At 39.3% G+C, this 113,665-nt stretch carries 126 protein-coding genes, 1 tRNA gene and 1 pseudogene (1 of these 128 only partly in view); 38 read left to right on the top strand and 90 right to left on the bottom strand.

The annotated features are described in order from the left end of the window. Positions 1-36 precede the first annotated feature (36 nt). Complete coding sequence (locus AC52J8_RS04060; protein WP_069141406.1) at positions 37-597, bottom strand: flavodoxin family protein; 561 nt, start codon at positions 595-597, stop codon at positions 37-39. Between the two features lie 117 nt (positions 598-714). On the opposite strand from AC52J8_RS04060, the gene AC52J8_RS04055 reads away from it, so the two are divergent. Further along, the gene (locus AC52J8_RS04055; protein ID WP_086399697.1) at positions 715-1,095 is read left to right on the top strand and encodes a winged helix-turn-helix transcriptional regulator; all 381 of its coding nucleotides are present in this window, start codon (positions 715-717) and stop codon (positions 1,093-1,095) included. A gap of 61 nt (positions 1,096-1,156) precedes the next feature. On the opposite strand, the gene AC52J8_RS04050 is transcribed toward AC52J8_RS04055, so the two are convergent. From AC52J8_RS04050 to rplU, 7 genes are all read right to left on the bottom strand, one after another. After that, positions 1,157-1,630, bottom strand: a complete 474-nt coding sequence (locus AC52J8_RS04050; RefSeq protein ID WP_002116042.1) for a tRNA (cytidine(34)-2'-O)-methyltransferase — start codon at positions 1,628-1,630, stop codon at positions 1,157-1,159. A 43-nt stretch (positions 1,631-1,673) separates the two neighbouring features. Next, entirely contained in the window at positions 1,674-3,047 is a 1,374-nt protein-coding gene (gene cysG / locus AC52J8_RS04045) for a siroheme synthase CysG (protein ID WP_032037319.1), read from the bottom strand. Between the two features lie 67 nt (positions 3,048-3,114). Then, positions 3,115-4,386, bottom strand: coding sequence for a serine--tRNA ligase (gene serS / locus AC52J8_RS04040; protein ID WP_005072887.1), 1,272 nt, complete (start codon positions 4,384-4,386; stop codon positions 3,115-3,117). A 118-nt stretch (positions 4,387-4,504) separates the two neighbouring features. Beyond that, positions 4,505-5,305: an RsiV family protein gene (locus AC52J8_RS04035; protein ID WP_086399696.1), complete on the bottom strand. Its 801-nt coding sequence runs from the start codon at positions 5,303-5,305 to the stop codon at positions 4,505-4,507. Between the two features lie 116 nt (positions 5,306-5,421). Next, positions 5,422-6,117, bottom strand: coding sequence for an outer membrane lipoprotein periplasmic chaperone LolA (lolA, locus tag AC52J8_RS04030; protein WP_004789378.1), 696 nt, complete (start codon positions 6,115-6,117; stop codon positions 5,422-5,424). Positions 6,118-6,356: 239 nt separating this feature from the next. Beyond that, positions 6,357-6,614 carry a 50S ribosomal protein L27 gene (gene rpmA / locus AC52J8_RS04025; RefSeq protein ID WP_002116037.1) on the bottom strand — a complete coding sequence of 86 codons (258 nt, stop codon included), beginning with the start codon at positions 6,612-6,614 and terminating at the stop codon, positions 6,357-6,359. 18 nt (positions 6,615-6,632) lie between these two features. Further along, positions 6,633-6,944, bottom strand: coding sequence for a 50S ribosomal protein L21 (gene rplU / locus AC52J8_RS04020; protein WP_000271409.1), 312 nt, complete (start codon positions 6,942-6,944; stop codon positions 6,633-6,635). 441 nt (positions 6,945-7,385) lie between these two features. Here rplU and sdsA point away from each other — a divergent pair, with 441 nt between their 5' ends. The 8 genes from sdsA to AC52J8_RS03980 all read left to right on the top strand — a co-directional run bounded on the left by sdsA (position 7,386) and on the right by AC52J8_RS03980 (position 18,061). Next, entirely contained in the window at positions 7,386-8,363 is a 978-nt protein-coding gene (gene sdsA / locus AC52J8_RS04015) for an All-trans-nonaprenyl-diphosphate synthase (RefSeq protein ID WP_086399695.1), read from the top strand. 14 nt (positions 8,364-8,377) lie between these two features. Next, a complete protein-coding gene (locus tag AC52J8_RS04010; RefSeq protein ID WP_017386318.1) occupies positions 8,378-10,438 on the top strand; it encodes a site-specific recombinase in 2,061 nt (686 codons plus the stop codon). 183 nt (positions 10,439-10,621) lie between these two features. Next, a complete protein-coding gene (locus tag AC52J8_RS04005; RefSeq protein WP_005064516.1) occupies positions 10,622-11,248 on the top strand; it encodes a phosphatase PAP2 family protein in 627 nt (208 codons plus the stop codon). Positions 11,249-11,272: 24 nt separating this feature from the next. Further along, a complete protein-coding gene (gene adeI / locus AC52J8_RS04000) occupies positions 11,273-12,520 on the top strand; it encodes a multidrug efflux RND transporter periplasmic adaptor subunit AdeI (protein WP_005064514.1) in 1,248 nt (415 codons plus the stop codon). A 12-nt stretch (positions 12,521-12,532) separates the two neighbouring features. Next, positions 12,533-15,709 (top strand): multidrug efflux RND transporter permease subunit AdeJ, encoded by a 3,177-nt coding sequence (gene adeJ, locus AC52J8_RS03995; RefSeq protein WP_002116419.1) that lies wholly within the window; start codon positions 12,533-12,535, stop codon positions 15,707-15,709. Next, complete coding sequence (gene adeK, locus AC52J8_RS03990) at positions 15,709-17,160, top strand: multidrug efflux RND transporter outer membrane channel subunit AdeK (RefSeq protein WP_002116015.1); 1,452 nt, start codon at positions 15,709-15,711, stop codon at positions 17,158-17,160. The genes adeJ and adeK overlap by 1 nt, the downstream gene beginning before the upstream one ends. A 108-nt stretch (positions 17,161-17,268) precedes the next feature. Beyond that, positions 17,269-17,619: a YbjQ family protein gene (locus AC52J8_RS03985; RefSeq protein WP_000927245.1), complete on the top strand. Its 351-nt coding sequence runs from the start codon at positions 17,269-17,271 to the stop codon at positions 17,617-17,619. A 7-nt stretch (positions 17,620-17,626) separates the two neighbouring features. Next, the gene (locus AC52J8_RS03980) at positions 17,627-18,061 is read left to right on the top strand and encodes a YbjQ family protein (protein WP_005064507.1); all 435 of its coding nucleotides are present in this window, start codon (positions 17,627-17,629) and stop codon (positions 18,059-18,061) included. Here AC52J8_RS03980 and AC52J8_RS03975 read toward each other — a convergent pair. Genes AC52J8_RS03975 through AC52J8_RS03965 form a run of 3 tightly spaced genes read right to left on the bottom strand, consistent with a single transcriptional unit; the run spans position 18,058 to position 20,049 of the window. Further along, positions 18,058-18,492: a nuclear transport factor 2 family protein gene (locus AC52J8_RS03975; protein WP_017402613.1), complete on the bottom strand. Its 435-nt coding sequence runs from the start codon at positions 18,490-18,492 to the stop codon at positions 18,058-18,060. The genes AC52J8_RS03980 and AC52J8_RS03975 overlap by 4 nt on opposite strands. Positions 18,493-18,545: 53 nt before the next feature. Next, positions 18,546-19,352, bottom strand: a complete 807-nt coding sequence (locus tag AC52J8_RS03970; protein ID WP_086399691.1) for an SDR family NAD(P)-dependent oxidoreductase — start codon at positions 19,350-19,352, stop codon at positions 18,546-18,548. Positions 19,353-19,377: 25 nt separating this feature from the next. After that, on the bottom strand, positions 19,378-20,049 hold the full coding sequence (locus tag AC52J8_RS03965; RefSeq protein ID WP_017386313.1) for a hypothetical protein: 672 nt from the start codon (positions 20,047-20,049) through the stop codon (positions 19,378-19,380). Positions 20,050-20,245: 196 nt separating this feature from the next. On the opposite strand from AC52J8_RS03965, the gene AC52J8_RS03960 reads away from it, so the two are divergent. From AC52J8_RS03960 to AC52J8_RS03950, 3 genes are all read left to right on the top strand, one after another. Next, complete coding sequence (locus AC52J8_RS03960) at positions 20,246-23,143, top strand: valine--tRNA ligase (RefSeq protein WP_086399690.1); 2,898 nt, start codon at positions 20,246-20,248, stop codon at positions 23,141-23,143. 87 nt (positions 23,144-23,230) lie between these two features. Continuing rightward, positions 23,231-23,575: a hypothetical protein gene (locus tag AC52J8_RS03955; protein WP_086399689.1), complete on the top strand. Its 345-nt coding sequence runs from the start codon at positions 23,231-23,233 to the stop codon at positions 23,573-23,575. 390 nt (positions 23,576-23,965) lie between these two features. Beyond that, the gene (locus tag AC52J8_RS03950) at positions 23,966-24,967 is read left to right on the top strand and encodes a 5'-nucleotidase (RefSeq protein WP_086399688.1); all 1,002 of its coding nucleotides are present in this window, start codon (positions 23,966-23,968) and stop codon (positions 24,965-24,967) included. Positions 24,968-25,006: 39 nt separating this feature from the next. On the opposite strand, the gene AC52J8_RS03945 is transcribed toward AC52J8_RS03950, so the two are convergent. Together AC52J8_RS03945 and AC52J8_RS03940 are read right to left on the bottom strand one after the other, a co-directional pair. Continuing rightward, positions 25,007-26,023: a molecular chaperone DnaJ gene (locus tag AC52J8_RS03945; protein WP_197738972.1), complete on the bottom strand. Its 1,017-nt coding sequence runs from the start codon at positions 26,021-26,023 to the stop codon at positions 25,007-25,009. A 127-nt stretch (positions 26,024-26,150) separates the two neighbouring features. Next, positions 26,151-27,056 carry an AEC family transporter gene (locus AC52J8_RS03940; RefSeq protein WP_086399687.1) on the bottom strand — a complete coding sequence of 302 codons (906 nt, stop codon included), beginning with the start codon at positions 27,054-27,056 and terminating at the stop codon, positions 26,151-26,153. 115 nt (positions 27,057-27,171) lie between these two features. Here AC52J8_RS03940 and AC52J8_RS03935 point away from each other — a divergent pair, with 115 nt between their 5' ends. The 3 genes from AC52J8_RS03935 (at position 27,172) to AC52J8_RS03925 (ending at position 30,398) form a co-directional block, all read left to right on the top strand. Beyond that, positions 27,172-28,056: a LysR family transcriptional regulator gene (locus AC52J8_RS03935; RefSeq protein ID WP_086399686.1), complete on the top strand. Its 885-nt coding sequence runs from the start codon at positions 27,172-27,174 to the stop codon at positions 28,054-28,056. 304 nt (positions 28,057-28,360) lie between these two features. After that, positions 28,361-29,548 carry an ammonium transporter gene (locus AC52J8_RS03930; RefSeq protein WP_025466615.1) on the top strand — a complete coding sequence of 396 codons (1,188 nt, stop codon included), beginning with the start codon at positions 28,361-28,363 and terminating at the stop codon, positions 29,546-29,548. A 139-nt stretch (positions 29,549-29,687) separates the two neighbouring features. Beyond that, positions 29,688-30,398 carry a phosphatase PAP2 family protein gene (locus tag AC52J8_RS03925; protein ID WP_086399684.1) on the top strand — a complete coding sequence of 237 codons (711 nt, stop codon included), beginning with the start codon at positions 29,688-29,690 and terminating at the stop codon, positions 30,396-30,398. Between the two features lies 1 nt (position 30,399). Here AC52J8_RS03925 and AC52J8_RS03920 read toward each other — a convergent pair whose 3' ends face one another. From AC52J8_RS03920 to AC52J8_RS03895, 6 genes are all read right to left on the bottom strand, one after another. Further along, positions 30,400-31,734, bottom strand: coding sequence for a sensor histidine kinase (locus AC52J8_RS03920; protein ID WP_086399683.1), 1,335 nt, complete (start codon positions 31,732-31,734; stop codon positions 30,400-30,402). A 23-nt stretch (positions 31,735-31,757) separates the two neighbouring features. Further along, positions 31,758-32,432, bottom strand: coding sequence for a response regulator transcription factor (locus AC52J8_RS03915; protein WP_140157913.1), 675 nt, complete (start codon positions 32,430-32,432; stop codon positions 31,758-31,760). 14 nt (positions 32,433-32,446) lie between these two features. Then, positions 32,447-34,096, bottom strand: a complete 1,650-nt coding sequence (locus AC52J8_RS03910) for a phosphoethanolamine transferase (RefSeq protein WP_208753395.1) — start codon at positions 34,094-34,096, stop codon at positions 32,447-32,449. Positions 34,097-34,274: 178 nt separating this feature from the next. After that, positions 34,275-35,567 (bottom strand): DcaP family trimeric outer membrane transporter, encoded by a 1,293-nt coding sequence (locus AC52J8_RS03905; RefSeq protein WP_002116353.1) that lies wholly within the window; start codon positions 35,565-35,567, stop codon positions 34,275-34,277. Between the two features lie 272 nt (positions 35,568-35,839). Then, positions 35,840-36,031, bottom strand: a complete 192-nt coding sequence (locus AC52J8_RS03900; protein WP_014207513.1) for a hypothetical protein — start codon at positions 36,029-36,031, stop codon at positions 35,840-35,842. Positions 36,032-36,104: 73 nt separating this feature from the next. Then, positions 36,105-37,364: an MFS transporter gene (locus AC52J8_RS03895; RefSeq protein ID WP_197738971.1), complete on the bottom strand. Its 1,260-nt coding sequence runs from the start codon at positions 37,362-37,364 to the stop codon at positions 36,105-36,107. Positions 37,365-37,491: 127 nt separating this feature from the next. Here AC52J8_RS03895 and AC52J8_RS03890 point away from each other — a divergent pair, with 127 nt between their 5' ends. From AC52J8_RS03890 to AC52J8_RS03875, 4 genes are all read left to right on the top strand, one after another. After that, positions 37,492-38,118, top strand: coding sequence for a lysophospholipid acyltransferase family protein (locus tag AC52J8_RS03890; protein ID WP_086399681.1), 627 nt, complete (start codon positions 37,492-37,494; stop codon positions 38,116-38,118). A gap of 66 nt (positions 38,119-38,184) precedes the next feature. Then, on the top strand, positions 38,185-39,102 hold the full coding sequence (locus tag AC52J8_RS03885; RefSeq protein WP_086399866.1) for a patatin-like phospholipase family protein: 918 nt from the start codon (positions 38,185-38,187) through the stop codon (positions 39,100-39,102). 105 nt (positions 39,103-39,207) lie between these two features. Further along, a complete protein-coding gene (locus AC52J8_RS03880; protein ID WP_032005387.1) occupies positions 39,208-39,669 on the top strand; it encodes an NfeD family protein in 462 nt (153 codons plus the stop codon). A gap of 28 nt (positions 39,670-39,697) precedes the next feature. Next, a complete protein-coding gene (locus AC52J8_RS03875; RefSeq protein WP_002116544.1) occupies positions 39,698-40,552 on the top strand; it encodes an SPFH domain-containing protein in 855 nt (284 codons plus the stop codon). 71 nt (positions 40,553-40,623) lie between these two features. On the opposite strand, the gene AC52J8_RS03870 is transcribed toward AC52J8_RS03875, so the two are convergent. The 3 genes from AC52J8_RS03870 to prpF form a co-directional block, all read right to left on the bottom strand. Further along, positions 40,624-40,992: an MmcQ/YjbR family DNA-binding protein gene (locus tag AC52J8_RS03870; protein WP_086399680.1), complete on the bottom strand. Its 369-nt coding sequence runs from the start codon at positions 40,990-40,992 to the stop codon at positions 40,624-40,626. Positions 40,993-41,050: 58 nt separating this feature from the next. Continuing rightward, complete coding sequence (locus AC52J8_RS03865) at positions 41,051-41,962, bottom strand: polyprenyl synthetase family protein (protein ID WP_496538878.1); 912 nt, start codon at positions 41,960-41,962, stop codon at positions 41,051-41,053. A 161-nt stretch (positions 41,963-42,123) separates the two neighbouring features. Then, positions 42,124-43,311: a 2-methylaconitate cis-trans isomerase PrpF gene (gene prpF / locus AC52J8_RS03860; RefSeq protein ID WP_086399679.1), complete on the bottom strand. Its 1,188-nt coding sequence runs from the start codon at positions 43,309-43,311 to the stop codon at positions 42,124-42,126. Between the two features lie 378 nt (positions 43,312-43,689). On the opposite strand from prpF, the gene AC52J8_RS03855 reads away from it, so the two are divergent. After that, complete coding sequence (locus tag AC52J8_RS03855) at positions 43,690-45,069, top strand: amino acid permease (protein WP_031945084.1); 1,380 nt, start codon at positions 43,690-43,692, stop codon at positions 45,067-45,069. Between the two features lie 101 nt (positions 45,070-45,170). Here the strand turns inward: AC52J8_RS03855 and AC52J8_RS03850 are convergent, their stop codons facing one another. After that, positions 45,171-45,425, bottom strand: a complete 255-nt coding sequence (locus tag AC52J8_RS03850; RefSeq protein WP_002116175.1) for a TIGR03643 family protein — start codon at positions 45,423-45,425, stop codon at positions 45,171-45,173. Between the two features lie 308 nt (positions 45,426-45,733). Here AC52J8_RS03850 and AC52J8_RS03845 point away from each other — a divergent pair. Both AC52J8_RS03845 and AC52J8_RS03840 read left to right on the top strand, forming a co-directional pair. Continuing rightward, a tRNA-Arg gene (locus tag AC52J8_RS03845) sits at positions 45,734-45,809 on the top strand. Between the two features lie 166 nt (positions 45,810-45,975). Next, positions 45,976-47,220, top strand: a complete 1,245-nt coding sequence (locus AC52J8_RS03840; RefSeq protein ID WP_086611524.1) for a tyrosine-type recombinase/integrase — start codon at positions 45,976-45,978, stop codon at positions 47,218-47,220. Here AC52J8_RS03840 and AC52J8_RS03835 read toward each other — a convergent pair. The 49 genes from AC52J8_RS03835 to AC52J8_RS03595 form a co-directional block, all read right to left on the bottom strand. Next, positions 47,213-47,413: a hypothetical protein gene (locus AC52J8_RS03835; RefSeq protein WP_086611526.1), complete on the bottom strand. Its 201-nt coding sequence runs from the start codon at positions 47,411-47,413 to the stop codon at positions 47,213-47,215. The two genes, AC52J8_RS03840 and AC52J8_RS03835, sit on opposite strands and share 8 nt — an antisense overlap. A 124-nt stretch (positions 47,414-47,537) precedes the next feature. Next, a complete protein-coding gene (locus AC52J8_RS03830; protein WP_086611528.1) occupies positions 47,538-48,092 on the bottom strand; it encodes a lysozyme in 555 nt (184 codons plus the stop codon). Next, entirely contained in the window at positions 48,082-48,300 is a 219-nt protein-coding gene (locus AC52J8_RS03825; protein ID WP_001083663.1) for a hypothetical protein, read from the bottom strand. Before AC52J8_RS03825 ends, AC52J8_RS03830 begins: the two co-directional genes overlap by 11 nt. Next, positions 48,297-48,653 carry a hypothetical protein gene (locus tag AC52J8_RS03820; protein WP_031982916.1) on the bottom strand — a complete coding sequence of 119 codons (357 nt, stop codon included), beginning with the start codon at positions 48,651-48,653 and terminating at the stop codon, positions 48,297-48,299. Before AC52J8_RS03820 ends, AC52J8_RS03825 begins: the two co-directional genes overlap by 4 nt. Before the next feature lie 49 nt (positions 48,654-48,702). Next, positions 48,703-53,643, bottom strand: a complete 4,941-nt coding sequence (locus AC52J8_RS03815; protein ID WP_496538877.1) for a TipJ family phage tail tip protein — start codon at positions 53,641-53,643, stop codon at positions 48,703-48,705. A 52-nt stretch (positions 53,644-53,695) separates the two neighbouring features. Then, on the bottom strand, positions 53,696-54,361 hold the full coding sequence (locus tag AC52J8_RS03810) for a tail assembly protein (protein WP_304594544.1): 666 nt from the start codon (positions 54,359-54,361) through the stop codon (positions 53,696-53,698). Continuing rightward, complete coding sequence (locus AC52J8_RS03805) at positions 54,345-55,136, bottom strand: C40 family peptidase (RefSeq protein ID WP_496538876.1); 792 nt, start codon at positions 55,134-55,136, stop codon at positions 54,345-54,347. Before AC52J8_RS03805 ends, AC52J8_RS03810 begins: the two co-directional genes overlap by 17 nt. Before the next feature lie 6 nt (positions 55,137-55,142). Continuing rightward, positions 55,143-55,949: a phage minor tail protein L gene (locus tag AC52J8_RS03800; RefSeq protein WP_086611408.1), complete on the bottom strand. Its 807-nt coding sequence runs from the start codon at positions 55,947-55,949 to the stop codon at positions 55,143-55,145. Then, the gene (locus AC52J8_RS03795) at positions 55,936-57,111 is read right to left on the bottom strand and encodes a phage tail fiber protein (RefSeq protein WP_496538875.1); all 1,176 of its coding nucleotides are present in this window, start codon (positions 57,109-57,111) and stop codon (positions 55,936-55,938) included. Before AC52J8_RS03795 ends, AC52J8_RS03800 begins: the two co-directional genes overlap by 14 nt. Before the next feature lie 52 nt (positions 57,112-57,163). Then, positions 57,164-57,505, bottom strand: coding sequence for a phage tail protein (locus AC52J8_RS03790; protein ID WP_031983783.1), 342 nt, complete (start codon positions 57,503-57,505; stop codon positions 57,164-57,166). Then, a complete protein-coding gene (locus tag AC52J8_RS03785; RefSeq protein ID WP_171250849.1) occupies positions 57,502-57,645 on the bottom strand; it encodes a hypothetical protein in 144 nt (47 codons plus the stop codon). The genes AC52J8_RS03790 and AC52J8_RS03785 overlap by 4 nt, the downstream gene beginning before the upstream one ends. A gap of 39 nt (positions 57,646-57,684) precedes the next feature. Next, a complete protein-coding gene (locus AC52J8_RS03780; protein ID WP_496538874.1) occupies positions 57,685-61,152 on the bottom strand; it encodes a tape measure protein in 3,468 nt (1,155 codons plus the stop codon). A 60-nt stretch (positions 61,153-61,212) separates the two neighbouring features. After that, entirely contained in the window at positions 61,213-61,926 is a 714-nt protein-coding gene (locus tag AC52J8_RS03775; RefSeq protein ID WP_496538873.1) for a hypothetical protein, read from the bottom strand. A 93-nt stretch (positions 61,927-62,019) separates the two neighbouring features. Next, a complete protein-coding gene (locus tag AC52J8_RS03770) occupies positions 62,020-62,490 on the bottom strand; it encodes a DUF2335 domain-containing protein (RefSeq protein WP_000077909.1) in 471 nt (156 codons plus the stop codon). 11 nt (positions 62,491-62,501) lie between these two features. Then, on the bottom strand, positions 62,502-62,723 hold the full coding sequence (locus AC52J8_RS03765; protein WP_001032561.1) for a hypothetical protein: 222 nt from the start codon (positions 62,721-62,723) through the stop codon (positions 62,502-62,504). Positions 62,724-63,218: 495 nt separating this feature from the next. Beyond that, positions 63,219-63,752 carry a phage-derived protein YdaY family protein gene (locus tag AC52J8_RS03760; protein ID WP_496538872.1) on the bottom strand — a complete coding sequence of 178 codons (534 nt, stop codon included), beginning with the start codon at positions 63,750-63,752 and terminating at the stop codon, positions 63,219-63,221. A gap of 47 nt (positions 63,753-63,799) precedes the next feature. Beyond that, on the bottom strand, positions 63,800-64,720 hold the full coding sequence (locus tag AC52J8_RS03755) for a phage tail tube protein (RefSeq protein ID WP_496538871.1): 921 nt from the start codon (positions 64,718-64,720) through the stop codon (positions 63,800-63,802). A gap of 69 nt (positions 64,721-64,789) precedes the next feature. After that, positions 64,790-64,987, bottom strand: coding sequence for a hypothetical protein (locus AC52J8_RS03750; protein ID WP_119048070.1), 198 nt, complete (start codon positions 64,985-64,987; stop codon positions 64,790-64,792). Next, positions 64,984-65,514, bottom strand: coding sequence for a Rha family transcriptional regulator (locus AC52J8_RS03745; RefSeq protein WP_203080080.1), 531 nt, complete (start codon positions 65,512-65,514; stop codon positions 64,984-64,986). The genes AC52J8_RS03750 and AC52J8_RS03745 overlap by 4 nt, the downstream gene beginning before the upstream one ends. A 160-nt stretch (positions 65,515-65,674) precedes the next feature. Then, a complete protein-coding gene (locus tag AC52J8_RS03740; protein WP_496538870.1) occupies positions 65,675-66,070 on the bottom strand; it encodes a hypothetical protein in 396 nt (131 codons plus the stop codon). 2 nt (positions 66,071-66,072) lie between these two features. Beyond that, positions 66,073-66,495: a hypothetical protein gene (locus AC52J8_RS03735; RefSeq protein WP_496538869.1), complete on the bottom strand. Its 423-nt coding sequence runs from the start codon at positions 66,493-66,495 to the stop codon at positions 66,073-66,075. A 4-nt stretch (positions 66,496-66,499) separates the two neighbouring features. Next, positions 66,500-66,892, bottom strand: coding sequence for a glutamate 5-kinase (locus AC52J8_RS03730; protein WP_496538868.1), 393 nt, complete (start codon positions 66,890-66,892; stop codon positions 66,500-66,502). 3 nt (positions 66,893-66,895) lie between these two features. Further along, a complete protein-coding gene (locus AC52J8_RS03725; RefSeq protein WP_086399206.1) occupies positions 66,896-67,282 on the bottom strand; it encodes a hypothetical protein in 387 nt (128 codons plus the stop codon). A 56-nt stretch (positions 67,283-67,338) separates the two neighbouring features. Beyond that, positions 67,339-67,524, bottom strand: a complete 186-nt coding sequence (locus tag AC52J8_RS03720; RefSeq protein ID WP_000818586.1) for a hypothetical protein — start codon at positions 67,522-67,524, stop codon at positions 67,339-67,341. 11 nt (positions 67,525-67,535) lie between these two features. Further along, positions 67,536-68,552 (bottom strand): hypothetical protein, encoded by a 1,017-nt coding sequence (locus AC52J8_RS03715; protein WP_086399207.1) that lies wholly within the window; start codon positions 68,550-68,552, stop codon positions 67,536-67,538. Between the two features lie 17 nt (positions 68,553-68,569). Further along, positions 68,570-69,292: a hypothetical protein gene (locus AC52J8_RS03710; protein WP_086611429.1), complete on the bottom strand. Its 723-nt coding sequence runs from the start codon at positions 69,290-69,292 to the stop codon at positions 68,570-68,572. An 84-nt stretch (positions 69,293-69,376) separates the two neighbouring features. Continuing rightward, on the bottom strand, positions 69,377-69,571 hold the full coding sequence (locus AC52J8_RS03705; RefSeq protein ID WP_086611431.1) for a hypothetical protein: 195 nt from the start codon (positions 69,569-69,571) through the stop codon (positions 69,377-69,379). A gap of 116 nt (positions 69,572-69,687) precedes the next feature. Beyond that, positions 69,688-69,837 (bottom strand): hypothetical protein, encoded by a 150-nt coding sequence (locus tag AC52J8_RS03700; RefSeq protein WP_171295199.1) that lies wholly within the window; start codon positions 69,835-69,837, stop codon positions 69,688-69,690. Further along, positions 69,834-70,919: a minor capsid protein gene (locus AC52J8_RS03695; RefSeq protein ID WP_086611433.1), complete on the bottom strand. Its 1,086-nt coding sequence runs from the start codon at positions 70,917-70,919 to the stop codon at positions 69,834-69,836. Before AC52J8_RS03695 ends, AC52J8_RS03700 begins: the two co-directional genes overlap by 4 nt. Before the next feature lie 16 nt (positions 70,920-70,935). Next, the gene (locus AC52J8_RS03690) at positions 70,936-72,342 is read right to left on the bottom strand and encodes a DUF4055 domain-containing protein (protein ID WP_086611435.1); all 1,407 of its coding nucleotides are present in this window, start codon (positions 72,340-72,342) and stop codon (positions 70,936-70,938) included. Beyond that, positions 72,342-73,625, bottom strand: coding sequence for a terminase large subunit domain-containing protein (locus AC52J8_RS03685; protein ID WP_086611437.1), 1,284 nt, complete (start codon positions 73,623-73,625; stop codon positions 72,342-72,344). Before AC52J8_RS03685 ends, AC52J8_RS03690 begins: the two co-directional genes overlap by 1 nt. Continuing rightward, positions 73,585-74,106 (bottom strand): DUF2280 domain-containing protein, encoded by a 522-nt coding sequence (locus AC52J8_RS03680; protein WP_086611438.1) that lies wholly within the window; start codon positions 74,104-74,106, stop codon positions 73,585-73,587. Before AC52J8_RS03680 ends, AC52J8_RS03685 begins: the two co-directional genes overlap by 41 nt. Positions 74,107-74,140: 34 nt before the next feature. Next, positions 74,141-74,794 (bottom strand): putative metallopeptidase, encoded by a 654-nt coding sequence (locus AC52J8_RS03675; RefSeq protein WP_086611439.1) that lies wholly within the window; start codon positions 74,792-74,794, stop codon positions 74,141-74,143. A 41-nt stretch (positions 74,795-74,835) separates the two neighbouring features. Then, complete coding sequence (locus AC52J8_RS03670; protein WP_086611440.1) at positions 74,836-75,018, bottom strand: hypothetical protein; 183 nt, start codon at positions 75,016-75,018, stop codon at positions 74,836-74,838. A gap of 54 nt (positions 75,019-75,072) precedes the next feature. Continuing rightward, positions 75,073-75,555, bottom strand: coding sequence for a NinB/YbcN family protein (locus tag AC52J8_RS03665; protein ID WP_086611498.1), 483 nt, complete (start codon positions 75,553-75,555; stop codon positions 75,073-75,075). 41 nt (positions 75,556-75,596) lie between these two features. Continuing rightward, complete coding sequence (locus tag AC52J8_RS03660) at positions 75,597-75,791, bottom strand: hypothetical protein (RefSeq protein WP_000862382.1); 195 nt, start codon at positions 75,789-75,791, stop codon at positions 75,597-75,599. A gap of 39 nt (positions 75,792-75,830) precedes the next feature. Then, positions 75,831-76,112, bottom strand: coding sequence for a DUF968 domain-containing protein (locus AC52J8_RS03655; protein ID WP_140966970.1), 282 nt, complete (start codon positions 76,110-76,112; stop codon positions 75,831-75,833). Continuing rightward, positions 76,063-76,266: a hypothetical protein gene (locus tag AC52J8_RS03650; protein ID WP_079452707.1), complete on the bottom strand. Its 204-nt coding sequence runs from the start codon at positions 76,264-76,266 to the stop codon at positions 76,063-76,065. Before AC52J8_RS03650 ends, AC52J8_RS03655 begins: the two co-directional genes overlap by 50 nt. 5 nt (positions 76,267-76,271) lie before the next feature. Continuing rightward, a complete protein-coding gene (locus AC52J8_RS03645; RefSeq protein ID WP_496538867.1) occupies positions 76,272-76,466 on the bottom strand; it encodes a crAss001_48 related protein in 195 nt (64 codons plus the stop codon). A 193-nt stretch (positions 76,467-76,659) separates the two neighbouring features. Continuing rightward, positions 76,660-76,902, bottom strand: coding sequence for a hypothetical protein (locus AC52J8_RS03640; protein ID WP_233749168.1), 243 nt, complete (start codon positions 76,900-76,902; stop codon positions 76,660-76,662). 108 nt (positions 76,903-77,010) lie between these two features. Beyond that, positions 77,011-77,802, bottom strand: coding sequence for a DUF723 domain-containing protein (locus AC52J8_RS03635; RefSeq protein WP_279747721.1), 792 nt, complete (start codon positions 77,800-77,802; stop codon positions 77,011-77,013). A gap of 94 nt (positions 77,803-77,896) precedes the next feature. Continuing rightward, positions 77,897-78,334 (bottom strand): hypothetical protein, encoded by a 438-nt coding sequence (locus AC52J8_RS03630; RefSeq protein WP_496538866.1) that lies wholly within the window; start codon positions 78,332-78,334, stop codon positions 77,897-77,899. A gap of 10 nt (positions 78,335-78,344) precedes the next feature. Next, positions 78,345-79,019, bottom strand: a complete 675-nt coding sequence (locus tag AC52J8_RS03625) for a metallophosphoesterase (protein ID WP_496538865.1) — start codon at positions 79,017-79,019, stop codon at positions 78,345-78,347. Positions 79,020-79,028: 9 nt separating this feature from the next. Beyond that, positions 79,029-79,454: a VRR-NUC domain-containing protein gene (locus tag AC52J8_RS03620; protein WP_000206511.1), complete on the bottom strand. Its 426-nt coding sequence runs from the start codon at positions 79,452-79,454 to the stop codon at positions 79,029-79,031. Next, positions 79,451-79,657, bottom strand: coding sequence for a hypothetical protein (locus AC52J8_RS03615; RefSeq protein ID WP_130136022.1), 207 nt, complete (start codon positions 79,655-79,657; stop codon positions 79,451-79,453). The genes AC52J8_RS03620 and AC52J8_RS03615 overlap by 4 nt, the downstream gene beginning before the upstream one ends. A 94-nt stretch (positions 79,658-79,751) precedes the next feature. Continuing rightward, positions 79,752-80,207, bottom strand: coding sequence for a hypothetical protein (locus AC52J8_RS03610; protein ID WP_284109227.1), 456 nt, complete (start codon positions 80,205-80,207; stop codon positions 79,752-79,754). A 2-nt stretch (positions 80,208-80,209) separates the two neighbouring features. Beyond that, a complete protein-coding gene (locus tag AC52J8_RS03605; protein ID WP_496538864.1) occupies positions 80,210-80,431 on the bottom strand; it encodes a hypothetical protein in 222 nt (73 codons plus the stop codon). Then, positions 80,424-80,648 (bottom strand): hypothetical protein, encoded by a 225-nt coding sequence (locus AC52J8_RS03600; protein WP_496538863.1) that lies wholly within the window; start codon positions 80,646-80,648, stop codon positions 80,424-80,426. Before AC52J8_RS03600 ends, AC52J8_RS03605 begins: the two co-directional genes overlap by 8 nt. Then, positions 80,641-80,919, bottom strand: a complete 279-nt coding sequence (locus AC52J8_RS03595) for a hypothetical protein (protein ID WP_496538862.1) — start codon at positions 80,917-80,919, stop codon at positions 80,641-80,643. Before AC52J8_RS03595 ends, AC52J8_RS03600 begins: the two co-directional genes overlap by 8 nt. Before the next feature lie 32 nt (positions 80,920-80,951). Here AC52J8_RS03595 and AC52J8_RS03590 point away from each other — a divergent pair. The 5 genes and pseudogenes from AC52J8_RS03590 to AC52J8_RS03570 all read left to right on the top strand — a co-directional run. Beyond that, a pseudogene (locus AC52J8_RS03590) lies at positions 80,952-81,173 on the top strand (hypothetical protein); the annotation flags it as partial. After that, positions 81,170-81,442 carry a hypothetical protein gene (locus AC52J8_RS03585; protein WP_496538861.1) on the top strand — a complete coding sequence of 91 codons (273 nt, stop codon included), beginning with the start codon at positions 81,170-81,172 and terminating at the stop codon, positions 81,440-81,442. The pseudogene AC52J8_RS03590 and the gene AC52J8_RS03585, both read left to right, overlap by 4 nt. Further along, positions 81,442-81,822, top strand: a complete 381-nt coding sequence (locus AC52J8_RS03580; RefSeq protein ID WP_496538860.1) for a hypothetical protein — start codon at positions 81,442-81,444, stop codon at positions 81,820-81,822. The genes AC52J8_RS03585 and AC52J8_RS03580 overlap by 1 nt, the downstream gene beginning before the upstream one ends. Beyond that, complete coding sequence (locus tag AC52J8_RS03575; RefSeq protein WP_031959484.1) at positions 81,819-82,301, top strand: TRM11 family methyltransferase; 483 nt, start codon at positions 81,819-81,821, stop codon at positions 82,299-82,301. The genes AC52J8_RS03580 and AC52J8_RS03575 overlap by 4 nt, the downstream gene beginning before the upstream one ends. Next, positions 82,302-82,502, top strand: coding sequence for a helix-turn-helix transcriptional regulator (locus tag AC52J8_RS03570; protein WP_001291525.1), 201 nt, complete (start codon positions 82,302-82,304; stop codon positions 82,500-82,502). A 141-nt stretch (positions 82,503-82,643) separates the two neighbouring features. Here AC52J8_RS03570 and hchA read toward each other — a convergent pair whose 3' ends face one another. The 4 genes from hchA to AC52J8_RS03550 form a co-directional block, all read right to left on the bottom strand. After that, positions 82,644-83,519 (bottom strand): glyoxalase III HchA, encoded by an 876-nt coding sequence (gene hchA / locus AC52J8_RS03565; RefSeq protein WP_086399678.1) that lies wholly within the window; start codon positions 83,517-83,519, stop codon positions 82,644-82,646. A 208-nt stretch (positions 83,520-83,727) separates the two neighbouring features. Beyond that, complete coding sequence (locus AC52J8_RS03560; RefSeq protein WP_086399677.1) at positions 83,728-84,738, bottom strand: NAD(P)H-quinone oxidoreductase; 1,011 nt, start codon at positions 84,736-84,738, stop codon at positions 83,728-83,730. Between the two features lie 33 nt (positions 84,739-84,771). Then, the gene (locus AC52J8_RS03555; protein WP_086399676.1) at positions 84,772-85,668 is read right to left on the bottom strand and encodes an AraC family transcriptional regulator; all 897 of its coding nucleotides are present in this window, start codon (positions 85,666-85,668) and stop codon (positions 84,772-84,774) included. A 158-nt stretch (positions 85,669-85,826) separates the two neighbouring features. Then, the gene (locus AC52J8_RS03550) at positions 85,827-86,645 is read right to left on the bottom strand and encodes an undecaprenyl-diphosphate phosphatase (RefSeq protein WP_002116515.1); all 819 of its coding nucleotides are present in this window, start codon (positions 86,643-86,645) and stop codon (positions 85,827-85,829) included. 352 nt (positions 86,646-86,997) lie between these two features. Here AC52J8_RS03550 and AC52J8_RS03545 point away from each other — a divergent pair, with 352 nt between their 5' ends. Both AC52J8_RS03545 and AC52J8_RS03540 read left to right on the top strand, forming a co-directional pair. Next, positions 86,998-87,798, top strand: coding sequence for a PaaX family transcriptional regulator C-terminal domain-containing protein (locus AC52J8_RS03545; protein ID WP_086399675.1), 801 nt, complete (start codon positions 86,998-87,000; stop codon positions 87,796-87,798). Positions 87,799-87,903: 105 nt separating this feature from the next. Continuing rightward, a complete protein-coding gene (locus tag AC52J8_RS03540) occupies positions 87,904-88,896 on the top strand; it encodes a fatty acid desaturase family protein (protein ID WP_086399674.1) in 993 nt (330 codons plus the stop codon). A gap of 42 nt (positions 88,897-88,938) precedes the next feature. Here AC52J8_RS03540 and AC52J8_RS03535 read toward each other — a convergent pair whose 3' ends face one another. Further along, positions 88,939-89,964 (bottom strand): AraC family transcriptional regulator, encoded by a 1,026-nt coding sequence (locus AC52J8_RS03535; protein ID WP_086399673.1) that lies wholly within the window; start codon positions 89,962-89,964, stop codon positions 88,939-88,941. Positions 89,965-90,120: 156 nt separating this feature from the next. Between AC52J8_RS03535 and AC52J8_RS03530 the strand changes: the two genes are divergently transcribed. Beyond that, positions 90,121-90,819 (top strand): NAD(P)H-dependent oxidoreductase, encoded by a 699-nt coding sequence (locus tag AC52J8_RS03530; protein ID WP_086399672.1) that lies wholly within the window; start codon positions 90,121-90,123, stop codon positions 90,817-90,819. 599 nt (positions 90,820-91,418) lie between these two features. Continuing rightward, the gene (locus AC52J8_RS03525; RefSeq protein ID WP_002116318.1) at positions 91,419-92,930 is read left to right on the top strand and encodes an OmpP1/FadL family transporter; all 1,512 of its coding nucleotides are present in this window, start codon (positions 91,419-91,421) and stop codon (positions 92,928-92,930) included. A gap of 59 nt (positions 92,931-92,989) precedes the next feature. On the opposite strand, the gene thrH is transcribed toward AC52J8_RS03525, so the two are convergent. Then, positions 92,990-93,607 (bottom strand): bifunctional phosphoserine phosphatase/homoserine phosphotransferase ThrH, encoded by a 618-nt coding sequence (gene thrH, locus AC52J8_RS03520; protein ID WP_002116438.1) that lies wholly within the window; start codon positions 93,605-93,607, stop codon positions 92,990-92,992. A 184-nt stretch (positions 93,608-93,791) separates the two neighbouring features. Here thrH and AC52J8_RS03515 point away from each other — a divergent pair, with 184 nt between their 5' ends. Beyond that, positions 93,792-94,526, top strand: coding sequence for a phosphoadenylyl-sulfate reductase (locus tag AC52J8_RS03515; RefSeq protein ID WP_005064416.1), 735 nt, complete (start codon positions 93,792-93,794; stop codon positions 94,524-94,526). A gap of 171 nt (positions 94,527-94,697) precedes the next feature. Then, a complete protein-coding gene (locus tag AC52J8_RS03510) occupies positions 94,698-96,083 on the top strand; it encodes a WS/DGAT/MGAT family O-acyltransferase (RefSeq protein ID WP_086399671.1) in 1,386 nt (461 codons plus the stop codon). Between the two features lie 27 nt (positions 96,084-96,110). Here the strand turns inward: AC52J8_RS03510 and AC52J8_RS03505 are convergent, their stop codons facing one another. The 6 genes from AC52J8_RS03505 to AC52J8_RS03480 form a co-directional block, all read right to left on the bottom strand. After that, positions 96,111-96,284, bottom strand: coding sequence for a PA1571 family protein (locus AC52J8_RS03505; RefSeq protein ID WP_002116397.1), 174 nt, complete (start codon positions 96,282-96,284; stop codon positions 96,111-96,113). Positions 96,285-96,423: 139 nt separating this feature from the next. Then, entirely contained in the window at positions 96,424-97,878 is a 1,455-nt protein-coding gene (gene rng / locus AC52J8_RS03500; protein WP_005064412.1) for a ribonuclease G, read from the bottom strand. Positions 97,879-97,991: 113 nt separating this feature from the next. Beyond that, positions 97,992-98,552 (bottom strand): Maf-like protein, encoded by a 561-nt coding sequence (locus AC52J8_RS03495; RefSeq protein ID WP_078219647.1) that lies wholly within the window; start codon positions 98,550-98,552, stop codon positions 97,992-97,994. Further along, the gene (mreD, locus tag AC52J8_RS03490; protein WP_002116279.1) at positions 98,540-99,031 is read right to left on the bottom strand and encodes a rod shape-determining protein MreD; all 492 of its coding nucleotides are present in this window, start codon (positions 99,029-99,031) and stop codon (positions 98,540-98,542) included. Before mreD ends, AC52J8_RS03495 begins: the two co-directional genes overlap by 13 nt. Further along, on the bottom strand, positions 99,018-99,875 hold the full coding sequence (mreC, locus tag AC52J8_RS03485; protein ID WP_002116449.1) for a rod shape-determining protein MreC: 858 nt from the start codon (positions 99,873-99,875) through the stop codon (positions 99,018-99,020). Before mreC ends, mreD begins: the two co-directional genes overlap by 14 nt. A gap of 16 nt (positions 99,876-99,891) precedes the next feature. Next, positions 99,892-100,932 carry a rod shape-determining protein gene (locus AC52J8_RS03480; RefSeq protein ID WP_000601379.1) on the bottom strand — a complete coding sequence of 347 codons (1,041 nt, stop codon included), beginning with the start codon at positions 100,930-100,932 and terminating at the stop codon, positions 99,892-99,894. 133 nt (positions 100,933-101,065) lie between these two features. Here AC52J8_RS03480 and gatC point away from each other — a divergent pair, with 133 nt between their 5' ends. The 4 genes from gatC (at position 101,066) to AC52J8_RS03460 (ending at position 105,129) form a co-directional block, all read left to right on the top strand. Next, positions 101,066-101,380 carry an Asp-tRNA(Asn)/Glu-tRNA(Gln) amidotransferase subunit GatC gene (gatC, locus tag AC52J8_RS03475; RefSeq protein ID WP_000107699.1) on the top strand — a complete coding sequence of 105 codons (315 nt, stop codon included), beginning with the start codon at positions 101,066-101,068 and terminating at the stop codon, positions 101,378-101,380. Positions 101,381-101,433: 53 nt separating this feature from the next. Continuing rightward, positions 101,434-102,912 carry an Asp-tRNA(Asn)/Glu-tRNA(Gln) amidotransferase subunit GatA gene (gatA, locus tag AC52J8_RS03470; protein ID WP_086399670.1) on the top strand — a complete coding sequence of 493 codons (1,479 nt, stop codon included), beginning with the start codon at positions 101,434-101,436 and terminating at the stop codon, positions 102,910-102,912. Further along, complete coding sequence (gene gatB / locus AC52J8_RS03465; protein WP_086399669.1) at positions 102,912-104,381, top strand: Asp-tRNA(Asn)/Glu-tRNA(Gln) amidotransferase subunit GatB; 1,470 nt, start codon at positions 102,912-102,914, stop codon at positions 104,379-104,381. Before gatA ends, gatB begins: the two co-directional genes overlap by 1 nt. A gap of 169 nt (positions 104,382-104,550) precedes the next feature. Next, a complete protein-coding gene (locus AC52J8_RS03460; RefSeq protein WP_005064406.1) occupies positions 104,551-105,129 on the top strand; it encodes a DJ-1/PfpI family protein in 579 nt (192 codons plus the stop codon). A gap of 78 nt (positions 105,130-105,207) precedes the next feature. Here the strand turns inward: AC52J8_RS03460 and AC52J8_RS03455 are convergent, their stop codons facing one another. Then, positions 105,208-105,726, bottom strand: coding sequence for a hypothetical protein (locus AC52J8_RS03455; protein WP_032005407.1), 519 nt, complete (start codon positions 105,724-105,726; stop codon positions 105,208-105,210). A gap of 83 nt (positions 105,727-105,809) precedes the next feature. Beyond that, complete coding sequence (locus AC52J8_RS03450) at positions 105,810-106,877, bottom strand: DUF1176 domain-containing protein (RefSeq protein WP_086399668.1); 1,068 nt, start codon at positions 106,875-106,877, stop codon at positions 105,810-105,812. 125 nt (positions 106,878-107,002) lie between these two features. Between AC52J8_RS03450 and AC52J8_RS03445 the strand changes: the two genes are divergently transcribed. Continuing rightward, positions 107,003-107,752 carry a DUF4850 domain-containing protein gene (locus AC52J8_RS03445; protein WP_086399667.1) on the top strand — a complete coding sequence of 250 codons (750 nt, stop codon included), beginning with the start codon at positions 107,003-107,005 and terminating at the stop codon, positions 107,750-107,752. 43 nt (positions 107,753-107,795) lie between these two features. Here the strand turns inward: AC52J8_RS03445 and AC52J8_RS03440 are convergent, their stop codons facing one another. The 4 genes from AC52J8_RS03440 to AC52J8_RS03425 all read right to left on the bottom strand — a co-directional run. Beyond that, complete coding sequence (locus AC52J8_RS03440) at positions 107,796-109,844, bottom strand: M13 family metallopeptidase (protein WP_086611483.1); 2,049 nt, start codon at positions 109,842-109,844, stop codon at positions 107,796-107,798. Between the two features lie 266 nt (positions 109,845-110,110). Beyond that, positions 110,111-111,304 carry a peptide antibiotic transporter SbmA gene (gene sbmA, locus AC52J8_RS03435; RefSeq protein WP_032005414.1) on the bottom strand — a complete coding sequence of 398 codons (1,194 nt, stop codon included), beginning with the start codon at positions 111,302-111,304 and terminating at the stop codon, positions 110,111-110,113. A 238-nt stretch (positions 111,305-111,542) separates the two neighbouring features. Further along, positions 111,543-112,778 carry a threonine ammonia-lyase gene (locus AC52J8_RS03430; protein WP_032037380.1) on the bottom strand — a complete coding sequence of 412 codons (1,236 nt, stop codon included), beginning with the start codon at positions 112,776-112,778 and terminating at the stop codon, positions 111,543-111,545. A gap of 203 nt (positions 112,779-112,981) precedes the next feature. After that, positions 112,982-113,665 carry the 3' portion of a patatin-like phospholipase family protein gene (locus AC52J8_RS03425; RefSeq protein ID WP_005804673.1) on the bottom strand. Its footprint extends 291 nt past the window's final position, so only the last 684 of its 975 coding nucleotides appear in the window; its start codon lies beyond the right edge, outside the window — the gene reads right to left on this strand; its stop codon occupies positions 112,982-112,984.

The following is a 113,665-nucleotide window of genomic DNA, read 5'->3' as shown; positions in this document are numbered from 1 at the left end:
AAAAAAGGCGCTTAAAGCGCCTTTTTTATGGTCAAATTAACCAAAAATCTTGTTCACAATATTTTGTACACGTTGAGCATAGAGTTTCGCTGTTTCAAGGTCTCCAGTAGGGACTTCCTCTACACTTGCATCAGAAGGTGATTGAACTAAAAGTCCAACTGAACCACCTAAGTTATTTACATCTTCACGTGTTGCATCTTTTGTATTCGCTGGTAATAAACCAAGGCTCACCCAAATTCCACCATGTTGCGATGCTAAAGTCTGTAATTGAATAAGAGTAACCTGCTTATCCCCATTTAAGCTCGCGCTGTTTGTGAAGCCTGCAAATACTTTATCTTGCCAACCACGTGTAAACCAAACTTTTGAAGTTGCATCAGCAAACTTTTTAAACTGCCATGGTGCTGTACCCATATAAGTTGGGGCACCAAAAACAATCCCCTTCGCATCATTTAATGTCTGCCAATCTTGATCAGTAATATTACCTTCTTGATCAATTTGGATGAGCTGAGCATTAATTTCGTTTGCAAACGTTTCAGCCACGACTTTAGTGTGGCCATAACCAGAGAAATATACAACCGCGATATTAGAGTTAGACATGGGAGCAAACCTTTGTTTTATTAAATTCCACTTTATGATATATTTTAGAAACTAGGTGTCAATTAGTTACTAATTGGTAACTATGGTAATTTTTTAAGAAATTAGCAGGTAAATAGTATGAATGAATGTCTAAAATATAATGTTTTTCAACAACATTGCCCTGCTCGTTTATTTTTTGAAAAAATTGCAGATAAGTGGGTTTTATTAATTTTAAATGTGCTTGAAGAGGAAACTCAGCACTTCAACTTGCTCAAAAAGAATATTCAAGGTATTTCGCCTAAAGTCTTATCACAGAAGTTAAAAATGCTGGAAAGAGACGGTTTTATTGAGCGTAAAATTCAGGACACCTCCCCAATTCGTGTTGATTACTCACTCACTTCTCTGGGGCAAAATGTCGCTTCAATGGCGTTCCAATTAAAAGAATGGGCCGAAACCAATATTGAACAGGTTTTAGCCGCCCAAATGACTTATGATGAAAAAGTGCTAGAGCAAGCTTAATTAGATTTATATAAAAAATAAGGCCAAAATGTGGCCTTATTTTTATTTAAAAACTATTAACTTATCCTAAGTTTTTAAAACCCTGCTGACGCCATGCTTCATAAACAATCACAGCCGTTGCATTAGATAAATTTAAACTTCTTGAGTTTTCAGCCATTGGCAAACGAATCCACTGTTCTTGTGGAAACATCAAGCGAACATGCTCAGGCAAACCGCGTGTTTCCGGCCCCATCAGTAAAGCCACAGGTCGATTCAAATCAACTGTATGCGGAGTTGCAGAACCTTTAGTGGTGAGTGGAAAAACATGCTCAACCCCTTTAGCTTTCAAGTCGGCAAGGCAAAGTTCTATGTTGTCCCAAATTTGCATACGTGCCCATTCATGATAATCAAGACCTGCTCGTTTGAGCTTTTTATCATCCAATTCAAAACCTAAAGGCTTGACCAAATGTAACTGTGCACCAGTATTAGCACATAAACGAATGATATTGCCTGTATTGGCAGGAATTTCAGGCTCGTATAGGACAACATGAATCACAAATTTTCTCGACTTTAATAACCAGCAATAAACTCAAATGAACTTATTGCCATTTTAACTGTTCACGTAAATTCACCACTTCACCAATAATGGTTAAAGTCGGTGCTACAATATGATGTTCAGACACTTTCGTTGCGATATCAGCTAATGTTCCAACTACAACTTTCTGGTCTGGTGTGGTTCCCTTAGAGATTAAAGCTACTGGCATATCAGCACGTTGACCATGAGCAATAAGTTGCTCACAAATGCGTTCTAAACCAACTAGCCCCATATATAAAACCAAAGTTTGATTTTCATAAACCAGCTCATTCCAAGGAAGTTCAGGTGAACCTTCCTTTAAATGCCCAGTCAAGAAACGAACACTTTGTGCATAATCACGATGTGTTAATGGGATACCCGCATAAGCTGAACAGCCTGATGCTGCTGTTATACCTGGTACAACTTGGAAAGTGACATTCGCCTCAACGAGCTCTTGAATCTCTTCACCACCACGTCCAAAGATAAATGGATCACCACCCTTTAAACGACAAACACGCTTTCCTTTTTGAGCATATTCAACCAGTAAAGCATTAATACCATCTTGGGGAACGGAGTGATTTGAACGGGCTTTACCGACATAAATTTTAGTCGCATCACGACGGCAAAGCTCTAAAATGGGCGCAGAAACAAGACGATCATAAATCACAACATCAGCTTGCTGCATAAGACGTAATGCTTTTAGTGTCAGTAACTCTGGATCACCCGGTCCAGCGCCTACCAAATAAACTTCACCTTTAGGTGCAGTCCATTCTGTTAAGGCTTGCTGAATCAAACCATTTGCAACTTCTAAATTGTCATTGAAAACTTGTTCTTTCAATGGGCTAGCATAGAGGTTTTCCCAAAAAATCCGACGCTCATCTGGATTGGGAATTTTTTCTTTTACCTGCTTACGCCACTGACCAGAAAACTCAGCCAACTTACCCATGCCATGCGGAACAATTGTTTCTATATGAGTACGAAGTTGTCTCGATAAAACTGGTGATGCACCATTTGAAGCGACAGAAATAATTAACGGAGAACGGTCAATAATAGCTGGAACCATAAAGCGACAATGTGGAATATCATCAACACTATTGACCAATAAATTACGCGCTTCACATTGTTCAAAAACAGCTTTATTCACTTGCGCATCATTAGTTGCAGCAATCACTAATCGATATGGTGTATTTAATATTTTTTCAGCAAAGGACTCGGCAAAATACTCTCCGCCTGTCGTTTTGACTAACTGTAAAAGCTGCTCTTCAATTGCAGGAGCAATAATATCGATTACTGCTCCCGCTTTGGCTAAAAGGTTTGCTTTGCGCAATGCAATATGCCCACCACCTACAATCAGACAATGTTGCTGTTGCAACTTTAAAGAGATTGGAAAAATATCCACCTTAAACCTCTACATTAATCATCTGACTTGGATTAAGCAAAAACCGTGCACAATTTAGATGCAAAGCTTAGTCAATAAACGTTGCACCACCCATATATGGGCGTAATACTTCTGGAATCTCGATAGAACCGTCTTCACGTTGGTAATTTTCCATTACAGCAAGCAAAGTACGTCCAACTGCCAGACCTGAACCATTTAGTGTATGCACCAATTCGGTCTTCTTTTGATCCATTCTATAGCGTGCTTTCATGCGGCGTGCCTGAAAATCACCCATATTAGAGCAGCTAGAGATTTCACGATAAGTATTTTGGCTTGGAACCCAAACTTCTAAGTCGTAAGTCTTAGTTGCACCAAAGCCCATGTCACCACCACAAAGCAAAATCTTGCGGTATGGCAAACCTAGTGCCTGCAAAATGCCCTCAGCATGTGCAGTAAGCTCTTCAAGTGCTTGCATAGATGTTTCAGGTTTAACGATTTGCACCATCTCAACTTTATCAAATTGATGCTGACGAATTAAACCACGGGTATCACGACCATAAGAACCAGCTTCACTACGGAAACATGGCGTATGCGCTGCATATTTTAAAGGCAAACGTTCGGTATCAATAATCTCATCGCGAACGAAGTTAGTAACTGGAACTTCTGCTGTAGGGATGAGGTAATATTCTTTTTCACCTTGAAGTTTGAATAAATCTTCTTCAAATTTTGGCAACTGACCAGTACCACGAAGCGAATCAGCATTGACCAAATAAGGCACGTAAGCTTCTGTATAGCCATTCTTTAAAGTATGGGTATCAAGCATGAACTGTGTTAATGCACGTTGTAGGCGTGCTAAAGAACCTTTCAATACGCTAAAACGTGAACCAGTCAATTTAGTAGCGGTTTCAAACTCTAAACCACCCATCCACTCACCTAAATCAGTATGATCTTTGATTTCAAAATCAAACTGACGAGGCGTACCCCATTTTGAGATTTCAACGTTATCATCTTCATCTTTACCAGCAGGAACAGACTCATCTGGTAAGTTAGGAATACTCAGCGCTTTTTGTTCAATCTCGTTTTGTAACTCTGACAAAGCAACTTCAGCAGCTTTGATTTCGTCACCAATGGCTTGCATACGCGCCATGATTTCAGAAGCATCACCACCGGATTTTTTAATCTGACCCACTTGTTTTGCACCGGCATTACGTTCTGCCTGCAATTTTTCAGTTTTTGATTGCAAATCTTTACGGCGAGTTTCTAAAGAAGCCCATTCTTGAACATCTAATTGAACACCGCGTTTTGCCAAAGCCGCATTAACGGCTTCAATATTATTTCTGAGTAACTTAGGGTCGATCATAATCAATCATAATATGGGTAAAAAACTGGCTATAGTGTAAGGCCTTAACACTAAAAAATATAGTGATCATCTTCATAACGAATAGCTTTCACACAATTCTTAGAATAGATCACTTATTTTAAAAGTTATAGTTTGGCACACTTGGCAAATACTCAGGTTTAATGAACTTACCCGCTTCAAAATATGGCAGCGTTAATTCAGACATTCCCTCTGCATATGAAGCTAGCTCATAAATTGGATAGACAAATACAATGCCATTAGCACCATAGTAGAAATTATCGCTTAGCTGAAGTTTTTCACGGCTAATATTATGTGCTTGAAGCCAATTTGTATTTGCTTCAAAAAGAGCATCAACCAACTGTTTTTCAACATCTGGCTGAATAAGTTCAGCAACAGTAATGTGCTTTTTATTTAATAAGTCAAAATTTACAAACTCTTGATGAGACATGCCGTGTGCAGCACCAGCTGAGTATGAATAGGTCTGTAATGCAAAGGTAGCAAGATTATAGTTTTGCCCTAAATAGCGAACATAAATTGCACTTTGACTTGAACTTGGTTCACCTTCAGGTACTTTAACTGGTTGATCGGCTAAATTTGCAAAAGCATTCGGATCTGCTTTCTTTATACGATTGGTGAAGTAATCATTAATCCATTTTTGATTGGTCTGTACTGTTTGAAAATCATACTCAGTACAACCATCTTCTAAGCAAACTTTTGATTTTGGCAATTTTACCGGGATTACTTTTGCTTGAATTACAGGAACACCAGCCTCTTTCGTTTCTTTAACGTTTACAGTCGAAGCAGCCTGCTCTTCTTTGGCTGCTGACTTTGGTTGGCAACCAGTCACAATTGCCATTGCAGCCATTAATGGAAGAATACAAATAATTTTCTTATCGTAAAGTCGCATAATAATCCCCATGAATTTACCTCTAACACTATACAAAGCGTAAGAATAAGACGGGGTTAAAAAATGTATCTGTTTCTCTTATATAAAAAAAAGCTACCGTTAAAGTAGCTTTTTTGAAGAGGCTTTAATTATTGGTCAATAACATCTGTACCTTTTGGCGGCGTAAAGTTAAAGACTGATGCCGGAATTGAAGCATTTACCTTAACGTTCTTAAAGCGTACATAGGTGGTTTGACCTAATGAGTCTTGTAATACCATAAGTGTAGGCGCTTTATTTGCTCCGAAGCTAATCGTTAAGCTTTGGAATGCTCCATCTTCTTTTTTAGGGAATAATGTGAAATAAAGTTTAGATTTATCGGGTTGTGTTACACGATAAGACTTCATGATTTGGTTGGTATTACCAGAGAGTAATAATGCTGGCGTATCTGCAACCTGATCATCTAAGCTTTGGCGGACCGCTTGTTGTAAATCCGGATCATAGATCCAAACTGTTTTTCCGCTCGTTACAATAGTTTGTTTAGCAGGACTTACTGTTTCCCAATAAAATTTCCCCGGACGCTCAACTTTCATTGAGCCTTTAAATGTCTGGTTCATATGCTGTGCACTTAAACTCTTTTTCTGTGCCACAGTTTTTGTATTGGCTTTAGTTGTTTGTTCAAAGTCGGCAGTCAAACGCTGTAAACCTGATAACTGATTAACCAGGTTCCCAATTGCCTGTTGCTCCGGTGCTGCTACAGGCGCAGCAAACACTGTAGTACTCATTACAGGAGCAAGCACTGACGCGCTAAGTGTAATAGCACACATAGTTTTACGAAGCATATTCATGTCATCACCTTTTTAGTTGCTGTAAGACAACTTACTCTCTTTCATAGTTATGAAACTGAGTAAGCTCTTAATTCAAGACTCATATTAACCGACAAACTCTGTGCTAATCATTGAGAAAATAAGATATTTTGTTATGTTATTCATGTTGTTTGTAGAATTTCATTCATCATGATGAAGATGAATAAAAATAAATGCCATAAAAAAAGCCCACAAAATGTGGGCTTTTTTCGAACTAAAACTTATACAGTTTCAACTTTTACGTAGCGACGGCCAAATTGACCTTTCACTTCGAATTTTACTACGCCGTCAGCAGTAGCAAATAAAGTATGGTCACGGCCCATACCAACATTTGCACCAGCGTGGAACTCTGTACCACGTTGACGAACGATGATGTTACCAGCAGTTACAGCTTGACCGCCGTAAACTTTAACACCTAACATTTTTGGGTTTGAATCACGACCGTTCTTCGTCGATCCACCGGCTTTTTTAGTTGCCATGTCTCTTACTCCTCGTGATTAGCCTGAAATACCAGTAATTTTCAACTCAGTGAACCATTGACGGTGACCTTGTTGTTTACGGTAGTGTTTACGACGACGCATTTTGATGATGCGGATTTTGTCGTGACGACCATGACCAATCACTTCTGCAGTTACTTTAGCGCCAGCTACAACTGGAGCACCGATTTGAATGTTGTCACCGTTTACAACCATTAATACATCATCAAATGTAATAGTCGCACCAGATTCAGCTTTCAATAATTCAACTTTAAGGGTTTCACCCTCAACTACACGGTGCTGTTTACCACCGCTTTGGATTACTGCGTACATAATGTACTCCAATCAGCCCGTGTCGTCGTGTCGATAAAGGGATATATCGATCTTAAAACGATCGCCACTGGGGTTATACAAGGCGACAGATTTTAAGTGAAATTTGATCAAACGACAAGTATTTTCTATCTATCAGTAAAGCATGATCCCCTATTCTTACAAAATCAAACAGCTTGGACTGGAATTTAGCAGTTTTCATTGATTCTGAATGAAAATTAAAATACAGTTCCAAACACAAATTGCGTCAAGAACAAGTTGTATTAATGCTGATGTCATTAAATTTATTGTTTTGCCGAAAACATCGTATTTTGCTTAAATAAAGAACAAAAAACGCTTAAAAACAATAGAAATGATTAATATCAGCCACTTGTTAACCTGTGCAACACATCTTTAATTGATACACTAACGCCACTTATCTACCAATACGGGGTTTTTCTTCATATGGTCATCGATTTCAAGCAAGACATTCTTGCGCCTGTTGCTTCAGACTTCGCTGCGATGGATCACTTGATTAATGAAGGAATTAGCTCAAAAGTCGGTTTAGTCATGTCTGTCAGCAAACATGTCGTTGAAGCTGGCGGAAAGCGTATGCGTCCAATCATGTGTTTACTTGCAGCACGTGCTTGTGGTTTAGATAACATGGCAAATGCACAGCGTTTAGCTGCAATCATTGAAATGTTACATACCGCGACACTAGTCCATGATGATGTGGTAGATGAATCTGGGCTTCGTCGTGGTCGCCCTACAGCAAATGCAACATGGAACAATCAAACAGCCGTTTTAGTTGGCGACTTCCTGATTGCTCGTGCTTTCGATTTACTGGTCGATTTAAACAACATGACTTTATTGAAAGACTTTTCAACAGGTACATGTGAAATTGCTGAAGGTGAAGTATTACAACTTCAATCGCAGCATCAACCAGATACAACTGAAGAAACTTATTTAAAAATTATTCATGGTAAAACGTCTCGCCTGTTTGAGCTGGCTACAGAAGGTGCTGCTATTTTGGCGGGGCAAGAAGCGTACCGTGAGCCATTAAGATTGTTTGCTGGTCATTTTGGTAATGCATTCCAAATTATTGATGATATTTTAGACTACACCTCTGATGCTGAAACATTAGGTAAAAATATTGGTGATGATTTAATGGAAGGTAAGCCAACTTTACCGTTAATTTCTGCATTAGCACGCTCAACAGGTGAAGAGCATGCGATTATTCGTCGCAGTATCGCAACTGGTGGAGTAGACCAACTATCTCATGTCATCGAAATTGTACAGAAGTCTGGTGCTTTAGATTATTGCAACCAACGTGCCCAAGAAGAAACAGAAGCAGCACTGCAAGCTTTATCAAACCTACCCGATACACCGTATCGTCAGGCTTTGATTAACTTAACTCAGCTTGCGTTACATCGAATACAATAGATATTATTTTGCCTATGCATATAAATTTTTCAGATCTTTTTTTAAAAATAGAGAAACAGCTTGAGGATCCTCAAGCTGTCATTGATGAAAATCTACTGATTGAACTCGTCAATGTCATCCGACCATCCAACCCACAAGATACGGATGAAATTAAGAAAAAAATACAGGCTTTTATTGAAAGTCTTTTGCGCACACCTACAGCGCCCTTCTTACTACAAACTTTTTTATTACGTTTAATTAATCGCTATAAGCAAGTTAGTTTATATGCTGATAGTGGAATTTTGTCTTTAGATGGTTTCTGGAACCAGCTTGGGCAAAGACTCGGAGCACATTTTTTACCGCTAATTGAAGACTCAAGCCAACTCAAAATATTAATTGGAAAAATTTTCTATTTAGAAAGTGACAAAATCTGGCTCAATAATATTGATGATGAAGATTGGGCAAATTTATTTAGCCTTATTGGGCAAAGCCAAAGTAATGTTGATGAGAAGTTAGTCATTCAAAGTGAAATGATTAAAGCCATTACAGTCCTATCTTATCGAATTAGTGGAATTGGTCTTTATCCCGAATTTATTAACGCTCAGCCAGAATTAACAGAATATGAGTCGCCGTTTTTAGTTCAGAACCGTGAAATTATTGAGTTTATTGAAAAGTATAAAAAACAAGAAATTTCTGAACATGAAATTGCAGTTATTTCCCCGCCCGATGCATCACAAGCATTTGTTATGTTGGAACAATGCCGAGATGTAGTTTTAAAAATTCGCCGTGCGACCAAAAGAATTGGTGTCAGCTTAAGTTTGACTTACTTACTATCATTACTTGAGCAATGTCTTGATCGAATTGAGTTATTACTTTATCTGGTCGTAGATAACACTAAAGGAAAATATGTTTCTTTAGGACATCTGATTTCCGATTTAACCAAGGCACATTACAGCGAAAAAAGTGTTCGCTCATTACTCAGTACGACCAGTGAACTCATTGCTTTTCAGGTAACAGAAAATGCTAGCCGAACAGGTGAACATTACGTAAGTACAGATACCAAAGGCTTTTGGGGAATGTATAAAGCTGCCGCTGGTGCAGGTGTCATTATTGCCTTTATGGCATCTTTAAAAATTCTTGCTGCAAGAATGACAATGGCCCCGCTCATGCAAGCCTTTACTTTCAGTATGAATTATTCCCTAGGTTTCATTCTGATTCATGTTCTGCATTTTACAGTTGCGACCAAGCAACCCGCTATGACGGCGGCGGCTCTTGCTGCAACAGTACAGCAACGTAAAGGCTCTAAAACGGCTCAAATTGCAGAGTTAGCGGCGCTTATTATTAATATTATCCGAACGCAATTTATTGCTATTTTAGGCAATATTTCAATTGCGATTCCTACTGCTGCACTCATTACTTTTGCTTGGCAGTTTTACCTTGATGAACCGTTATTAACCCATACTAAAGCAACATATCTTCTACACAGCTTAAACCCCTTTACTTCATTAGCAGTTCCACATGCAGCAATTGCTGGAGTATGTTTGTTTTTGTCAGGTCTCATTGCAGGATACTTTGACAACATGGCTGTTTACCGAAAAGTCGGCCCGCGTCTAAGAGCACATCGCCGTTTAGCTAGCTGGTTTGGGCAAGATCGCCTTAACCGTTTTGCTGAATATATTGAACGTAATTTAGGTGCGTTAGCCGGTAACTTCTTATTCGGTATTATGCTAGGAAGTATGGGGACCATAGGCTTTATCCTAGGTCTACCTTTAGATATCCGCCATATTGCCTTTGCATCTGCTAACTTTATTCAAGGTTTAATGACTATTAACGGCAGCCCAGATATCGGACTGATTATCGTGTCCTTTCTTGGTGTGTTATGTATTGGTCTCACCAACTTATTTGTGAGTTTCACCTTAACGATTATTGTGGCATTACGAGCGCGTCGAGTCCGCTTTGAACAATGGAAACCTTTAGCCAAATTGGTCATGACCCATTTTTTAACTCGTCCAAGCGATTTTTTCTGGCCACCAAAACAACCATTAGAACTTGAAGAAAACACCTCAACAAATAACGGGAAAAAAGCAGACCACTAAGAATTTTGCTTTGTACACAAAATGTGATTTTCGTCAATTTTGTTGTGATTGTTTTTCCAAATGTTAAAAAATTTTCAAAATGAATTTACGATGATCTATCAGGCTTGAAAAAAAGTGTACTGGCAAGTACACTTTTAACGGCTTTCAGTAGTAGACACTGCTTGAACAAGCAAAGGTATATACATGCCCTATTTATTGCTTTTTATTGGTTGTATTTTTTTAGGATTAGGTGTTCTTGGTCTTTTTGTACCAAGACTTCAATCTTTGGATCTTCTCACCGTTCAAATATTGAGTGAAAATCGATCAGATTATCTTAACTCTATTACGACCTTTCTAGCACGTGTAGGTGGTATGCCTTTTGTATGTTTTTTATCCTTATTGGTGTGTATATATCAAGCATGGTATAAAAAATATATTACTGTTATTTTCATTAGCGTGGGTGTTCTTGGCAGTATCATCACGGGTTGGCTGCTCAAGTGGTGTGTTGACCGTCCAAGACCTCCACAGGTATATCATATTGTCGAAAGTTATGGTGCATCGTTCCCAAGTGCACATAGTGTTTATGCATCAACACTGGCTTGTATGGCAATGATAATGTTATGCCATAAGCCCAACACTAACTCTCCTTATATCATTTTGATTTCCTGTCTTTGGTTTATCTGCATGGGGCTTTCAAGAATATATGCTGGAGTTCATTTTCCAACAGATGTACTCGCCGGTTGGGGCATAGGTTTTATTTGGATTGCACTGCTTTGGCTCTGGTTATTACAAACACAAAGTAGGTTAAGTAGAAAACAAATATATTTTTAGATTTTATCTAAACGAGGTGGAACAATGATGTCGGCTAAGCTTTGGGCTCCTGCCCTTACTGCTTGCGCATTAGCAACAAGTATCGCACTTGTTGGTTGTAGCAAAGGCTCCGATGAGAAACAGCAAGCTGCTGCTGCTCAGAAAATGCCGCCTGCAGAAGTAGGTGTTATTGTTGCTCAACCACAAAGTGTTGAACAAAGCGTTGAACTCTCCGGCCGTACTTCAGCATATCAAATTTCTGAAGTTCGCCCTCAAACAAGTGGCGTGATTTTAAAACGCTTGTTTGCTGAAGGAAGTTACGTTCGTGAAGGACAGGCTCTATATGAACTGGATTCTCGAACTAACCGTGCAACGCTTGAAAATGCAAAAGCTACCCTTTTACAACAACAGGCAAATCTAGCTTCACTACGTACTAAGTTAAACCGTTATAAGCAACTTGTTTCAAGTAACGCTGTATCTAAACAAGAGTATGACGACTTACTTGGTCAGGTTAATGTTGCCGAAGCACAAGTTTCTGCTGCAAAAGCTCAAGTAACGAATGCAAATGTTGATCTTGGCTACTCTACAATTCGCTCACCAATTTCTGGTCAGTCTGGACGTTCTTCTGTAACAGCAGGTGCTTTAGTCACTGCCAACCAAACTGAACCTTTAGTGACGATTCAACAGTTAGATCCGATCTATGTTGACATTAACCAGTCTAGTGCCGAGTTATTACGTTTACGTCAACAACTTAGCAAAGGCAGTTTGAACAATAGTAACAACACGAAAGTGAAATTGAAGCTCGAAGATGGTTCAACTTACCCAATCGAAGGACAACTTGCTTTCTCTGATGCCTCTGTAAATCAGGATACAGGAACGATTACTTTACGTGCCGTATTCTCAAACCCGAATCATCTGTTACTTCCAGGCATGTATACCACTGCACAGATTGTTCAAGGTGTAGTTCCTAATGCTTACCTGATTCCTCAAGCTGCAATTACACGTTTACCTACAGGTCAAGCTGTAGCAATGCTTGTTAATGCCAAAGGTGCTGTTGAGAGTCGTCCTGTTGAAACCTCTGGTGTTCAAGGACAAAACTGGATTGTGACTAACGGTCTTAAAGCTGGTGATAAAGTGATTGTTGACGGTGTTGCCAAAGTTAAAGAAGGGCAAGAAGTTTCAGCAAAACCTTACCAAGCTCAACCAGCGAATCCACAAGGTGCAGCTCCAAATGCGACAAAACCGGCTCAATCAGGTAAACCTCAAGCAGAACAGAAAGCATCTAATGCATAAGGGGTAGATTGAATGGCACAATTTTTTATTCATCGCCCCATTTTTGCGTGGGTGATTGCATTAGTCATTATGTTGGCGGGTATTCTTACGCTAACAAAAATGCCTATTGCACAGTATCCGACGATTGCACCACCGACAGTTACAATTGCTGCAACTTATCCTGGTGCATCTGCTGAGACTGTTGAAAACACTGTAACCCAGATCATTGAACAACAAATGAATGGTCTAGATGGTTTACGCTACATTTCATCTAACAGTGCTGGTAACGGTCAGGCCTCTATTCAATTAAACTTTGAACAAGGTATTGATCCAGATATTGCCCAGGTTCAGGTTCAAAACAAACTGCAATCTGCAACTGCGCTTTTACCTGAAGATGTACAGCGTCAAGGTGTAACAGTAACTAAATCTGGTGCAAGCTTCTTGCAAGTTATTGCATTTTACTCACCAGATAACAGCCTTTCTGACTCGGACATCAAAGACTACGTAAACTCATCAATTAAAGAACCACTTAGCCGTGTTGCTGGTGTGGGTGAGGTACAGGTCTTTGGTGGTTCATACGCAATGCGTATCTGGCTTGATCCAGCTAAGTTAACCAGTTATCAACTTACTCCTAGTGATATTGCGACAGCTTTACAAGCGCAAAACTCACAAGTAGCAGTAGGTCAATTAGGTGGTGCACCAGCTGTACAAGGTCAAGTGCTTAACGCAACAGTGAATGCACAAAGTTTGCTGCAAACACCTGAACAGTTTAAAAATATCTTCTTAAAGAACACAGCATCTGGTGCTGAGGTTCGTTTAAAAGATGTTGCACGTGTAGAGTTAGGCTCTGATAACTATCAGTTTGACTCGAAGTTTAATGGTAAACCTGCTGGTGGTCTTGCAATTAAAATTGCAACTGGTGCCAACGCACTTGATACCGCAGAAGCTGTTGAACATCGTTTATCTGAATTACGTAAGAACTATCCAACAGGTCTTGCAGATAAACTAGCTTATGACACGACTCCATTTATTCGTCTTTCAATTGAAAGTGTTGTACACACATTAATTGAAGCGGTAGTTTTGGTATTCATTGTCATGTTCTTGTTCTTACAGAACTGGCGTGCAACGATTATTCCAACACTTGCTGTACCTGTTGTTGTGTTAGGTACATTCGCTGTTATTAATATCTTTGGCTTCTCAATTAACACCTTAACCATGTTCGCCATGGTATTGGCAATTGGTCTTCTGGTCGATGATGCCATCGTTGTGGTCGAAAACGTCGAACGGGTTATGAGTGAAGAGCATACCGATCCGGTCACGGCGACCTCACGATCAATGCAACAGATTTCTGGCGCGTTAATTGGTATTACAAGCGTATTAACAGCGGTATTCGTACCAATGGCATTCTTTGGTGGTACAACTGGTGTAATTTACCGTCAGTTCTCGATTACCCTTGTAACAGCAATGGTTCTATCGTTAATTGTAGCGTTAACATTTACACCGGCACTTTGTGCAACCATTTTAAAACAGCATGATCCTAACAAAGCACCAAGCAATAATATTTTTGCTCGTTTCTTTAGAGGCTTTAACAATGGTTTTGACCGCATGTCGCATAGCTACCAAAATGGTGTTAACCGCATGCTTAAGGGCAAAATCTTCTCTGGCGTGCTTTACGCTGTAGTTATTGCTTTATTAGTGTTCTTGTTCCAAAAACTCCCATCTTCATTCTTACCAGAAGAAGATCAGGGTGTGGTAATGACGCTTGTTCAATTACCGCCAAATGCAACGCTTGACCGTACAGGTAAAGTGATTGACACCATGACAAACTTCTTCATGAATGAAAAAGATACTGTGGAATCTATTTTCACCGTTTCGGGCTTCTCATTCACAGGTGTTGGTCAAAATGCTGGTATTGGCTTCGTTAAATTGAAAGACTGGAGTGAACGTACTTCACCAGAAACTCAAATTGGCGCATTGATTCAGCGTGGTATGGCATTGAACATGATCGTTAAAGACGCATCTTACATCATGCCATTACAGCTTCCAGCAATGCCTGAACTCGGTGTAACAGCCGGATTCAACTTGCAACTTAAAGATTCAAGTGGTCAAGGCCATGAGAAACTTATTGCTGCACGTAATACGATCTTAGGTTTGGCTGCACAAGATAAACGTCTTGTGGGTGTTCGCCCTAATGGTCAAGAAGATACACCTCAGTATCAAATTAATGTAGACCAAGCTCAAGCTGGAGCGATGGGTGTGAGTATTGCCGAAATTAACAATACAATGCGTATTGCATGGGGCGGCTCATACATTAACGACTTCGTTGACCGTGGGCGTGTGAAAAAAGTTTATGTTCAAGGTGATGCGGGTAGCCGTATGATGCCTGAAGACTTAAACAAGTGGTATGTACGTAATAACAAAGGCGAAATGGTACCGTTCTCTGCATTTGCTACTGGCGAATGGACATATGGTTCTCCACGTCTTGAACGTTATAACGGCGTGTCATCGGTTAACATTCAAGGTACACCTGCACCTGGCGTGAGCTCTGGTGACTCAATGAAAGCGATGGAAGAAATTATTGCTAAGTTACCATCTATGGGCTTACAAGGTTTCGACTATGAATGGACAGGTTTATCACTTGAAGAACGTGAGTCTGGTGCTCAAGCTCCATTCTTATATGCGCTTTCATTGTTAATCGTTTTCCTTTGCTTGGCTGCATTGTATGAAAGCTGGTCTATTCCGTTCTCGGTTTTACTTGTGGTACCACTCGGTATTATTGGTGCAATCGTATTAACTTACTTGGGTATGATTATTAAAGGAGATCCAAATCTCTCAAATAACATTTACTTCCAGGTAGCGATGATCGCGGTAATCGGTCTTTCTGCAAAAAATGCGATCTTGATTGTTGAGTTCGCAAAAGAGCTGCAGGAAAAAGGTGAAGACCTGATTGAAGCAACTTTACATGCTGCAAAAATGCGTTTACGTCCAATCATCATGACTACCCTTGCCTTCGGTTTCGGTGTACTTCCGCTTGCCCTTTCAACAGGTGCAGGTGCAGGAAGTCAGCACTCTGTTGGTTACGGTGTACTCGGTGGCGTACTCAGTGCAACGTTCTTAGGTATCTTCTTTATCCCTGTATTCTATGTGTGGATTCGTAGTATCTTTAAGTACAAACCAAAAACCATAAACACTCAGGAGCATAAATCGTGATGCAAAACGTATGGTCTATTTCAGGTCGTAGCATTGCGGTATCTGCACTTGCGCTTGCTTTGGCAGCTTGTCAAAGCATGCGCGGCCCAGAACCAGTCGTGAAAACCGATATTCCACAAAGCTATGCATATAGCGCTTCTGGTACGTCTATTGCTGAACAAGGTTACAAACAGTTCTTTGCTGACCCTCGTTTGCTCGGAGTGATTGATTTGGCACTTGCCAACAACCGCGACTTACGTACAGCAACGCTCAATATCGAACGTGCTCAACAGCAATATCGAATTACACAGAACAATCAGCTTCCAACAATCGGAGCAAGTGGTAGTGCAATTCGTCAGGTTTCTCAAAGCCGTGATCCGAATAACCCCTACTCTACTTATCAAGTAGGTCTGGGTGTAACTGCCTATGAGCTTGATTTTTGGGGCCGCGTACGTAGCTTAAAAGATGCTGCGTTAGATAGTTATCTTTCAACGCAAAGCGCACGTGATTCGACTCAAATCAGTCTAATCAGTCAAGTGGCTCAAGCGTGGTTGAACTATTCTTTCGCAACAGCGAATTTAAGACTTGCAGAGCAAACACTTAAAGCACAGCAAGATTCTTACAATCTCAACAAAAAACGTTTTGATGTGGGCATCGACAGTGAAGTTCCACTACGTCAGGCACAGATTTCTGTAGAAACTGCGCGTAATGATGTAGCGAACTACAAAACACAGATTGCTCAAGCGCAAAACTTGTTGAACTTGTTAGTTGGCCAATCAGTTCCACAAAACTTGTTGCCAACCCAACCGGTAAAACGCATTACGCAACAAAATGTATTTACAGCGGGTTTACCAAGCGACTTGCTTAACAACCGTCCAGATGTAAAAGCTGCTGAATATAACTTAAGCGCTGCCGGTGCGAATATCGGTGCTGCAAAAGCACGTTTATTCCCAACCATTAGCTTAACGGGTTCTGCAGGTTATGCATCAACTGACTTAAGTGATCTATTTAAGTCTGGTGGTTTTGTATGGTCAATTGGACCAAGCTTAGACTTACCAATCTTTGACTGGGGCACTCGTCGCGCCAATGTAAAAATTTCTGAAACTGATCAGAAAATTGCATTGTCTGATTATGAAAAATCAGTTCAGTCTGCGTTCCGCGAAGTTAATGACGCGCTTGCAACTCGTGCCAACATCGGTGAGCGTTTAACAGCTCAACAACGTCTAGTAGAAGCAACTAACCGCAACTACACACTTTCAAATGCCCGCTTCCGTGCCGGTATTGATAGTTACTTGACGGTTCTTGATGCACAGCGTTCTTCTTATTCAGCAGAACAAGGTTTGTTATTGCTTCAACAAGCAAACTTAAACAATCAAATTGAGTTATACAAAACTCTAGGTGGTGGTTTAAAAGCAAATACTTCAGATACAGTGGTTAATCAACCATCTAGTGCTGAACTTAAAAAGCAATAAGTTTTAAATAACTTATTCATAAAAGCTCACTTCGGTGGGCTTTTTTATTGCAACTCATCTGAATATTTTTTATCTTGAAACCTTAAGAATTTAGATTGATAAAAAACAATGTTATTGAGTAATTTAGAAAGTGTTCCAGGCCACCAGATTTTAAAGCAGCTGGATGTTGTTTACGGAAGTACCGTTCGAAGTAAGCATGTTGGCCGTGACTTGATGGCAAGTTTAAAAAATATCGTGGGTGGTGAACTTACGGGTTATACCGAATTATTAGAAGAATCTCGCCAAGAAGCCATGCAGCGTATGATTGTAAAAGCCCAACAACTTGGTGCTAATGCAATTGTGGGTATTCGCTTTTCAACTTCCAATATTGCACAAGGTGCTTCTGAGTTATTTGTGTATGGCACAGCAGTGGTTGTGCAGCCTCAAGCACCTCATCTACCCGATCCATTTAATGCATAGGTAGAAAATGGATAATCTTATTTTTCAGCTTGTTATTTTTCTCATTCTTTTCAGTATTGGTTGGGCTTTTGGCCGTCATATTGAACGAAAACATTTGAATGAACTTCTAGAAAAAGAGCAAAAATTTGCCCATATCAGAATTGATACCAATCGTTTTGCAACGAGTGATCAGCTAGGCCACTTTATTAGCAGTAATGTTGTGATTTCTCATGATTACTTTAAATATGTATTGGCATCTATAAAAAACGTTTTGGGCGGAAGACTGACCAGTTATGAAAGTATTGTTGAACGTGCTCGCCGAGAGGCGATTGTACGTTTAAAACAACAAGCTCAAAGTGTCGGTGCTACTCATATTATGGGAGTTCGGCTGAGTACAACCGAACTCGGAATGCAAGGCGGAATGGTCGAAGTTTTTGCTTATGGAACAGCAGTTAAAGATTAATACTGCCCAACCTCAGAAAAATGAATACGTGGATTGCCAATATTTTTAGTTAAATGTTGGCAAATTCGGGTAATTTTCCAACGGTCTTGTTGTTTCGCCAAAGTAAAATAATAACGACCAAAAGAATGAAAATAATCATTTTCTGAAAAGCGATAAATTTGATAATTACATTCTAGCCATGCTTGATCTTGTTCAATCCGAATTAGAGGATTGCTCAAATTGTGCTGTAGTCGCAAATGGGACAAGGCTTGCTGCCGAGAACCTTTATATTCATGACAAGACACCACACATAAAGGCTCTCCTCTAAATTGGAAATAGTCCACCTCAAGTTGATCTGCCAACAACTCATCAAAAGCGTCCCAATTTTTCTGGTCAAAGACCAATTGAAAACGCGTGACGACTTCTAAAATACGGTGATAATCCTGATCCATGGCGAACCTTCTATGCGGGTTTTTCACCAATTTAGCACGGCAAAATCACTTTTTTATTTTACTTTTGTTTTCCGAATCATTTTATAAAGAAGTTTTGGTGACATCCGAGAAACCATCACCCCTAGTTTTTCTTTAGTCCCACCCACAACAATATATTCTTGACCCTGTACTAACGCTTTTACAGCTTGCTCTGCAAAAACATCTGCCTCTAAACCATTTTCAATTGCTTCATCTTGATGGCCTTGAGGTTGCCCTGCGCCATTGAGTGCATTAAAAGAAACATTAGTTTTTACGAAACCAGGGAAAATAACCGAAACTTCGACACCTTGATCTGAAACCTCAGCACGTAAACTATTTGCCCACATGTGAATTGCCGCTTTAGCAGCCGAGTAGCTTGCACGGTACTGTGTACCTAATAAACCCGCTACACTCGACACAAATACAACTCTGCCAGACTTCTGTTTTAGCATAGTTGGTAGGACGGTTTTGGTGAGTGCAACTTGTGAGAAATAATCGACTTCCATAATGGCGCGTTCAGTTGCCATGGTCGTGTCTTTAATTAAAGCACGTTGACTCAAACCTGCATTATTGATGAGCCAGTCAATACGGCCTTTCGCCTTTAAAATCTGCTTATAAGCCTCTTGAACCTGCTTTTCATCAGTAATATCTGCGACCACAGACAAATGATGATCGGGATTTAATAAACCAACCCGAACCTCTTCTAATTCTTCAAAACGACGCGAAGTCAAAATCAGCTTTGCGCCTTGTAAAGCCAATTCCCCTGCTAAGGCCTTACCCAAACCAGAAGATGCGCCCGTAATCCATACCACTTTATTTTGCAAAGTATCAAGTTTGGCCATGTAATGTTCCTATTATCTTTTTAAATTATGCTGCTTGATGCATGAAGGCCAAAAAGTGGTTGATATAATGAGTTGCTGTAGTCTGATCAACCTGTGTCCCTAACTTTTCCAAACGTTTATAGCCCAAATGCGTCGTCATGTTGATGACTCCGTTAAGAGTTTTATCGACAACCAAATTAAATTTTAAACGCTTTTTAGGTTCACGTACTAGGCTTGTTACGCCTAAATCCACAATTTGTATGAGCGTTTCAAATGCAGCCGTAATGCTTTGCATATTACCGTCACGAATTTGCTGAGTAAGAGTTTCGGCTTGTTGCACGAGTTGAAGTGTGACCGGATAGGTAATATAAACTTGCTGCCCTTGTTCTTTCATGAGAGAGGTCATGTAGTCAACTAAGGGTAAAAGACGTTCATTTCCAAAGAATGAAACTGACCAAGGCATGTATTTTCGAAAAGTCTCTAAAACTTGCTGAATGACTTTTTCAGACTCAGCCTGTTGTTTTGGAGACATGGTTGCATTTCCTGACTGTAAAAGCACAGAAAAAACCTGCTCAATAATTTCACAAGAAAGATCAGACAATACATCCCCCAAAACTTTTGCCTGACTTTGGCTTACCCCATCATGCAGTTTTTGCCGAATAGCCTCGAATTGTGTATAAGTCGAATCGGAAATTTTCAAAAAAACTTCATAACTCATCAGCAGCATCCTTTTTCAATTCTTTTGTAATTTTTGTGCCGTGTGTCTACACGATTAAATTGTGATCCATCTTTCATAAATCTACCGTTTTTTGAAAAAAATACAAAACCGTTTATCTGTTTTCAGCACATTAATTTCGAGGCATTTTTTTGCTACAATAGATGCAATTTTTTATGCATATTCGATCTAAGCTACTATGACTGACGCTCAAACCGCTCAAAATATTGCAACCACATACGATCCAACCGAGATCGAAAAGAAGTGGTACAAAACGTGGGAAGAACAAGGTTACTTCAAACCTTCTGGTCACGGTGAATCATTCTGTATCATGATTCCGCCACCAAACGTCACTGGTAGTTTGCACATGGGCCATGGTTTTAACAATGCCATTATGGATGCCCTCACCCGTTATAACCGTATGATGGGTAAAAACACTTTGTGGCAACCAGGCACAGACCATGCTGGTATTGCAACTCAAATGGTTGTTGAGCGTCAACTTGGCTTACAAGGCGTAACTCGTCACGACTTAGGCCGTGAAAAGTTCATCGAAAAAGTTTGGGAATGGAAAGAACAATCTGGCGGCACAATTACGAAACAAATTCGTCGCTTAGGTTCATCTGTAGACTGGTCACGTGAACGCTTCACGATGGACGAAGGTTTATCAAACGCAGTTAAAGAAGTATTCGTTCGTTTGCACGAAGACGGTTTAATTTACCGTGGTAAGCGCCTAGTAAACTGGGACCCTAAACTTCAAACAGCTCTTTCTGACCTTGAAGTAGAAAGCAAAGAAGAAAAAGGCTCACTTTGGCACTTTAAATATTTCTTTGAAGACAAATCAGTTAAAACTCAAGACGGCAAAGACTATTTAGTTGTTGCAACAACTCGTCCTGAAACTTTACTGGGCGATACTGCAGTTGCTGTTCATCCAGAAGATGAGCGTTATGCGCACCTTGTTGGTAAAAACATCGTATTGCCAATAACTGGTCGTTTAATTCCGATCGTTGCCGACGACTACGTTGAAAAAGACTTCGGTACTGGCTGTGTAAAAATCACGCCTGCTCATGACTTCAATGACTATGACCTAGGTAAACGCAATAGCTTGCCTATCATTAATATCTTCAACAAAAACGCCGAAGTTTTAGGTGAGTTTGAATATATTGCAAAAGCTGGCGAACAAATTTCTAAAACCATTACTGCGCCTGCAGACTATGCTGGTTTAGAGCGTTTTGAAGCACGTAAAAAATTAGTTGCTCAAGCTGAAGCTGAAGGTTGGTTAGACCAAATCCAACCGTATGACTTAAAAGCGCCACGTGGCGACCGTTCAGGTGTGATCATTGAGCCGTTACTGACTGATCAATGGTATGTAAAAATTGCTCCGCTTGCTGAGCCTGCAATTGAAGCAGTTCAAGATGGCCGTATTAAGTTTGTTCCAGAGCAGTACAGCAACATGTACATGGCGTGGATGCGTGATATTCAAGACTGGTGTATTTCACGTCAGCTTTGGTGGGGTCACCGTATTCCAGCTTGGTACGATGCAAATGGCAACATCTATGTTGGCCGTAACGAAGAAGAAGTACGCGCGAAAAACAACATCGCGGCTGACGTTGAACTTAAACAAGACGAAGACGTTCTTGATACATGGTTCTCATCTGCACTTTGGACATTCTCAACTTTAGGTTGGACTGGCGATGCACAAAAAGATGCAGCAAATGATTTCTTAAAAACTTTCCACCCTACAGATGTGTTGGTGACTGGTTTTGACATCATTTTCTTCTGGGTTGCCCGCATGATCATGATGACCCTACACTTCATGAAAAATGAAGATGGTTCATCTCAAGTTCCATTTAAGACTGTTTACGTTCACGGCTTGGTACGTGATGGTGAAGGTCAAAAAATGTCGAAGTCTAAAGGTAACGTACTTGATCCATTAGACTTGATTGACGGTATTGATTTAGAAAGCTTAGTTGCTAAACGTACGACTGGCCTAATGAACCCGAAAGATGCTGCGAAGATTGAAAAATCAACGCGCAAAGAGTTCCCAGAAGGTATTAATGCTTACGGTACTGATGCAGTTCGTTTCACGTTCTGTGCGCTTGCAAACACTGGTCGTGACATCAAGTTCGACTTAAAACGTGTTGAAGGCTACCGTAACTTCTGTAACAAAATCTGGAACGCGACTCGTTTCGTTCTGATGAATGTTGAAGGCCAAACTGTTGGTCAACAAGCTCGCCCTGATCTTTGGGAACTTCCAGAACAATGGATTATGAGCCGTCTGCAAAAAGCGGAAGCTGCTGTACATCAAGCGTTTGCAACGTATCGTTTAGACCTTGCTGCTCAAGCGATTTACGACTTTATTTGGAATGAATACTGTGACTGGTACGTTGAGTTAACGAAACCAGTTCTGAATGATGCAGAAGTTTCAGAAGAGCGTAAAGCTGAAGTACGCCGTGTATTACTTGCAGTCATGGAAGCTTCATTACGTTTGGCTCATCCGCTTATGCCGTATTTGACAGAAGAAATCTGGCAGACTCTTGCACCAATGCTTGGTCAAGGTGGCCCAACAATTATGACTGCTCAATACCCTATTCCTGAGCAAGCAAAAATCAATGAACAAGCTGAAGCAGATATGCAATGGCTTCAAGGCTTGATTGGCGCAGTACGTAACATTCGCGGTGAAATGGGCTTAGGTAATGCGCGTTTATTGCCAGTATTACTTCAAAACACATCTGACGCTGAACGTGAACAAATTATTCGTATTGAAGCATTGTTCAAAGCCTTGGCTAAAGTTGAAAGCATTGAATTTTTGAATAAAGATCAAGAACCGCCATTATCTTGCTCTAGCGTTGTAAGCCACGCATCGGTATTTGTACCAATGAAAGGATTAATTGACCCTAAAGCTGAGCTTGCTCGTTTGCAGAAAGACTTGGATAAAATCCAAAAGCAACACGACCAAATTGCGGGTAAACTTGCAAATGAAGGCTTTGTCTCTAAAGCACCGGCAGCGGTGGTTGAAGGTGAAAAAGCGAAGCTTGCTGAGTTTGCTGCGCAGTTAGAGAAAGTTAAAGCGAATATGGAGCAAATTGCTGCGCTTTGATAAAAGAGGAAAGGCCCTATATAGGGCTTTTCCTCTTGATAAAAATATTCTATATTTATCAAAAATAGAATACAGGTTAGCGAAACAATGATAATTTCCAATCATAATGATCATATTGCTGGTGAGTATTTCAATTATTTAAATAAATTAGCATTCTTCACTATTATTCCTGTAACCATAGGTTTATTCTTAGCAAAAAATACTGGTACCGATTCCTTTTTTATTCAAAAAATGGCTTTTTCTTTCTTAATTTTAAGTTTATTTTATTTAGTAACAGATTCAGATAGAACTATTATAGCCTATAACAGAATAGCAAAAGAATATGTGAAAGCATACCGAGGATTTTTAGGTCATTGTACTCTTATATATAAAACATTTATTTTTTTATTGAGCTTTGCTTTTTTAGGTGGAATAGCGATAGGTTTTTTCTAATTAGTAAAATATAATTTGTGTTCTTAGCCAAAACTAGGAACTAATATTCTTTACCTAATCAATGTTCAATTATTAATAACTATTTTTGGTTCGACTTCATATACCATCAAATATTTTTAAATCAGCCTAATTCTTTTTAATTAAATCTTTTGAAAAATAATTTTCTTGTGATATGCTTAATGAGATCAAGCTGAACAGAGTATCCTAAGATACAGTTATATTAAATATAAAAACAATATTTTTACTATCCTTTCTTGCTAAATTTTCAACTTTTTTTCTAAATACCTCTGAAATTAAATATCCACTATAAATTAATCAAGAGAATTATTAATTTTTTTATTAATAATATATACTTCACCTTAAAATTATTAATTTATTATTAGAATCTATATGAGTGGATATAATCTTGAACAAAAATTGGTTATAGGCCTAGCTTCAAGTGCTCTTTTTAATTTAGAAGAATCAGATGCTGTCTTCAGAGAAAATGGAGAATTAGCTTACCGAGAGTATCAAAGAAGCCATGAAAATCAACCATTAGAATCAGGTGTCGCCTTTCCATTTATTCAACGCCTGCTAAGTTTGAATGACATTTTTCCATCAGAAAAACCATTTGTTGAAGTAATTCTACTTTCTAGAAATGACCCTGATACAGGGTTAAGAGTCATGAATTCTATTGAACATCATAAATTAAATATTAAACGTGCCATTTTTTTACAAGGGCGTACGCCACATAAATATATTAATGCTCTTAATATTAGTTTATTTCTATCAGCTAACGAAACAGATGTGAACCAAGCCATTAATGCTGGCTATCCAGCAGGCTTAATCTTAAAAGGACAAATATTTGATATTGCTCATGATGAGGAATTACGTATTGCTTTTGACTTTGATGGCGTCATTGCAGATGATTCTTCAGAACAGGTATATAAAGAAAATGGGTTACCAGCCTTCATTGAAAATGAATCTAAATTAGCTAATCAACCAGCCAATGCCGGTCCACTGCATAAGCTTCTACAACAGCTTTCTACACTTCAAAAAGCAGAACTCAACTTTTTAAAAGATAATACAACTTATAAAAGCCGATTGAGGATTTCAATAGTTACTGCACGTAATGCACCAGCACATAAACGCGTAATAACTAGCTTACGTGCTTGGGGAATCGATACTGTTAATGAAGCATTTTTCTTAGGAGGTATTGAAAAGAGAAAAGTGCTAGAAATATTACAGCCTCATATTTTCTTTGATGATCAAGTTACTCATGTCGAAAAAACAGCCGATAGTATTGCATCAGTCCATATCCCATTTGGTATTGCTAATAAACAATTAGATTCAAATAAGCAATCTGCTAATTTGAAAATTAATGAAAATAATCAAACTTTGGAATTAAATTAATTATCAATAGCTATCATAAAAAGGAAATTTAGGGAGGTTTTACAAAACCCCATGCCCCAATAACATCTCTACCCCACTCACTTTTTTCATATACTTTAAACGTTCTTTCTCCCACTTCACCTGCTGCTTTAACTCAGCACAATCAGCATCTACAGCTTTATAAACATCACTAATATGTACATGCTCTGCTTTTACATTTGTTGCTAATTGAAAAGAATCTAAAATCTCAGCTATTTGACTTTCAAGCTGCTGACTTTGTGCATCTAAAGCGAGTTTATAAAACCTCAATTGCTCGACAGATAGTTCCTTAGCACCTAGCCCTTTATTCTGTTCAAGCTGTAACTGGAGTTTGAGTAAATAAAACAAATCCTGCTTTTCATAGGCCTGACTTGCCTGTTGAAACAACTCAGTTTTTTCCTGTTTTTTTGTTTCATCTTGCTCACGGTCTGGGTGAATCATCGCAGCAATTTTTAAATAAACTGTTTTGAGTGACTGCGCTGCCATTTGCTCAGCTTGTTCACGTTTCTGTTGCTGTCTTTGTTGTTTGGCTTGTTCCCGCGCTTGTTGTTGCTCAGCAGCATACTGTTCAAAGTCTTCTTCTAACTCTACACCTTGCTCAGCACTTTCTTCATATTCAGATTTTATTGACTGAGCTTTCTTATTCTTTTTTGCCAATTCAACCCCATGTTGCTGATAAAAGGTATCGATCTGCCTCACTAACTCTAACTGCTCAGCAGATAGCATTTTTGAGCGCTTCAACATGTGTGCAAGCTGGGCATTTTTTTCATCTAGTCGTTGCATGTCTGCTTTGGAAAACTCATGGCTATGCAACATATTCCAAAGTTGATCCAATTGCTGAAATAAAACTTCATGTAAATCGCCATACACAGGCATCAGTTTTTGCCGTATGTGCTGTTGAATCTCGGCTTGTGCATTTTGCCACGTGCTCAGGCTAACTTTTTGTTGCTCTATTTTATCAATCAGGCGATTCAGTTTTTTCTGCTGTGCAGACGGTTCAGACCTTTGCTGCAAGCTCACTTTGAGATCAAAGGACATACTCATCCACCTGAAAAAGAAAAAAGTGTAGCAATAATTATATGAGGAAGGTAGCTAGCATTCTTTAAGTCAGAATTAGTCTATTCATTTTTAGAAAATAGAATGCGACTTATCTAAAGTTTATATTTTAAGAAATCCACCAAATCACCATTGGCAAAGTCACGGCAGCACATAAGGTTTGAAAGCTAATCACTGCGGCCATAAGCTGACTATCACCATCCAAAACCTTAGTTAAAATGTAGGAAGCGGAAGCTGTCGGTAGCGCAAAGAAAATGACTAAAATTTGTGTTTGCAAATTTGGTAAACCAAACCACATGCAGACAGCGTAAGCCAAGGCAGGCACTGCTAAAATTCGTGCAAATGTATCTGCAGCCAATACCACAATGTCTTTTTTAATTTGCATAAACTGTAAAGCTGCGCCCACACATAACAAACCTAGGGGCAAACTCGACACTGAAAAAAGCTTAATAAACTGGGTAAAGCCTTCCCAAATAGGAATATGAAGCGCATTGACTGCTGCCCCAACTACACACGATGCAATTAAAGGATTTTTAAGGAGTGCAATCAAAACAGGTTTAATTGCCATATGTTCTTTAGAGGTTAGAGCAAGCACCGAAATAACGTTCACGAGCGGAATGCAAAGCGCCAATAAAATTGCCAGTATTGCCATCCCTTCGCTTTTAAAAAGCGAAGTCACTAATGCCAAACCAATATAGGTATTAAAGCGAACCATACTTTGTACATGTACACCAAAACGTGCAGGTGGTATGTGGCAAAATATTCGGAGGATATATAAAAATGCAGTTACTGCTAAAACCACAACCAACATCGCAATGATGGCTGTACTCAAGCTTTGTAAGTCAATTTTTGCGGTCGAGAGCGTACTAAAAAGCAAAGCAGGAAATAAAATATAGTAATTGAGCTTCTCTGCCCCAGCCCAAAACTCATCGCTAAAAAAACGATATTTTTTAAATAAGTATCCCGATGCAATTAATGCAACTAAGGGAAAAAGAGATAAAACAATACTATTCATTTCTTTACTCGAGTTTTGTTAGGGCTTGCTGTTTGGCAACTACCTTGGCTTACTCATATATTAAAGATAATGAAAACTCATGATAAAATGAGTTTTTACTCATAACAAATACAAAATGACCTTTACCCAGCTTGAAATTTTCGCACTCATTGCTGAACTAAAAAGCTTTACTGCTACAGCAGAAAAGCTGGGAATTTCACAGTCGGCAGTTTCTCATGCACTTAAATCATTAGAACAACAATGGGGCATTAACCTGATTTCAAGAACCCAAAGTGATATTGAACTCACCACCACAGGTCAGCAGCTTCTTACTCATGTAAAAGAATTATTGAGTATTTCCGATACCTTAGAAAAAGAAGTGGCGGCCATCCACGGTTTAAATGAAGGAACATTACGTATAGGGTCTTTTGGGGCTTCATCCTCTATTTATCTATTACCTGAAATTTTAGAAACCTTTCGGCAACGTTACCCAAAAATCGAAATTTATATTGATGAAGGTGAAGATAAAGAAGTTGCCCAGTGGTTACTAGAAAGGCGTATAGAGGTTGGTTTTTTGATTATGCCAGATGAGCGTTTTGATACATTCCCCTTAATTGAAGATCGTTTTGTGGCCTTAATTCCGAGTGGTTACCCGCTCGCCCAACAACTCTATATTTATCCAGCACAGCTAGAAAATTGTCCTTTCATTATGACAATGGCAGGTAGTCGACATCAGGTCGAATTAATTTTAAAAAACTTCAATGTGAAACCAGATATCAAATTTTATGTGTCACAAATTCTAAGTATCGTCAGCATGGTCCATAACCAGTTAGGGATTTCGATTGTCTCTGATATGGTGCTCACCAAAGAGTTACTCTCACTCTATCCAAATGTAGTTAAACGCCCTTTTAAACCGAACCTTAAACGTTCTATTGGTCTCGCAGTCAAAAATAAAAAGCATATGAGTCCCGCTGCAAAAGCTTTTATTGAAGTCGCACAATCGGTTTGGTCAGATCATTAATTGAATATGAGCGAGTCTTTTTAAACTTTGAGAACGAACTCTTTCAGGTCAATTTATAAGCGTATTAGATGACTTGTAACGTAAAAAGCGCCAAAACCGCCCCTCTTTAACCAAATCAACGCACCATTTATCGCCAAAAACTACTTCTTTAATCCAAATTGGTGCGCTTATTGCATATTCACTTTTATGCAATTGAGTTTGTTTCGACAAACTTAGGTTTTTAGATTCCTTAAATCTATTTTGGTGCAATTTACAGACCCAGATTTGTTCCAAAATGGAATTTAGCACTTTTTTCGAGCATGCTATGCAAAATGTAGATCTATTTTTCTTATTACTTGGTGCTGTTTTGGTTCTTGCCATGCACGCAGGTTTTGCATTCTTGGAACTTGGTACGGTTCGCCATAAAAATCAGGTGAACGCACTTAGTAAAATTCTGACTGACTTTGCCCTTTCTGCAATCGCATATTTCTTTGTTGGCTACTACATCTCTTATGGCCAGCACTTCTTCCATGATGGTACGGTTTTATCAAGTGATCATGGCTATAACCTTATGCGTTGCTTCTTTTTACTCACTTTTGCTGCGGCAATTCCTGCCATTATTTCGGGTGGTATTGCTGAACGTGCAAAAATGCGTTCACAAGCAATTGCCACACTCGCTTTAGTTGCGCTGGTATATCCATTTTTCGAAGGTATGGTCTGGAATGGTAACTACGGTCTGCAAAAGTGGTTAGAAACAACCTTTGGCGCAGCTTTTCACGACTTTGCGGGTTCAGTCGTAGTTCATGCCATGGGCGGTTGGATTGCACTTGCTGCTGTCATTTTATTGGGTGCGCGTTCTGGTCGTTATAAGAAAGATGGTCGTGTAAGTGCTCACCCGCCATCGTCTATCCCATTTTTAGCACTTGGCTCATGGATTTTGATTGTAGGCTGGTTTGGCTTTAATGTGATGAGTGCACAGCGTGTTGATGCTATTTCTGGTCTGGTTGCCATTAACTCCCTCATGGCTATGGTTGGCGGTACGATTACAGCAAATGCGATTGGGAAAAATGACCCTGGTTTCTTACACAACGGCCCACTTGCTGGTTTAGTCGCAATCTGTGCAGGCTCTGACATTGTTCATCCAATCAGTGCACTTGTGATTGGTGGTGCAGCTGGGGCTATGTTTGTGTATCTATTCACTTATACTCAAAACAAACTTAAAGTTGACGATGTGTTAGGTGTATGGCCTTTACACGGCGTATGCGGCGCATTTGGTGGTATTGCAGTAGGTTTATTTGGTCAACAATGGCTGGGTGGCTTAGGCGGTGTATCTTTTGCTTCACAACTCATCGGAACAGCGCTCGCGATCGCTATAGCGCTTGCTGGCGGCTTTATTGTTTACGGTTTACTTAAAGCGACCATTGGCATTCGTTTATCTCAAGAAGACGAGTTTCGTGGTGCAGATTTGTCTATTCATAAAATTTCAGCAAATTCTGAAGAAGGTATGTTTTAATACTTTCTAAAGTGCTCAAGGCGACGATACTTCTCGTCGCTTTTTTATTTTTTAAAGAAGATTGAACCTCTTTCTTCAGTATAGTTTAAGAGCAATTTAAGTTTTATTTTATGTAATGCCTTTACTCACAATCTAATTGATGTTGCATGGCATGAATCAACAAAAACAATTTTTCCAAATTAATATCATCTTTCTTTTTCTCAGTTTTTTGCTGCTTTTAATCATTTTTCCAGTGGGTGGGAAAATTGATATGTACCTCATCCAGCCTTGGATCGATTCAACGGGTCATTTTTTCAATCGAGACAATTGGTATCTGGAAAGGCTTAATCATGAAATTGTAAAACAGATCATTACTGGCATTTATGTCATCTTTTTCGGTCTATGGCTTGCATCATTTAAAGTTGAGAAATTAAAGCTTTATCGCTGGCAATATGGCTATATGTTTTTTGTGAGCATGGTTGGCAGCGCACTGGTTGGTCTCTTAAAATCACAATCGGCTCATGCCTGCCCTTGGAATATGGTTCATCCTAACAGCTTAGGTGGCTATATTTGGGACTTTACTGCGAAACATGGGCATTGCTTTCCGGGTGGACATGCAAGCGCTGGCTTTATTTTAATGACAGGTTATTTTGTTTATCGTCTTGAACAACCGAAACGTGCCTATTTTTATCTCATTTCAGGCATTTTATTAGGCTTTATGATGGGATGGGCACAAATGATGCGTGGAGCACATTTCTTGAGTCATAATTTATGGACAGGTTGGGTTATTTGGGCAGTAAATATCTTATTTTATGCCGTTTGTATTCGCCGCTTTGAGTTTGAAAAACGAATCAAACAAGAACTTGTCTAACTCAAGTCCTTGTTTCGTGAACATGTAAAATCTTTGGAAGTTTAACCAAAACTGAAAGTCCACCAAGCTCTAAACTTCTGTCTAGTGTCAAAGTCCCACCTAAACGTTGAGTTGCTCGGTCAACAATGGATAGACCTAAACCACTCCCCACCTCAAGATGATGATGTACACGATAAAAACGCTTTAGAACTTTATCATAATGTTCTGGGTCGATCCCCGCGCCGCTATCTTCAATTTGTATACACGCATCGCCATCTGTAGCAGTGAAAACAGAAATATTAATCATCCCCTCATGAGGGGTATATTTGATGGCATTATCAATTAAGTTAAAAATAATTGAATGAACAGTTGGCTCAACACTATGCATTTCAATTGGCTCGTTACGAACAAAGCCCAAGTCGATTTCTTTTTGCATAGCCAGATTAACAAGCTGTTCAACACAATTTAAAGCGACATCATTAAGCTGAAAAGCTCTCGTCGGTTCAATCACACTTAAAGATACATCCTGCTTAGCCAGCGCTAAAAGCTGTGTCACCAAGTGCTGAATACGCGCTAATCCTTTACTCAAATTTTGCAGCGATTCCTGCTCAGGAAATTGACTAATTAAAATTTTAGTTTGTAAATTTAAAGCAGTCACAGGGGTTCGAAGTTCATGGGCTGCATCTGCAATGAACTGTTTCTGCTCGTTTTGTGCCTTAGAAATGCGCTCAAAAAGACGATTCATTTCATCAATTGTAGGTAGCAGTTCTTGAGGATAATCTGAGACTTCAATAGGCGTCAGCTCTTCTGAGTCACGATGAGTCAGTTCATTTTTAAAGTCATCTATCGGCTTCAGCCCACGACGAATAATTGCAGCTAAGGCAAAAATAGCAAATGGTAAGATAATCAAATATGGAATGAACATGCTACCTGCAAGTTCCCAAGCAAAGGCCTCACGAACCTTTTCTTGCTGGCTAATCTGAATCTGGTAATCCTTTAATGGCAAAACATAGGTACGGATTAAGCCATTACTGGTTTTATGTGAGTAAAAGCCAGCTTGTGTAACAGGTGGAACCAATAAATGGAGATGGTGTGATAAATGGGCTTGATCTTTATAAGCCCAAATATCTACAAACAGGTCTTCTTCATGATAAGTTTTATGAAAATCGAACTCACTGCTTACTGTTTTCAATGGATATTCAGCTGTTCTTTCAGCCAAATAACGCATTTGCGTATCTAAAATTTCATCAACTTCTTGAAGTGCAACTTTATAAGCAGTAAAAATTAATATACAACCTAAAATGACACTGAAAATTGAGGTGCCCCAAATCAGCCGTTTTTTTAATGAATAATGCACTGTTAAGAAGTTCCAAAATTAAGTTACGATTGCCCTAAACGGTAACCCAATCCTCGAATAGTTCGGATAAAGTCTTTCCCGAGTTTAGCTCTCAGGTGATGCACATATACTTCAATCGTATTACTGGTCACATCACTATCGAAATCATATAACTTATCTTCAAGATTTGCTTTAGAAAAGATTTTATTTGGATGGCTCATTAAAGGAATAAGAATTGCCCATTCACGATTAGACAAATCAATACGCTGTCCTTTAAAGGTAGCAATGTGCTGTTCAACATTTAAAACCAGATCACCACTTTGTAAAAGCTGCTCATGATTTGCAAGCTGAGCCTCTACCCCACTACGGCGTAATAGCGCATGAATACGAGCGAGTAACTCATCAAACTCGTATGGTTTGATCAAATAATCATCTGCACCATGGTTTAAGCCATCAACACGGTTCTGTAACTGATCTCGTGCTGAAATAATTAAAACAGGAGTCGCTGCTCTTTGGCGGATTTGCTTTAAGACTTGCATGCCATCCATCATCGGTAGCCCTAAGTCCAAAAGAATTAAATCGAATTTATTTTTAGCCAACTGGGCTAGGCCTTCTAAGCCATTATTGACCCACTCCACTTCAAATTGATGATATTGCAGCAACGTTATTGTTGACTGTGCAATCATAAAATCATCTTCAATCATCAAGATTTTTGTCATGTTTTAGGCTCGCTTTAATTCACATGGGCACAAGAGTGCAACATATCCAGTTGAGGGTTGATGACCTGAGTTCTTACATCTAACAAACTTAATAAGCTTGGGAATAAATTATCCTGACTTAACTTTTCTTTCGTTTGTTGGCTTAAACAACTTACTTGTGCAAGATTATGTTGTTTCCATTTATCAGAAAACCACATTATCATTGGTACATGTGTTTGTTGACTCGGTGCAATTGCATACGGTGAACCATGTAAATATAAACCATGTTCACCAGTTGATTCACCATGATCAGATAAATACCATAAACCTGTTTGATATTTCGATAGGTCTTTTAGGTTATTAATGATCTGACTTAATACATGGTCTGTATATACAATCGTGTCATCATAACTATTTAATAACTCCGTTTGAGAGCAACCCTGTATCGCATTAGTGTCACAAGTCGGTTTAAACGGTTGATATTGGGCAGGCGCACGCTTGTAATAGGCTGGACCATGACTTCCGACTTGATGTAAAACAATCAGGCGTGGACGGATGTCTCCTTTAGGAATAGTCGCTAAATACTCATTTAAGCTATCAATTAAAATATCATCGTAGCATTCGCCGTCTTTACACCATTTTTGCTTTAACTTTTCTGGTATTTGGTATTCCTCCACACGATCACAAGCCCCTTTACACCCAGAGTTATTATCAATCCAAGTCACTTGGTAGCCCGCACGCTTGGCAATGTCTAATAAACCTTCACGATGACTTGCAAGTTGTTCATCATAGTCAACACGTGGCATGCCAGAGAACATACATGGAACCGACACAGCTGTTGCTGTACCACATGAGCTAACTTGCGAGAAATTCAAAACCTCCTGTTTAGAAAGCTCCGGATTCGTATTTTTCGAATAACCATTTAATGCAAAACTTTCTGCACGTGCAGTCTCGCCTACAACTAAAACCATTAATTTAGGCAAGTTGCTTTGTACTTGCTGAATTTGATGAGCATCTTCACCATAGTGTATTAATGGCAAGTTCTTCTTAGGTGCCTTTTTATGATAATAAGACATTAAAGATGAAATACTATTTTGAGGTGAAATCATACCTTTTAGATCACGATGCTCACGAAAGATCGCTGCGAAATCAACATAATAAACAAATAGCAAAAGACCAACGATTGCGAAAGAAGCAATAATTGAACTAATTTTTTTCAACAATAAATGAGATGTTTTTTCTTTTTTAAGTTTTACCTGAGTAATTAAAATAATAGGTAAAACAACAAAGAAAACTGTCCAGAGTCCAAAACGTAATGAAATTAGATCAGAAACTTCAGATACATCGGTTTGTATCATATTTTGAATCTGATCGGGCGAGATAATTACGCCTAAGGTATTCACGAAATAAGAGCTAAAACCACCAATCACGACCAGTAAAATTGCAAAAATTTTAGCGGTCCATTTCCAGTTTAAAATCTGTAAAACCGCATAATAAGCAGCAACCACAATAAGTACAGTAGCAGCTAAAAATAGAATAGCCTTTATTCCAAAATATGGAGTTAAAATATGGACTTGGTGATAAAAACCAATATTTAGAATTGCCCCTAACCAAATGGCTATAATCAAATTAAACATAAACAGTGAAATCTGTTTATGTTTTAAAGTAGAAAAAAAATTCAGCATCTTGGGTGACTACAATCTTTTTATGATGCTCTAATGTAGAAATTGAAACTTAAAAATGACTTAAATAAAAAATGATCTAATTCTGAAGCTTTAAAGCAAGCTAATTCTTTTAATTTATATAAAAAAAGACGAGATTAGATTTAACCTCGTCTTTTGAGCTTTTAACTAAATATTGTTTTTAGAAACTATATTTAGCCATTAAACCAACACGGTTGTCTTTGTAATCATCACCAGCAAAGGTTTCGCGTTTACCATTAACATATTCAATACCTAAGTCAATTGGTTTAACTGGTGTATAAATGACGTTGAGCCATGCTTGCTGAACTTTTTCATTACCCGCAGTATATGCTTTAGCATAGTCTGTGCCATCATCAGCGAATTGAGCACCGTATGCTAAAGTAGCACGTAGGTTAGGTAAAATCTTATAAGTTCCACCCACTTGTACAGCTACAAATTCATTTTGCTCAATATTATCATTAACTAAAGTATAAGCAGAATTACTACCATATAAGTAGTTACTGTTACCTACAACATAAGAAGCATCAGCAAAGAGTTTTAAAGGATCTGCTACTTTAAAGTCAGTACCTGCAGCAACGCCCCACCCAGTCTGGTCATCGCCCTTTCCTGATTTGTAGTTTTCAACAAAAGCTCGAGCAGAAGCATTACCATTACCACCAGCATAACCTTGAGTAATTTTAGCTGTTAATACAGGTAATCTATATTTAACTGAGTCACCTGTTGCTGAACTATTACCTTCCTCAGCTGAAACAAATAATTGAGTCGCAGGAGCTAATTTATAGTTATAACGTACTTGTGGAATACGTGTTGTACCACCACCAATGTTCGTCGAAAAGTCGATCATTTCTGGTGCGTGGCTCGCCAAGAAGTTAGATGTAGTTTGACCAAACAACCAGTTGTTATAAGTTAAGTAAGCATGACGAATACGTACGTTTTCAGATTTGTTATTGTCACCACTTGCAAAGTCCAACTCAATTTTACCACCAACTTTGGCATTGCTTACAGGAGCAGTAAAATCTAAACCTAGACGAGTCGTTTTAGCAGTAGCACGCAATTTATCTTTTGCTTCACCATTAGACTTACTTACATCAGCGAAGTCACCATCCGCACCTTCGATAATATAGTTAGCATCGCCACGAACAAAACCATATAGATTCACATCAGCACCAGTTTTAGATTTTAATGATGCTAATGGAGAAGCTGGTGCAGCAGCTTGAGGTTGTGCCTTAACTTCAGCTAACTGTACTTGCTGTTGTTGCTGTACTTGCTGTTGTTGTTGCTGAACTTGACGTTGTTCTTGAATTAAAGCTTTTAACGCTTCAACTTCTTTACGAAGCTGTTGAATTTCCGCTTTGTCGGAAGTCGCAGCATGTGCCCCACTCATCATTAAAGCTGTAACTGTAAGAGCTAAACTTTTAATAACGAAAGATTTACGATTAAGGAATAGATCCATCAAAAACTCCTAAAAATATATTTTATGTTGCCTATCCATGCCAAGTTGATTTACGCCATTAAATTAGGGGCTAAAAAATCAACTCTCCTCCACATTGGTTACATTAATTTTATTACCGCAACCAAAACCAATTTCAACGTTGTGCAAGACTAAAACCGATAAACAAAGACATAAAAAACATACTTTGATTTACAGATTTTTACCTTAACTTCATGTTGTAACGAATCCTACACAACTCTCTTATCTTATAGAATGATTAAATCGTTATTTCATTATTCTTTTTTAGACTTTAGGCTAATAACCAATCTAATTGAACATTTTTCTGCCCATTTTGATTGATTCACATGATTTTTCTTGTTATCCAAATCCATTTTTTCTCCATTTAGCTTCCATTTGCTACCCACACAAGATGGCACAATTAATTGAGCATTTAAATAGCTAAAAATATACATTTTTAAAAACATAGACAAAGGTAGTAGATAAAGCTTAGATCACTGCTTGAGCAATATTAAAGTTCTTTATTTCATTTAGTTAACATTATTTTTCCTGTAGTTTCTCATGTTTCCAGAGGAAAATAGGCAGTAAACTGATCACTGCAATAATGACAATAGCTATCAAATAATGGAAATAACCGAGTAAATCTCCAATCACACCGCTAAAACTATAAAGAAGACCGCTAACAGTCGCCATAACTGAAACCTGAAAGGTAAAATCTGTCCCCGCATATTCTTTTCGACTGTAATGCATGACTAGAGTCAACATAACCACCAATAGCATTGCCGCAAATGCATCTTCTAAAGCATTGACTGTATATATAACCCAGACATTCAACTGAATTTTTTGTTCATAGGCATAGGCTAAATAAGCATAGGCTCCTAGACTCATAATTTTAAAAATTGAAAAGCCAATTAATGCTGCTGGTCTTGAAAAGTATTTAAGCACGCCTCCTGCTATTGCCGCCCCAGCGAGTGCTGCTACTGCACCGAGCATCGTGATGTAAACACCAATTTGAGTAAAACTTAACCCCATATCAACCATTAAAGGTTTAAGTAATGGTCCAGCTAAGCCGTCTGCTACTTTAAAAGTGATCAGTACCACCAACCAAGAACGGAGTTCTTTATTTTGAGAGAAATATCTTAGGTAAGCTTTAATTTTTAGGACTAAATTTTGCTGATTAAGTTTGAGTTCGCGACTCGCATGAGAAGTATGTTGAGGCTCTTTAAATAACCAAATAGGTAAAGTATTTAAAAATACTATGGTTGCTAATAGCAAGAAAGTGGGTTGCCATGTTAACCAGTCTAAGCACCAAAGTACGGCACCTCCCCCAACAATAAAACCTATGCGTGAACCAATGACCTGAAATGTATTGCCCCAATGCTGCTGATCATGTTTTAACAAGTTGACTGCTAAAGCATCGGTAGCAATGTCTTGTGTTGCTCCAGTTAAGTTCATAAAAAGAAGGGAAATAAAAAATGCGAATAAATAAATAGGTTGATCTAAAGCTTGAACGGGGAAAAAAGACAAAATACACAGTACACCCACAGTCAAAAACTGAGTAGGTAGAATCCAACTACGATAATGTCCTAAATGGGAAAGTGCGTGTCGGTCGACCCACGGCGCCCAAAAAATCTTGATTGACCACGGTAACATTAATAAGCCAAAGCCACCAATATGGGCGAGTGAAACTCCTTCTGCTCTTAAGATCACGGGTAAAGCGTGGGTCATAAACCCAACAGGCAGTCCTTGGGCCCAATATAAAGAAAATAGCAGAAGATAAAGATTTTGCTGCCGCAACATAGAAACCTACTTTTTATTTGTTTAATGAGGAATAACATCAAATGTCATGTTGTTCTTACATTTTGCCAATGAAGCATATATTTCAAAAGATTAAGATAAAACTAGGACAAGTTAAAATTTAAAAAATATGGATCAACATTTCCCTAATTTACCTGATTTAGTACCTCAACGCGGTACTGCTTTAAGCCGAGCGCTATTTAAAAAACTTTTTTTAGCGCAAGGTTGGACAATTGAAGGTGAAGTTCCTAATTTGCCAAAAGCAGTGGCGATTATTTCCCCCCATACTTCTAATATTGATGGATGGTATGGCTTTCTTGCGATTTTCGGATTAGGTATTCAAATTACGGTGTTAGGTAAAGATGCCCTTTTTAAACCACCGTTTAAACGAGCTTTAGATTGGGCTGGAGTCATTCCAGTTAAACGTGACACAGCCAATGGACTTACTGAGCAAGTCGTTGCAACCATTCAAAAATATGACAAGATCTGGATTGGAATGGCGCCCGAAGGCACACGTAAAAAAGCAAAAAAAATGAAAAGTGGCTTTTATCATATCGCTGCAAAAGCCAATATTCCCATTGTCATGTTTTCTTTTGATTATGATCATAAGACTATTCACTGTTTAGGGCACTTAACCCCAAGCGGCAACTATGAAGAAGATTTAAAAAAGATTTTTGAGCGTTATGAAGGAAAAATTTCACCTAAAAATCGTAATTGGCTTGCTGAACCTTTACAAAATCTAGTGAAAAAAACCTAGCAAAAATTGAGCAAATCTGGTCTCATGAGCCCTCTTAATTTATCTCGACGTAGATTATTTTTAAAGATGAAAATTGCTCAATTTGCCAGTATTGGATTTATCTCTCTAGCACTATTTGGCTGTGATAAATTTAGCAAAACACTAACACCGACAACCTCAATGAAAGCCCGTGAACCTGTGATTGCACTTGCTTTAGGTGGCGGTGGAGCAAAAGGATTTTCACATATTGGTGTAATTAAGGTTTTAGAGTCTCACGGAATTAAACCTAAAATTGTCACGGGTACCAGTGCCGGTAGCTTTGTTGGAAGTATCTACGCAAGTGGACAAACACCTTATCAATTGCAAAGTCTGGCTCTAAAGTTACAAGAGTCAGATATCCGCGATTTAACACTTAATCGTCAGGGTATTATTCTTGGACAAAAGTTACAGGACTACGTTAACCGTAATGTAGGCAATAAACCAATTGAGAAGTTCCCAATCCGTTTTGCTGCCGTGGCAACACGCCTCGATAATGGTCAAAAAGCTGACTTCATTAAAGGTAATGCAGGCCAAGCCGTACGTGCATCTTGTAGTATTCCGAATGTATTTGTACCAGCAACAATTGGCAAGCAGAAATATGTAGATGGTGGATTGGTTAGCCCAATTCCTGTTAAAACTGCTCGTGATATGGGTGCGGATATTGTGATTGCAGTCGATATTTCTGCGCGTCCAGCAGGAAATCGCCCAGCCAATATGTGGGGATTACTTGATCAAACCATTAATATCATGGGTCAACAAAGTATTAATGAAGAGCTCAAGCAGGCCAATGTTGTCATTCAACCTAAAGTTGGTCATCTAGGTACTCTTGATCTCAAATCAAGTAACCAAGCAATTTTGGAAGGCGAAAAAGCAGCTCAAGCGCAAATACGTCAAATTGAAACAGCAATTGCAAACTTCAAAAAATCTCCAGCTGCGTTTAAGCCTGCGCCACGCCCTAAATTCTAATTGAGGTGGTTTTTTTCTATCCACACTCCCCATCATCTGCTACAGTGGTAAAAGTGATATTGAGTCACTTTTACCCATCATAAAGATATATAAAAGAGCAGATCTATGGAGTTTGTTATACAACCTTGGCACTGGTTTGTATTGGGTATCTTACTTATTCTTTCTGAACTGATTCTACCCGCCTTTGCCGCGCTTTGGTTTGGTATTGCCGCCATTATGGTGTGCTTTCTCTACTGGTTATTTCCAGATATTAGCCTCACAACGCAAATTGTATTATGGATAGTTCTGTCAGTGCTATGCACCATTCTTTGGTTCAAATTTATTAAACCATTATCAATTGATAAGACTAAAGCGGGATTACCCCGTGAAGCAACTATTGGTCAAATTGGTATGGTGATCCAAACCGGTCTCGACCATGATCAAATTATCGTTCGCTTTCCAATGCCCATTTTAGGGGCCGATGAATGGAACTGCCGAAGCACCACACCAGTCAGAGTTGGTGATCGTGTTAGAGTTATTGATATTTCGGGTAACGACTTAATTGTCCAGTCCCATGGTACTTCATAAACATTAAAGATAAAGAGAGGGTATTTTTATGCCAGTCGGTACTATTATTGTTTTAGCCTTTTTGGCTTTTGTGGCTGTCACCATTTTTAAAGGGGTTCGTATTGTTCCTCAGGGTTATAAGTGGATTGTTCAACGTTTAGGGAAATATCACTCTACCCTTAATCCGGGGCTTAATTTTGTGATTCCCTATGTTGATGAAGTGGCTTATAAAGTTACCACTAAAGACATTGTGTTAGATATCCCATCTCAAGAAGTGATTACGCGTGACAATGCTGTATTACTCATGAATGCTGTGGCATATATTAATTTAACCACACCAGAAAAAGCGGTCTATGGTATTGAAAACTATACATGGGCAATTCAAAACCTTGTACAAACTTCATTACGTTCTATTGTCGGTGAAATGGATCTAGATGATGCTTTGTCTTCACGAGATCATATTAAAGCGAAGCTAAAAGCTGCGATTTCTGATGATATTTCAGATTGGGGCATCACTTTAAAAACTGTCGAAATTCAAGATATTCAACCCTCTTCTACCATGCAAGCTGCCATGGAAGCTCAAGCTGCGGCAGAACGTCAACGCCGTGCGACAGTAACAAGAGCTGATGGTGAAAAACAAGCTGCAATTTTAGAAGCTGATGGTCGCTTAGAAGCATCTCGCCGTGATGCAGAAGCACAAGTTGTTTTGGCTGAAGCTTCGCAAAAAGCCATTGAGATGGTGACAAGTGCAGTGGGTGATAAAGAAACGCCAGTTGCTTACCTGTTAGGTGAACAGTATGTCAAAGCGATGCAAGATATGGCGAAATCAAGCAATGCTAAAACAGTGGTTTTACCAGCCGATGTTTTAAATACAATTCGCGGAATTATGGGAAAACATAATTAATTTAGTTACTTTAAATACGCAATTGAAGTCAAAACGGCGACTATGATGTCGCCGTTTTTTTATGTTTTATATTATTGGTTTTTTAATCTTTTCTGATCTTTCAAAGGGAGTTTTTTTACAACCAAATCATAAGAGTCGCTAATTAAATCTTGAAGTAAATCGGTTGTTAAGTTCTTATGCGGTGTAATCGAAATCCAGTGTTTTTTATTCATGTGATAGCCCGGAACAATAAATGAATAGAGTTCTTGATATTCCTGACTTTTATAAGGATCACATTTGATATTAATCATTTTGACGCCAGCTACTTCTGCGGTCAGCATGAATATTTTTTCTAAAATTTTAAAAACTTCATAGTCTGGACCAAAAGGATGGGACTGTTGACTAAAGGGAAGATTGCGAGCGATTTCAATTGCAGCTTGATGAAGCTGAGCACCATTCATTCTTTTCTCCCTTATTCATTGAATATGAATAGAAGTTATGAATATTGATTTAATATTATTAATTAGTACGCGCTAAAAGGAATTGTGAGATATCTACTAATTCTTTTGCATCATCACCAAAATGAGCTAAAGCTTCAAAAGCTTGATCATGCAACTCTTTAGCATATGACTTTGCTTGTTCGAGCCCCATTAAGGCGGGGTACGTCGATTTTTGTACTTGTTCATCCTTACCTGCAGTTTTACCCAAGGTTTCAGTACTCGAAGTAATATCGAGAATATCGTCTAATACCTGAAAAGCCAAACCAATGGTCTGCCCATATTGACGCAAGTTTGGAATTGCTTGATCTGTTCCAGAGAAAATGGTCACGGCACCCATCATAATGGCCGCCTGAATGAGCGCACCAGTTTTATTACGATGGATATTTTCAAGTTCGTCTTGAGTAATTTGCTTGCCTTCAGCTTGTAAATCTAAAACCTGTCCAGAGACCATCTTGGAGCTGGCAGTTGCTAAAATCTGCATTTGTTTTAATACAATCGCCGCATCGGTGCCCTGCCCTTGTTCATCAAACAAACGACTCCCTAAAACCTCAAAAGCCATCGACTGTAAAATATCACCTGCAAGTAAAGCGGTATCTTCACCAAATGCTACATGGCAAGTTGGCTGACCACGACGAAGTAAATCATTGTCCATACAAGGCAAATCGTCATGCGCTAGCGAGTAACAATGAATAAGTTCAACTGCAACCGCAGCACGGCGCGCCGCAGCAAAATTTGGATTTGGCTGTAAAGAAGCAGTGGCATAACACAAAGCCGGACGCACACGTTTTCCACCAAGCATGACTGCATGGTGTACTGCACTTTTTAAAGGCTCTGGAATTGAGAACGCGGCCAGTGTCGTCAATAAATCTTGTTGAATACGTTGTTGAGCTTGTTTTAAAACATCCGCATTAACTTGAGAGAGTGATGACACAGTCGCCTCGATAAAATCAGTAGAGAAATTTTATTGAATGTAATGAAGCATTCATGCGCTACATCATACACGATTCACTGTTAAAAGTGGGTGATGAGTTTTTGAAGGCAACTGTAAAAAGCCTCTACATGATTGAGAGGCTTTTTCTTATTTAACAACTTTTAAAAGCTGTCACCTGGAACGCGTACCCAACCTTCCATTAACACACGTGCACTGCGGCTCATAATGGCTTTTTTCACGACCCATTGATCATTAATCAGTTCCGCTTGAGCACCAACACGTAATGTTCCAGATGGATGACCAAAACGTACTGCTTCACGTTCGCCACCGCCCGCAGCTAAATTTACCAATGTGCCCGGAATAGCGGCTGCCGTGCCAATCGCCACTGCCGCTGTTCCCATCATGGCATGGTGAAGTTTGCCCATCGACAAAGCTCGAACGAGTAAGTCGACATCGTTCTCTGAAACGTTTTTACCGCTTGAAGCTGTGTAGTTTTTTGGTTTAGAGACAAAAGCAATTTTTGGTGTGTGCTGACGTGCGGCTGCTTCTGAAATATCTTTAATTAAGCCCATCTGTAACGCGCCATAGGCACGAATTTTTTCAAAACGTGCTAGTGCAGTTGCATCACTATTAATATGATCTTGCAACTCTGTACCTTGGTAACCCAAATCTTCTGCATTTAAGAAAATAGTTGGGATTCCGGCATTAATAAATGTCGCTTGGAAACGGCCAATATCAGCAACATCTAATTCATCAACGATATTTCCTGTCGGGAACATATCACCGCCTTCTTCACCGTCATCGGCTGGGTCTAAAAACTCAATTTGAACTTCAGCGGCAGGAAAGGTCACCCCATCCAGTTCAAAGTCCCCAGTTTCTTGAACTTGACCATTGGTAATAGGCACATGCGCAATAATAGTTTTTTGAATATTTTTTTGCCAAATTCGAACAGTGCATAGGCCATTTTCAGGAATACGATCTGCATCAACCAAGCCATTTGAAATCGCAAAAGAACCAACAGCCGCGGTTAAATTACCGCAGTTACCACTCCAATCTACGAAAGGTTGATCAATTGAAACCTGACCAAATAAATAGTCGACATCATGATCTGGCTGAGAACTTTTAGCGAGAATAACGGTTTTACTCGTACTCGAAGTAGCACCACCCATTCCATCAATTTGTTTCCCATAGGGGTCTGGGCTACCAATTACACGGAGTAAGAGCTGATCTCTGGCTTGTCCTGCAACTTGGGCTTTTTCCGGCAAATCATCAAGCTTAAAAAAGACACCTTTACTGGTTCCACCACGCATATAAGTTGCTGGAATTTTAATTTGCGGTACTGAGCTCATATCAACTGTTATCCTTACTATTATGTTCTTCTATATCAAAACAAGCATTCTTGTTTACCCTTCTCTGCATCTTAAATTGTTTTAAGGCCAAGAGATAGCGATCTGCTTTATACATCAATCGTATTGACGCGAGCATATTTTGTGAATTTAACAATGCTCTTGCAATGACCTAATCTAAGCAAAATCTAAGAAAAAAAGTCTATCTGAAATTATATTTTTTAGAGTACTTTTCACTCGAAATAGAAATATTAAAAGCAAGATTATGATTTTAAATAATTTTTACAATTACTTTTCAGTCACTGCTTATTAATTTGTAGTCTAGGCTAAAATAACTCCATCTATTAGAATAATTTACTTATTCATAGTGAGTGAAGACCTTTGACCAACGAATCTTCTACACTGCAACGAGGACTAAAAAATCGACATATCCAATTAATTGCTATGGGTGGAGCAATTGGTACCGGATTATTTTTAGGCTCGGCGCAAGTGATTCAATCTGCGGGACCATCCATTATTTTAGGATATGCCATTGGTGGCTTAATTGCTTTTTTAATTATGCGCCACCTGGGAGAAATGATTGTTGAAGAACCTGTTGCAGGATCGTTCAGCCATTTTGCGTATAAATACTGGGGGAAATTTCCCGGATTTTTAACTGGATGGAATTATTGGATACTCTACGTTCTGGTTGCGATGAGCGAGCTCACCGCAGTGGCCAAATATATTAATTATTGGTGGCCTCATATTCCAGCGTGGACGTCTGTCTTATTTTTCTTTGTCGTGATTACGGCAATTAACCTAACAAACGTCAAATTTTATGGTGAGTCCGAATTCTGGCTCGCTATTATTAAAGTTGCAGCGGTCATCTCTATGATTGTTTTTGGGCTTTATTTGCTATTTACAGCAGATGTAGGCTCAAATATTTCATTTAGTAACCTTTGGTCTCATGGTGGATTTTTTCCAAATGGCTTTAGCGGCCTCTTCTATATGTTGGCTTTCTTGATGTTCGCCTTTGGTGGTATTGAACTGATTGGTATGGCCGCAGCAGAAGCAAAAGATCCGAAAAAAACGATTCCAAAAGCAATTAACCAAGTCGTTTTCCGTATTTTGATTTTCTATATAGGTTCACTAGCGATCTTACTTTCATTAGTGCCATGGAACCAATTAGATCTTGGCGGTCTCGACAAAAGTCCATTTGTTATGATTTTTAGCCAAATGGGAATTGGTTGGGCTGCACACTTACTGAACTTTATTATTTTAACTGCTGCTCTATCTGTTTATAACAGTGGGATGTTTGCAAATAGCCGTATGCTATACAGTCTCGCTCAACAAGGTAATGCACCAAAAGTTTTTGCAAAAACCAATAAACAAGGGGTTCCTATTCCCGCTGTTCTGCTTTCTGCTTTATTAATCTTTGGTTGCGTTCTTTTAAATTACTTTGTACCTGAAGATGCTCTTGGACATCTTATGTACGTTGTGGTTGGTGCACTTGTTCTAAACTGGGCAATGATATCAATTACACATTTGAAGTATAGACGCTTTGTTAAGCACGCGAATATTAAGACATCTTTTCCAGCGTTATGGTCACCTTTTAGTAATTACTTAGTTTTAGCGTTTATTGCTGTGGTTCTCTATATTATGTGGACTCAAGGCTTCAAAGAGTCAGTAATGATGATCCCTATTTGGATTACGGCAATGCTTATACTTTTTGACTATTTAAATCCTAAAAAATTAGATTCCATTGAGAATCCTGAAGAATAAATAAATCTAAAAAGCCATTGTCTAGACAATGGCTTTTTTATTCATTATCAGTAAATTACGCGTTGTAAGAATTAAAATTTCATCGACAATAAAATTAGACGTTAAGCATATTTATACTGACGAGAGCAGTAAGCTCGTTCAACCTCTGGTGAACGTAATTGTTGATGCTTAGTTTTACGCCCTGCCATACGTTTACGCCAAAGTTTAAAACTATTGGTTTTCAGGTTATATCTCATTAAACGAATCACTTCGCTTTCACTTAAGCCATATTCTCGCTCAATTGCTTCAAATGGGGTTCGATCTTCCCATGCCATTTCAATAATTCTAGATAAGTCCTGTTCATCAATTTTTTTCATGCTATGCCCTTTTGAATTATAGGTAGCTAAATCTGATTTTTAACAAACAACCTTTCGGGAACAGTTTCATCTACTCAATTGCTTGTCTTAAACCTTTTCGTGTTTTGCTTCAGATCATAGAAAGATCAACATGAAGTTTTTGTGATTTTTTAGCTTTATAAACTGTTTTTCTACAGATATAAGTGTTTGAAACCGTTGAATGGTTCAACTTTATCTTTATTGGCCACTCTGGCAAAATTTTTAATAACTAAAACGTAAAAAAGCCATTGCCTTCGCAATAGCTTTTTTGTTTATAATCATAAAATTATGCGCCCTTAGCTTAACTGGATAGAGCAGTTGCCTCCTAAGCGACCGACGTGGGTTCGAGTCCCGCAGGGCGCACCAAATTAAATTACACCTTAGTCCGAAATAGTACGGGAACCCTTTATCTATAATTGATTATTAAATTTTTATAGTCTTTAATAGTCCGACATAGACCGAGATAATTCTTGTTTTTTTACGGTACTTAATACAGTACCTCATTAAATACCGCAAAAATGGTACCGCAAAAATGCCTAAAACCGTTGTCCCACTTACTGATACAAAGATAAAGAAAGCTAAATCAGAAAATGGAAAATCCCTGAAACTATCTGACGGTTCGGGTCTCTATTTGCTTATAGATAAAAACCAAAATAAGTTTTGGCGTTTTGACTATTCACGCCCATATACAAAAAAAAGAAATACTATTGGTTTTGGCTCTTATCCAGAGGTGAGTCTTGCAGATGCTCGATCTAAACGAGATGAAGCTAGAACATTACTGGCACAAAACATAGACCCCCAAGTTGAACGTAAAAGAGTTGAACAAGAACACGTAAACTCCGAAAAAAATACTTTTGGCGCAGTTGCTGCAGAATGGGAAAGCAAACAAGATTTTGCCGAATCAACTATCCGTGGCCATAAAAGATTACTTCAAGTCATAAACGCGAATATTGGGAAAAAACCTATTGATAAAGTTACCCCAGTAGAGGTTTTAAATATCTGTCGCATTTATGAGAAGCAAGGAAAATTAGAAACAGCGAAAAAGGTTAAAGTTAAATGTGGTCAAATCATGAGATATGGTGTTGCCACTGGTAGATGTGAGAGAGACGTAACCCAAGATTTAAGAGGCGCTTTAAAAACACCTAAGGTAAAACATTTATCAGCTCTGACTGAATCGAATGAATTTGCCCCACTCCTCTATGACATCGATTTTTATGAAGGCACATTTATTACTCAAATTGCCTTAAAAATTGCTCCTTATGTATTTGTTCGCCCCGGTGAATTACGTTATGCAAAGTGGCCAGACATTGATTTAGAAGTTGATCTTTGGAGATATACTCCACCGAAAACTAGAAACAAAACTGGCGTTCAACACCTTGTGCCTATTCCTAGACAAGTTAAAGAACTGTTGCTGAAAATAAAGGAACTGACTTATGATCCTGACGGGGAAAGTGAGTATGTATTCCCATCTATGACTAGTAAACTTAAACCTATGTCAGAAAATACAATTAACCAAGCGTTACGCAGGTTAGGCTATACATCTGAACAAGTTTGCGGACATGGCTTCCGAGCTTCTGCAAGAACAATATTAGAGGAAGTACTTAACTACCCTATTGAAATCATTGAGCAGCAATTAGCACACAAAGTTAAAGATATGCACGGACGAGCATATAACAGGACTAAGCATTTAGAAAAAAGAAGGGAGATGATGCAAGCTTGGGCAGATTATTGTGATCAAATAAAAGCAGATTATGCCAAGACCTTACCAACTAGATAAGTGATTGTATCTTAGTGAATTGCCACCAAGTCTTATTAAAGTAAACTTCATTATTTAAAAAGTTAATTTTTAGCTCGTTTCCATTGTGATCATAAATCTTTATGACTTCACCTTTTTTATTTATTTCGGCAAGAAGATTGCATGTGTGCTCCATCTTGCCAGATTCAGAAACCATGATCATGACTTGCGACATCACAAAGCCCTTACACAAATAGAGACATTAACGTTACTATTAATTGAGTGAGCTGTGCAACCTGAGAAGATTAAACACAGCAATGTGATGATCGATGCAACTTTGGTACGCTTGCACATATAAGTTACTTCTTTAAAAAGAGTGCTCGCTCTGCTTCTCGGCGACGAACTAGGCCTTTCATAACCTTACCGCCCGCCTTATTCCACACTAGGAACTGATCAGCAGCGCCTTGATAGTCACCTTTATTCAGTTTTTTTAATAAGGTTGAATTATTAAAAGCACCTGAGCCAATGTTGTAAGTCAGTGAAACCAATGCATCAAATTGATTTTGACTTAAAGGCACTATCACAGATTCATTTACAGTCTTTTCAAATTTGGCCAAGTCGTGTTTGAAGTAGGCTTTAGCTTGCTCAGGTGTACAAGTATCCCCTTTTTTTACCTTCGCGCCATTTGGATAAACTGTGGTGCCAGTGCCAATGGTCCAGACTCCTACCCCATCGTCATAAGCTGTGAATCGTGTGCCTTCAAAACCTGTTATTAGGTCTACACCAAAATCACTTGTAGTTTTCCCACCTGGTGCAAGTTTATTGACCACTTTATTTAGTTCGTCTACTTGTGCTTGAGTGAGTTTACCACCTGCAATTACACGGGCAGCGTCGAAGAATGGTTTAGTTGTCATTGGATTCACCTTTCTTTTTCTCTAATTCAGAACTACCAAAATAAAAGCCGCATGCTGTTGTCATAGCCCCTGCAATGAAGCCCAATGCCGTATTAATCAGATTGCTATTTTCTCGTGGCATATCCACAAAAAATAAAGCAATCACTAAAACAAACATTAGTCCCACCAATGCAAAAGCTAGATAAGCGCGGGTATTTTCACTGTTCATCTTTTTGCTTCCTCCAACCGTGATACTTTCTCTTTAATTAAAGACTGGTCTTGGCTTAATTGAATAATTGAAGATCCAACCCACGCACACAATGAAAATACGATGCCTGCAAATATTCCCAGCAATACACGCAGCACAGAAATTCCACCATCTTGCGAAGCTGTACGATTTTCCAAATTCGCGACTTTGATATCTAATGTATCGATGTCCTTTTTGTTCTGTTCGCTAGTCTCTTTGTGCGCTTCATTAATGAAAGTCAGTCGAGTAACATGATCTGACAACATGCGAATATCACTCTGAATGGAGTCAATTTTCTTTTCGAATCTCAACCCGTATGATTCATTTTCAGTCATGCCTTCCCCCTTTCGTTTAGGCAATAAAAAAGCACCCAATTGGGTGCTGTTATTTCTTCATTTCAATTACACTTAATGTTCTTGAAGTAATCATAAAGTTGCTTCTTGATTCCACATTTAATGGGATATTAACGCCCTCCTGTCGAGCAAATCCTGCTTTAAGTGTGTAGGTAACATTGCCAATAGTACTGTTATCATCAATAGCTGAAACGATAACCGCTGTACCATTAAAATTAACGTTAATATTACCAGTCTCAATATTCGCGCCCAGAGAGCCCCTGCCAATTAAAGACCCATTTTTATATATTGAAATATAAAAGGAAGCCATTGCCCTATCGTTAGCTGCAATTGAATTACCTCGTCCATCACTTACACTAAATGCCCCGAAGGTTGGGGTGCAAATATTTACTGAGGCATCAAGTCTAACTTTTCCACCACTTCTATTCAGAGTAACTTGTAAAAGTGTACCTATATGATTTTCCCACGCTGATAGATGGTTGTTAAAATCATTATTAGGCAACCCACCAGTTGATCCTCCTGAAAAACTATTGATAGTTTTGATATCAATTGCTTTAACTCCTATCGGTACAGTTACAGCCTCATCCTTGATCTTTAGAGTATCAATTGCGCCATCTTCAATATTCGCAGTTTTGACTTTAATTGTTCCCAAGTCTGCACTAATAGTACTTAAGTTTTCAGCCCAGATTCGATTCGCATTGATATACCCAAAACTAGCATTATCAACATATAAACCACGCGGAATAACTGTGCCATTAGGCAAAGTCACAGGCGTGTTTTGCAATATCATTAGGGGTTTTGGCTCTATTCCATCAATGCCCACTGGAGTACCAAATTGAATGCGGTCATAGTTAAAAATGAAGGTAGAAGTAGCACCATCATTCAATGATCCATGACCGGAAACATGGCCATTTACATCGAACTTGGTAAACTGCTGAGCATAGATGCCATCCACACTTTCACTGACATTTTGAATAGACGCACTATTCTCACCGACTTTAGTTTGCAACGTTTCCGTTACTTTTATCGTTGAAGAAATAGCACTAGCATTTGCATTGATTTGTTGCTGAAACAAAGCATTGCTGTCATTCAATTGTGCAGACACTTGATCTGTACGTTTAGATTGAGCCAAATCGCCTTCAATACGTGCAGATTGCTCTGACCAGACACCTGCATAACCCCCTTCATTTCCGATTAGATCGGATTCTGAACCGATTAAGGGTGGGTTGAGTTGCGCGTAAACTCCATCAATCCTTGTAGTTTGGGCAATAACTTTGTCATCTACATTCTTAATGTCTGACTCAACTTGCTCAAGTGCACCAGTTGATGCCTTATCATCAAGCTCAAGATTAATTGAATCAATTGCTTCAGCATTTGCCGAAGACTGATCTACCGCGACTTGTGCAGATTGGCGTACAGTTGCTAAAGCACCATCATTGCTTGCAATATAAGTATCAATCTTTTGAACTGTTACTTTATCGCCCTCAATTCGAGCTTGAACTTCTTGCTGGGCGTACGCACGTAAATCATTAACCTCAACAACTGTAGTATCTATACGTTTGCTTAGTGCAAGATCTCCTTCAATCATGGCTGATTGAACAGACCATGTACCTGCAAAACCTTGATCGTTACCGATCAGATCAGACTCAGAGCCAATTAACGGAGGGTTAAGCTGTGCATAAACACCGTCAATTCTCGTTGTCTGAGCAATGATCTTGTTATCAACATCTTTAATGTCTGACTTAACTTGATCAAGTGCGCCTGTTGAAGCTTTATCATCAAGCTCGAGATTAATTAAATCAATTGCTTCAGCATTTGCAGTAGACTGATCTACCGCGACTTGTGCAGATTGGCGTACAGTTGCTAAAGCACCATCATTGCTTGCAATATAAGTATCAATCTTTTGAACTGTTACTTTATCGCCCTCAATTCGAGCTTGAACTTCTTGCTGGGCGTACGCACGTAAATCATTAACCTCAACAACTGTAGTATCTATACGTTTGCTTAGTGCAAGATCTCCTTCAATCATGGCTGATTGAACAGACCATGTACCTGCAAAACCTTGATCGTTACCGATCAGATCAGACTCAGAGCCAATTAACGGAGGGTTAAGCTGTGCATATACCCCGTCCGTTTTTTCAGCAACAAGCGAAAGGTCATTAGCAACAACCCGAATACTTTCTTGAGCAGCTGCAATACCCTCATCACTTGACTGTTTAACAGTATTTACAACCTCAAGAACACTTTCATCACCATCAATAATTTGTTGAGATAAACCATCTGAAGCCTGTTGAATCGCGTTCTGGCGATTAATGACTTCTTGCTCAATCTGGTCTTTGGTAGCTTTAACTGCCGCCTGTCTATCAATAATTTCCTGATTGATCTGATCTTTCGTATTCTTGATATCCTGTTTAATCTCAGGAATCTGAATATCGATAATCTCAATTTGATCAATCTTAGTTTTTAAATCCTGACTAAGTTGAGTTTCACTGATTTGATCATTCAAGAGCTCAAGAACATCTGTTGCATCTGCAGAAGTTGTCGCATGAGCCCAATCCGACCATGGCCCAATATTCCCGATCCGGTCAATCAAACGGCCACGATAAAATTGAGTTAAATTTGGCTGCAAACCCTGGAGAGTATGAGTCGTTGTTGGATAAGCGAATAAGCCCAATTGAGCAATGTTACTTGTACCATCTGGCGATACTTCAATTTCAGTATAAGCCGTATCAAGCGCACCAATTGAAGGAAAGCCCCAGTTAAGTTTTATACCGAACAAAATCCCTGTCGCTTGAATAAAAGCCAGTTTAGGCGGCAGGCCTTGCTTACCAGAGAGTTCAGTCAATACCGAATAAACTGGTAAAGAAGCAATCTCGAAAGCTGAAATCGCTGTAACACGTGCTTGATACTGCCCCGCATAAATACCAGGTATTTCGACTGAGTTATTACCAGTAACTGGAAGCTTGATCCAGCTGCCGTCATCTTTACGCCACTCGACCTGATATTTAACGGCTCCTTTTGCCTGAGTCCAGGATACAATCATTGTTGCTACATTGATGCCCTGATCAACTCGGCTTTCACTAGTAACAACGACATCTGTTACAGGATCCTGAATTGTTGGGTTCACAACCGAAATCGGAACCTCATCAAAATAAGCACCCTTATCGATCGCATCAAACTTTGCTGGATTATATTGAAGCGCTGTCACTGAAAATTGATGACTTTCGTCTTGAGTAATCGAGATCACTCGAAACTTCATTGTTGCCAAGTCTTGGGCATCAATAACCCATACGTTTTGGGTGGCAATAGCATCAAACTCATGAGTAACAGTAACAACTCGACCCGAGATCGATTGAATAATTCGAGTTTGAGCTTTGCCATCCTCGCCATTAATAATCAATCGGTCACCAGCAACTGCCACAACGTCGTCACGATCTAGCGTAATGCTTTTACGATCTGCTGATATTTTAGACACACGCCCTCCGTTTGCCCGTCCAGCAAACAATGGATCTGCAATATCAATAACTCTTCCCGGCTGCGGAATATGGCCATCCAAACCAACTTTAAAACTAACAGTTCTGGTTTCTAACTGTTCAGACTTTAATGCCCACCAACCTGCTCGCTGCGCTTGCCCTCGTGAGGTACATCCCCAAGCTTCTATTTCTAAAATACGAACTTGGCCTGCTTCAGAAATTGCCTTTTCATCGCGGACAAATTCATATTCAGTCTTATAGTGATTGGCTGGGTTGTCCCATGCAATTTTTACAACATTGTGCCTGTCTCGAGCACGAGTACCTGCATATTCAAAATTGCCATCAATAACATTAGCCCGGGTATAAGTGAAGTAAGTATCTTGAGGAATATCCGCATCACAAATAATGCTATTGCCATCCCAAAATGTGATGGCACGGAATACACCTGCTAACTTAGTTAAAATTTCAAAGGCACCTTCGGCACTCTGAAGATAAACGTTACAAGTAAAGCGTGGTTCTTGACCGCCCAACCCATCCGGCACCATTTGGTCACAGTATTGTGCTAAACGATATAAAGACCACTTATCAACCATTAGCGGGGTTAAGCGGTCACCCAAAGCATAACGGTCTACTGTGCATATATCGTAATAGATCCATGCCGGGTTATTGGAATAAGCCTCTTTAAACGTGCCATCCCACATTCCAACATACTGTCGTGTAACCGGATTATAATTTGTAGGGACTTTTAGGATTCTCCCCTTCGCATCCATTGCAACTTTAGCAACGTTTCCAAAAGTCTCAGCATCGTATTGAAGGCCCAATAATGCTGTGTTTGGGTAACGTAATTTCGCATCGATCACTTCTGTAACAGCTGCAATATACATCTTGTCGCTGATATATTCAGAAGATGAGTTCGGCGTCAGACGGCGTACACGTACAAGCCAACCAGAATCAGCTCGAGGCAAATCAATGCGGTGTGCTCGCTCGTAATTTGCAGAAGTCTTATCTGAAATCTTGGTTTTTAGTACTTCAGTCCAGACACCTCCATCAGTCTGTAAATCGATTGCGTATTCGATCGTTACGCCTGATACATCACCATTTGTAGCATTCTGAGTACGCAAAGGACCCCACTTTAAGCGCAAACGAACAGCATCAAGGTCAAGATTACTAAAAGCTCGAACCCATGGCGTTTCAGACTTTAACTCCACATCGATGGCAGTTTCACTTTCTACTGCAGGAAAACCCTCAATGTATTCCTGATCATTAGTACCATTTCTAAAATCAACTTTTACATTTTCAAAGTTAAGGCTTCCATCTGCATTCTGAAGTGGAGTTTCTTCTAAATAAATTGACTGAAGCCCATTTGCTAGCCCCTCAATTTCTCCTTCAGCTAAACCATATAGAACCTTGATAAAGGTTTTCGATTGAGCAGAATCTGGTGAAATGACAGGTTGCCGTTGTTTATTGCTGCCTTTTTTTGCGCCTACTACTGCATTCATAAGAAATCTCACGCAATAAAAAAGGCGCTAGAAAGCGCCTGTTAAGTAAAATTTACATCTGATCTTCAGGATATTGACCTGCGCTCACAATGAAGCCGCCGATTTCCCGTTGACCATAAAGAATTGGAACAGGATTACCTTGTGCAACTGTAGTTACTGCACCGCCAAAGCCTTTGTTGGCACGGTTGCCATCTTGGTTTTGGTCTTGAGTATTATCAATTTTTGGCATGAGCATCTGCGCGACACCACCAAGCATCATTCCAATACCTGAGCCAATCAATGCAGCACCGAGTGGTGCTCCACCGCCCAATGTGCCTACAGTTACTAAAACCCCCACCACGACCATCACAGCACCCAATACAGTCTGTAATATTCCATTACCGCCTGCACCAACTACACGTGGAACAATATGAATAACCTCAGCTTCAGTATTCATATCAAGCTGTTCTTCACCGATATTGTCACCAGTGATTAGGCGCTTAGTTTCATGATCGTAAATTGCTGGGCGTTTCTTGCCTCGCTTATTACTTGAGTTCTTTGATTTTAAAAATACGGCAAAGCGTAGACCCTTCTCATGTGCATGCAACATAAAATGCTCAAAGCCAGCGATCTGAACAGATAATGCACGCATTGCTTCACGTGTATTTTCGACATCGAGCTTAAATTCGCGGCCAAATTTTTGCCCTAGAATGCCGTACAACTTAATTGTTTTTAACATCTCTATGCCTCAAGATTTTTACCGTTCTGGTTGACCATTGCGGCCCATAGATTTCACGTATAGATTTACGGCCGTGAAGCTGATGCAAGATTAATGTATTGCCAATACAAGGTTCAGTTTCTTCGGACTTCAGCATTGCATTATCACCAAGCCAAATGATGCAATGATTTGGGTGTTCTGTTCGTGGTACTCGACAAATCAACATATCTCCATATTGCGGAGTGTCCACTTCATAGAAACCAGCTTTCGGAAAGTTATCAATCAAAATTGACGGATGATCTTTGTCTTCCCACCACCCATCTTTTCGTTCAAAGTCTGGTAAATGAATACCTAGCTCACGGTCATAAAAGTCACGAACTAATGCGTAACAGTCCTGATAATAATGAATATAATTACGCCCCACTAAGGGGGCGCGATAACCACAAGGTTCATAAACTTGAATATCCATATCCGGATAGGAGCAAATGACCCATGGCTTTTTATGTAGTTCAATTTGGATACGATCTAAATCAGTAGCACGGGACGTGCCATCTGGATGCGAATGAACATAAGCTTGAATTTCACCCTGATTTTCTGCAGACACCAGATCTTCAGGATCAATTTCAAAATTAGTTGTTTTATCCTGTTTAATAATGCCATTTTGATCATAAATTGTTGGGGCAATATTAGTACATGGTAAATATTTACCACCAACAATTAACCCACAGCATTCTTCCGGATAACATTTTTCAGCATGCGCCATGATTGTGTTTTTGATTTTTGCTGTAAGCTTCATAAAACCTCACAATAAGCTTGAAGCTGGGAACCCACCAAACGGTAACGGCTTATTTTCACCAAATCGCAAGCGGCAAGAACGTAAACGTCCACCGCATCGATCAAGTGCCGGATTATCAGTTGGCTCATCTTTGTCAGTGAACATTGCTACACCTGTGTAACCACATTCCTCACCGCGATACTTGCCAACCATGCACCAATGACAAAGTGAAGTAATTTGTCGAACTGGGATTTTCAAACCTTCAAAATCGATTGGATTAGAGAGCTCAAAAGTTACCTGTTGGGCGTTTTCAGATGTCTTTTGCTCGATGTACCAAATTTGCTCTTTTGATTCATTCGATGCCGTTGGGTTACCTGAAGTGAAGTTTTCAGCATCAATGTATTTAGCAAGTGTGGTAATGACTTTAAGTTTTGCGCCAGCAAAGTCTTTAAACTGCAAACAGTAAGCAGATACTGCATTCTGGATGCCGTTAATATTGTTCGCCATGCTTAAAGTTGGAGCTGAGGCTTTACCATCTGAACGCATTTCAAGCCCCGAAACCTCCAAAGCCATTGGTTCAAAAACTTGACCCTGCCAGACAATATTTCGGCTCCATACTTTTTGATCACCAGCATCAAAAATCTTGCCGATGCTTCCAGAATCAGCACCGATTAATCCTTCAGATCCGATCGATGAATAGATTTTTTGCCAGTCTTGAAAAGCTATATGCCCGTGGAAGCGCAAAATGCCAGCACCAAGTGAGCTGGCATCTAGTTCATACAAATGGATTAATCCATCAACATATAGCTTCTGAAAATCACTATTCAGACTCATGGGTTACCTCGTCATAAATCTGATTTCCATCTTTATCAAGAACCGGCACATCATCAAAAACTGGTTTACCTTCGCCATCGATTACCTGCACCCATTCAAGCAATGGTTCACCCTTTTCATTCATCACTGGTTGATTCGTTAGAATAGGTGTTCCGTATTGATCTGTTTGAATATGAGTTACAGGTTTCTGATAGTTCTTGCCATCTACAATGACTGCTTTTCCTTCATCATCAAATAAGTCTTCATATTTAGTGATGTAAGTCAGTTGTGGCGCATATTTAATTTGCTGCACCATACGTGGTTGTTTTTCAGTACGTAGTGTCGTGATTACTTTTGGCTTTTTGATTTCATTTAAACGAATATCAATCCAACGAGGCTGACCATTTACATTACTTGGAATATCAATTGGTGCATCATGATTAGCAACGATATCACCTTCTTCATTCATTTTTTTCTTGAAAGTTTTAATTTCAAGATCACCATTTTCTAGCGTTTGGTATTCAACAGCGCAGATCTTGTTGCCGTGCGTATCATTTGGAATTTCAATCCACCAACCGTCTTTCGAAAACCCGGAGCTGCCTTTAATTAAGTAATGGCCAACATCCTTTTTTTCAAAAGTAATAGGCTGTTCAGCGGCCTCATCATTAAGTTCAATTTTTTCTGCAAATAATTTAACAATTGGAGACGCTGCTTTTATAAAGCCATTACTATCAATCGTGGTAATGCCTGTATGCCATAAATCAACAACTTGCAAAGGGTAAGCTTGTGTATTTAACCCCCTAACTACACATACCCGATTATCTGTGACAGAGGCCCCAATAGTAAAAAAGCCAGCACCAACTTTTGAAGAAACAATATAAGGAAAATAATTTGGCAGTATTTTCCCGTTAATATTAATGTTTTGAATGTTGCTAAAGAAAAGTCCAGATTTATCTTTATGAGTATCAAAAAAATTGCTGGCGTTACCATTGTAAAAATTAGCCTCTCCCCCTACACCGAAGGACCCAACCTCAAGCAAATTACCTGCTGCTGTACCTACATACCGACTAGCCGCATGAGTGTTATTTGTAAAATTTTCATTAATTTTTGCGCCAGTTGCACGATATGTATCGCCACCAGCACCAGTTGGGGCAACACCTAGATTTAAAGTTTGAATCGTCATTTTCTTACTCGCATAAAAAAGCCCCTAAAAAGGGGCTTTAAAGGGGTTTAAATTAAGGGTAAAAAACTTGGGTGAAAGTCGTTGAGATTTGCCAAATATCACCGCCTAAACAACGGGGTTGATATTCGCCTGTTTTAACTCGTACCTCACCATCTAAAGGTGAATCCCAAAGGAACGAGTCAGCACCTTTGTGATCATCAAAGAATGCTTTGATTTGCATAATTTCGGCTTTGTAAGCCGTTCTTTGATAAGTCCATTCACCAGATCGGTTATTAATACCAATTGAAGTATTCTGTTCATAACCATCGCCAAATTTGCTTGATAACGTATTAAAGCGCTGAGTATTACTATTTCCGTCTAAGTCGCATTCGAAAGTGAATTTAAGGTTGCTCATTTAGAAAGTAAGCCTCCTTGTCGTTTATCATTCAGAATTAATTTCTTTACGGCTTCACCAATTTGCGCACCTAAAGTAATTTCTGATTTTTGGTGTTCTTTTAAAGTAAATCGACGTTTTTGCTTTCTAAGAGATTTCATTTTTAGATCTCCAATAAAAAACCCACTCCTTCGAGTGGGTTACTTTGATAATAAACCGCCTTGTCGTTGCTCTTGACGGATAATCGTTCTAACTGCATTTCCGATCATTTGCCCAAGTTGCTTCTGGTCCTGAGTATTAGCACCATTAGTACTAACACCTGAATCAGTTACATAGACTTGGATTGTGACAGGCTGTCCAGAAGATGAAACTGTTCTCTCAAAACTCCCACCAGAGTTAATGGCATTCAATGTATCTACGCCAACTCGCTTGGTAGCTGCCGCATTCAATACATATTCCTGACCATGAACCACACCAGCCACATCACCTCGGCCCATGTCGCCTGTGTAGCCGCCTGAAGAGAAGCCTTGCGGTGTTGCAGCTTGGATGAGAGATACAAATGTACCCGATTTAATTGTCGCGATCGCTGCTGCTGCCGCTTTTTGGTACCAAGTACCTGGCTCATTTGCATAAGCATCTGAAGCAGCTTTCCACATATTCATACCAGCCTGCGCCAAAGCAAATGCCCGCTGACTTTCATAAAGAATGCGGTATGCACTTGATGACTCACCAAGCATATTTTTAAACATGCCAGCCAATGCCCCTGTAACATTAGCTCCATAACCCAACTGGAGATTCATTGAATCATTTTGATAAGTAGATTCAATCAATTTCAAACGCTCAAAGTGTTCCTTCATGATTTGTTCACGTTGTGCATTTAGAGCTACCATATTTGCATTTGGATCTTGTTCCTGAGTTTCAATATCAGCAAGCTGACTATCAAATACTTTTTGAGAAGCATCATAACGGCTAAAGCGCTCCTGTTCTAAAGCGAATTGACCACTATTACCAGTGATACTCGCCTGAATGCCACCCCAGTTTTGAACAGCGTTATTCACTTTATCGCGAGTCTCTTTATCCTGATTGGCTTTAGATAATGCCAGTCGCTTACGTTTTTCCTCCTCATCTTTTGCCGTTTTGGCAATTTCTTCTCGCTCCAATCTATAACGTTCCTGCATGGCTTGGGTTTCTGTCAGTAGAGCTTGTTTAGCCTGAAAAAGACGTTGCTCTTGAGCGAGTTGAATCATCCCAACTTCTTGATCGTACTCCTGCTTAAGTGCATCAAGACGAATCTGCTTTAAATCATCCGTTAACTCAGTTCCTTCCTTGATTTGCATCTGCTTAGTTTCATATGAGTATTTGAGTTTCTGCTCTTCACTCCAGTGAAATTGATTGATCTCATATGTTAATTCACGCAAATACAATTCTTTGTTTAATTCAGCACGAGCCGTAGCCTTTGCAATATAGTCTTTCTCTTCATTTCCAAAGTTTGCCTTTCGGATTTCAGCTAACTCGCGCTGTAAATCATTTTCAATTTGAGTCAATTTAGGAGCGTAACTATCTGCAAATTGATCACGTAATCTAGCTTGTTCCTCAAACAATCTTTTAGCTTCGTTCGCCTCTTTTATGGCTTCTCGATTTGCTTTGCTTGACTCCGAATTAGACTTACGTGCAGCAGCTGCACTATTACGTTTAGCTTGGGCGACTGCCTCCTCACTTGCTTGGAGTTTTCGGTTGGCGGCAAGATTCTGATCAATAATTTTTGCATCTTGCGCAGATATCTTATTGCCATTCTGAACATATGCCTCAGCAAAGGCTTTTGCTCTTTCAGGGTCAAAACCATAATTCCCAATAAGTTTGTTTGAAAGCTCTGTCTTAAAAGTACTTTGCTGTAATTTCTTTAGATAGTCACTTAGTGCATTAGTTGCATTATTTGCAGCACCTGCAACACCATCCAAACTGTTCGCATGGATATTATTCTGATTAGCTGCGTTTTGTGCTGCATTACCTTGAAGTTTTGCTTCTATACCTACAGCTTTTAAGCCATCTACCAACTTTACGCCTGCAAAATATGCCTGATCATACCCTTCAACTTGTTTTTTAAGTGCGTTATAGAGGTCTGGCGGAATACTCATGCCATTGAGTCTTCTCAGTGCTTCTGTGTAGCTAATTGTTCCTAGACGAGCTTCATTGGATATTTTTGTTACCTCTACATTTCCTTGTGCAAAGTTTTGAATATCAATTAAAGCCGCACCTGCTGCTAATTCTGCATCGCGTAAAGCCTTGTTCTGGGCTTCTAACGCAGCTGTCATATCATTTATAGCTGACTGTTTTTCCACACCATGAAGTTTACGTAACTCTTCTGCTGCTTGATTTGCCACCTCTGCTTGCTCTTTAAGTTTTTGGTTGGCCTTTTCTGTTCGGTCTTGCATATACATGTAGCCAGCAGCTAATGCTGTAACACCGATAGTTAGAACGCCTGCCCAACCACCTACTAAACCAAAAATTTTAGAACCTACGCTTGTTGCTTTGTTTAACGCATTTTGTGCCGCAGTTTGGGCTATTACCGCTTGAGTTACTGCATCTGAAGCAATTTTGTATCGTGCGTTTGCAGCAGTTGCACCAAATTTGGCTTGCGTCTCAGCATTAGTTGCCTGAACATTTGCAAGGTGCGCTTTAGCTTCATTTACTTTTAAAGTAGTGAGTACGAGTGCATCTTGTTTTTGTGCTTGATCAGCAACCTTTTGAGCAGCAGAAGCAATAAGATCCGATTGAACCGCAACTGTTTTCGAGATTATCGCTTTGGTGATTGCTCCAATTCCTAATACAACTGCACCATCTGCCAATAATTCAAAGTTGTTAGCAAGACCTTCTATTGAGCCTGAAAGTACTTGCGCAGCACCTGAGCTTCGACCAGCCTCTCCAATGAACTGAGTTAAACTATTGCTTAATAAGCCTAATGATTGACCAATTGTTGAATCAGTTTTGCCAAATTGTTTGTCAGCTTCATCTGACATTTTTAATAATGCTTTGGTGACCTTCTCAGAGGTTAATTCTCCATTTTCTGCCATAGATTTAAGTTGGCCAATAGGAACATTCATCCCTTTTGCTATCAACTGCATTAATCCATAGCCATTTTCCATTACTGAGTTGAATTCATCCCCTCGCAATGCACCACTACCAAGAGCTTGACCTAATTGCATAATGGCAGCATCAGCTTGGGTTGCTGTTGCTCCTGATAATGCAATACCTTTAGAGATAGTTTCTGTTAATCGACCAATATCCTCTTGAGCTAGCCCAACATCTTTGGCATTCATTGCTAGTTTTTGATAGACAGTAGCAGTCGACTCCCATGATGACCGCGAGCGTTGTGCAATCTCAAAGGTATTATCCATTGCTGTATTTAGTTGGTTTTGCCCATCCGTCACTAGCTTCAGTTGGTTCTGAATGCCCGTGTAAGTATCCATCTTTGAAACTGCGGCCCCAACTGTAACCAATCCAGCCATGTAGCCAGCAAGTTGGCGCGTTGCCACAGACAAACTATCCATTGATTTGGTTGCAAAGTCTCCCTTGCGCTCAATGCTATCTAATTCATTGCCTAGATTACGCGCATTACGCTCTGCATTTTTAGCATCAATTACAATAACGAGACGTGATTCTTGTGCCATCTTACTTTCCTCTAGGCAATAAAAAACCCACTCATTGAGTGGGTTGTTAACTAAATTTAACTATCTTTCAGTTTCATCAGCCACAGCTGCAATATCGGCCGCGGCAGCAGCGGCTGCCACCTCTGCACTAGGCATAGATTCATCCCAACTTTCACGCAACTTTTCAGCTTCTCTTTCGTGCTTTTGATTTCTATAGATTGTTTCAATTTCTTTATAGCGATTGGTATCAATTTCATTGAATGGACTATCTTTTGCACCAACAACTCTTTTAATGGCTTTATTTAAATAAAAGTTTGAACCTTGAAACTCAGCAAGAGGAATATGTGCAGCCAAACCAATATCTTCACCATCACTTTTCAAATTGTATAGATAAGTATTCAATGGCTCAGGGCTTACCTCATCTTTATTCAATCGATAAATAAAGCTACATTGATAATATCCTCTTATTGACGCTCCATATGAGTTATGGGCCTCATAATCAATATCAACTGTTAATTCTCGAAACCTAGCTTTCTCATCCTTAATATTGTCCTTAACTATCCCATCCTTAGTAATGAGATCACCAAATACATTAGTAATATCCTCAGCTGGCGGAATAACTGTAGAGATATTTGCCTCTCCAATCTTTAGGCTGGATGGGCTTTTTAATGAGTTGGTTAGATAATCAACACACTTATCATAAGTTGAATTGAATACTTTTTTATCAACCCCAGTATTAGCTTCTTTGCAGCCACCTAGTAAAGCCACAAAACCTAATAAAATTATCTTTTTCATGAAATACCCCTATGTTTAGGGGTAATTTAACAAGTGGTTAATAAAGGCGCAATAAAAAACCGCTAGAGATAGCGGTTGTTTGGGTGTTGCTTACTATTTTTGAGTAGACGGCTTAGATGTCTGCTCACCATTAGAAGCAGGCACTTTGCGAAGCACTAGGATTACTAAAATAGCTGCTAAGGTTGAGAAAGCAGCCGTTGCAACCCAAGGATAACCAGCATATAGCGCATATACTGCTACACATAGAATCCCTATTCCTATCAACACTCCAAATATTAAACCAAGAAGGAATAATTGAGAGTTATGTTTTTGATTCTCAATGTTTGCAGTGTTGATGCGCTTATTTTCTGCCATTTGATGGCGAGCCACTTCATGACTCATAGTCTGTTCATTCTCAACAATCTGCATTAAACGACTAGCTAGACCAGGTTGGATTTCTTCAAATGCCTTAACCAAATCAGGAGGCGGGTATGGTGAGTAGCTTTCCGCCTCTTCCACAGCAACTGATACATCATTGCCATTTTTTGTTGCGATGCCACGTTTAGTTCGACGATGTTGAGACATTAATTAGGTATTTATAATGAGTTAAGTTCAGGTTGTTTACTGCGCAAGTCACATGCGATTCTGTTGGTAGCTTTTGTCATGTTTTTACCGACTGCTTCCCAATGTTTTGCTGCATTACCAATTGGTCGCGGATCTTCCATTTTTGCAGGCTCAACAGCATGTACTGGGACACGAGGTGCTAATACAAAAGCTGCTAGCAGACCTTCTGTAAAGTACTTCATACCTTTGTTCATTTTTTATCGCCCTTATATTTAATGGGTGTCATAAAACATACAATTTTTATGACAGAAAAACCCTCTTATCATTTGATAACAGGGTCTCTATAGGAACAAGGGTACGCACTAATGACATTTCTGTCAATAAGGAATCTTTACGGGAATGTCAAGAGAATAGGCGTATTATGTAACATCAAGTGCGCTATATCACGTCGCTTGTTCACAGTTAAGTATCGCACGTCAGCATTTAAGTCTTCGTCACTCGTTGCGTCGCCTTCTTATGCGCCTCATCCAAGAACATATCGTCAAGCGTAAAGATACAGTCATTAAAGATGTAGCGTTCTACAGGTAGATCATATTGCTCCACATAAGCATTCACTGCTGAGATATCTAGCGCCAGAGGAACACCTTGTTCATAGCGTCTAGATCGTGCAATGGTGTTATATGCAGACAGAATGGAATTAGCTACATAAGAATAGTCAGGCTTAGTTAAAACCTTAGTGTTGTTGAGATTTAAAGCTTTTGCGACTGCGCTTTGCTTTTTGCTGTAGTCGCTCGCTTCTTCTTCTGAACCGAACTTTGCCCACTCGTAGAGGCTGACGACTTTCCCACAACATCATCTCGATATTGATTAGCTTCTGATTGAATCTTTTCTGATTCAGTTCGAATAAAGGACCAGAGAGAAACTCCTAAATCGCCCATGTTAAGCAATTTCGTAGCGTTCTCTGCATTGTATGTAGGTTCGGACTTTAACTGTTCGCCATTAGGACCTTCTTCGACAAAAACCACGCCTTTCCAGTCTTCAATTAAATGGCATGCAACTGCTTCCAGTAGTAACTCATGAAAGAGTTTGTCATCGGGTGAAGCCTTAGCAACATCAAATCCTTTAGCTGTGATTTGGTTATTAGCACGTTCTAAAGCTACTTGATAAGGCTTATAACCAATGCCACGAATCTTGAACTCAGCAAGTACATTACCTTCTTCATCTTTATATTCGCGCCACAAACTGACGTCTTTATTTCTTTGAATATTGACTTCAAGAGCCATGTTATATCTCCAAAAACGAAGGCAGCAATTAAGCTGCCAAATCAGTATTAAGGCGTTGCTGGTGTACGGGTAATTGTTGGAGCTTCATCAACTACAGTGTAGTCAAAAGAAGTATTTAAGATGTCGCCTGTACCACCAGATGGAAGGCTTGCAGTGATTTCAACTTTAGGAATAAATAGTTCATATTCATTACCTTCGCTGTCTGTAATTGGCACTCGTAAAGAGATATTGGCATTCGTGAATTGCTTAGCATACATCTCAGAAGTGTTTTGAGACCAAGCTGCCGTAAATGAGCCTGTTCCTGCTGCAATCATTTCAAGAATCTTCTTAGGATCAATACCACTGCCTAAACAGCGTTGGATCTGCATTGAGTTATCCCAATTGAAAGTGAATGCTGAAATACATGAGATGCCAGCTTGAGAAACACCATCAATCAAAATGTCTCCAACTGAAATGTTGGACATTTTAGGATTGTCATCGGCAGGTGTTACTGTGCCCAATGGAGGAGTAGTTGCACCTAAACGACCTAAAGCCATTAACCCGAAAGTCATGGTGATTAAGCCTTGCTCTGGGATATCAATACCAAAGGTGTTTACATGTGCACCTTTAAAAATGTGGTAGTCATTCACATCAGTGAAGCCGCGAAGCACACTAAATGTTTGACGCACATTTCCGCCAAAGGTCAGAACATTGTTGTCCCAATTATTGAAAGCGGCTGCGGCCATTAAGTCTTGAATTAATGAACTGTATTTAGCTTCACAAGTTAAATCACCAGCATATTCAGCGCCAGTAATCATTGATGATCGAGCAAGACGTCCACTAGTAATAGAGTTTGAATTTTCTTTACTTACGGTTGCATCCAATCCATTTTCGGTGAATTCAAATGTTTGACGATCAAATGGGCTTGGTGTAACCCCAATTGTTGTTTCTTTAGCTATTTGTGTTAGCTGACGTGCACCAGAACTCATCTAAGTTCTCCTTAATTTTCGGGCATTAAAAAGCCCTCGAATTGAGGGCGTTGGATTTGGGTATTTTGGTTAAGGTATGCAGGCGTTTGGCAAAGGATCAATGAAGCCAGAATGCTGATTGTATTCCTGAATAAGAGTGCCGAAGGTTGTAAACTTCAGCGCTAAGTTCCAAGCTTCTTCAATGGCTGCTTCTTTTTCTTTATAGGTCTCGCAATTCTTGAGTAGTTCAAGGCTGAACTGATATGCATACTCTTCGGTAGTTTTCATGCTAATCCACCATTTAAATCAAGCTGTGGCTGAAGCTGATATTCCAATTCCTTAATTTCATTCTCTAGCGGTTCTTTTTCCCATCGCCACTGGCCCATTGCGCTCGCACATCCACTGATTTGTGCTTTTCTGCCTTGGTGATAATTCGTTAGAGAGTTATATCTAGCCCATTTTGATTGGAAAACTTGACTGAGTTGATTAGCCATCCACTCAAATGCATCAATAAATTGCTCTTTAATGGCATCTGCTTTTTCACCATTGAATCCCATCACAAGGAACATGAAGCCTCGCTCAGTCATCTGGTAAAACCCTGTTTGTCGCTTTGTGTTTCCTATCTTCTTGTTTTCTAAGGTAAACGCAAAATTGCGCTCACGAAATTTAGTGGAGCACTTCATATTTTTAATGGAGCGGAGAACGTCTGAATGCCTCTTTCCAAATGCTTGAGCAACTGCATAACTTGTTGTTCTTGGCTCACCGTTATTATTGGTAACCAATGCTCGTAAATTCAATGTTGTCATCATGTTCATAAGAGTTCCTCTTACTAGCTCATGTTCAAAGAAAAGAACTGGCAGGCACACTGAACATGAAAAGTGTGCTTTTCGGGGATCAACCTAGCCAGTGTTCGCCTGAATTTCAGGCATAAAAAAACCTGCCGCTAAGGACAGGTTCGTTTAAAAGTTAAATTCGTTAATTGACGCGATAATTTATTGAAATGTTGTACTGAATGAAATCCCCGTTACTGCCGAGGTTCTGCACTTGACCTTGCAGGCATTCTAACTGGCCGCTCTTAAAGTATTCAAAGTGAGCTAACCAAGCATCTGCAAGCTTTGTTATTGCGACTTCATGCGTGTTCAGACGAGCCATGCAGTTGATGGAGATAATGCCTGTACGTCTTGTGCATGGGGTATCACCAATTGCTGCAATGATTGAACCGCCCCATAGCACATTAATATCACACCACAGCCCATCAACTGGTACAGTAAAGTCTTTATTGGGATATTTAATTCTAGTCTGCTCAATTCCAGTGAATGCCATTGCTCTGGTGATAATGGCTTGTCGTGCTTGATCTAAAGTCATTGCCATTGTTATCCACCATATTTCTGAACAATGTAGTTAAAAGTGAGGCCATAGACACCTTGAGGTGCTTGTCTTGAATAGCCGCCTGCTGTCTTGGGGGTTTCTGGTTTATCAGTAAAATCGCCATATTCAATTTTGGTTGCATAAGGTGCATTTGTTTGAATATAGACAGTTGAGTAAGGCACTAGACGAGATAAAGCGCTTGTACCTTTGCTAATGGTTGAGCCACCACCTTTGTCTTTCTCAGCTTCATTAAATGATTGGTCAGTTTGATCAATGCTAACCCTGTGTGATGCCCTATAAGCTCCTGTGTCTACAGGACTGGCTAATACAACTCCACCTAATGCATCAATCACAATATCTTTTTGCTTTTTGGTTAGATCGGCTTCAATTGTTTTAGTGAAGGCACTCGGTTTGCTTGTCCAGCCCATGGTGTTATACCTTTCTTAACTGACAGATCCACACACTTGATGAGGGGTCCTGACCATAGCTAACAACGCGATAATTCCCACCTTCAATCACCCAAATATCATTAACATCTGGATCAACTAAAGTGCCTGCTGCGTCCTTCACTTCATTTTGCAATAGCACTGCTTTAGAGTCTGTTGCGCGGTAATCTATAGGCTTCACCAAATCTTTAGCCCAACTCCCAAAGAGGACGCCACGACCACCATATACATATTCGGTGTATGTATCCTCACCAGTAGCGGGATTAGATCCAGTTAATATCTTTCGAGTACAGGTAAAGAAATCGACTGCATCCGCCAGTTCATCTTCAGCATCAAAGGCAGCGCCAAGTTCTTTTTGAATCTCATCACGCATCCCCATGGCTTACTCCGTAATGACATATGTGTTGATGTGATACTTCTCGCTAAAGAATGGTTCAAGCAGATCAAGGATGAATTGCATATCACCACTAACTGACTCTTCTTTGCCTGCAACATAGGTCTTGCTTACTGATGTTCCAGATTGAGCGGATACGGTCTTAGAAGCAACTACACCTTCTTTGGTGGTATATAGCTGCCCTGCTGCTGCTAGTTTTGCTAAATAAGCTCCAGCTGTAAGAATTGAATCTGGCACCTCACCTTCTGGATAGTCGGGTAAATTTCTAGCATTAAGCCACGCATTAGCCTGCATCACAGCAATAACTGGATCACCAGTTCCCCACCAGTCAGGCCCTAGCTTTTGAGTCACACTTTCGACTGTTACATAGTTCATAGCTTAATCCTAAAAATCTAATTAAGAAGGACGGCCCGAAAGCCGCCCTGCTTTAGTTATGCACCACCATTCAGCGGTGCTTCTGGCACAGGAACTGCTACTTCTGGATCCTTAATGCCATAGTCACCCGCTGTTTTGGCAGGGTCAAACATTGTGCCTGCTGCTAATGTGTCTGTTGCGTCATCAGCATATCGGCGGTCTGTTGGGTATTGGTATTTGTAGTCTGGTTGCTTCTCAGCCATGACTGCTCTCCTTAAAGGTTAGTAATTAAGAAACGGATTGAAGTGTCTTCAACTGATGAAACAAGATTCCAGTTTTCCGCTTTCTGCAAATCAGCCCAAGATGCGCTTAATGACTCACGAGCAGTACCACCCGTTAAAGTGTCTTTCGGAGCAATGAAACTAAACCCTTGTGGATGAATAAGCATGTTGCGACGAGTCCAAAGGATCTCATGACCAGCACCATTACCAGTTGATTGAGTCTCTTCAACTTTCAAGTCTTTAGCACCAGGCACAGAGTCATAAGCAAATGCACGCGGACCAGCCAGAATGGTAATGAACTTAGCATTAGCACCTGTACCAATTTGCGTATTTGTATCTGTTTCAATGACTGCACGACCGTTGTATACAGTGATTGGAGGCAAGTTATCACTTGTGGTTACTTGTTCAAGCAATTGCTGCTTACGCATTTTTGCTGCAATTCGAGAGTGAACGAACATCACACCACGACCACGTAATGCAGCATTCATTGTGCTTTCAGCATCAATATATGCATCTACTGACCAACGTGAAGCATCTGTAGCTGTTGCTAATGAGATATCAGTAGTGAATCGCTTGCCGTTCGCTTGGTCATAATTACGTAAGCCAATTACTGTTGCTAAAGCGCGGTTTTCAGCAGCTTGCTGCCAATACTTATTCAGCATTCCACCGATAAGCTCTAGTGAATTTACTTTTGATAAGTACTGTCCTAGAACTGACTCGACGAAGCCTTCGTTCATGAAAGCTACACGGCCTTGCATCTCGCCCGCATCAATAAAGCGAGGCATTGCAATATCAGTCAAGATAGTGTTGCCATAGTTCTGTTCAACATTGCCGTCTACACCGTTAATGTATGGAACAACGAATGTTGAAGAACCGCTTGTAAGCAATGGACGTAAAGATTCATCAGATACAAACGCACCTGATTGCACGAGTGGCGAAACTGCCACAGGGTTTGGACGTAGATAAGATAAAACTACGTCACGGTTAAATACTTCTACTAAAGAAGGCATGGAGTTACTCCCAATAATTAATTATTAAATTCGCCATTCGCCATTGCTGTTTGGAACCCTTGAGGATCATTCTTTTGGAATTCCAATCGCTCTTGCGTGGTCATTTCACTTGGTTTCTTGGCAGCTCCACCACCTGAACCACCGCCAGAAGCCCCACTTCCTGACGCATTTGAAGCAACAATTAATGGCTTGAATGCCACATTGCCGCGGAACTCTTTTTTAAGGTCATCAATACTTAAAGCACTAGGTTTGCCCTGCGAATCTAGTACACGTACTTTGACCTCACCGTTTTCGTCAGTTTCAACTTGAAGACGGTTTGTAATGTGTGGAAGCAATACTGCCTCCGAGCCTTTGATAGAAAGCTCACTTGCTAATGATTGTGCTGTTTGCCCGACAGTTAATTTATAGACTTGGTCTTGCAGTGCTTTGGTCACTTCTGCATGTTTAGCTTCTGCCTGTTCGAGCTTGGTTTTCCAAGATGCTTCTAATGCAGCCACATCGCCTTTTTTACGCGCTGCTTCTTCAGTTTCTCGGCGTGCTTGATCTTCAGCCTCTTGACGTTTTTTTTGCTCAGCCTTTTTTTCAGCAAGCAGTTCTTCGTTTTTCTTCTTGAGACCTTCGATATCAGCATCTTGCTGCGGCAGACCTTCAATTTTTAAATAAAATGCACCGTCTTTTTCTTCGTAAAGTGCCTTCATTTCATCTGATAAGCCCTCTAGGCTATCGAGTTTGTATTTCATGTTTTGCTCCCTGAGCGGTTTTGCAGTCACAAACTGCGGGCAATAAAAAAGCACCCTTTCGAGTGCTCTAAATAGAATTAGATTTTACTTTTCAGAAACTGGCTTGCTGGCATCTTCAAGGTTCTTCAATGTGTTGTTCACCGCCTTAGCAGTTCGTCCATACACATCCTTGCCATTTGCAGAATCAACAGGAATCATCACTGTATCTACAGTTGCAGATACCACAGTTGATGCCGCTGATACTGTAGCTTTTGTAAGACTTTCAAGTATTCCGAACATTTCTTTTCTCACAATAAAAAAAGCACCCGAAGGTGCTAAGGTTTGAATTATTTACTTTCTTGGAATAGTCCAAGACCAGAGGATTAGGTCATTAATAAGTTGCTGTTCTGATGTGGTCATAGAAAAACCTTTTTATCTGCACACCATAAAAATAGGATTGCTGCAATTAAAGCCAAATCAACAATTCCTAAGGCAAAAGCTCCTATGCCATCAGCTTTTCCATAAATAAGGGCAATAAAGAGGAGAACGCAAAAGAAATAAATCATAATCCCAACCTCTTAAACATTTCTTCATCAAGCTTTTTGAGCTCAGCAAGCGTGAATGGCTGTCCAGTTAAAGGATCAACAAACTTATCTAGAGAATACTTACCCTCTTTGAATAGTTTGTACCTCGATGGCCCAAGCCAAGACTTTTGAAAAGCTACATCTTGTTTATCAAACCAACCCTTAAACGTCGTATTCGAGTCAACTACGCCTATTTCACCTTCTCCATTCACTTTGTTATTAAATGGACGCATGCCGATTGTTTTTCCTGAGTCATCAGAGACAGGAATTAGAATTGATCTACAGTTCGGGTGAAGTGGCGGCACAGGATGAGGTTCATCTTTCTTGTAGACTTTGTCAGAGTAACCCATGCAGATTTTCGAAGTACGGCTATCAAGCGTTGCAATGAACTTTACATATTCAACACCAATGGATTGATATGTTTCATTCAATGCAACATTAGAAACATGACTTCGAGCAGTACGAACCATTGTAGAAATCTGGTTTCTACTCTGATCAAGCAAACCGTCTTGGTAATTAAGCGCTTTCTTGCCCTTAATTCGCTGAACTATCTGCTGATTAGTCTGACCTTTAGACAAGCCGTCTCGAATAGTTTGCTCTACACGGACTTTTGCATCATCCGCAATCTTCTCAAACAGATAATCAAGCAGCACACCACCACTCAAAGGCGTTTTCTTTGCCTTGTTGAACAGTGTCTTTCCGTTTTGGTCTATTTTTCGATTAGTGAGTGTTTTAGACTGGTATGTAGCTTCGTATACAGCCAATGCTGTTGCGCTTACTGTAAAGCTCTCAAGCAATCCTGACGCTACACTTGCCTGCCAAGTCTGAACAAGTGTTCTAACTTCTTTTAAAACAGGCGTTGTGTATTGCCCTGCCATCAATGCAGTCTTTTCAGCATCACTCAAGTCATCTAGTAAATCTCTTAATTTAGAAAGCATCTCGCTAGAGAGTGCATCAAACTGACTTAAGAGGTTTTTGATTTCAGTTGAAGACAGCCGATAAAGATAAGCTTGATGTGATACCAGAGCATCAAGAAGTGCTTGTTGTGACAACTGGGCGTTCATTTGTCACTCCTAAGATTTAAACCACCATAGATCTATTAGTATTTTCATTCTCAATTCGTAACTGCTCTTTTTTGTAGCTAATTTCTGGAACTTTCCCAGTTGTAAGCAACTCATGGAATGTTTCCATACTCATGCGATTAGCAAGCACCATTTCCCAATAGAACTTAAGCGTATCAAGGTCAATCTTGCCCTTGGCAAAATCTTGCTTAATTGTGAGTTTCGCTTTAGATCCGCTTCCGTAATAAGCAGCACACCATTTAAGCGCATATTCCATCGCCTCATTAGTATTCGCCACACACAAAGAAAGAACACTGTATTGGGCAAGCTTTTCATTATTTGACTGTGTAGCAGTCTTGTTGACTTGTTCAGTCTCAAGAATCTTAGCGCCCATCGCCTGCATGTACTTTTCTTTAGCATCCATAGCTTGCTTGGCTAAGGTGCTTTCACTTACTTGCTTGTAGTCAAATGATGAGCCTTTCGGAAGCATTAAAGGATTCTTAGAACCTAAGCGGACACCATTTTTCTGCAACCAATCTCGCCAACCTTCATCAAGTTCATTAATAACCGGTTGAGCTTGTCCACAAATGAAAACCATCTCTTCATAGCTTGCACTGTTCTGATAATGAGCTAAATTCATTGTGACAATTGGTTCTAATGGGATCGGATCAATATTCCAATCATTAGCCAAAGACCCCAAAGGAATAAAAGGAATTTCATTCCATCTTTGGCCTAATGAATTCGTTGGGAAGAAGGCACCACCACCTTTTAATTCACCTGATTGATCAGTATAAATCTGTACATAGTATTCATTCTTTTCATTAAGGCGAAGTACACGGTAGATATTGATTTCTTTCTTAGAGAACTCGTCCTCTGGATCCTTTTCCGTAGTCTTCTCATGCAAGACAATGAGTTCAGGCTTATAGACCGAACCAACTCGCTTTAGGCTCCAGTTGATAATACTCAACGATTCATAAAATACGATCGTTGGTCGAATACCTAAGCTCTCAGCCTGTTGCAAAGACACATTGCCGTCAGTCGTTGGATAATCCACAAATAAACCACCACGTGCATGTTTAAGCAGACCTTGCACAGAAGATTGAGCTACTTGATAAATCGATTTACCTGTGCCGTCAGCATCGTATTTAAGAAAATCCATTCCATCCGGTTCGAATGTTGGATCCTCAGCAAATACCACGCCGACCATTTTATTTAATGTGTCTTTAGAAATCTCATAGAAGACAGCACGGGTTAAATAAGCCAGATAATATTGATCATTCTGCGTTAAGTCAGACGATACATTGGGTTTGGGTAAATAAAGTTCCCCACGTTCTTTAACTTTGGTGGAACCATCACAGACGTCGTCGATAGTTTTCCAACGCTTTTTCATGTCTGCATAAGCTTGATGTTCAGTATTAACTGGCATTAGTAAACCATTCCTATATCTAGTGATCTTGCAGGACGAATAATCGGGAAGCGTTTGGCGAGAGGATATCCGCCTGCATCTCCGACATGGTCCAAGCCTGATTTCTTATCTGGCATTCCAAAATCGTCATAAACTTGTTGCTCAAAAGTCTCTGTGAGTCTTGGGCATTTATTTGTGTTGACTAAGAGGGTTCGCTCACCATTGCCATTTAAGATCAAAGCATTTACTGCATTAATTCGGTCTTTAATGTTCGGGTTTGTAGAATTGACCTCTACCCTTAAACCTTTCTGTCTCAAGATCGCATGATCAGATTCGCTACTCTTTTTCGATGAAGTAGCTTGGCCTGCTGCATCAGGGATAATTGTCATCTCATGGTTTGGGAACTTTTCAATTAATAGATCGGCCATTGTTGGCGTATCACGAACACCTACCAATTCATCTAAAGCTCTTGGCTTGCCATCTCGAATGACATAAATCACAGCTGCCATCTTCAAGACGTTAAAGTCCATACCAATGAGTAAAGCCTCATTAGGTCTTATTTCCTCATCTGTATGGTTTAAGGTTCGGTCGAAGTCTGGATAAACCGCCCCGCTTGTTAAATTGACAAACTGCCCTTTTAAGTAAGCAGAAATCAATTGAGGTGGATAAGACTCAAACAATGATGCAATGTAGTCATCAGGAAGGTTGGCTTCATTGTCATAAGTTGAAGCCTGAATCATTCCATATAGAGCACGTTTAGCATCACTTAGGTTTGCTTCTTTGACAAATTGTTCATGAGTAAATTTAAAACCTTCTGGTGTTGTTGCTACATCAATGCCGTTCAACAATCCAGCTTGCTTATATCGCATACGAGCAATGATCTTACGCCAAGCCTGTTGAGCCTTTACCTTAGTCATTACATCCAGCTCATCAATCAGTGCGTGCCCAATCTTGAAACCAACAATAGTGTTAGGCTTTTCCATTGACCGGCAAATGATTGTGCTTCGATACTGACGACCATAATAAAGATCAACTTCTTTATTCGATTCATAGATCTTTGTCTTTAATCCCCAATCAAACGCAACTTCGTCAATCGTAGGGAAAAAGATATCCCGGATCTGCGGATACGTTGGAGCAAAGTACCCCAAGGGCACCTTTGGAAATGACCAAGACTTATCACAAAGACTTGAACAACCAACCCATGTTTTACCTGAACCAAAACCAGCAACGAACGCTCTAAATTTATTTGGTAATTGTAAGAAGTTAGCCTGAGGCACATTCAGTGTTGGATTGATGTTCGGCATCTTTTTTACTCGCATCTACAACATGAATAGTGACATTGACTGGCGTTGGATCATCACCTGCACCATCTTCGCCATCTCTAAGCCGCTGGACTTCCAGTTTTTTCAATTCAATATCTAAAAGTTGTAAATCATGTCCATGCATTTCATCCTTTATCTGTTTGATGATGCCTTGCTTCATGATTTTGTTTTTGCCCCAGTCTTCATACATTTTTTGCAGTTCATTGAGGCGGACAGCTTTATTAGCTAAAGGAATGTCATAGACATTGGACTTAAATTCTTCTCTTGTTTTATAAAAAAGTTCTTTAAGCTTCTTTGCCATTTTCTCGCCTGTCACTTTCGTTGGGTCATACCCAGCGCACTGCATGCGATCAATTTCGATGTTAAATCTATTCTTTACAGCGTCTGCTACTTGCTGGGGTGATTCAAAGCATGCAAGAGACTGAACTATAAAGATTTTCATAGGATCAGTTAGTTTTGCCATAACCCCCTCGTCGTATAGATATGTAAAGAATCTCCTAAGCTAGTTTCAACAAACATGTACCACATGCATGAGCAATGTTGGCTCTAGATATAGTTGGACCTTCATTCGCAAGATTAACCATTTTCTGAACTTCTTCAGATGCGCCATAACGCTGAACAACACCATGGAACTCTTCGACATCATGCCCACGTAAATACAATCTAGGCTCACCTACCGATGTATATTCAAACTCGCCAGAATCTTTATTCTTCTTATGTCCAATGTGGTAAAGCTCATGCTCTACAAGTGCACAAAAATCAGTATCACTCATTACCTGACATACACGAGCATCCAGAGTAATTATGTATTTAGGAATATCACCAAACCAATTGATCAATTGCAGTTCCTGACGCTGTTTACGCCACCCTCCTACATTGATCATAACTTTCTCGGTTTGACCATATACCCGTTTATCTTTCGCCTCACATTTAGCATAGGCCCATAAGAATGAAATCTCAGGAGGTTGAAAGCTTAGAAGGTGTTCATGATCTGGATTGTGAAGTTTGCCCCAATAACAGAGAAAGGTTTCTTCAATCCAAGGCCATAGATCATTATTAGCAGGTTCAAAATGTAATAAACCACCACTATCAATTAGGTCTTCATCATGTGCATATGGACTATCTTGTTCAGGCGGATAAGGTCTTTTCATAAATCTCACCCATTAAAAAACCGCCACTTAGGCGGTTCATATTACTCATCAATCTGATCATGGAGCTTTTTGATAAACTCTAAAAGTTTTTCTTTACTTGCATCATTAACTGCAACCAAACCAGTGCTCGCAGCATTGTTTAAAACTGCTACAGTAATGTCGCTCTTAGCTTTGATTTTTGCACTTTCAACCACCGCATCATATTCAATATTATTCATTACCATTTGTTAGTTTCTCATTTTATAAAGTGAGAAACATTAATAATATGAAACCAGCAACTATTCAAGTACATACTTAAGATCATCAGGCGTTTCCAAATAACATCCTTGTTTATTGCAGAAGGCATGAATGTCGTTTAGATATTCAGTGAATTGAGCTGTACTTGCATCTGTAGTGCTTATCAATTCATTTAGACCGTCAGCGACATATTGATACATTGGATGATTCTGCTTCTTCAGTACCTTTACTGCATCGAATGTATTTCTATACTGACCAACATCATCCCGGTAGTAGATGACAGACAGAAACTTTCTTTTGAAGAACAGATGCTCGTAGTCTTTGTCCGTTCCCTGCTTCTTACTCCATTGATTAAGCCACATCCAGTACAAACGGTTTTGAGCCTTTGAGCGATCTTTCTCTTGTGGTGCGATCAATACGACTAAAGGCTTCCCTTCACTCGCTGCCTTACCATGATTCACATTAAGAAAGTTGGTTACTGGTGAAATGTCGCAATGGTTCTTAATAACTTGTCGGAATTCCATTTTGACCTCGCAATAAAAAACCACCCGAGGGTGGCTTTATTCTATTTTTCATCAAAGAACTGTCTTTTCAATTCATCTAACTCATTAAATGAAAGATTATGCCTATGAAAAATATATATTTGATTAACTGGATCAAAACATTTTTTTGAATAATCCCATTGAATATCACTTGGAATAGAATCCAGTTCTTGGAACTTAAAGCGACCACCTTCTAAATCAGCTTTGAATACTTTCATCGATTAACTACCTGTATTGCTTGATAAGTATTCACTATATCAAAATAAATCTTGTGATTTTTCATCAATATTCAACATCCGCTCAGTTTTTTCCAACCACCGCTCAAACATGGCTTCTGATTCTTGTCTTGTGCCTAAGTTAAATTGATCGAATAAACCATGGCAAATCGCACACAAGGGTACTGTAAACTCATCACTGGCTTTGATTCCTCTACCCTTACCATGCTTCGAGCTATTTGAATGAGCGGCTTGACTAGGACTCTGACCACATCTAACGCATGGTAGTGCTCTTATTTCGCTTAGCCTCTTTTTCGAACGCATTTTCTAGGTTCTCTATTCTGGTTCTGAGAGTATTTACTTCACGCTGACATTCAGTCTTAAACGTATGGCTACTGAATAAGTGGTTATAGTTTTCTAACCGGCTAAGATTACGTTTATAGATTTCTAAATTCTTCTTCGCTTCGATTGTGTCCATACACTTTACTCAAACAATTCAATCCGACTATCAAGAATTGTGTAATACCAATTCATTGCATCAGCTTGTTCATTTAGCAATTGCCAATTCTTATCATCAATAAAACTTGGCTGTCCTTTCTGCAAGAATTCAATCAACTTATCTAAACGTTCTTTGAGTTGATTTTTCTCTTCTACTACACGCTGTTCATGAGGTTGCATTTTTATTCTCCAAAAAAGAAAACCCCGTCAAACGACAGGGCTACAAACACTTAATCTTTCCACACTTTCTGCATTCTTTGATTAGGTCGTCGTTATAATCCAACTCATGTTCCCAAACATGAAAACAGAATACTTGCCTGATGATTCGGAGCATGTGAACCTCCAAAAAGCAAAGGAAACGTAGCGAAAGCTTTTAGAAATGCTTTTTATCTTCAACAGTTAGAGGATGAAAAATCATATAAGCTTCAACTTGTTCTAATTTGACAATATCGCCAAGATCAGGACGATCTACTGTAAGAGTGAAATGCTTATCTTCACTGTCACACATGTCCCATACTGCTGGCAGGTAATCAATAGACTCACTGTCAACTTTAATTGCTAATACACATAATTGATTTGATTTAGTTGGTGCATGTCGGTTTGATAGCCACGCCATTGTTCTTCTCACTTTTCGATAGGCAATAAAAAAGCCCACTGTTAAGTGAGCTTTTAAATGACAAGTGACATATGCTTATAACTCTGCCACTCTATCACATAATTTACCCTACGCGTTTAAACGAGTCAACACTTCTTCAAACTTTTCATGAACTAAATCATCATCTCTATAGCATTCACCCATTCCAGCAAAGCCAATTTTTGGAGAATACTTAAATTTTGATAAGAACTTGTGAATCTTCTTTTCCATATCCCAGATTCCGGAAGCCCTTCCTTCAATCTGCTTTATGAGCTCATATTTGTATGGCATCTTGGAAATAGTTGAGAATCGTTGTTCTACAGTCGTTGCACATATACCAATTTTTAAAAAAGACTCTTTTTCTCTATAGCAACGAACTAAATAGATGCTCGATTTCCCATTGTATTTTTCGCTACAAAGCTTTTGATACTGGGTTTTGCTAAGTGAGCTTAAAAAACAATTTGGGCAACCTTGCCCTAGTAAGTGTGCACTTGCCCTTTGTTCAAAGAACCCATGTTTATAGCACTTAATTTTTACTTTTAATGTAGACTTGATATATACAGTTTCAGTGTAATCATATCTATCACCATGCTTTTCTTTACTTTTTCTCACAAAGTCTTCTTTCGTTAGCTTTGCTTTAGTAGAGCATTTAGGGCAGACCATACCTCTCAAATGCACTTCTGGTCTCTGTTCAAATACTCCATGCACTGGGCAGATAATTGATACTTTTTCTTTTTTATTTACATATTTTACTAAAGAATAGTCATACTTATCCTTGTGGATTTCTATACACTTTTGTATGAAACTATCTTGAGTAAGATACACTCTTGCTTTTTTTGTTTGCATAGCTTCCGCTATGACAATAGAATTGCTTCCAGTCATTTTGTTGCCCTTTTAACGAATTGATTAGAGCCATATAGGTGTTGGTAGCACCTGTATGGCTTGCTTAAATATTATACCATAAATATAAATAAACTCATGATATCCTTAATCTTTTATCATGTGCATGAAGAAAGAATCTTGCACACCCAACCATGATATTTACTTGTGCCTTAGATTGATTTGTGATGGTACCCACAGCACTTAATGATCTGTTTTCTACCTTATGTCGAACCAAGCACATCACTGCAAATTTAGCTTGATAATCCACTGACTCTGATTTAAAGATGCTGCGCAACAATGCCTGCACTTGATCAGCTTCAAAATCATTAATCTCACAACGGATGTAAGCCTTACCCTTTGGCACTTCTTTTCCAGCCTCACGCATCAACCAATAGATCTGATTGATATGCAATCCGTCTGGCAAATCCCCTCCTTTCATGCGCACAGTTTCACACCAAGCGCCGAACTGCTCTAGCCATCCATCAATTGTGTATTTATTCCAATCCATTACTGGTGTTACTACTGCATTCATACCGTCACCCTCAAATAGTTTCTAAATCTAAGATTGTTATAGTTCCCCAATGAACTGCACCGGTATCAATCCAATAGCAGTTGTCACGCTTACATGGTTTTTGAGTTACTGTATGCCCCATAATCACTGCATCTACACCATTTACATGCGTGTATTGATGATTATCAGTATCAAGGCGTTCTCGGCCCCACATAGCTAGATCGGATGGAGCGCGGTTTTTAGATGGCTGACCAAACGAGTCCTTAAACTCATTCCAATCATTCTGTTCGATATGCCCATGCACAATTCCGAACTTCTTGCCGTTGTGGTTTATCTCCAAAACAACGGGTAGTTCAGAGAATACTTTTGCAATGTTGTACATAGCTTGCCCATCAAGCATGTAGAACCACTCACCACCATTGTCTATATGGCAACGCTTGTATGACTGGTCATGCAGACCACCAATGCAGAGGTCCTCGTGATTACCACGAACCGACGTGAACCATGGCTTAGAAAGCAACTCGATACATTCAAGATTCTGTGCACCGCGATCAACAAGATCACCAACAGCAACAAGAAGATCATTATCAAAGTCAAAGCCAATTTCCTTGAGGCGATTCATCAACAAGTTGTAGCAGCCGTGAATATCTCCAACTGCATACAGCTTGCCTTTAATTTCTTTATCCCAAACCTTCACCAATCCCATCACGCCACCTCAAATCATCAAATACTTTTTAATTTCATCTATGGCTTCATCTGCACCGAAGCAGACTTTGCACATGTAACCTTGTTCTTCTAAGCGTTGAATCATGAGCCTTTGACTTGGTTGTAACTTCCCTTTCTTTGACTTCAATTCAATCCAAAGCCCGTGTATCTCACCATTTGGAACAATTAGCTGAAGGTCTGGAACACCAGCCTTCACGCCCAACTTCTTAAACTTTGCAGCTTCAAGGATGTTTCTTGAGCCACCATTAGGAATATGAAACAGGTAATCACTCAAACGACCTGACCCATACTTCACACGATGCGCCCAACTCATGAGCGTCATCTGTTCTTGATCTTCTGTAGGCACTCGATTAAATCGCTTTGAACGAGCTGCCTTTTGTGACTGGACCCTTTGAGCCTCTTTGAATGTGGTCATTTCAGCTCCTTTTCCCAAGAAACATCATCCTCATGGACGAAATTAAAATCATCATCACTAAGGATTTTTCCGTGCCCTCTAGTGTTTTCAGATATTTCAGCAACTACAAAGCTGTCACCTATTTCGTATTTAGATTTTCGCCCACAAAATTGTCGTGTGTTTTCATATGAGATAACTTCAACAAATTGGCCTTTTTTAATCATCAGTAGGGCACTCCAAAGAAATGACCGTATAGCCCAAAAGAAAGAATCATCAACATAGCTACACACACCCAAAACAAGAAAAACTGTATAGGGTTCATCCTTCCCCCTTGAGCGCTTGCTCTCCCGTCACAATCGCTTTTAAAATTCTTTGATGCTCTAGCAATTCCTCATCTGAATATTCTCGAAGATCACCTGAGCCATATATAAATTCTCTGAGCCTAAATAGTGTGCTAGCTTGTTGATTGATAAGGTCTGTGTCTCTTATGTGCTTGGAACCCATTTCCAATGTGCAATCGCTTAGCATCTGATTTCTGCCTTCCAGCTCCTCCACTTTCGCTTGCTGTTCATCAATCTTTCTTTGTTGATGTTCTGCTGATGGAAGCCATATTTCAGTGAAAGAAAGCTCGCTATCTTCACGTACAAATCGACCATCCTTCATTTCAACTAGAGAATCGTCAGCACCTTGTTTTAAGTAATGCATAATGAATTTAAGGCGCTCGTTATCTACAAAGCTCATCTCACCATATGTATCAATAAACATAGTTGTCATTTTTATTCTCCAATTGTCTTACACAGCGGGCTGATGTGGTTTTCTATGGGGAAGTCGTCGCCGAGCGTTTCTGCCATTTTCATGTAGCGGTCTAGCTGACGATCACCAATTCTCTTTGCTTGCTCACTTGTATAGCTAAAGCGGCTTTTCGCAACACAATCCTTATTTCTGTACAAATCAATTCCGTTGGAACCTTCTATAACAGCGACTTTAAACTCACTCATGGCTGGCTCCTTTTGGTCGTTGCTCTAATGACTCCTTCCAGTCGCCTTTAAATGGATTGCCCTCTTTTGGGATCGACACAACAAACTCAACTGGACTCCAAAAGCCATAACTTTCACGAGGTTTTGGCTGACTAACAAAACCATAAGCCCAACCATCTTGATCTGTTGCCATCCAATTAACTTCGGCAGGTACATTTGACCAATCGTACTTATGCATTTTCACCGCCTCCGTATATTGATTCGTGGTCGCGGATGGCTTGAGCCAAGTCATTCCATGTATGTTTCTCACTCAAACAATAACCTTGTGTTAAATAATGCCGAGCTTGCTTCAAACCATTGTGAAAATTCACCAAATCCAAAGACTCCACCAGACGCTTGACCACTTCACGCTCAAATACACGATCGCCATGGTGAGGCTTGATTTCATCTGTAAAATCAATTTCACCTTCATGAACCACCAGATACTTAGCGTTGTTGACGAAAGACATTGATATCCTGAAAGTGTTTGTCCCGTACTCATTTCTGGCTGCTCCCTTGCCCTGTCGAGCTTACAAATGATTGGGATGACCGAGAGCAGCTAATTGATTTAGTCGAGCGTATTGATTTAAGAGAACGTTTAACAACTGTCACCTACAAACGTGACGAAGCAATGATCCAAAAGATCAAAGACAAAATTCCACATGCTCAAGAGTACTACGCAAAGTTATATCAAGAGCGCATTAAGGCTAAGGTGGCAGCATGACAGATTTGAATAACACAAAACTTTGGGCAGTGAATATTCCAGAAGAACCTGACTCAGAACTTCTCCACCCTGTTCCATCACAAAAAATTGGTAAGCAGCTTGTTTATCGTCTTAAGAAAGAAGCATTGCAAGCCTTCCCAACGGTTGGGCAATGCATTGCAGACTCAATCACTTTTGAAGAATGGCAAGGCAGCAACGAAGAGCATGAAAAATATCTTCAAGAAAACAAGAACTGGTGGTTAGAGACAACTTTTCTGGGAGAAGGCTAATGACAGATTTGAATAAGGAAAGAGAGGCTTTTGAAGAACTTCCACAGTTTAAGTATCAGCTTGAGGTGTGTGAATGGAATGAAGAGCAAGGACTTTATATTAATGAAAGTGGTGATCCTGACTTTGAATATTTTGCCGATGCTTGTAATGGTGGTTTAACAGCTTTTTTGACTCAACTTGAAGTGATAGCGCGCCTTAAAAAGGAGCTAGAAAAAGCCAAAGCTCAGGCGGTGCCAGAGGGTTATGTACTAATGCCAAAGGTGCCAACTGAGAAGATGTTCCAAGCATACGAACGATCTTCAGTCGCACCAATGTCAACACTTAGCAAGACTGGATATAAGGCAATGGTTGAAGCAAGCGAATCGGGAGCTGAGGGATGAATGCACAAATTTTAGATCCATGTTGCGGCTCTCGTATGATGTGGTTTGACCGGAACAATCCAAATGTAGTTTATGGGGATATCAGAAAAGAGGAACATACATTGTGTGATGGTCGTTCCTTAGTGATTGAACCAGATGTGATGATGGACTTTCGCGACATGCCTTTTAAGGATGGACAATTCACTCTAGTTGTGTTTGACCCTCCCCACCTAGTTAAAGCTGGAAAACAAAGTTGGTTAGCTGCCAAGTATGGAAAGTTGTCAGAAGATTGGCGTGAAGATATTCGCAAAGGTTTTGCAGAGTGCTTTCGAGTATTGGCCAATGGTGGTGTTTTAATTTTCAAATGGAATGAAACACAGATCAAAGTAAGTGAACTTTTAGAACTGACTGACCAAAAACCATTGTTTGGCCACATTAGCGGGAAACGCAGCAATACACATTGGATTACTTTTATGAAAGCGGAAAGTAAGGAGGGGTGAATGTCAGAAAAGCAAAGTCGTTTGCTTGACTTGAAGGCGGTTGAGTTAAAAACCAGCCTTCCAAAGTCAACTATTTATGACTGGATGAAAACAGGCTATTTCCCTCCTTCAATGCTATTTGGGGAGGGCAAAAGAAAAATTGCGAGATGGCTTGAATCTGATATAGACTGTTGGATAGAAAAGCACAGAATGGCATCCTAAAAAGGATGCCTTATTTGTTTGAGGGTTTTACTTTTTACGGTACAAGTTACGGTATCAAAAATAATTAAAAATAAAATAATTATACAAATCAATATTTTAATCATTAAATTCGAGTCCCGCAGGGCGTACATATTTCATCACTTAATCCTTCACTTCAGCCAACAACGTTTCAGCTGCAAGTTTGCCTAAATTATTAGAAGCAAGCGGACTATCACCTGTTAACAATTTACGGTCCCTATGACATTGTCCGGTAATACCCTTATTTAAAATTTCCACACCGAGTTTTTCAAGGTTTTCACCAACTAACCAAGGTAACGCACCCGGCATATAGCCAATATCGATATTCGCCCCTGCATCTAAAGCATCAGGGAATACACAAATTTGATAACCTTTAAAAATATAGTTTTCAGGCGCTTCGTCTACAGCCGCAGCCAATAATGCAGCAGGCCCATGACATAAAGTAATAATAAATTTATCTTGTTCAACTGCCCATTTAAGGACTTTTTTTACTTCAAGGCTATGTGGAATCTTAGCTAATGCACCATGCCCACCCGGAATAAAGACAGCCGCATAAGGTGAATTTTCCCCTACTACATTTTCTAAAATATCTGAGAGTTTCAGAGGATTTTTTAAATTGTCTGCATATTTTTGAAAAGTGTCTAATACAACCTGTTCTTGCTTTGGCATCGCCCACATTTCAAGCTTAGCTGGATTACCTGAAAGTGTCGCAACATCAATTTCAAAGCCAGCATTATCTAAATGAAACATCGGTAAAAGCATTTCTACAGGATGGTTACCTGTTGAAAAGAACTTACCGTTTTGCATCTGAATATAACGCTCATCAGTTGCAATCATTAAAACTTTTTTATTGCCCGCATAAGGCGTTGAATAAGTCGTGCCATCGTAATCGGTTTTAGGAGCAGTATATTGACTTAGTGAATAAGGTGATGGGAAAAAGGCATTATCTTCAGCCAAATCTGGAGTAGGATTTTTATCATCAATATTTGCGGTATTCATTGTTACTATCCTTTTTCATCAGTATGGAAAGAAATAATAAGGTAAGAACCAATTTTTATTTCTTACTTAATTTATAGGTGAAGTTATGGAACTGGTGCAATCTGCCAATAGAATTTGGCAATTTTTATAGAGAAATAGGCAGAATCTAGAATTATAAAATTCAGTTTAGGCGAACCTGTCGTTCGCCCAAACTTCAATGATTATAGCGTTACGCATTCATTTCTAAAACGATCTTTCCAATATGATCACCTTGTTCCATACATGCATGAGCACTTTGTACATCTGAAAAAGCATACGTTTTATAGATTTGCGGTAAACATTTACCTTGAGCCAATAATGGCCATACATGCTCATGCAAAGATTGGGCAATCTGGGCTTTTTCTTGGCTATTACGTGCTCGCATCGTTGAGCCCGTAATTGTGGCACGCTTTAAAATCAGTTTTTGTAAATCAAATTCTTTTGCGATTCGACCACCCATAAAACCAATAATGACCAGTCGGCCATCACGTTTTAATAGATTTAAATTTTTCGTGAAATAAGAGCCGCCCACAATGTCCAAAATGACATCAACCCCTTGGTCTTGAGTATGTTTCAAAACTTCTTGCTCAAAATCTTGGGTTTTATAGTTAATTGCTGTCGTTAAACTTGAGAGTGCTTCAACTTTATCTTCACTACCAACCGTAGCAAAAGTTTTAATCCCCAAAGCGTGGCAAATGGCTAAAGCTGTGGTTCCAATACCACTTGCCCCACCATGAATCAGTGCGGTTTCATCTTTCTTTAAACGGCCAATATCAAATAGATTTGCCCAAACTGTAAAAAATGTTTCTGGAATCGCAGCAGCTTGAGTAAATGATAAATTTTCAGGTATTGGTAATACTTGAGTTGCAGTTACCGCACAATATTCTGCATAACCGCCGCCATTTGTTAGGGCGCAAACTTTATCGCCAACCTTGAATTGATCTACTTGGTCACCTACAGCGACCACAACACCAGCGACTTCAAGTCCGGGTATTTGAGTAACACCTTTAGGCATAGGATATAAACCCATACGCTGCAATACATCAGGGCGGTTGATTCCTGCAGCCTTTACCTCTATTAAGACTTCATCTGCTTGAGGTTCTGGAATATTAGCATCTTGAACTTTTAGAACTTCAGGTCCACCCGGAGCCGTAATTTCAATAATTTTCATGGTTGTTGGAAGGGTCATAAAATGCTCCATGTTTGATTTATATTTCAAAATTACTAATCTACGTTAAATAATTGAGGACTTGGGTGGAATGCCAAACAGTCGTTTAAATTCTCGGCTAAATTGTGAAGCACTGACATAACCCACTTCATAGGCGGCTTCTGCGATTCCCATTTTATTGTTCATGATCAACTCACGTGCTTTATGTAACCGAGTAATTTTGATGTACTGTAAGGGAGAATAATTCGTCACCTTTTTAAAAGTCTGATGAAAAAGCGATATGCTCATGCCCGCTTGTTTCGCCAAATCTTGAACCGTTAAGTTATGATAATAATCACGCTGAATAATTTCACAAATGGTGTAAATCACACCATTGCGGCTTACCATAGCCGATAAACTCTCGACTAGATTGCCGCCTGAAGCCTGCACCACACGATAAACCAATTCTCTTTTAACTTGCTCACCCAATATAAAAGTATCTTGTTTAGAACGAAGTAAATTGAGTAATCGTAGAGCAACCTCCGAAATAGTCACATTCATGTCAATCACTCTAAGCCCACAGCTTAATTTTAAATCTTCTGAATGAGCATCTTCAGTCACCACTTGTTGTTGTTTATCCATTTTAGTAATGAGATCAGCCATCATTTGTGGTTCAAATTTTATTGCGATTGCCAACATGGGTTCATTATTTTCAACAACAGTATCGCAATCAAACGGTATTGCAATTGAGATAAATAAACACTGTCCTTGTTGAAACTGAAAGATTTCTTTACCAATATACCCTCGCTTTAATCCCTGTATCACTAAAACAATTGAAGGTTCTTGCAGCACGGCAATAGGTGGTGTGGAATGATCTACCCGCATTAAGGTGATGTTAGAGATAAAAGTAGGATAGAGACCTTCTGCTGGAGCCAAGTGCAAAAATGCATCGACCAAATGTTCTGTAAGATGATTTTGCGACATAGTTTTATTGTGAGAGGTAATCTAATAACCAATATAACAATGAACCTAAAATGAAAACATCTGTCTTACGTTTACTTTGTATAAATAGGCAATTCAAATCAATTTTTAGGCATAAAAAAACCTAGAGCATTCTAGGTTTTTTCACTTTATTAGGCTATTTAAGCCGATAAATTAAAGAACATTGCTGCAATCAAAATAATTACACCAAGTACAATTCGGTACCAAGCAAATACACGTAACGTATGACGTTCTACAAACAGTACTAATGCTTTTACAACAAACAGCGCGGCAATAAAAGCAGCAACGAAACCAACTCCAATATTAACCATATTGTCTGAGGTAAGTACGTCAGCATTTTTAATCAAGTCAAAAGTCGCAGCGCCCAACATGGTCGGCATAGCAAGGAAGAAAGAGAATTCTGTAGCAGCTTTACGTGATAAACCTGCAAACATTCCGCCTACAATTGTTGCGCCTGAACGTGAAGTTCCTGGAATCATCGCCACACATTGAGCAAGACCTACTAAAAGCGCTTGTTTAAAAGTAATTTTAGTTGCATCGAGTGTCTTATGTTCAAATTGTCTAGATTCAACCCAGAAAATGATTAGGGCACCGACAATTAAGGCAATCGCAACCACAATTGGGCTAAATAGAACACTTTTAATAAAGTCGACAGCTAGAACACCAATAATGACTGCTGGAAAGAATGCAATAAGCACACTGATCGCAAAATGACGTGACTCCACATCACCACTAAAGAATCCCTTAATCAAGTTAATAATTTTTTGTCGGTATAACCAGCACACTGCCAAAATAGCACCTAACTGGATTACGACCTCAAATACACGACCGCCGTCTGAGTGGAAATCGATAATATGACCAAATAAAATTAAATGGCCTGTACTCGAGATAGGTAAAAATTCAGTTAAGCCTTCGACAAAGCCTAAAAACAGTGCTTTTATAACTTCAAAATTTTCCATAACTTGCTCAAAGAAAGTTAATCATTAGAACGACCTAAAATTTGTTTTATCGAAATTGGTAAGTCTCAAATTAGACTCAACACATGTTCAATATCAGATCATTTCTAACGTTTGTGGTTATTGCCCCTAGTTAAAGGCAGTTTATTTAAAGTGCGATAATGTATCACATCATGATGACAAACTTGGGTTAACTATCGTAAAAAGATAAAACTTGGTTAAGAACTGCCAAAGTTTTTCTTGTTATAGACAAAGCTTTTACCTTAACTTACTCTACAAAATGATCTTAATAAGTTCTTAAAAAAACATGATATTATTCTGATCAAATGCAACTCATATCAAAAATTCAATCTGAATGAAAAATACTAAGATTAATGCACGCCATCTCATTATCGATTTATTTCTTTCCTCGGCCTACCCTCAACTCACCATTAAACAAATATTGATTGCCGCTAAACTTTTTAATATGAGTGACAACGGTATTCGTGTGGCTACAACGCGGCTATTAAATGAAGGCATGATAGAAAGTGTCGAACGCGGTATTTATCAACTTTCGCCATCAACCAAAGAATGGGCAAAAGTCATTTTGAATCGTAAAAATGGCATTAAGCAGACCAAAGAATGGCAACAACACTATCTGGCAGTATTTACGGGGACATTAGGTCGTATTGATCGAACCGCTTTAAAAAAGAGAGAACACGCTTTACGTCAATTTGGTTTTAGAGAACTCGAAACAGGAATTTATATACGTCCAGATAATTTAGCGTATAGCTTTGAAAAAACATGTGAAGAGCTCATTTTAGCGGGTCTTGAAAATGAAGCTAAAATTTCTATTATTCAAAAATTTGACGCAAAAACAGTTTCGTTAATTCATTCTTTGTGGGATACCAAACAGCTTGAAAAGAACTATGAAATGTATAGTCAAGATATTCAAGAATGGCTTTTAAAATATAAAAATCTATCCTTAAATGAGGCTGCTACCCAAGCTTTGTTATTAGGACGTGAAACCATTACCTTACTCATGAATGATCCTCTACTGCCTTCTCCATTTGTTGATGAACATGCCCGCAATCAGTTTGCTCAAAATGTACAGCAACTCGATTCGATTGGACAAAAGCTATGGCAAAAACTTTATGAAAATGAATTAGCCCAATAATAGGCGATTTATTTTTTTACAAACAAATATTTCAATTTTTAAAATTTTATGATTATATTTGTAATATAAAATATGAATGCCAAAATCTGATTTGGGAGAATAAAAATGAATGCACAAGTGAGTGTGACCGATCTATTTAGCAGAGAAGAAATACAGGAGCTCACACAACCCTCAGATATATACGGTGCTTGGGCTGTTGCAAGTACATGGGCTGTTATTGGCGGAACATTTGCCAGTTTAATCATGATGTGGGATTACTTACCTAGCTGGGGCAAATTACTTGCTTGTATGCTAGCTTTAGCTATATTGGCAGGTCGCCAGTTATGCCTAGCAATTTTGATGCATGATGCATCTCATAAAAGCTTATTCAAAAATAAAAAAATAAATGACTTTGTAGGCGAATGGCTATGCGCCCGTCCAATCTGGAATGATCTACAAAAATATCGCGTACATCATGTTCGTCATCATGCAAAAACATCTACTCCAGATGACCCCGATCTTTCTTTAGTTTCCGGTTTTCCTGTAAGCAAAAAATCTCTTACTCGTAAATTTTTACGCGACTTAACAGGTATGACAGGATTAAAGTTTAGCTTTGGCCGAGTATTAATGGACCTAGATCTAATGAAATGGACCGTTGCAAATGATCAAGTCTGGTTAGATCGAAGCAATAAAGATTTCGTTGATTATGCAAAAAGTCTTATAAAAAACAGTAGTGGTGCCATTGCTACCAATGTTGCTCTTTATGGTGTTTTAAAAGCTTTTGGTCAGCAACGGTTTTATTGGTTATGGCCCCTAGCTTATTTAACACCGTTTCCATTATTTTTAAGAATTCGCTCAATGGCCGAACATGCAGGTATGCAAACGAGTAATACTGCTTTAACCAATACACGAACAACACGTGCAGGTTGGATTGCTAGAAGTTTTGTAGCGCCTATTCATGTCAATTACCATATGGAACACCATTTAATGGCTTCGGTGCCCTACTTCAAACTGCCGCGCATGCATCGTCTATTGAGAGACCGCGGACATGTTCCTGCACCGCCTAGCTATTTTGAAGTGATTGAATCACTCTCATCTAAGCCAGAATCATCTACTTAATTGACTCAAATGATAAATCAAAGGCCATAAATTTATGGCCTTTTAACTTAAATCATCCATCTTCTGTTGTGTTTGGAAATATTTAGGCGTGACACCCATCCAGCGCTTAAATGCACGGGTAAAGTGAGAAGTCTCGGCATAACCCAGCATTAAAGCGACTTTTTCAATCGACATGTTATTTTGAGCTAAAAGTTTCTGGGCCTGCTCTTTTTTCAGTGAGTCTACTAAAAAGGTAAAACTAGTGTGATCAAGAGCTAAATAGCGTTGCAGGGTTCGCCCTGACATATTCATGGTTTGAGCCACTTGCCCAACTTTTAATGCGTCAATATTCCCATTTAAAAGCAATTTTTCGGCAACTTGTTTGACTTGGCCTTTCCAACCACTTTTTAAGTTTAATTTCTCTATATCCCGCTTACATTGTGCATTTAACAACGGCGCTAGCATTGGGTCTGCCGTTAATACAGGTTGTGCTAAATACTCTTTTGGAAATATCCAACGATTACGCTTTTGGTTAAATAAACAAGTTACAGCCAGTTGATGACTGATTTGGCCAAAACCTATCGGCTCTGGCATTGGTAATTCAACTTTTCCCAAATGAGAAAGCCCTGTTAATTTTTTGGCAATTTGAACAAAACCGACTAACAAAAAAATGTTGGCATTTGGGCTCAGCTGAAATGCATTGACAGGCTGATGAATTGACCAATATGCATCATTATTTTCTTGTTTTAATTCCGGTTTAAAAACCTTACAACGTGAACCAATGAATTGTTCAAGTATTTTCAGTGCTTCTCCTAAATTTGGAGAAACTATGGCAGCCATTCCGACTGAACCATAACATGAAGCCGTCATGCTTAAAGCTAAATACCCTGCTAGTGCTGGCTCTTTGCATAACTCGATCGCCCGTTCAATAAGCTGATTTAAGATGTTGAATTCAACATACCAGTAAGGCTTTTCTAATTGGTCTAAAGTTATTCCGCTTCCATTTAAAAGCTGCTCACCAGAGACACCCCACTGCTTAATAGTCTCGACGATTAAATTAATATAAGTTCCGGGTAATTCTGGATTCATAAACAACCCAATGAGCAAAATAAAATGGCGCGAAATGGTAAAAACTGTCAGTTCATGAACTATGCCATGCTTTTAAATTGATGCATAGTTATTCAAAACAAAATCCGCTGAATTGCAAGACAGCACAATTTCTGAAAAGAATACAGGTCCTACCTTATGAACATTCTTATTGTCCATGCTCATCCAGAACCACAGTCTTTCACCACTGCTCTAAAAAATACAGCTAAGCAAACCTTAGAAAAATTGGGGCACAGTGTAGAAATTTCAGATTTATATGCGATGCAATTTAACCCTATTGCATCTAAAGAGGATTTCTTAGAGCTTAATCAGCCTGACTATTTTAACTATGCACTAGAACAAAGAAATGCCAGCAAAAATCAACTTCTAGCTCCAGATATTCAAGCAGAAATTGAAAAGGTAAAAAAAGCAGATCTAGTCATTTTAAATTTCCCACTTTATTGGACATCTGTGCCAGCAATTTTAAAAGGTTGGATTGATCGCGTATTTGTCTCAGGGCTTTTTTATGGAGGCAAACGGTTTTACAACCACGGTGGCATGGTAGGTAAAAAAGCGATGTTGTGTTTAACACTCGGTGGTAGAACACACATGTTTGGAGAAAACTCTATTCATGGTCCAATTGAAAATTATTTATCCCCGATTCAACGTGGTACTTTGGCATATGCTGGTTTTGAAGTTCTGCCTCCATTCATTGCTTACCATGTACCTTATATTAGCCAAGAAGCACGAGAAACCCTTCTTGAAGACTATGTAATCTACCTTACTCATCTGGACCAGCTTGAGTCATTAACATTTCCGAAGCTTGAGCAATTTGATGGAAAACTATATCCACTCTAATGCTATGTTTTAGCTATAAAAGTTAAATAACCGAATCTAGATTGTTATTTTCGGTTTTTTTATCGCATATAACTTTCAAATATAGAATCCAAATTCGCTCAAAAAATAGATCAAATGGTAAAAAAATTAAGGTGATTTTTTTTATAAGGCTAAGAATATAAAACTGAATCAATAATATACAGATGTAGAGAAACTGGACTTATCAACTAAAAATGACAACCAATACTCATTTCATAATCACTTAATTCATATTTTTACAAAAAAATCTTTGACCATTTTTCTTGGATTTGTGACAAAAATGTCATAAAAATAAAGACCATTACTGATATATAAAAAATATAAATATCAATTAATTAAATTAATTAAACAATAGAAATATTCCTTCATTTTTCATTCATTATTGACAGATTTTGTATAAAAAGTGAGTACTCTTCAGTTCATACAATAGATTTACTCTTATTTTAATTATGCTATTTTTGTTACATGGAGTTATCAAAGCTTCTATTACTTGTAATTAGGAGCTTTGAAGGCAACACAGTTTAAACGGTTTAACTCTGTTACTTTTAAAAAAATGTCTTGAAGTTCAAGGAAAGATTAAAATGAAATTAAAACATCTGAGCACTGCAATGATTTTAGCAACGCTGCCTGCGACTGGGGTTTTTGCAGCAGCATTGGATCGCTCTGGACAATCAATGTCTGCATTCTTCCAACCGGGTAATTATTTTGAAGCAGGTATTTCTGTTTTAGACCCAGATGTAGCGGGTAAAGAAGCAGGATCAAGCGCAACACGCCGCGATATTGGCGATATGGCTAATGATTATTACTTTCCAAGTGCGGCATTAAAATTACAACTCAACGATAAATTCTCTTTCGGCCTACTCTATGATCAACCATTTGGAGCAGATGCAGAATATTCAGGTAATAATGTATTCGTTTCAAATCCAGGCACTGATACTATTTTAAGTCAAAAGGCATTAACTGACTTAGCAACCAGCTCAATTAACAAGTTAGTTCAAGCATCTGGATCAGCATTTACACCAGCTCTTATAGCTGTGACGAATGCTACTGGCGGTGATCCTACAAAACCGACTCAAACAGAGATCTTAGGCGCGTTACAACAAGTTGCTAAAGGTGGAAATACAACTGTAGGTGCAGGACTGACAGCATTACAAAACACCCAAGCTGCTATTAATGCTGCAAATAATTATTTAGGTACAGGTGGAACTAAAGTTAAAGTTGATACACAAAATTTATCTTTTGTTCTTGGTTTCCAACCAACTCAAAACTTTAACTTCTATGCGGGTCCTGTATTACAAACAGTTAAAGGTAATGTAAGTTTACGAGGTCAAGCTTATAGCCTTTATAATGGTTATGACGCAAATATTAAAGAAACTACTGGTGTAGGTTGGTTAGCAGGTGCAGCTTATCAAATTCCTGAAATTGCACTCAGAGCATCTTTAACCTATCGATCTGAAATTGATCATAAAGTGAATATTAATGAAGACTTATCTATATTAAATTTCCCTGGTCTTACTTCAGTACTTGCGGGCTTAGATGTTCCTGCGTCTAAACTTCAAGCTATTAATACAGAAGGCAAAACTACAATTACTACACCACAGTCTGTAAACCTTGATTTCCAAACAGGAATCATGGCTGATACTGTTGCGTTTGCGAATGTACGTTGGGTGAACTGGAAAGATTTCTCAATTCAACCATATAAATTCGGCAAAGTATCGGAAGCTGTAGGTGGTCTTGTTGGACGTCCAAATGGCTTTAACCTAGTTGAATACTCTGATGACCAATGGTCTGTGAACGCTGGTGTAGGTCGTAAACTGAACGATAAATGGGCTGGTAATATGTCTGTAGGCTGGGACTCTGGTGCAGGTAACCCTGTAACAACACTAGGACCAACAGAAGGTTACTGGAACGTAGGTTTAGGTCTTCAATATAGCCCTACTCCACAAACGTTTATTGCTGGCGGTGTAAAATATTTCTGGTTGGGTGATGCTAAAGCTCAAACAGGTGCACAAGCTGGTAGTGATGAATATGTTGCAGACTTCTCTGACAACAATGCCATCGCTTATGGTTTAAAACTTGGTTATAAATTCTAAGTTTAAAAAATTATGCATATAAAAAAAGGCGCTTTAAGCGCCTTTTTTATTCTTTATTCTTAAGCTGGGATTGTACGCTGTGAAACAGAACGGATTGCTTCTTTTAATGCATCGTAACCGTGAATAGCTGGAAATTGTGGAAACTCAGCAATCACATTTGCAGGCGCATCAAATAAGAAACCATGGTCCGCTTCACCAAGCATGGTTGTATCGTTATAAGAATCACCTGCAGCGATTACACGGAAATTCAAGCCATGCAGTGCTTTAACAGACTCACGTTTTTGATCGGGTTGACGTAGTTTATAAGCGGTAATCATACCTTCTTCATCTGTCTCTAACTTATGACAGAAAATTGTTGGCCATCCTAATTGCTTCATTAAAGGATGTGCAAATTCATAGAAGGTATCTGACAAGATCACGAGTTGGAAATGCGTACTCACCCATTCAACAAACTCTTTTGCACCCGGTAATGGCCCCATCTCAGCAATGACTTCTTGAATGTCATTTAAGCCTAAACCGTGTTGTTTTAAGATATTAAGGCGCTGAGTCATTAAAACATCATAATCCGGAATATCACGAGTTGTTGCTTCGAGTTCTTTAATCCCTGTTTTTTTAGCGAAATTGATCCAGATTTCAGGAACTAAAACTCCTTCAAGATCTAGGCATACGATTTCCATGAATGCTTCCAACGTTGGTTAAAAATTGCTGTATCATACCATTAAGATTTTCAGTTTTGCGTTGTTATTGATCAAATCAATTTTATTCATAAGGATCGAAATTAAAGTGCTAAGCACTTTATCAACTATCCTTTAGAATATTTTTCATAACTCAATGCGCCCAAGCCTTTTGCCAGGAACACACATGACCGTTATTCCGACTATTGATATCGTAGATGCTCTTGCTGCTGAATATGCAACCAAAAGCCCTCGAGAAATTTTAGAACTTGCCTTAAGCCAACAAGGTGAAATTGCAATTTCGTTTTCGGGAGCAGAAGATGTTGTTTTAATTGATATTGCTTCACGCTTAGGCAAACCATTCCGTGTATTTAGTCTCGACACAGGCCGCCTGCATGCCGAAACTTATCAATTTATTGAAACTGTCCGTAAACACTACAATATCAATATCGAAATTTGTTTCCCTGAATCTGAAGCTGTTCAAAACATGGTAAACGAAAAAGGTTTATTCAGCTTTTTTACAGATGGGCATCAAGAATGTTGCGGTATTCGAAAAGTTCAGCCTTTGCGTAAAAAACTTGCGACTTTAGATGGCTGGATTACGGGTCAACGTAAAGATCAAAGTCCTGGTACGCGTACAGAGATTCCTGTAGTACAAGCTGATGCAGGTTTCTCTGGCCCAGGTAAGCAACTCATTAAATATAATCCTCTAGCGAACTGGACAAGTGCTGAGGTATGGAGCTACATCCGTATGATGGAAATTCCATATAATCCTCTTCATGAGCGCGGTTTTGTTTCTATTGGCTGTGAACCATGTACGCGACCTGTATTACCTAATCAACATGAGCGTGAAGGACGCTGGTGGTGGGAAGAAGCCACTCAAAAAGAGTGTGGCTTACACGCAGGTAATATGAAAAAGTAACTGGATATCAAAAAACCACTGGTAAATCAGTGGTTTTTTTTATGTCATGTTCCGTACACAAAGTCATATTTTCTCTACTCTAAACGCTATATACTTAATTTTACGGTTCTATAATTCTAATAAGAGCTCATATAAGGGCTTCTTAGAAAAATGCATGAGGCACAATGATTTATGCGTCCATTACACCCAATTGATTTCATTTTTCTGTCACTTGAAAAAAGACAGCAACCCATGCATGTCGGTGGATTATTTTTATTTGAAATTCCTGAAAATGCACCAGATACCTTTGTACATGATTTAGTAGAAGATATTAAACGCTCAAAAAGCATTCCTATTCCGCCCTTCAATAACCGCTTAAGTGGTCTATTTTGGGATGAAGATGAAGAGTTCGATATCGATCATCATTTTCGCCACATTGCTTTACCTCATCCTGGCCGTATTCGTGAACTATTGGTGTATATTTCACAGCAGCATAGCTCACTAATTGATCGTGCAAAGCCACTTTGGACTTGTGACATTATTGAAGGAATCGAAGGCAATCGTTTTGCCATGTATTTTAAAATCCATCATGCAATGGTAGATGGTGTTGCGGGTATGCGTTTGATCGAGAAATCTCTATCAAAAACACCAGAAGAGAAACATGTTGTCCCTTTATGGTGTGTTGAGAGCAAAAGAGCTAAGCGTCTAAAAGTACCAACTCCAAGTACTAGTAAAATTAAAAGTATTTTAGGCGGTATTAAGTCTCAACTCGACATAGCTCCAAAAGTTATGCACGAGCTATCTCAAACAATATTCAAGGAAATGGGCAAAAATCCTGATTATGTTTCTACTTTTCAGGCACCAGTTTCTATTTTGAACCAAAGAGTCAGTGCTTCACGTCGTTTTGCGGCCCAATCATTTGAATTAAGCCGCCTTAGAAAAATTTCAAAAGCATTAGGCGTGACGATTAATGATGTTGTCCTAGCTGTATGTTCAGGCGCTTTACGTGAATATTTGATTAGCCAAAACAGCTTACCTAAAAAGCCACTTATTGCCATGGTTCCAGCTTCATTACGTACAGATGATTCTGACATGAGTAACCGGATTACTATGATTTTGGCAAATTTAGGGACGCATAAAGATCAACCGTTAGAACGCCTAGAAATCATTCGTCGCAGCATGCAGAATTCAAAGCAACGCTTTAGCCGTATGACTGCGAATGAAATTTTAAACTATAGTGCGGTTGTTTATGGTCCGGCAGGATTAAACATCATGTCAGGAATGCTTCCTAAGCGTCAGGCGTTCAATTTAGTGATTTCCAATGTACCAGGACCACGTGAGCCGCTTTATTGGAATGGCGCGAAATTAGATGCCCTCTACCCTGCTTCGATTGTTATGGATGGACAAGCTCTAAACATTACCATGACCAGTTATTTAGATAAGCTTGAAGTTGGATTAACCGCTTGTCGAAATGCTTTGCCGAAAATGCAAAACCTTTTGACTCATTTAGAAGATGAGATACAACGTTTTGAAGAAATTATTGCAGAGAAACAGCTGAAACATCATTCAGCAAGTTAGAAAATTAAGGGGCTTTGAATTGGCCCCTTATTTTTTGATTGTGCGGCACTGGTTAAGCAACTGATGACATACTGAACGAATCATTGCAGTTGTAATCGGTACTTCTTTACCTTGGTCATTCAACATATAGCAGCTATTTACTGGCGTGCTTTCTAAAACATGTTTAAGACCGTTGCTAATTAAGTTTTCACTTACATTCATGGGTTATACCTCTTATTGTTTGCTAAGACGTTTAATAGGGAGAACGTCTAGGGCTACTGTATGTAAGTAGTATTTAAAATTCATGAATGAAAGTAAAATTTCAGTTGTAACAAGGATTAAGCGATATCTTGTTACAACTTTAACTTAAAATGATATCGTATTGCTCTTGCGTATATAAATTTTCGACCTGAAATTTAATAACACGGTTAATAAAATGCTCTAAATCGGCTACTGCTGGTGCTTCTGCTGTTAATAATCGGTCAATCACAGAAGGATGGGCAACAACAGTAAAGCCACTCGTTGACTCAAATGCGCGGGTATATCGTAATATCTCACGAAATATTTCGTAACACACTGTCTCCGCTGTTTTGACAAAACCCCGCCCTTGGCATGTTGGACATGATTCACATAGCAAGTGTTCTAATGATTCACGAGTTCGTTTACGCGTCATTTCGACCAGACCAAGTTCTGACACTTGAGTAATTTTGGTCTTCGCGTGATCTCGCTCAAGCATTTTCTCAAACTGACGCATCACCTCTTCACGGTGAGTTGCTTCTTGCATGTCAATAAAATCAATAATGAGAATCCCCCCCAAATTACGCAGTCTAAGTTGACGCGCGATAACTTGAGTCGCCTCCATATTGGTTTTAAAAACAGTGTCTTCAAGACTACGACCACCTACATATGAACCTGTATTAACGTCAATCGTTGTCATGGCTTCAGTCTGGTCGATCATCAGATAACCACCCGACTTCAAAGCTACCCGAGTTTGTAAGGCTTTTTGAATATCTTCTTCAACATTATAAAGATCAAATAGTGGTCGCTCCCCCGGATAATGGATGAGACGACTCTTCATATTCGGGACAAACTCATCTACAAACTCAAGCAGTTTTGCATGAATCTCTCGCGAATCTACATAAATCTTTGCAGTTTCTTCGCTTGCTAAGTCGCGAATAATACGTTGAGGTAATGGAAGCTCTTCAAAAATTAAAGAAGGAACAGCAACGTCAGTCTGCTTACGCTGAATGTACTCCCACAATTTGCTCAGATAGCACATGTCCTGTGCAATTTCTGCCTCATCCACACCTTCTGCAGCCGTACGGACGATCACGCTACCGGGTAAATTATGCTCAGATTGAATACCTTCAATAATATTACGCAGACGATCTCGCTCTTCTTCAGACTCAATACGCTGCGAAACACCAATATGGTTACCATACGGCATTAATACCAAGTAGCGAGAAGGGATTGAAAGATCTGTACTTAGACGTGCACCTTTTGTGCCCAACATATCTTTCATTACTTGGACAGTAAGGGTTTGCCCAGGATGTAATAGCTCAAAGACATTTGGGGTAGGCTGCGAACGAGGCCAAACCATATCATTGATATGTAAAAAGGCTGTTCGAGACAAACCAATATCAACAAAGGCAGCTTGCATGCCCGGAAGCACTCGTACAACTTTACCCTTGTAGATATTGCCGACTAGACCGCGTTTAACTGTACGCTCGACATACAGTTCATTAACAGTTCCATTTTCGATTAATGCCACCCGACACTCCATAGGCGTGACATTAATAAGTAGTTCTTCTGACATACATAAACTCAAAGCATTATAAAATTTTTATTAAAGAGTCAGAGAAGCTGTTAACTTTAACGTTGTCTAGTGTTCATCGACAATGCTATTCAATGAAGAATGATAACAACCCCTTATGTCTTTACTCTTTTGAATAACTGTGCAAATTCGTATAAAGGAAGTCCTACCACATTACTATAACTTCCTTGAATTTGGGGAATATATTGCGAGGCAATTCCTTGAATTGCATATCCACCCGCTTTTCCAACAGGCTCACCGGTGGTCCAATAATCTTCCATATCCTGTGTAGTCAGGCACTGAAACTCAACTTGTGTTTGCACTACCTGACTTAACATTTGTTGTTGAGTCGCAACGCACAGTCCAGAAAACACATCATGCCAACGTCCAGATAATTGTTTCCAGATTTCAAAAGCATGATTTTTCGATTCAGGCTTACCAATAATTTGGCCATCAAGTCCCAGACTTGTATCGGCAGCAATAACAATTGCTTCTGGAAAAAGCTTCAATACAGTCTGAGCTTTTTCTCTAGCCAACCGTTCAACATAATGATGAACCAGCTCATTTTCATGAACAGACTCATCAATGTCAGGACTATAGATTTCAAAATCTAAGCCTAGCTGTTGTAACAACTCCTTCCGACGAGGAGAGCTAGATGCTAAAACTATATGCGCCATTTTGCCAAACAATAATAGACGACCGGCCACGTGATGATACTTGTCATCAAAGGTTGCCAATGTCTAGCAATCGAAAAATGAATTCCACCCATCGTCTGTGTTACCCACATAAATGCTAAATGGGCAATAATGACCAGCGTTGCTATCGTCCATAAATTAACAAAAGTTAAAATACGGCGTTCCCGAATTAAAAAACGGGTAAGAAAAGTCACAATTACAAAACTTAAGGCATTGAGCCCTAAAGGCGCATCAAGCAGTAAGTCTGTAAAAATCCCCATCCCAAATGCAAACCAGACCCCACACCATGTTGGCTGACATACTACCCAAAATAGCATGATCATCAACATGAATAGTGGCCGCCATCCTGAAATATCATAAGATAGCGGATAAACCATGAGTACAGAACCCACAATAACGGAGAGAATAATTCCCCATAATGGGTCTTTACGCTTTTCTCGTTTAAGTTTAGCGATCGGCATATGGCTGCTCCTTCGCTAATGATTCAGAGAAAAGTACAACTACATGATGGCCTGTTGCTAATTGTGCTGATGGTGTTACATCAATTTCAGCAAACTCACCTGAATTATGGCGTTTTATTTTGGCCACTGTACCCACTGCGTAACCTGCTGGGAAATGTTCACCCAAGCCTGAGCTAAACACTTTATCACCCACCTGAATATTCGCACTGGTCGGGACATATTCCATTTTTAAACGGCCCAAATCACCTGTACCAGAAACAATCGCCCGCATTCCAGTACGCTCAAGACGTACCGACAGTGAATGTTCTTTATCTGATAACAACATCACACGTGAACTATGAGGGTATACATTAATAATCTGCCCCATAATCCCCTTATCATCCAGAACCGTTTGACCGACCTTTAGATGGTCCGTAGAGCCTCGGTTAATAATGATGATATGGCGTAATGGGTCTGCATCTGTCCCAATCACTTCGGCAATTTCCATACGACCATCAATAATTAATGGTGTATCAAGAAGGCCTCGTAAACGGGTATTTTCAGCTGACAGTTCAGAAAGCTTCTGTAAGCGGACTTGAGCTTGTAAAAGCTCAGCCTGCATCGCGGTATTTTCACGACGTAGTTGTGCTTCAGATTTTGTTTGTTGATTCAGCCATTCTCTCGACAGTACCGGATAACTAGCCAATGCATAAATTGGGTTATATGCAGCGTACAAGACATCCCTTGCTGGCTGAATTACATAAGGCATGCGCCAATCAAAGAACAGCACAACCAAACATGTAATGACCGCAATAATGAACGAGCGGAAAGATGGCGGCTGTCTTGAAAAAATATTCGGTTGCACCGCCTAATCCTTAAACTTAACCGACGAAAAGCATGTCATGGTTCGGGTTGTCGAAGAATTCTAATACTTTACCACCACCACGGGTTACGCAAGTAAGAGGATCTTCAGCAACAACAACTGGTAAACCAGTTTCTTGAGCCAATAACTTGTCAAGGTTACGAAGTAGCGCACCACCACCTGTCAACACAATACCGCGCTCAGCAATATCAGAAGAAAGTTCAGGAGGAGTTTGCTCAAGAGCAGATTTCACAGCGCTTACAATGCTTTGTAACGGATCAGAAATAGCTTGAGTAATTTCGTCAGAAGTTACGGTAATTGCACGAGGCACACCTTCTGCAAGGTTACGGCCACGTACTTCGATTTCTAATGTTGTACCATCAGAAACAGCCATACCTACTTCTTTTTTAATAATTTCAGCAGTGGTTTCACCAATCACACAACCGTGAGCTTTACGAACATAATTGATGATTTGCTCATCAAAAACATCGCCGCCGATGCGTAAAGAGTCAGCATAGACACAACCTTGCAATGAAATAATTGCAATTTCTGTTGTACCGCCACCAACATCCACAACCATAGAACCACATGCTTGTTCAACTGGCATACCTGCGCCAATTGCTGCTGCCATAGGCTCTTCAATCAAACGAACATCACGGGCACCAGCATTAAATACTGCTTCGCGAATCGCACGACGCTCGACCAAAGTTGATTTACATGGTACACATACAACTACACGAGGTGCAGGTGGGAACAAACGTTTTTCGTGAACTTTACCAATAAACTGATTCAACATGGTTTCAGTCACTTCAAAATCCGCAATTACACCGTCTTTCATTGGACGAATTGCAGAAATATTCGCAGGCGTACGGCCCAGCATTTGCTTAGCATCTAGACCTACAGCAGCAACAATTTTTTGTGAACCACTGTGACGAATTGCCACAACTGTTGGTTCATTTAATATAATGCCGCGGCCTGGTGCATAAATAAGTGTATTTGCTGTACCTAAATCAATGGCTAGATCCGGCGAAAACAAGCCAATTAGTCGTTTTAGAATCACGGTTCGTTCTCAGTTAAACTTTCATGTGGATGCAAGGTGGCAACTTTAAACTAAATGTGATGATTTGAACAAGTCAATCGCTTATTATAACGCACGATATTTTGAAAATTTTTAATACTGATTAGGTGATGTTATGTCTACATCGGATGCACAGCATTCAGCAGATTTAAATGCACAAACAGTTTCAGCAATCGCCAATCTTGCTCGATTGTCGCTCAATGATACGCAATCTGCTGAATATGCTCAAAGTCTAAATAAAATTTTAGGCATGATGGAAACCTTAAAAGGCATTGATACGGAAGGCGTAGAACCTTTGAAAAGTCCTTTTGACAATCCTCAACCTTTACGTGCTGATGTGGTAACGGAAAGCAATCATCGAGATGAATACCAAGCAGTTGCACCTGCAACTCAAGATGGTTTGTATCTTGTTCCTCGCGTGATTGAATAACTTTTACTCAATTAACCCATCTTCCCTATTTTGAATGTAAAGAAATTTTACTCATGACTGATTTACATCGCTTATCAATTCGTGAACTTGCTGAGGGCTTAAGCCAAGCGAAGTTTTCATCTCGCGAACTGACTGAACACTATTTAAAACGTATTGCTAAAATTGACCCACTGGTAAAAAGTTACGTGACGGTTACGCCTGAACAAGCTCTTGCCGAAGCCAACGCTGCCGATGCTGCATTAAAAGCAGGTAATGCAACAGCTTTAACGGGTATTCCTCTTGCGCATAAAGATATCTTTTGTACCAAAGGTATTAAAACAACTGCCGGTTCAAAAATACTAGACAACTTCATCTCTCCTTACGATGCAACTGTTGTTGAAAAAACTAAAGCAGCTGGTCTTGTCACTTTAGGTAAAGTGAACATGGACGAGTTTGCAATGGGTTCAACTTCAGAAAGCTCGTATGTTGGTGCAACAAGTAACCCATGGGCACTCGACCACGTTCCTGGTGGCTCATCAGGTGGTTCTGCTGCGGCTGTAGCAGCTGATTTAGCACCTTTTGCTACAGGTACTGATACAGGTGGCTCAATCCGTCAACCTGCCTCTTTCTGCGGTTTAACAGGCTTAAAACCAACCTATGGTCGTGTATCTCGTTTCGGGATCATTGCTTATGCATCATCTTTAGACCAAGCGGGTCCAATGGCTCGTTCTGCCGAAGACTGTGCTTACCTCATGAATGTAATTGCAGGTCATGATGCAAAAGACTCGACTTCGGTTAAAAAAGAAGTTGATGACTACGTTGCAAATTTAAACAACACATCTGTAAAAGGTTTACGCATTGGTATTCCTAAACAGTACTTTAACGTTGCAGGCTTAGATGCTGATGTAAAAGCACGTGTTGAAGAGTCTTTGAAAAAGCTTGAAGAAATGGGTGCAACGCTTGTTGAGATCGACCTCAACATGACTGAAGCGTATGTCCCAACGTATTATCTCATTGCACCAGCTGAAGCATCTTCTAACTTGTCACGTTATGATGGCGTTCGTTACGGCTACCGCTGTGAAAACCCAGCTGATTTGATGGATCTTTACAAACGCTCTCGCTCAGAAGGTTTTGGTCCAGAAGTTCAACGTCGTATTCTCATTGGTACTTATGCGCTTTCTGCGGGTTATTACGATGCTTATTATGTGAAAGCACAAAAAGTACGTCGTTTAATTCAACAAGACTTCTTAAAAGCATTTGAAAATGTAGATGTGATTGCTGCTCCTGCTGCGCCAACAACTGCATATAAAATTGGTGCGAACTTAAGCCCAACAGAAATGTATTTAGGCGATATTTATACACTTGCAGTGAACTTGGCAGGCTTACCAGCGATTAATGCTCCTGTTGGTTTTGATAAAGACAGCTTACCTGTAGGCTTACAGTTGATTGGTAACTATTGGTCAGAATCACAATTGTTGTCGATTGTTCATCAATACCAACAAAATACCGATTTCCATACTCAACGTGCGGCAATTGCTGAGGAGAATGCATAATGGCTGAAGCTCAAAAGTTGAAATTGATTGACGGTTGGGAAGTCGTTATTGGTATCGAGATTCACACTCAGCTTGCAACCAATTCTAAAATTTTCTCTGGTTCATCAACTGAATTTGGTCAAGACCCAAACACACAAGCGAGCCTTGTAGACTTGGCAATGCCGGGTGTACTCCCTGTTTTAAATGAAAAAGTAGTTGATCTTGCAATTCGCTTCGGTCTTGGAATTGATGCATACATCGACCAAGCATCTGTGTTTGCACGTAAAAACTACTTCTACCCAGACTCTCCAAAAGGCTACCAAATTAGCCAAATGGATAACCCAATTGTGGGCTTGGGTCACATCGACATTCAACTTGAAGATGGTACGGCTAAACGTATTGGTGTAACTCGTGCTCACCTTGAAGAAGATGCGGGTAAATCTGTACATGACCAATTTGAAGGTATGTCTGGCATTGACTTAAACCGTGCTGGTACGCCTTTGCTTGAAATCGTTTCTGAACCAGACATGCGTTCGGTTGAAGAAGCAGTTGCCTACATCAAAGCAATTCACACACTAGTACGTTGGTTAGGTATTTCTGACGGTAACATGGCTGAAGGTTCATTCCGTGCGGACTGTAACGTATCTTTACGTCGTCCGGGACAGCCGTTTGGTACACGCTGTGAGCTTAAAAACCTCAACTCATTCCGTTTCATTGAGCAAGCGATCAATGTTGAAATTGAACGCCAAATGGAAATTTTGGAATACGGCGGAAGTATCGACCAAGAAACTCGTTTGTTTGATCCGAACAAAATGGAAACGCGCTCAATGCGTTCTAAAGAAGAAGCGAATGACTACCGCTACTTCCCCGATCCAGATTTGTTACCTGTGATTATTGCTGATGAGCAAATTGAAGCTGCTCGCGCTGCACTTCCAGAGCTCCCTGCTGCTCGCCGTGCGCGCTTTATCGCAGACTTTGGTGTAACTGAGTACGATGCTCACGTACTTACGCTCTCACGCGAAATGGCAGACTTCTATGAAGCTGTTGTGGCTGCTGCTGGCGGTGCGAAGCAAGGTAAAGTATCAGCAAACTGGGTAATGGGTGAATTCTCAGGTGCGTTAAACAAAGCTGGCCTAGACTTAGCAGACTCTCCTGTTTCTGCTGAACAACTTGGCGGCATGATTGCACGCATTATTGACAACACCATTAGCGGTAAGATTGCTAAACAAGTCTTTGGCTTTATGTGGGAATCGGAAGGTAAATCTGCCGATGACATTATTGCGGAAAAAGGCTTAAAGCAAGAAACCGACACTGGCGCAATTGAAGCGATCATTAAAGAAGTACTTGCAGCCAATGAAAAAATGGTTGAAGAGTACAAATCTGGTAAAGAAAAAGCCTTTAACGGTCTTGTTGGTCAAGTCATGAAAGCTTCTAAGGGTAAAGCTAACCCTGCTCAAGTAAATGAATTAATGAAAAAATTGATTGGTTAATTTGACTAGCCAACTCAAGAAAAAGCCTCGATTTATCGGGGCTTTTTTATATCCGTCTAAAGCATTCTTCGACTAAAGAATGCACTTTTTTCCTAAAAAATTACTCAGTGACTGTGCTAATTTAAATTAATAATTTAGATAACTTATATTTTAAAAAGAGAGATAAATTATGTCTAAAAAGATTTTAATGTTGGTCGGTGACTATGCCGAAGACTATGAAACTATGGTTCCATTTCAGTTCTTAACTGGTTTAGGTTATACCGTGCATGCTGTTTGCCCGAATAAAAAGAACGGCGACCATATTGCAACGGCTATTCATGATTTTGAAGGTGAGCAAACTTATAGCGAAAAACGTGGCCACAACTTTGCGATTAACTATGATTTTGATGCCGTTAATACCGAAGACTATGTAGGTCTAGTGATTCCGGGTGGTCGTGCACCAGAGTATTTACGCATGAATGAACGTATTATCGAAATTGTGCGTGAGTTTGATCGAGTGAAAAAACCAATAGCAGCCGTATGCCATGGCGCTCAGTTACTCGCAGCGGCAGATGTATTACAAGGCCGCCTCTGTTCTGCTTATCCAGCATGTGCTGTCGAAGTAAAATTGGCAGGTGGACAATACGCAGATATTGCTGTGACTGAAGCAGTTACAGATGGTCATTTGGTGACTGCTCCAGCTTGGCCTGCACATCCAGCTTGGTTAGCTCAATTTGTGAAAGTTTTAGGGGCTACAATTACGATCTAAAAAGATCTCTTTATCCCAAATACAATAAAGCCTACTCTTAGATAGCAGGCTTTATTACTAAAATAGAAAACTAGACTTTTATCTTGTAATCCCTAATTTATTCCAAATTTCTGGTGTTAAAAACGTCGTCACCAATTTATTTAAGTCAATATAGCGTAATGTGCCCTGCAACTGCTGTTTAACAGCTGGGTCCTTAACAATATCTTCACCCGCACTTTGACCTAACTGTTGAAAGGCCTCTCCAACTGCCTTCACACCTTCAGCCTGAATTACAGCTTTGGTCTGAGCAGAACATTGCTCCACAATCACACGTTGTAAAACCTGAGCCAGTTTTTGGTCTAACTGATCTTTTTGCTCAGGTGTTACATTACTAAATGCTTTTAAATCTGGATGAGCAGCTAAAGCCGTAAATGTCCATTGAAGTACAGTAGTTTTGTCTGAAGCCGTTGTAGCCTTAACTAAACAATCACTGAGCTGATCAACCGTTGGTCCAGCCATCGCAATTTGAGTAGTCCCCAACACAGCAGCAGCCACACATATTGAACGGCTCAGGTGTGAAAACTTACGGCGAACAATAGCGTAAAGATGATGTGACATAGGTCTGGCTCCAATAAACAATCTGTTCTTTTTATCACAGAGTCACTAAAGTTACCTGTTATGACTCTGTAACCACAAAATACTTATTTCACCACAGACTCTATTCGATCAAGCTCCCACACTCCACCTGCTGCCAAGCCTTTACACATACCCGTCCACATATCCTTAGTATGTACAAAACTCTTACCATCCCACACCCATTCTTCACTTGCCCAGCAGTCTCCAATGCCTCTTCCCTTTTGAGCACTACTGATAATACCGCTATCAAAATCTGAAGCGGACTCAGTCACAAATGTTGCCTTACCATTTAAAGACTCATCTAACACCCAAGCACCATATCCTTCATTATAAGCCCCTCTCCAGCACAACGTAGTCGCCAGAACTTTCTTATTGGTTAGTTTATATAGCTCAATTTTCTGTGGTTCAGCTCCATCGCTATTACCGCCATAAACGCCTTCACAAAAGCCATCTTCTTTCTGATTCGGTTTAGCAGCCATCAAACTACGATGTATGGCTTGATACTGCTTGCTTTTCAGTTGTAGCGTTAAATAAGGTTTGACTGTAGTTTTAATGCGTTTAACAAGTAGTTTTGGCTCAGGCATAAGCACTTTGGTTTCATTGGCGCTGCCCTTTTTAACCAAAGCACCAACAGTTCCGATACGCTTCTGAAAATCATCCATTTTTAGTAACACAGCAGTCATTCCAGCATCGGAAATTTTCCATTCATGCTGAGCATTTTTAAATACAATTTCGGTCTTCTGTTTGGACTGCTGTAGTAAAGCATTGACTTGTGAGCTGTTGAGTTTACCCATAAGTGGTAACTCAGTACCATCTACAGTCACAGCGCCTAAATCTTTGCCATTTATATAAAAATGAATATTTTTAAGCTGGTTTGCTGGCATGCTTTGCTCATAGTCTGACAAAGCAAATTCAATCTGCACAGGTTGTTTTGGGCCTGTTTTACGTGTTAATAAAATTGAAGCTGGGTTATCACCATTTTCTTCATTTTGATACCCTGCAGCCTTACATGTTCCCGTATTGCTGCAAGAAACTTCCCACTCTTGGTGTGAAAATGAAATACCTTTGATGTCTTGAGCAAAACTATAAGAACTCATTACCGCTAAACAGCAGATTGAAAGCATATTTTTCATTATTTCATGTCTCGATTGGTCTGTTTTTCTTATTAAGCTAAAAACAGTTTAAAATTTTGAATTACCGTCTAGTTTAAAAGAATATGCTAGATTTATATAAGATTTAAATTGATTACTTTCTAAAAATGAAAAAACTAAATTTTTTATTATGGGCAACATTAGTCAGCCTAAATTCAACTGCTTATGCAGAAGTAAAAAGCTTTACACCTCATTTTCCAAAGTTTTATAGCTCTGCTGCAACCCGCAAAGCAGATAATCAATTCTACGCTCTAGGAGAGGCAAAGTTTTTAAACGGCGTTACAGTCCCGTTTTATGGTGTTACAGCACAAAGCCCAACAGAGAATGGTTTACTTAAAGACTTTGAAACCTGTACACCTAAAAGCTGCCGTTTTAATTTCAAACTCGAGGCTCAACACGCCAAACAATTAAAACTTATTGCATTACCTGAAACGGGTTTAGTACTTATTCCCAAAAGTTGGCACGACGTGCAGGCAAATGCAGGTGCAAATGGAACTGGTTTTGCCCTAATAATGAGTCCAGACCACAAACAAGCAATCGAACTTTACGACTCCTCATTTTGCGTTGGCTGTGGACTACCAAATGCAACGCTTTATTTTCCCGAACTATTAAAAGAAAGTCTTGAAAATGAATTTGGCGGATTCAAAGATCCTAAAAAACTCATTAATATTGTTCATCCCTCTAAAAAAGTGGCTTTTTTTAGTTATCAAATTCCACAAGTGAACAATAAAACCCATGGCATTGCCAAATATGATGATGAAGACACTTTTAACTATAAAGAAATTCAAGTCACCTTAGATAAATCCCAACAATCTTTAGTTGGCCCTATCCTTAATTTTTATAATACAACGCACTAATCCAATACTTAATAAGAAAACCCGCTTTCGCGGGTTTTCTTAATCACCAAATAGTTACCCGCTTCTCTGGTGGTAAATACATCTGATCATCTTCGTTTATTTTAAAAGCCTCATAAAATGGTTTTTGATTCATTAAAGCTCCATTGCCACGCACTTTATCAGGGGAATGAGGATCAGTTTTTAAATAGATAATCGCTTGAGCTTCGCGGGTTTTCGCACGCCAAACTTGAGCCCACCCCATATAAAAACGTTGCTCACCAGTCCGTCCATCAATTACAGGGGCTGGCTTACCATCTAATGCAATTTGATAAGCCTTATAGGCAATTGCTAACCCGGAGTTATCTGCAATATTTTCCCCTAATGTTAATTCACCATTAACATGATAACCAGCAATCGGTTCATAACGGTTATATTGTTCAATCAACGCTTGTGTTTTAGCTTTAAAATGCTGATGATCTTCAGCATTCCACCAGTTTCTCATATTGCCCAATTCATCAAACTGACTCCCCTGATCATCAAAGCTATGACTAATTTCATGGCCAATCACAGCACCTATACCACCATAGTTCACTGCATCATCTGCCTTTATATTAAAAAAAGGTGGTTGTAATATCGCTGCTGGAAATACAATTTCATTCAATGATGGATTGTAATAAGCATTCACCGTTTGTGGTTTCATATACCATTCATCACGATCAACCGGCTTACCCAATTTATTAAGTTCATATTGGTATCTAAACTCACTTGCACGAATTATATTTCCAACTAAATCATTTTTAGCGATGTGCAGACCAGAATAATCACGCCACTTTTTTGGATACCCGATCTTTATTGACATGTGAGAAAGCTTTTTACGAGCTTGTATTTTCGTCGCAGGACTCATCCAGTCCAATTCTGTAATGCTTTGGTCATAAGCACGAATCAGATTTTGCACCAATAATTCTATCTGTTGTTTTTTCTCAGCAGGAAAGTATTTTTTAATATAAAGTTTACCAATACCATCTCCCAGAACCTTATCAACAAGCTGTACACCCCGCTTCCAACGTGTTTCTTGTTCCGTAATATCTCGAAGTGTCTTGTTATAAAAATCAAATTTATTATCTACAAAAGCGCTATTTAGTAATGGAGAAAAATTATTTATCAAATGCAATTTAAAATAAGCTTTCCATATATCTAAGGGTGTATCTTGAATAATTGTATTTAAGCCCTGAAAGTAGTCTGGCTGATTTACCTGAATAGTATCAATTTTTCCTTTTAATTCAGTTGCAGTTAGATAACCTTGCCAATCAAATGCAGGGGTCAATTTATACAAATCTGCGGGTTTATATTTATTGTAGCGTTTTGCAAGATCGCGGTTTTGAACGTTGCTCCACTGTATTTTTGCCAACTGAGTTTCAAGTTTTAAAATTTCCTGAGCATGTTGTGCTGCTTGCGAGTCTCCAGCAAGTGTTAAAGTTTTTTCAATATACTTTAAATACTGTGCACGAGTTTCAATAAATTTTTTATCATCTTTCAAATAATAATCACGGTCAGGTAGACCCAAACCACTTTGCTCCAAACCAGCCACCATTTCAGTAGATTGTTTCATATCCTGTTCAATGCTTAGACGGATTGGGCTATTGACATCAATACGAGCAAAATGTGCCATTAAAATTGCAATTTGATTCTTATTTTTCAATTTATCAATTTGATTTATCTTATTTTTTAGAGGACTAATACCTTGCTTCTCAATACTTTTTTCATCCATAAAGCTAGCATATAGAGTAGCTACTTTTTGCTCTAAACTACCATCCACCCACTTTTGACCAGAGAGCTCTTCTACAATTCCATGTACTTGGCTGATTGATAACTCACGGAGCTGATTAAAAGCTCCCCAACTTGCTTTATCAGCTGGGATTTCAGTATTTTTTAACCAAATACCATTTACATGTGAATAAAAATCGTTCTTTTCATTAATAGAGGAATCAATATATTGTTGATCTATACCTGATATTTTTTTGATTTGAGAATTTGTTACTAATTCCGCACGTACCAAATTAGCAGAAGTCATAAGTGCAATCGTAAGAGCACTTTTAAGTAAAATAGATTTCAAAGACTTAACCTCATATTTAAATATTTAATGATCTAAAACAATAGCTTAAAGTGATTATTTTTTATTAATTAAGCGAATGGCAAAATTAAAACCAATATAGAAGCAAGTTTTATACCGCGAAAATATAATATTTTCAAAAATATATTTTTATATAAATCAAAATTATAAACGAAGAAACTTACCAAATCTTTTATTCTACTAAATACTTAATATTCTAAAGATGCCATGGCTTGAACCAAGGCATCTTTCAGAGATATGATTACTTTTTAATCTAAAATTTTCTCAAATATTCTTAAACGCTTATAAATTGAAAGCAGTTCAATAATCGTTTTCCATGAACTAATTAAATATTGGAATGATTCACGGACTTTATCAAAAACATTACCTATTTGCGTAATTAAACCCAATGTCATTTTACCTGCGGCAATAGAAGGGAATAAAACAACTAGACTATATAAAATATCTAATTGGATATACCAAATACTAACTAAATTAAAATAAGAGTAATGCAGATATAAACGGAAATAATTCAGCCTAACACTTGAGAACAATTCTCTTAATGTTTTTGGCTGTGCACGCTCCTCATGATCCTCACCATAGACAAGTTCTTTACGATAGGCAGCTTCTACTTTTTGATTATTAAACTGTAAACCAGGTAATTTAATACCAACCACCATTAATAGAACAGTACCAAAAACAGCCCATACAATTGCAGCCCAGACCAATGAATGATCAATTTCACCTACAATAGGCAGTACTCTAACTTGTTTAGAAAGTTCAAAAAGAATAGGTAAAAAGGCAATTAAAACCATTATAGCCTTAACAAAATTTACTCCGAGGTCTTCTAAAACAGAGGCGAAACGCATGGTATCTTCTTGAACACGCTGTGAAGCCCCCTCGATATGACGAAGCTTTTCCCAATGCTCTGTGTAATATTCATTCATTGCTGTACGCCAGCGGAATACATAATGACTAGCAAAAAAAGCATTAATAACAGCTAAAGTCACACCGACCATCGCAATTAAAAGAAATGTAACTGTTCCCATATAAAGTTTATTAATATCACCACCACCGTGATCCAACATACTTTGAATGAGATTATAAAAAGGCCCATACCATGCATTAACAGCTACACTAACCTGAACGCTAAACCAGATATTGAATAAAATAAACGCCGAGCCCCACACAGACCAACGTTGCCAAGGGTTATTCGATATAGTCCTCCAGAAACCAGCAAAAAGCGCAGTAGAGACTAAAAACCAAACATAAAACCATAAGAAAGTGGGAGACCAAAAACGGCTCACACCTAATGGTGGTTGAACATCATGGTAGCCCTTAGCAAAGCCGATAAAAGTTCCCCATGTGTTCCCACCTGAGTACCAGAGCACCATATTGAGCGCGATCCAAATGACCGCAGATATAAAAAAATACCTTGGTGATGGAAAAAATGATTTGAACATTGAGCGTGGATATCCCTATATTTCTTCAAATTTACAATGAAAGGAATACTAAAACCTAAACCTTAAAATTGTGAAGGGTAAAGTTTAGAGAATTGTCAGTTTTTCCTGTTCCATTGAAGGATTTGATCGTTTTTTTGTAAATTAATCCCTTTTTTGGCAATTTAATCCATTTAAATTACCTTGTATATGACTCTCGATAGAGCCATATACAGCTTTTATAACACAGTGATATCAGAGATTAAATCTCTTCTTTACGAACAATATAGCCTTCTAATTGCATTGCTTGAATGAGCAAATCTAGGTCTGAGGCACTCTTTAACTCTACATCAACGCTTACAGCGCTTTCTTTGGCACGGCTTGTTGCCGCAAAGCGTTCATGACGTAGTTCATAAATATTACCACCTTGCTCAGCAATAATGGCCGTCAAACGAGCTAAAGCACCTGGATTGTCCGGTAATTCAACACGAATACGAACCATACGGCCTGTACGGGTTAAATGGCGTTGTAATACAGAGACCATAACACGTGTATCAATATTTCCACCCGACAGCACCACACCTAATTTATGACCTAAAAACAGATTGGGACGCGACATAATTGCAGCAATACCTGTCGCTCCTGCTCCTTCACATACTGTTTTTTCAATATTAAGTAATAGTGCAATCGCTTCTTCAATCATGTCCTCAGTAACAACGACAATGTCATCAACATATTCTTTAGCAACTTGGGTCGTAAGCTCACCTGGAGTTTTTACCGCAATACCTTCAGCAACAGTAGAGCCCATTGAAACCGCATGTTGATAATTGCAAAGTAGTTTTGCCATACTTGGGTATACAACTGACTGCACCCCAATAATTTTGATTTTTGGATTGATCGCTTTAGCAGCAATTGCAATACCAGAAATTAAACCACCACCACCAATTGGCACAACCAAAATATCCAGATCAGGCACAGCCGCAAGCATTTCAAGTGCAATGGTGCCTTGACCCGCAATAATTTCAGCATCATCAAATGGGTGGATAATCGTTAAAGATTCTTCTTGCGCAACACGATGCATTTCAGCAGCAGCTTCTGAAAAGTCCTGCCCATGCAAAATAACGCGCGCACCGTACTCACGTACTCGTTGCACCTTAACATTTGGCGTAGATTTCGGCATTACAATAGTTGCAGTCACACCTGTCCGCTGAGCATGGTAGGCTACACCTTGTGCGTGATTGCCTGCCGAAGCTGCAATAACACCATGTTGCTTTTCTTGCTCAGATAAACACAACAGTTTATTCAGAGCACCCCGCTCTTTAAATGAAGCTGTAAATTGTAAGTTTTCAAATTTCAACCACATCTCAGCCCCTAAGGTTTTAGAAATGGTCTCTGAGAAAACAAAGGGAGTTTTTACAACTAAACCTTCCAAACGCTCTGCGGCAGCATGAACATCATCTAATGTTGGAAAGCCATTTTTAACCTGTTGCTGTATCATTTATCCAGTCAGCCTCAATACACTACAAATCAATTATTTTTAAAAAACGGCAACAATATTTCATATTAACCATTAGAGTTTTCAGCATATCCAACATGTCTCTAATATACAAAAAATTTTATTCCAAAAATTGAAGATTTAGACTTCCATAAAAAAAGCCCTATGTGGGCTTTTTTTATAATTTTCAGAATATTAACGTTTATTTATTGGCTTTGAGCACTCAAGCCTTCCGTAGACATATTTTGTTCAGCTATTTTTTCATCAATAGCAAACTGAATATCAGAAAGCTTGGCATTAGCTGCATCTATACCAGATTTCATAGTAGCTTCACGGCCTTTGACATCAAAAATATGTGCTTTTTCTCTTAAATCTGGCTGAATAACAACATCTGCATATTGTAATTCTTCTGCTGCCAAACGCCCTTGCATGATATTAATATTCTGGTTAAACAGTCCCCAGACATTCGATGTTTCTGTGTAAATAGGCTGAGCTAAAATATCAACTGCAATAATGACATCAGCCCCTAAATCACGAGCTACTTCAACCGGTACAGGACTCACCAACCCACCGTCTACATATTCAGATTTACCAATTTTAGTCGGCACAAACATACTCGGAATCGAAGCAGAGGCTCTCACGGCTTGCCCAGTATTGCCGTAGTTAAATACGGTCTTAGTGCCATGCTTCAGTTCAGTTGCCACCACATACATTGGAATCTTCATTTTTTCGAGTGGCATATTATTTACTTGCTGGTTAACGTAGTTCTCTACTTTTTTACCATCAAAAAAACCTTTTAGACCGATACTAATGTCACGGACGTCACCAGCTTTCATTTTTAAAGCAGTATCACGCAGTTCAGCAGGTGTTTTACCACTCGCATAAATTGC

It is taken from the genome of Acinetobacter sp. S-1, assembly GCF_059579785.1.
The sequence above is the reverse complement of the archived record's forward strand: the minus strand, read 5'-3'. Positions and strand labels throughout refer to the sequence as shown.

What these genes read in the sequence shown, in the direction of transcription:
- AC52J8_RS03690 (WP_086611435.1), bottom strand. Translation starts at nt 72,342, where the DNA reads ATGCCAGTTAATACTGAACATCAAGCTTATGCAGACATGAAAAAGCGT.
- AC52J8_RS03890 (WP_086399681.1), top strand. Translation starts at nt 37,492, where the DNA reads ATGGATCAACATTTCCCTAATTTACCTGATTTAGTACCTCAACGCGGT.
- AC52J8_RS03685 (WP_086611437.1), bottom strand. Translation starts at nt 73,625, where the DNA reads ATGCCGAACATCAATCCAACACTGAATGTGCCTCAGGCTAACTTCTTA.
- AC52J8_RS03980 (WP_005064507.1), top strand. Translation starts at nt 17,627, where the DNA reads ATGGATAATCTTATTTTTCAGCTTGTTATTTTTCTCATTCTTTTCAGT.
- AC52J8_RS03655 (WP_140966970.1), bottom strand. Translation starts at nt 76,112, where the DNA reads ATGCGTTCGAAAAAGAGGCTAAGCGAAATAAGAGCACTACCATGCGTT.
- AC52J8_RS03740 (WP_496538870.1), bottom strand. Translation starts at nt 66,070, where the DNA reads ATGGCAATGACTTTAGATCAAGCACGACAAGCCATTATCACCAGAGCA.
- AC52J8_RS03610 (WP_284109227.1), bottom strand. Translation starts at nt 80,207, where the DNA reads ATGACAACTATGTTTATTGATACATATGGTGAGATGAGCTTTGTAGAT.
- AC52J8_RS03660 (WP_000862382.1), bottom strand. Translation starts at nt 75,791, where the DNA reads ATGAAAGTATTCAAAGCTGATTTAGAAGGTGGTCGCTTTAAGTTCCAA.
- AC52J8_RS03870 (WP_086399680.1), bottom strand. Translation starts at nt 40,992, where the DNA reads ATGAATGGTGCTCAGCTTCATCAAGCTGCAATTGAAATCGCTCGCAAT.
- AC52J8_RS03645 (WP_496538867.1), bottom strand. Translation starts at nt 76,466, where the DNA reads ATGCAACCTCATGAACAGCGTGTAGTAGAAGAGAAAAATCAACTCAAA.
- AC52J8_RS03715 (WP_086399207.1), bottom strand. Translation starts at nt 68,552, where the DNA reads ATGCCTTCTTTAGTAGAAGTATTTAACCGTGACGTAGTTTTATCTTAT.
- hchA (WP_086399678.1), bottom strand. Translation starts at nt 83,519, where the DNA reads ATGAATACCGCAAATATTGATGATAAAAATCCTACTCCAGATTTGGCT.
- AC52J8_RS03975 (WP_017402613.1), bottom strand. Translation starts at nt 18,492, where the DNA reads ATGGATCAGGATTATCACCGTATTTTAGAAGTCGTCACGCGTTTTCAA.
- AC52J8_RS03945 (WP_197738972.1), bottom strand. Translation starts at nt 26,023, where the DNA reads ATGTCCTTTGATCTCAAAGTGAGCTTGCAGCAAAGGTCTGAACCGTCT.
- AC52J8_RS03700 (WP_171295199.1), bottom strand. Translation starts at nt 69,837, where the DNA reads ATGATTTATTTCTTTTGCGTTCTCCTCTTTATTGCCCTTATTTATGGA.
- AC52J8_RS03450 (WP_086399668.1), bottom strand. Translation starts at nt 106,877, where the DNA reads ATGAAAAATATGCTTTCAATCTGCTGTTTAGCGGTAATGAGTTCTTAT.
- AC52J8_RS03620 (WP_000206511.1), bottom strand. Translation starts at nt 79,454, where the DNA reads ATGACCACATTCAAAGAGGCTCAAAGGGTCCAGTCACAAAAGGCAGCT.
- AC52J8_RS03595 (WP_496538862.1), bottom strand. Translation starts at nt 80,919, where the DNA reads ATGTCTTTCGTCAACAACGCTAAGTATCTGGTGGTTCATGAAGGTGAA.
- AC52J8_RS04060 (WP_069141406.1), bottom strand. Translation starts at nt 597, where the DNA reads ATGTCTAACTCTAATATCGCGGTTGTATATTTCTCTGGTTATGGCCAC.
- gatA (WP_086399670.1), top strand. Translation starts at nt 101,434, where the DNA reads ATGACTGATTTACATCGCTTATCAATTCGTGAACTTGCTGAGGGCTTA.
- adeI (WP_005064514.1), top strand. Translation starts at nt 11,273, where the DNA reads ATGATGTCGGCTAAGCTTTGGGCTCCTGCCCTTACTGCTTGCGCATTA.
- AC52J8_RS03985 (WP_000927245.1), top strand. Translation starts at nt 17,269, where the DNA reads ATGTTATTGAGTAATTTAGAAAGTGTTCCAGGCCACCAGATTTTAAAG.
- AC52J8_RS03665 (WP_086611498.1), bottom strand. Translation starts at nt 75,555, where the DNA reads ATGGAATTCCGACAAGTTATTAAGAACCATTGCGACATTTCACCAGTA.
- AC52J8_RS04005 (WP_005064516.1), top strand. Translation starts at nt 10,622, where the DNA reads ATGCCCTATTTATTGCTTTTTATTGGTTGTATTTTTTTAGGATTAGGT.
- AC52J8_RS03695 (WP_086611433.1), bottom strand. Translation starts at nt 70,919, where the DNA reads ATGAACGCCCAGTTGTCACAACAAGCACTTCTTGATGCTCTGGTATCA.
- AC52J8_RS03675 (WP_086611439.1), bottom strand. Translation starts at nt 74,794, where the DNA reads ATGAAAAGACCTTATCCGCCTGAACAAGATAGTCCATATGCACATGAT.
- AC52J8_RS03705 (WP_086611431.1), bottom strand. Translation starts at nt 69,571, where the DNA reads ATGTTCGGAATACTTGAAAGTCTTACAAAAGCTACAGTATCAGCGGCA.
- AC52J8_RS03785 (WP_171250849.1), bottom strand. Translation starts at nt 57,645, where the DNA reads ATGAAATCTCTTAGAAAGCAAAAACGTCGATTTACTTTAAAAGAACAC.
- AC52J8_RS03555 (WP_086399676.1), bottom strand. Translation starts at nt 85,668, where the DNA reads ATGTCGCAAAATCATCTTACAGAACATTTGGTCGATGCATTTTTGCAC.
- rpmA (WP_002116037.1), bottom strand. Translation starts at nt 6,614, where the DNA reads ATGGCAACTAAAAAAGCCGGTGGATCGACGAAGAACGGTCGTGATTCA.
- AC52J8_RS03455 (WP_032005407.1), bottom strand. Translation starts at nt 105,726, where the DNA reads ATGTCACATCATCTTTACGCTATTGTTCGCCGTAAGTTTTCACACCTG.
- sdsA (WP_086399695.1), top strand. Translation starts at nt 7,386, where the DNA reads ATGGTCATCGATTTCAAGCAAGACATTCTTGCGCCTGTTGCTTCAGAC.
- AC52J8_RS03630 (WP_496538866.1), bottom strand. Translation starts at nt 78,334, where the DNA reads ATGAATGCAGTAGTAACACCAGTAATGGATTGGAATAAATACACAATT.
- sbmA (WP_032005414.1), bottom strand. Translation starts at nt 111,304, where the DNA reads ATGTTCAAATCATTTTTTCCATCACCAAGGTATTTTTTTATATCTGCG.
- AC52J8_RS03815 (WP_496538877.1), bottom strand. Translation starts at nt 53,643, where the DNA reads ATGAATGCAGTAGTAGGCGCAAAAAAAGGCAGCAATAAACAACGGCAA.
- AC52J8_RS03600 (WP_496538863.1), bottom strand. Translation starts at nt 80,648, where the DNA reads ATGCATAAGTACGATTGGTCAAATGTACCTGCCGAAGTTAATTGGATG.
- gatC (WP_000107699.1), top strand. Translation starts at nt 101,066, where the DNA reads ATGTCTACATCGGATGCACAGCATTCAGCAGATTTAAATGCACAAACA.
- AC52J8_RS03925 (WP_086399684.1), top strand. Translation starts at nt 29,688, where the DNA reads ATGTTGCATGGCATGAATCAACAAAAACAATTTTTCCAAATTAATATC.
- AC52J8_RS03730 (WP_496538868.1), bottom strand. Translation starts at nt 66,892, where the DNA reads ATGGGGATGCGTGATGAGATTCAAAAAGAACTTGGCGCTGCCTTTGAT.
- AC52J8_RS03710 (WP_086611429.1), bottom strand. Translation starts at nt 69,292, where the DNA reads ATGAAATACAAACTCGATAGCCTAGAGGGCTTATCAGATGAAATGAAG.
- AC52J8_RS03640 (WP_233749168.1), bottom strand. Translation starts at nt 76,902, where the DNA reads ATGGCGTGGCTATCAAACCGACATGCACCAACTAAATCAAATCAATTA.
- AC52J8_RS03535 (WP_086399673.1), bottom strand. Translation starts at nt 89,964, where the DNA reads ATGAATCCAGAATTACCCGGAACTTATATTAATTTAATCGTCGAGACT.
- AC52J8_RS03495 (WP_078219647.1), bottom strand. Translation starts at nt 98,552, where the DNA reads ATGGCGCATATAGTTTTAGCATCTAGCTCTCCTCGTCGGAAGGAGTTG.
- AC52J8_RS03670 (WP_086611440.1), bottom strand. Translation starts at nt 75,018, where the DNA reads ATGGTAATGAATAATATTGAATATGATGCGGTGGTTGAAAGTGCAAAA.
- AC52J8_RS03745 (WP_203080080.1), bottom strand. Translation starts at nt 65,514, where the DNA reads ATGAACATGATGACAACATTGAATTTACGAGCATTGGTTACCAATAAT.
- AC52J8_RS03770 (WP_000077909.1), bottom strand. Translation starts at nt 62,490, where the DNA reads ATGTCTCAACATCGTCGAACTAAACGTGGCATCGCAACAAAAAATGGC.
- AC52J8_RS04055 (WP_086399697.1), top strand. Translation starts at nt 715, where the DNA reads ATGAATGAATGTCTAAAATATAATGTTTTTCAACAACATTGCCCTGCT.
- AC52J8_RS03615 (WP_130136022.1), bottom strand. Translation starts at nt 79,657, where the DNA reads ATGATTAAAAAAGGCCAATTTGTTGAAGTTATCTCATATGAAAACACA.
- AC52J8_RS03550 (WP_002116515.1), bottom strand. Translation starts at nt 86,645, where the DNA reads ATGGAAAATTTTGAAGTTATAAAAGCACTGTTTTTAGGCTTTGTCGAA.
- AC52J8_RS03530 (WP_086399672.1), top strand. Translation starts at nt 90,121, where the DNA reads ATGAACATTCTTATTGTCCATGCTCATCCAGAACCACAGTCTTTCACC.
- AC52J8_RS03790 (WP_031983783.1), bottom strand. Translation starts at nt 57,505, where the DNA reads ATGAGCAACCTTAAATTCACTTTCGAATGCGACTTAGACGGAAATAGT.
- mreD (WP_002116279.1), bottom strand. Translation starts at nt 99,031, where the DNA reads ATGCCGATCGCTAAACTTAAACGAGAAAAGCGTAAAGACCCATTATGG.
- AC52J8_RS03895 (WP_197738971.1), bottom strand. Translation starts at nt 37,364, where the DNA reads ATGTTGCGGCAGCAAAATCTTTATCTTCTGCTATTTTCTTTATATTGG.
- AC52J8_RS03820 (WP_031982916.1), bottom strand. Translation starts at nt 48,653, where the DNA reads ATGACTGAAAATGAATCATACGGGTTGAGATTCGAAAAGAAAATTGAC.
- AC52J8_RS03430 (WP_032037380.1), bottom strand. Translation starts at nt 112,778, where the DNA reads ATGATACAGCAACAGGTTAAAAATGGCTTTCCAACATTAGATGATGTT.
- AC52J8_RS03940 (WP_086399687.1), bottom strand. Translation starts at nt 27,056, where the DNA reads ATGAATAGTATTGTTTTATCTCTTTTTCCCTTAGTTGCATTAATTGCA.
- AC52J8_RS03635 (WP_279747721.1), bottom strand. Translation starts at nt 77,802, where the DNA reads ATGACTGGAAGCAATTCTATTGTCATAGCGGAAGCTATGCAAACAAAA.
- AC52J8_RS03810 (WP_304594544.1), bottom strand. Translation starts at nt 54,361, where the DNA reads ATGTTAAAAACAATTAAGTTGTACGGCATTCTAGGGCAAAAATTTGGC.
- AC52J8_RS03540 (WP_086399674.1), top strand. Translation starts at nt 87,904, where the DNA reads ATGAATGCACAAGTGAGTGTGACCGATCTATTTAGCAGAGAAGAAATA.
- AC52J8_RS03720 (WP_000818586.1), bottom strand. Translation starts at nt 67,524, where the DNA reads ATGGCTGAGAAGCAACCAGACTACAAATACCAATACCCAACAGACCGC.
- rng (WP_005064412.1), bottom strand. Translation starts at nt 97,878, where the DNA reads ATGTCAGAAGAACTACTTATTAATGTCACGCCTATGGAGTGTCGGGTG.
- AC52J8_RS03880 (WP_032005387.1), top strand. Translation starts at nt 39,208, where the DNA reads ATGGAGTTTGTTATACAACCTTGGCACTGGTTTGTATTGGGTATCTTA.
- AC52J8_RS03775 (WP_496538873.1), bottom strand. Translation starts at nt 61,926, where the DNA reads ATGAAAAAGATAATTTTATTAGGTTTTGTGGCTTTACTAGGTGGCTGC.
- AC52J8_RS03910 (WP_208753395.1), bottom strand. Translation starts at nt 34,096, where the DNA reads ATGCTGAATTTTTTTTCTACTTTAAAACATAAACAGATTTCACTGTTT.
- AC52J8_RS03585 (WP_496538861.1), top strand. Translation starts at nt 81,170, where the DNA reads ATGACAGATTTGAATAACACAAAACTTTGGGCAGTGAATATTCCAGAA.
- adeK (WP_002116015.1), top strand. Translation starts at nt 15,709, where the DNA reads ATGCAAAACGTATGGTCTATTTCAGGTCGTAGCATTGCGGTATCTGCA.
- AC52J8_RS03560 (WP_086399677.1), bottom strand. Translation starts at nt 84,738, where the DNA reads ATGGAGCATTTTATGACCCTTCCAACAACCATGAAAATTATTGAAATT.
- AC52J8_RS03505 (WP_002116397.1), bottom strand. Translation starts at nt 96,284, where the DNA reads ATGAATGTAAGTGAAAACTTAATTAGCAACGGTCTTAAACATGTTTTA.
- prpF (WP_086399679.1), bottom strand. Translation starts at nt 43,311, where the DNA reads ATGAGCTCAGTACCGCAAATTAAAATTCCAGCAACTTATATGCGTGGT.
- AC52J8_RS03725 (WP_086399206.1), bottom strand. Translation starts at nt 67,282, where the DNA reads ATGAACTATGTAACAGTCGAAAGTGTGACTCAAAAGCTAGGGCCTGAC.
- AC52J8_RS03570 (WP_001291525.1), top strand. Translation starts at nt 82,302, where the DNA reads ATGTCAGAAAAGCAAAGTCGTTTGCTTGACTTGAAGGCGGTTGAGTTA.
- AC52J8_RS03605 (WP_496538864.1), bottom strand. Translation starts at nt 80,431, where the DNA reads ATGAGTGAGTTTAAAGTCGCTGTTATAGAAGGTTCCAACGGAATTGAT.
- lolA (WP_004789378.1), bottom strand. Translation starts at nt 6,117, where the DNA reads ATGAATATGCTTCGTAAAACTATGTGTGCTATTACACTTAGCGCGTCA.
- AC52J8_RS03445 (WP_086399667.1), top strand. Translation starts at nt 107,003, where the DNA reads ATGAAAAAACTAAATTTTTTATTATGGGCAACATTAGTCAGCCTAAAT.
- AC52J8_RS03735 (WP_496538869.1), bottom strand. Translation starts at nt 66,495, where the DNA reads ATGGGCTGGACAAGCAAACCGAGTGCCTTCACTAAAACAATTGAAGCC.
- AC52J8_RS03970 (WP_086399691.1), bottom strand. Translation starts at nt 19,352, where the DNA reads ATGGCCAAACTTGATACTTTGCAAAATAAAGTGGTATGGATTACGGGC.
- AC52J8_RS03930 (WP_025466615.1), top strand. Translation starts at nt 28,361, where the DNA reads ATGCAAAATGTAGATCTATTTTTCTTATTACTTGGTGCTGTTTTGGTT.
- AC52J8_RS03575 (WP_031959484.1), top strand. Translation starts at nt 81,819, where the DNA reads ATGAATGCACAAATTTTAGATCCATGTTGCGGCTCTCGTATGATGTGG.
- AC52J8_RS03850 (WP_002116175.1), bottom strand. Translation starts at nt 45,425, where the DNA reads ATGAAAAAAATTGATGAACAGGACTTATCTAGAATTATTGAAATGGCA.
- AC52J8_RS03885 (WP_086399866.1), top strand. Translation starts at nt 38,185, where the DNA reads ATGAAAATTGCTCAATTTGCCAGTATTGGATTTATCTCTCTAGCACTA.
- AC52J8_RS03900 (WP_014207513.1), bottom strand. Translation starts at nt 36,031, where the DNA reads ATGTTTTTAAAAATGTATATTTTTAGCTATTTAAATGCTCAATTAATT.
- AC52J8_RS03835 (WP_086611526.1), bottom strand. Translation starts at nt 47,413, where the DNA reads ATGTCGCAAGTCATGATCATGGTTTCTGAATCTGGCAAGATGGAGCAC.
- AC52J8_RS03460 (WP_005064406.1), top strand. Translation starts at nt 104,551, where the DNA reads ATGTCTAAAAAGATTTTAATGTTGGTCGGTGACTATGCCGAAGACTAT.
- AC52J8_RS03525 (WP_002116318.1), top strand. Translation starts at nt 91,419, where the DNA reads ATGAAATTAAAACATCTGAGCACTGCAATGATTTTAGCAACGCTGCCT.
- rplU (WP_000271409.1), bottom strand. Translation starts at nt 6,944, where the DNA reads ATGTACGCAGTAATCCAAAGCGGTGGTAAACAGCACCGTGTAGTTGAG.
- AC52J8_RS03800 (WP_086611408.1), bottom strand. Translation starts at nt 55,949, where the DNA reads ATGAGTCTGAATAGTGATTTTCAGAAGCTATATGTTGATGGATTAATC.
- serS (WP_005072887.1), bottom strand. Translation starts at nt 4,386, where the DNA reads ATGATCGACCCTAAGTTACTCAGAAATAATATTGAAGCCGTTAATGCG.
- AC52J8_RS03965 (WP_017386313.1), bottom strand. Translation starts at nt 20,049, where the DNA reads ATGAGTTATGAAGTTTTTTTGAAAATTTCCGATTCGACTTATACACAA.
- AC52J8_RS03935 (WP_086399686.1), top strand. Translation starts at nt 27,172, where the DNA reads ATGACCTTTACCCAGCTTGAAATTTTCGCACTCATTGCTGAACTAAAA.
- AC52J8_RS03515 (WP_005064416.1), top strand. Translation starts at nt 93,792, where the DNA reads ATGACCGTTATTCCGACTATTGATATCGTAGATGCTCTTGCTGCTGAA.
- adeJ (WP_002116419.1), top strand. Translation starts at nt 12,533, where the DNA reads ATGGCACAATTTTTTATTCATCGCCCCATTTTTGCGTGGGTGATTGCA.
- AC52J8_RS04035 (WP_086399696.1), bottom strand. Translation starts at nt 5,305, where the DNA reads ATGGGGATTATTATGCGACTTTACGATAAGAAAATTATTTGTATTCTT.
- AC52J8_RS03840 (WP_086611524.1), top strand. Translation starts at nt 45,976, where the DNA reads ATGCCTAAAACCGTTGTCCCACTTACTGATACAAAGATAAAGAAAGCT.
- AC52J8_RS03510 (WP_086399671.1), top strand. Translation starts at nt 94,698, where the DNA reads ATGCGTCCATTACACCCAATTGATTTCATTTTTCTGTCACTTGAAAAA.
- AC52J8_RS03760 (WP_496538872.1), bottom strand. Translation starts at nt 63,752, where the DNA reads ATGGCTCTTGAAGTCAATATTCAAAGAAATAAAGACGTCAGTTTGTGG.
- gatB (WP_086399669.1), top strand. Translation starts at nt 102,912, where the DNA reads ATGGCTGAAGCTCAAAAGTTGAAATTGATTGACGGTTGGGAAGTCGTT.
- AC52J8_RS03755 (WP_496538871.1), bottom strand. Translation starts at nt 64,720, where the DNA reads ATGAGTTCTGGTGCACGTCAGCTAACACAAATAGCTAAAGAAACAACA.
- AC52J8_RS03950 (WP_086399688.1), top strand. Translation starts at nt 23,966, where the DNA reads ATGAGTGGATATAATCTTGAACAAAAATTGGTTATAGGCCTAGCTTCA.
- AC52J8_RS04010 (WP_017386318.1), top strand. Translation starts at nt 8,378, where the DNA reads ATGCATATAAATTTTTCAGATCTTTTTTTAAAAATAGAGAAACAGCTT.
- AC52J8_RS03765 (WP_001032561.1), bottom strand. Translation starts at nt 62,723, where the DNA reads ATGAACAAAGGTATGAAGTACTTTACAGAAGGTCTGCTAGCAGCTTTT.
- AC52J8_RS03960 (WP_086399690.1), top strand. Translation starts at nt 20,246, where the DNA reads ATGACTGACGCTCAAACCGCTCAAAATATTGCAACCACATACGATCCA.
- AC52J8_RS03650 (WP_079452707.1), bottom strand. Translation starts at nt 76,266, where the DNA reads ATGGACACAATCGAAGCGAAGAAGAATTTAGAAATCTATAAACGTAAT.
- AC52J8_RS03915 (WP_140157913.1), bottom strand. Translation starts at nt 32,432, where the DNA reads ATGACAAAAATCTTGATGATTGAAGATGATTTTATGATTGCACAGTCA.
- AC52J8_RS03580 (WP_496538860.1), top strand. Translation starts at nt 81,442, where the DNA reads ATGACAGATTTGAATAAGGAAAGAGAGGCTTTTGAAGAACTTCCACAG.
- AC52J8_RS03780 (WP_496538874.1), bottom strand. Translation starts at nt 61,152, where the DNA reads ATGGCACAAGAATCACGTCTCGTTATTGTAATTGATGCTAAAAATGCA.
- AC52J8_RS03825 (WP_001083663.1), bottom strand. Translation starts at nt 48,300, where the DNA reads ATGAACAGTGAAAATACCCGCGCTTATCTAGCTTTTGCATTGGTGGGA.
- AC52J8_RS03795 (WP_496538875.1), bottom strand. Translation starts at nt 57,111, where the DNA reads ATGACGATTCAAACTTTAAATCTAGGTGTTGCCCCAACTGGTGCTGGT.
- AC52J8_RS03955 (WP_086399689.1), top strand. Translation starts at nt 23,231, where the DNA reads ATGATAATTTCCAATCATAATGATCATATTGCTGGTGAGTATTTCAAT.
- AC52J8_RS03750 (WP_119048070.1), bottom strand. Translation starts at nt 64,987, where the DNA reads ATGAAAACTACCGAAGAGTATGCATATCAGTTCAGCCTTGAACTACTC.
- AC52J8_RS03625 (WP_496538865.1), bottom strand. Translation starts at nt 79,019, where the DNA reads ATGGGATTGGTGAAGGTTTGGGATAAAGAAATTAAAGGCAAGCTGTAT.
- AC52J8_RS03805 (WP_496538876.1), bottom strand. Translation starts at nt 55,136, where the DNA reads ATGAAGCTTACAGCAAAAATCAAAAACACAATCATGGCGCATGCTGAA.
- AC52J8_RS03905 (WP_002116353.1), bottom strand. Translation starts at nt 35,567, where the DNA reads ATGGATCTATTCCTTAATCGTAAATCTTTCGTTATTAAAAGTTTAGCT.
- AC52J8_RS03830 (WP_086611528.1), bottom strand. Translation starts at nt 48,092, where the DNA reads ATGACAACTAAACCATTCTTCGACGCTGCCCGTGTAATTGCAGGTGGT.
- AC52J8_RS03680 (WP_086611438.1), bottom strand. Translation starts at nt 74,106, where the DNA reads ATGGCAAAACTAACTGATCCTATGAAAATCTTTATAGTTCAGTCTCTT.
- AC52J8_RS03875 (WP_002116544.1), top strand. Translation starts at nt 39,698, where the DNA reads ATGCCAGTCGGTACTATTATTGTTTTAGCCTTTTTGGCTTTTGTGGCT.
- thrH (WP_002116438.1), bottom strand. Translation starts at nt 93,607, where the DNA reads ATGGAAATCGTATGCCTAGATCTTGAAGGAGTTTTAGTTCCTGAAATC.
- AC52J8_RS03545 (WP_086399675.1), top strand. Translation starts at nt 86,998, where the DNA reads ATGAAAAATACTAAGATTAATGCACGCCATCTCATTATCGATTTATTT.